At 62.7% G+C, this 115,343-nt stretch carries 97 protein-coding genes, 1 tRNA gene, 1 pseudogene and 1 CRISPR repeat array (1 of these 100 running past the window's edge); of the genes and pseudogenes, 64 read left to right on the top strand and 35 right to left on the bottom strand.

The genetic code is table 11. The features are described from left to right. The 13 genes from ISP20_RS09355 to ISP20_RS09415 all read left to right on the top strand — a co-directional run. Positions 1–2,569, top strand: partial view of a DUF2339 domain-containing protein gene (locus ISP20_RS09355; RefSeq protein ID WP_239535461.1) — the 3' portion only. Its footprint begins 137 nt before the window's first position; the window shows 2,569 of its 2,706 coding nt (coding positions 138–2,706); its start codon lies off the left edge, out of view; its stop codon occupies positions 2,567–2,569. After that, a complete protein-coding gene (locus ISP20_RS09360; protein WP_204635756.1) occupies positions 2,559–3,920 on the top strand; it encodes a DUF3999 family protein in 1,362 nt (453 codons plus the stop codon). The genes ISP20_RS09355 and ISP20_RS09360 overlap by 11 nt, the downstream gene beginning before the upstream one ends. A 43-nt stretch (positions 3,921–3,963) precedes the next feature. Next, on the top strand, positions 3,964–5,310 hold the full coding sequence (locus ISP20_RS09365) for a replication-associated recombination protein A (RefSeq protein ID WP_460475249.1): 1,347 nt from the start codon (positions 3,964–3,966) through the stop codon (positions 5,308–5,310). Positions 5,311–5,339: 29 nt separating this feature from the next. Beyond that, entirely contained in the window at positions 5,340–5,969 is a 630-nt protein-coding gene (locus ISP20_RS09370) for a 2-hydroxychromene-2-carboxylate isomerase (RefSeq protein ID WP_204635757.1), read from the top strand. A gap of 81 nt (positions 5,970–6,050) precedes the next feature. Further along, positions 6,051–6,629: a hypothetical protein gene (locus tag ISP20_RS09375; RefSeq protein ID WP_204635758.1), complete on the top strand. Its 579-nt coding sequence runs from the start codon at positions 6,051–6,053 to the stop codon at positions 6,627–6,629. A 160-nt stretch (positions 6,630–6,789) separates the two neighbouring features. Continuing rightward, positions 6,790–8,070 carry a serine--tRNA ligase gene (gene serS, locus ISP20_RS09380; protein ID WP_204635759.1) on the top strand — a complete coding sequence of 427 codons (1,281 nt, stop codon included), beginning with the start codon at positions 6,790–6,792 and terminating at the stop codon, positions 8,068–8,070. A 10-nt stretch (positions 8,071–8,080) separates the two neighbouring features. Next, on the top strand, positions 8,081–8,443 hold the full coding sequence (locus tag ISP20_RS09385) for an LrgA (protein WP_204635760.1): 363 nt from the start codon (positions 8,081–8,083) through the stop codon (positions 8,441–8,443). Positions 8,444–8,553: 110 nt separating this feature from the next. Continuing rightward, positions 8,554–8,643: transfer RNA gene (locus ISP20_RS09390), tRNA-Ser, on the top strand. Between the two features lie 488 nt (positions 8,644–9,131). Then, positions 9,132–10,289 carry a hypothetical protein gene (locus ISP20_RS09395; protein ID WP_204635761.1) on the top strand — a complete coding sequence of 386 codons (1,158 nt, stop codon included), beginning with the start codon at positions 9,132–9,134 and terminating at the stop codon, positions 10,287–10,289. 163 nt (positions 10,290–10,452) lie between these two features. Further along, a complete protein-coding gene (locus ISP20_RS09400) occupies positions 10,453–10,761 on the top strand; it encodes a hypothetical protein (RefSeq protein WP_204635762.1) in 309 nt (102 codons plus the stop codon). Between the two features lie 49 nt (positions 10,762–10,810). Continuing rightward, positions 10,811–11,551 (top strand): hypothetical protein, encoded by a 741-nt coding sequence (locus tag ISP20_RS09405; RefSeq protein WP_204635763.1) that lies wholly within the window; start codon positions 10,811–10,813, stop codon positions 11,549–11,551. Positions 11,552–12,752: 1,201 nt separating this feature from the next. Beyond that, positions 12,753–13,394: a hypothetical protein gene (locus tag ISP20_RS09410; protein ID WP_204635764.1), complete on the top strand. Its 642-nt coding sequence runs from the start codon at positions 12,753–12,755 to the stop codon at positions 13,392–13,394. Positions 13,395–13,870: 476 nt separating this feature from the next. Beyond that, positions 13,871–14,602: a hypothetical protein gene (locus ISP20_RS09415; protein WP_204635765.1), complete on the top strand. Its 732-nt coding sequence runs from the start codon at positions 13,871–13,873 to the stop codon at positions 14,600–14,602. A gap of 325 nt (positions 14,603–14,927) precedes the next feature. On the opposite strand, the gene ISP20_RS09420 is transcribed toward ISP20_RS09415, so the two are convergent. Then, on the bottom strand, positions 14,928–15,242 hold the full coding sequence (locus ISP20_RS09420; protein ID WP_204635766.1) for a HigA family addiction module antitoxin: 315 nt from the start codon (positions 15,240–15,242) through the stop codon (positions 14,928–14,930). A 138-nt stretch (positions 15,243–15,380) separates the two neighbouring features. Then, positions 15,381–15,725, bottom strand: a complete 345-nt coding sequence (locus ISP20_RS09425; protein WP_204635767.1) for a hypothetical protein — start codon at positions 15,723–15,725, stop codon at positions 15,381–15,383. Between the two features lie 370 nt (positions 15,726–16,095). Between ISP20_RS09425 and ISP20_RS21785 the strand changes: the two genes are divergently transcribed. Beyond that, positions 16,096–16,836, top strand: coding sequence for a CPBP family glutamic-type intramembrane protease (locus tag ISP20_RS21785; RefSeq protein ID WP_204635768.1), 741 nt, complete (start codon positions 16,096–16,098; stop codon positions 16,834–16,836). Between the two features lie 85 nt (positions 16,837–16,921). On the opposite strand, the gene ISP20_RS09435 is transcribed toward ISP20_RS21785, so the two are convergent. Then, entirely contained in the window at positions 16,922–17,437 is a 516-nt protein-coding gene (locus ISP20_RS09435; protein WP_204635769.1) for a hypothetical protein, read from the bottom strand. 318 nt (positions 17,438–17,755) lie between these two features. Between ISP20_RS09435 and ISP20_RS09440 the strand changes: the two genes are divergently transcribed. The 5 genes from ISP20_RS09440 to ISP20_RS09460 all read left to right on the top strand — a co-directional run bounded on the left by ISP20_RS09440 (position 17,756) and on the right by ISP20_RS09460 (position 21,622). Continuing rightward, positions 17,756–19,036: a retropepsin-like aspartic protease gene (locus tag ISP20_RS09440; protein WP_204635770.1), complete on the top strand. Its 1,281-nt coding sequence runs from the start codon at positions 17,756–17,758 to the stop codon at positions 19,034–19,036. A gap of 172 nt (positions 19,037–19,208) precedes the next feature. Beyond that, positions 19,209–19,961, top strand: coding sequence for a DNA/RNA non-specific endonuclease (locus ISP20_RS09445; RefSeq protein ID WP_204635771.1), 753 nt, complete (start codon positions 19,209–19,211; stop codon positions 19,959–19,961). 194 nt (positions 19,962–20,155) lie between these two features. Next, entirely contained in the window at positions 20,156–20,596 is a 441-nt protein-coding gene (locus ISP20_RS09450; RefSeq protein ID WP_204635772.1) for a helix-turn-helix domain-containing protein, read from the top strand. 34 nt (positions 20,597–20,630) lie between these two features. Next, on the top strand, positions 20,631–21,041 hold the full coding sequence (locus ISP20_RS09455) for a VOC family protein (RefSeq protein WP_204635773.1): 411 nt from the start codon (positions 20,631–20,633) through the stop codon (positions 21,039–21,041). A 95-nt stretch (positions 21,042–21,136) separates the two neighbouring features. Continuing rightward, positions 21,137–21,622, top strand: a complete 486-nt coding sequence (locus ISP20_RS09460) for a DUF1801 domain-containing protein (protein ID WP_204635774.1) — start codon at positions 21,137–21,139, stop codon at positions 21,620–21,622. Between the two features lie 3 nt (positions 21,623–21,625). On the opposite strand, the gene ISP20_RS09465 is transcribed toward ISP20_RS09460, so the two are convergent. Both ISP20_RS09465 and ISP20_RS09470 read right to left on the bottom strand, forming a co-directional pair. Then, positions 21,626–21,952 carry a HigA family addiction module antitoxin gene (locus ISP20_RS09465; RefSeq protein WP_204635775.1) on the bottom strand — a complete coding sequence of 109 codons (327 nt, stop codon included), beginning with the start codon at positions 21,950–21,952 and terminating at the stop codon, positions 21,626–21,628. A gap of 128 nt (positions 21,953–22,080) precedes the next feature. Beyond that, positions 22,081–22,404, bottom strand: a complete 324-nt coding sequence (locus ISP20_RS09470) for a hypothetical protein (RefSeq protein WP_204635776.1) — start codon at positions 22,402–22,404, stop codon at positions 22,081–22,083. Positions 22,405–22,838: 434 nt separating this feature from the next. Between ISP20_RS09470 and ISP20_RS09475 the strand changes: the two genes are divergently transcribed. After that, a complete protein-coding gene (locus ISP20_RS09475) occupies positions 22,839–23,324 on the top strand; it encodes a DUF2946 family protein (RefSeq protein ID WP_275586779.1) in 486 nt (161 codons plus the stop codon). 163 nt (positions 23,325–23,487) lie between these two features. After that, positions 23,488–25,782, top strand: coding sequence for a TonB-dependent receptor (locus tag ISP20_RS09480; RefSeq protein ID WP_204635778.1), 2,295 nt, complete (start codon positions 23,488–23,490; stop codon positions 25,780–25,782). Positions 25,783–26,025: 243 nt separating this feature from the next. Here ISP20_RS09480 and ISP20_RS09485 read toward each other — a convergent pair whose 3' ends face one another. Then, positions 26,026–26,463, bottom strand: coding sequence for a universal stress protein (locus ISP20_RS09485; protein ID WP_204635779.1), 438 nt, complete (start codon positions 26,461–26,463; stop codon positions 26,026–26,028). Between the two features lie 188 nt (positions 26,464–26,651). Here ISP20_RS09485 and ISP20_RS09490 point away from each other — a divergent pair, with 188 nt between their 5' ends. Beyond that, on the top strand, positions 26,652–27,086 hold the full coding sequence (locus ISP20_RS09490) for a universal stress protein (RefSeq protein ID WP_204635780.1): 435 nt from the start codon (positions 26,652–26,654) through the stop codon (positions 27,084–27,086). A 159-nt stretch (positions 27,087–27,245) separates the two neighbouring features. Here the strand turns inward: ISP20_RS09490 and ISP20_RS09495 are convergent, their stop codons facing one another. After that, positions 27,246–27,473: a hypothetical protein gene (locus tag ISP20_RS09495; protein WP_204635781.1), complete on the bottom strand. Its 228-nt coding sequence runs from the start codon at positions 27,471–27,473 to the stop codon at positions 27,246–27,248. Between the two features lie 119 nt (positions 27,474–27,592). Between ISP20_RS09495 and ISP20_RS09500 the strand changes: the two genes are divergently transcribed. Continuing rightward, the gene (locus ISP20_RS09500) at positions 27,593–27,820 is read left to right on the top strand and encodes a hypothetical protein (RefSeq protein WP_204635782.1); all 228 of its coding nucleotides are present in this window, start codon (positions 27,593–27,595) and stop codon (positions 27,818–27,820) included. A gap of 3 nt (positions 27,821–27,823) precedes the next feature. On the opposite strand, the gene ISP20_RS09505 is transcribed toward ISP20_RS09500, so the two are convergent. The 6 genes from ISP20_RS09505 to ISP20_RS09530 all read right to left on the bottom strand — a co-directional run bounded on the left by ISP20_RS09505 (position 27,824) and on the right by ISP20_RS09530 (position 35,435). Beyond that, the gene (locus ISP20_RS09505) at positions 27,824–28,825 is read right to left on the bottom strand and encodes an NAD(P)H-quinone oxidoreductase (protein ID WP_204635783.1); all 1,002 of its coding nucleotides are present in this window, start codon (positions 28,823–28,825) and stop codon (positions 27,824–27,826) included. Positions 28,826–28,847: 22 nt separating this feature from the next. Continuing rightward, the gene (locus ISP20_RS09510) at positions 28,848–29,837 is read right to left on the bottom strand and encodes an MBL fold metallo-hydrolase (protein ID WP_204635784.1); all 990 of its coding nucleotides are present in this window, start codon (positions 29,835–29,837) and stop codon (positions 28,848–28,850) included. A 109-nt stretch (positions 29,838–29,946) separates the two neighbouring features. Then, positions 29,947–31,191, bottom strand: a complete 1,245-nt coding sequence (locus ISP20_RS09515) for a histidine-type phosphatase (RefSeq protein WP_204635785.1) — start codon at positions 31,189–31,191, stop codon at positions 29,947–29,949. A 14-nt stretch (positions 31,192–31,205) separates the two neighbouring features. Then, complete coding sequence (locus ISP20_RS09520) at positions 31,206–33,701, bottom strand: TonB-dependent receptor (protein WP_204635786.1); 2,496 nt, start codon at positions 33,699–33,701, stop codon at positions 31,206–31,208. A 107-nt stretch (positions 33,702–33,808) separates the two neighbouring features. Next, positions 33,809–34,924 carry a FecR family protein gene (locus ISP20_RS09525; protein ID WP_204635787.1) on the bottom strand — a complete coding sequence of 372 codons (1,116 nt, stop codon included), beginning with the start codon at positions 34,922–34,924 and terminating at the stop codon, positions 33,809–33,811. Beyond that, positions 34,917–35,435 (bottom strand): RNA polymerase sigma factor, encoded by a 519-nt coding sequence (locus ISP20_RS09530; protein ID WP_338030982.1) that lies wholly within the window; start codon positions 35,433–35,435, stop codon positions 34,917–34,919. Before ISP20_RS09530 ends, ISP20_RS09525 begins: the two co-directional genes overlap by 8 nt. Positions 35,436–35,721: 286 nt before the next feature. Here ISP20_RS09530 and ISP20_RS09535 point away from each other — a divergent pair, with 286 nt between their 5' ends. Then, positions 35,722–36,438, top strand: a complete 717-nt coding sequence (locus tag ISP20_RS09535; protein ID WP_204635788.1) for a hypothetical protein — start codon at positions 35,722–35,724, stop codon at positions 36,436–36,438. A 29-nt stretch (positions 36,439–36,467) separates the two neighbouring features. Here the strand turns inward: ISP20_RS09535 and ISP20_RS09540 are convergent, their stop codons facing one another. Both ISP20_RS09540 and ISP20_RS09545 read right to left on the bottom strand, forming a co-directional pair. Next, positions 36,468–38,057, bottom strand: coding sequence for an MASE1 domain-containing protein (locus tag ISP20_RS09540; protein ID WP_204635789.1), 1,590 nt, complete (start codon positions 38,055–38,057; stop codon positions 36,468–36,470). A gap of 407 nt (positions 38,058–38,464) precedes the next feature. Continuing rightward, complete coding sequence (locus ISP20_RS09545) at positions 38,465–38,872, bottom strand: OsmC family protein (RefSeq protein WP_204635934.1); 408 nt, start codon at positions 38,870–38,872, stop codon at positions 38,465–38,467. Between the two features lie 307 nt (positions 38,873–39,179). Between ISP20_RS09545 and ISP20_RS09550 the strand changes: the two genes are divergently transcribed. The 4 genes from ISP20_RS09550 to pgm all read left to right on the top strand — a co-directional run bounded on the left by ISP20_RS09550 (position 39,180) and on the right by pgm (position 43,300). Next, positions 39,180–40,679, top strand: coding sequence for an efflux transporter outer membrane subunit (locus tag ISP20_RS09550; protein ID WP_204635790.1), 1,500 nt, complete (start codon positions 39,180–39,182; stop codon positions 40,677–40,679). Next, positions 40,679–41,098, top strand: a complete 420-nt coding sequence (locus tag ISP20_RS09555) for a GNAT family N-acetyltransferase (protein WP_204635791.1) — start codon at positions 40,679–40,681, stop codon at positions 41,096–41,098. Before ISP20_RS09550 ends, ISP20_RS09555 begins: the two co-directional genes overlap by 1 nt. A gap of 101 nt (positions 41,099–41,199) precedes the next feature. Continuing rightward, positions 41,200–41,466, top strand: coding sequence for a DksA/TraR family C4-type zinc finger protein (locus tag ISP20_RS09560; protein WP_204635792.1), 267 nt, complete (start codon positions 41,200–41,202; stop codon positions 41,464–41,466). A 184-nt stretch (positions 41,467–41,650) separates the two neighbouring features. Then, on the top strand, positions 41,651–43,300 hold the full coding sequence (gene pgm / locus ISP20_RS09565) for a phosphoglucomutase (alpha-D-glucose-1,6-bisphosphate-dependent) (RefSeq protein WP_204635793.1): 1,650 nt from the start codon (positions 41,651–41,653) through the stop codon (positions 43,298–43,300). A 46-nt stretch (positions 43,301–43,346) separates the two neighbouring features. Here pgm and ISP20_RS09570 read toward each other — a convergent pair whose 3' ends face one another. Next, the gene (locus tag ISP20_RS09570) at positions 43,347–44,372 is read right to left on the bottom strand and encodes an aldo/keto reductase (protein WP_204635794.1); all 1,026 of its coding nucleotides are present in this window, start codon (positions 44,370–44,372) and stop codon (positions 43,347–43,349) included. Between the two features lie 482 nt (positions 44,373–44,854). Here ISP20_RS09570 and ISP20_RS09575 point away from each other — a divergent pair, with 482 nt between their 5' ends. From ISP20_RS09575 to ISP20_RS09585, 3 genes are all read left to right on the top strand, one after another. Beyond that, positions 44,855–47,272 (top strand): GH92 family glycosyl hydrolase, encoded by a 2,418-nt coding sequence (locus tag ISP20_RS09575; RefSeq protein ID WP_275586780.1) that lies wholly within the window; start codon positions 44,855–44,857, stop codon positions 47,270–47,272. Between the two features lie 57 nt (positions 47,273–47,329). Beyond that, on the top strand, positions 47,330–50,719 hold the full coding sequence (locus tag ISP20_RS09580; protein ID WP_239535469.1) for a GH92 family glycosyl hydrolase: 3,390 nt from the start codon (positions 47,330–47,332) through the stop codon (positions 50,717–50,719). A 165-nt stretch (positions 50,720–50,884) separates the two neighbouring features. Continuing rightward, a complete protein-coding gene (locus tag ISP20_RS09585) occupies positions 50,885–53,710 on the top strand; it encodes a TonB-dependent receptor domain-containing protein (protein WP_204635795.1) in 2,826 nt (941 codons plus the stop codon). 1,040 nt (positions 53,711–54,750) lie between these two features. On the opposite strand, the gene ISP20_RS09590 is transcribed toward ISP20_RS09585, so the two are convergent. Then, on the bottom strand, positions 54,751–56,700 hold the full coding sequence (locus ISP20_RS09590; RefSeq protein ID WP_204635796.1) for a hypothetical protein: 1,950 nt from the start codon (positions 56,698–56,700) through the stop codon (positions 54,751–54,753). Between ISP20_RS09590 and ISP20_RS09595 the strand changes: the two genes are divergently transcribed. After that, complete coding sequence (locus ISP20_RS09595) at positions 56,699–57,067, top strand: hypothetical protein (protein ID WP_204635797.1); 369 nt, start codon at positions 56,699–56,701, stop codon at positions 57,065–57,067. The genes ISP20_RS09590 and ISP20_RS09595 overlap by 2 nt on opposite strands. Positions 57,068–57,200: 133 nt before the next feature. Here the strand turns inward: ISP20_RS09595 and ISP20_RS09600 are convergent, their stop codons facing one another. Continuing rightward, positions 57,201–58,010 carry a class I SAM-dependent methyltransferase gene (locus ISP20_RS09600; protein ID WP_204635798.1) on the bottom strand — a complete coding sequence of 270 codons (810 nt, stop codon included), beginning with the start codon at positions 58,008–58,010 and terminating at the stop codon, positions 57,201–57,203. A 648-nt stretch (positions 58,011–58,658) separates the two neighbouring features. Here ISP20_RS09600 and ISP20_RS09605 point away from each other — a divergent pair. The 4 genes from ISP20_RS09605 to ISP20_RS09620 all read left to right on the top strand — a co-directional run bounded on the left by ISP20_RS09605 (position 58,659) and on the right by ISP20_RS09620 (position 64,272). Continuing rightward, on the top strand, positions 58,659–59,246 hold the full coding sequence (locus ISP20_RS09605) for a fimbrial protein (RefSeq protein ID WP_204635799.1): 588 nt from the start codon (positions 58,659–58,661) through the stop codon (positions 59,244–59,246). Positions 59,247–59,333: 87 nt separating this feature from the next. Then, entirely contained in the window at positions 59,334–60,083 is a 750-nt protein-coding gene (locus ISP20_RS09610) for a fimbrial biogenesis chaperone (RefSeq protein WP_204635800.1), read from the top strand. Between the two features lie 174 nt (positions 60,084–60,257). After that, positions 60,258–63,089: a fimbria/pilus outer membrane usher protein gene (locus tag ISP20_RS09615; protein ID WP_239535471.1), complete on the top strand. Its 2,832-nt coding sequence runs from the start codon at positions 60,258–60,260 to the stop codon at positions 63,087–63,089. 34 nt (positions 63,090–63,123) lie between these two features. Next, complete coding sequence (locus ISP20_RS09620) at positions 63,124–64,272, top strand: fimbrial protein (RefSeq protein WP_204635801.1); 1,149 nt, start codon at positions 63,124–63,126, stop codon at positions 64,270–64,272. A 481-nt stretch (positions 64,273–64,753) separates the two neighbouring features. On the opposite strand, the gene ISP20_RS09625 is transcribed toward ISP20_RS09620, so the two are convergent. Next, positions 64,754–65,449: a transposase gene (locus tag ISP20_RS09625; RefSeq protein ID WP_239535473.1), complete on the bottom strand. Its 696-nt coding sequence runs from the start codon at positions 65,447–65,449 to the stop codon at positions 64,754–64,756. A 411-nt stretch (positions 65,450–65,860) separates the two neighbouring features. Between ISP20_RS09625 and ISP20_RS09630 the strand changes: the two genes are divergently transcribed. After that, positions 65,861–66,205 carry a hypothetical protein gene (locus tag ISP20_RS09630; RefSeq protein ID WP_204635802.1) on the top strand — a complete coding sequence of 115 codons (345 nt, stop codon included), beginning with the start codon at positions 65,861–65,863 and terminating at the stop codon, positions 66,203–66,205. Between the two features lie 139 nt (positions 66,206–66,344). Continuing rightward, positions 66,345–66,659 (top strand): HigA family addiction module antitoxin, encoded by a 315-nt coding sequence (locus tag ISP20_RS09635; protein WP_204635803.1) that lies wholly within the window; start codon positions 66,345–66,347, stop codon positions 66,657–66,659. A gap of 161 nt (positions 66,660–66,820) precedes the next feature. Then, positions 66,821–67,033: a CRISPR direct-repeat array (repeat unit 23 nt; unit sequence CTAATTGTCCCTGGCACCATTTC). A gap of 28 nt (positions 67,034–67,061) precedes the next feature. Here the strand turns inward: ISP20_RS09635 and ISP20_RS09640 are convergent. Beyond that, positions 67,062–67,499 (bottom strand): annotated as a pseudogene (locus tag ISP20_RS09640) (PA2171 family ribosome-binding persister protein); the annotation flags it as partial. Positions 67,500–67,863: 364 nt separating this feature from the next. On the opposite strand from ISP20_RS09640, the gene ISP20_RS09645 reads away from it, so the two are divergent. The 3 genes from ISP20_RS09645 (at position 67,864) to ISP20_RS09655 (ending at position 69,875) form a co-directional block, all read left to right on the top strand. After that, positions 67,864–68,553 carry an extensin family protein gene (locus ISP20_RS09645; RefSeq protein ID WP_204635805.1) on the top strand — a complete coding sequence of 230 codons (690 nt, stop codon included), beginning with the start codon at positions 67,864–67,866 and terminating at the stop codon, positions 68,551–68,553. Between the two features lie 106 nt (positions 68,554–68,659). Continuing rightward, positions 68,660–69,448 (top strand): mechanosensitive ion channel family protein, encoded by a 789-nt coding sequence (locus ISP20_RS09650; protein ID WP_204635806.1) that lies wholly within the window; start codon positions 68,660–68,662, stop codon positions 69,446–69,448. 139 nt (positions 69,449–69,587) lie between these two features. Next, positions 69,588–69,875, top strand: coding sequence for a hypothetical protein (locus ISP20_RS09655; protein ID WP_204635807.1), 288 nt, complete (start codon positions 69,588–69,590; stop codon positions 69,873–69,875). A gap of 34 nt (positions 69,876–69,909) precedes the next feature. Here the strand turns inward: ISP20_RS09655 and ISP20_RS09660 are convergent, their stop codons facing one another. Both ISP20_RS09660 and ISP20_RS09665 read right to left on the bottom strand, forming a co-directional pair. Continuing rightward, positions 69,910–70,311, bottom strand: coding sequence for a hypothetical protein (locus tag ISP20_RS09660; protein ID WP_204635808.1), 402 nt, complete (start codon positions 70,309–70,311; stop codon positions 69,910–69,912). A 265-nt stretch (positions 70,312–70,576) separates the two neighbouring features. Then, positions 70,577–71,896 (bottom strand): NRAMP family divalent metal transporter, encoded by a 1,320-nt coding sequence (locus tag ISP20_RS09665; protein ID WP_204635809.1) that lies wholly within the window; start codon positions 71,894–71,896, stop codon positions 70,577–70,579. A 295-nt stretch (positions 71,897–72,191) separates the two neighbouring features. On the opposite strand from ISP20_RS09665, the gene ISP20_RS09670 reads away from it, so the two are divergent. Together ISP20_RS09670 and ISP20_RS09675 are read left to right on the top strand one after the other, a co-directional pair. Then, positions 72,192–75,593: an autotransporter outer membrane beta-barrel domain-containing protein gene (locus ISP20_RS09670; RefSeq protein WP_204635810.1), complete on the top strand. Its 3,402-nt coding sequence runs from the start codon at positions 72,192–72,194 to the stop codon at positions 75,591–75,593. A 174-nt stretch (positions 75,594–75,767) separates the two neighbouring features. Then, the gene (locus ISP20_RS09675; RefSeq protein WP_204635811.1) at positions 75,768–76,124 is read left to right on the top strand and encodes a DUF1428 domain-containing protein; all 357 of its coding nucleotides are present in this window, start codon (positions 75,768–75,770) and stop codon (positions 76,122–76,124) included. 220 nt (positions 76,125–76,344) lie between these two features. On the opposite strand, the gene ISP20_RS09680 is transcribed toward ISP20_RS09675, so the two are convergent. The 5 genes from ISP20_RS09680 to ISP20_RS09700 all read right to left on the bottom strand — a co-directional run bounded on the left by ISP20_RS09680 (position 76,345) and on the right by ISP20_RS09700 (position 80,238). Beyond that, complete coding sequence (locus ISP20_RS09680; RefSeq protein ID WP_204635812.1) at positions 76,345–76,605, bottom strand: hypothetical protein; 261 nt, start codon at positions 76,603–76,605, stop codon at positions 76,345–76,347. A gap of 101 nt (positions 76,606–76,706) precedes the next feature. After that, entirely contained in the window at positions 76,707–76,952 is a 246-nt protein-coding gene (locus ISP20_RS09685) for a hypothetical protein (protein WP_204635813.1), read from the bottom strand. 100 nt (positions 76,953–77,052) lie between these two features. Then, positions 77,053–78,168: an HD domain-containing phosphohydrolase gene (locus ISP20_RS09690; RefSeq protein WP_204635814.1), complete on the bottom strand. Its 1,116-nt coding sequence runs from the start codon at positions 78,166–78,168 to the stop codon at positions 77,053–77,055. Positions 78,169–78,427: 259 nt separating this feature from the next. Then, positions 78,428–79,234 carry a response regulator gene (locus ISP20_RS09695; protein ID WP_204635815.1) on the bottom strand — a complete coding sequence of 269 codons (807 nt, stop codon included), beginning with the start codon at positions 79,232–79,234 and terminating at the stop codon, positions 78,428–78,430. 149 nt (positions 79,235–79,383) lie between these two features. Further along, complete coding sequence (locus tag ISP20_RS09700; protein ID WP_204635816.1) at positions 79,384–80,238, bottom strand: hypothetical protein; 855 nt, start codon at positions 80,236–80,238, stop codon at positions 79,384–79,386. A gap of 356 nt (positions 80,239–80,594) precedes the next feature. Here ISP20_RS09700 and ISP20_RS09705 point away from each other — a divergent pair, with 356 nt between their 5' ends. Next, positions 80,595–81,197 carry a hypothetical protein gene (locus ISP20_RS09705; protein WP_204635817.1) on the top strand — a complete coding sequence of 201 codons (603 nt, stop codon included), beginning with the start codon at positions 80,595–80,597 and terminating at the stop codon, positions 81,195–81,197. Between the two features lie 142 nt (positions 81,198–81,339). On the opposite strand, the gene ISP20_RS09710 is transcribed toward ISP20_RS09705, so the two are convergent. Next, the gene (locus ISP20_RS09710) at positions 81,340–81,909 is read right to left on the bottom strand and encodes an OmpA/MotB family protein (RefSeq protein ID WP_204635818.1); all 570 of its coding nucleotides are present in this window, start codon (positions 81,907–81,909) and stop codon (positions 81,340–81,342) included. Positions 81,910–82,276: 367 nt separating this feature from the next. Here ISP20_RS09710 and ISP20_RS09715 point away from each other — a divergent pair, with 367 nt between their 5' ends. From ISP20_RS09715 to ISP20_RS09770, 12 genes are all read left to right on the top strand, one after another. After that, the gene (locus ISP20_RS09715) at positions 82,277–82,942 is read left to right on the top strand and encodes a MarC family NAAT transporter (RefSeq protein ID WP_204635819.1); all 666 of its coding nucleotides are present in this window, start codon (positions 82,277–82,279) and stop codon (positions 82,940–82,942) included. A 48-nt stretch (positions 82,943–82,990) separates the two neighbouring features. Next, positions 82,991–83,203 carry a hypothetical protein gene (locus ISP20_RS09720; protein WP_204635820.1) on the top strand — a complete coding sequence of 71 codons (213 nt, stop codon included), beginning with the start codon at positions 82,991–82,993 and terminating at the stop codon, positions 83,201–83,203. Between the two features lie 59 nt (positions 83,204–83,262). Beyond that, positions 83,263–84,366, top strand: a complete 1,104-nt coding sequence (locus tag ISP20_RS09725) for an AI-2E family transporter (protein WP_204635821.1) — start codon at positions 83,263–83,265, stop codon at positions 84,364–84,366. Between the two features lie 36 nt (positions 84,367–84,402). Then, entirely contained in the window at positions 84,403–84,879 is a 477-nt protein-coding gene (locus tag ISP20_RS09730; RefSeq protein WP_204635822.1) for an ion channel, read from the top strand. 305 nt (positions 84,880–85,184) lie between these two features. Then, positions 85,185–86,516, top strand: coding sequence for a putrescine-ornithine antiporter (potE, locus tag ISP20_RS09735; protein WP_204635823.1), 1,332 nt, complete (start codon positions 85,185–85,187; stop codon positions 86,514–86,516). 46 nt (positions 86,517–86,562) lie between these two features. Next, entirely contained in the window at positions 86,563–87,501 is a 939-nt protein-coding gene (locus tag ISP20_RS09740) for an amino acid ABC transporter substrate-binding protein (RefSeq protein ID WP_204635824.1), read from the top strand. 145 nt (positions 87,502–87,646) lie between these two features. Next, on the top strand, positions 87,647–89,122 hold the full coding sequence (locus tag ISP20_RS09745) for a DcaP family trimeric outer membrane transporter (protein ID WP_204635825.1): 1,476 nt from the start codon (positions 87,647–87,649) through the stop codon (positions 89,120–89,122). A 58-nt stretch (positions 89,123–89,180) separates the two neighbouring features. After that, the gene (locus ISP20_RS09750; RefSeq protein ID WP_204635826.1) at positions 89,181–91,517 is read left to right on the top strand and encodes an Orn/Lys/Arg family decarboxylase; all 2,337 of its coding nucleotides are present in this window, start codon (positions 89,181–89,183) and stop codon (positions 91,515–91,517) included. 93 nt (positions 91,518–91,610) lie between these two features. Beyond that, the gene (locus ISP20_RS09755; RefSeq protein ID WP_204635827.1) at positions 91,611–93,923 is read left to right on the top strand and encodes an Orn/Lys/Arg family decarboxylase; all 2,313 of its coding nucleotides are present in this window, start codon (positions 91,611–91,613) and stop codon (positions 93,921–93,923) included. 36 nt (positions 93,924–93,959) lie between these two features. Further along, positions 93,960–95,231 (top strand): amino acid permease, encoded by a 1,272-nt coding sequence (locus ISP20_RS09760; protein ID WP_204635828.1) that lies wholly within the window; start codon positions 93,960–93,962, stop codon positions 95,229–95,231. A gap of 152 nt (positions 95,232–95,383) precedes the next feature. After that, positions 95,384–96,067, top strand: a complete 684-nt coding sequence (locus ISP20_RS09765; protein ID WP_204635829.1) for a VIT1/CCC1 transporter family protein — start codon at positions 95,384–95,386, stop codon at positions 96,065–96,067. An 84-nt stretch (positions 96,068–96,151) separates the two neighbouring features. Then, on the top strand, positions 96,152–96,715 hold the full coding sequence (locus ISP20_RS09770; protein ID WP_204635830.1) for a zinc ribbon domain-containing protein: 564 nt from the start codon (positions 96,152–96,154) through the stop codon (positions 96,713–96,715). A 74-nt stretch (positions 96,716–96,789) separates the two neighbouring features. On the opposite strand, the gene ISP20_RS09775 is transcribed toward ISP20_RS09770, so the two are convergent. The 3 genes from ISP20_RS09775 to ISP20_RS09785 all read right to left on the bottom strand — a co-directional run bounded on the left by ISP20_RS09775 (position 96,790) and on the right by ISP20_RS09785 (position 98,562). Continuing rightward, a complete protein-coding gene (locus tag ISP20_RS09775; protein ID WP_204635831.1) occupies positions 96,790–97,467 on the bottom strand; it encodes a VOC family protein in 678 nt (225 codons plus the stop codon). 173 nt (positions 97,468–97,640) lie between these two features. Further along, entirely contained in the window at positions 97,641–98,189 is a 549-nt protein-coding gene (locus ISP20_RS09780; protein ID WP_204635832.1) for a dihydrofolate reductase family protein, read from the bottom strand. Positions 98,190–98,271: 82 nt separating this feature from the next. Further along, positions 98,272–98,562 carry a hypothetical protein gene (locus ISP20_RS09785; RefSeq protein ID WP_204635833.1) on the bottom strand — a complete coding sequence of 97 codons (291 nt, stop codon included), beginning with the start codon at positions 98,560–98,562 and terminating at the stop codon, positions 98,272–98,274. 475 nt (positions 98,563–99,037) lie between these two features. On the opposite strand from ISP20_RS09785, the gene ISP20_RS09790 reads away from it, so the two are divergent. From ISP20_RS09790 to ISP20_RS09820, 7 genes are all read left to right on the top strand, one after another. Next, on the top strand, positions 99,038–100,975 hold the full coding sequence (locus ISP20_RS09790) for a hypothetical protein (protein WP_204635834.1): 1,938 nt from the start codon (positions 99,038–99,040) through the stop codon (positions 100,973–100,975). Between the two features lie 297 nt (positions 100,976–101,272). Beyond that, the gene (locus ISP20_RS09795) at positions 101,273–102,784 is read left to right on the top strand and encodes an efflux transporter outer membrane subunit (protein WP_204635835.1); all 1,512 of its coding nucleotides are present in this window, start codon (positions 101,273–101,275) and stop codon (positions 102,782–102,784) included. Positions 102,785–102,827: 43 nt separating this feature from the next. Further along, entirely contained in the window at positions 102,828–103,964 is a 1,137-nt protein-coding gene (locus tag ISP20_RS09800; protein WP_338030983.1) for an efflux RND transporter periplasmic adaptor subunit, read from the top strand. Between the two features lie 44 nt (positions 103,965–104,008). Continuing rightward, positions 104,009–107,086: an efflux RND transporter permease subunit gene (locus ISP20_RS09805; RefSeq protein WP_239535475.1), complete on the top strand. Its 3,078-nt coding sequence runs from the start codon at positions 104,009–104,011 to the stop codon at positions 107,084–107,086. Positions 107,087–107,208: 122 nt separating this feature from the next. Continuing rightward, positions 107,209–107,670, top strand: coding sequence for a RidA family protein (locus tag ISP20_RS09810; protein WP_204635837.1), 462 nt, complete (start codon positions 107,209–107,211; stop codon positions 107,668–107,670). Positions 107,671–107,909: 239 nt separating this feature from the next. Beyond that, the gene (locus ISP20_RS09815; protein ID WP_204635838.1) at positions 107,910–110,171 is read left to right on the top strand and encodes a winged helix-turn-helix domain-containing protein; all 2,262 of its coding nucleotides are present in this window, start codon (positions 107,910–107,912) and stop codon (positions 110,169–110,171) included. An 86-nt stretch (positions 110,172–110,257) separates the two neighbouring features. After that, positions 110,258–110,587, top strand: coding sequence for a hypothetical protein (locus tag ISP20_RS09820; RefSeq protein ID WP_204635839.1), 330 nt, complete (start codon positions 110,258–110,260; stop codon positions 110,585–110,587). Between the two features lie 726 nt (positions 110,588–111,313). On the opposite strand, the gene ISP20_RS09825 is transcribed toward ISP20_RS09820, so the two are convergent. The 3 genes from ISP20_RS09825 to ISP20_RS09835 form a co-directional block, all read right to left on the bottom strand. Further along, positions 111,314–112,513 (bottom strand): DesA family fatty acid desaturase, encoded by a 1,200-nt coding sequence (locus tag ISP20_RS09825; protein WP_204635840.1) that lies wholly within the window; start codon positions 112,511–112,513, stop codon positions 111,314–111,316. A gap of 287 nt (positions 112,514–112,800) precedes the next feature. Beyond that, the gene (locus tag ISP20_RS09830; protein ID WP_204635841.1) at positions 112,801–113,022 is read right to left on the bottom strand and encodes a TonB-dependent receptor; all 222 of its coding nucleotides are present in this window, start codon (positions 113,020–113,022) and stop codon (positions 112,801–112,803) included. A gap of 68 nt (positions 113,023–113,090) precedes the next feature. Next, complete coding sequence (locus tag ISP20_RS09835) at positions 113,091–113,363, bottom strand: hypothetical protein (RefSeq protein ID WP_204635842.1); 273 nt, start codon at positions 113,361–113,363, stop codon at positions 113,091–113,093. Positions 113,364–113,671: 308 nt separating this feature from the next. Between ISP20_RS09835 and ISP20_RS09840 the strand changes: the two genes are divergently transcribed. Beyond that, positions 113,672–113,887 carry a hypothetical protein gene (locus ISP20_RS09840; protein ID WP_204635843.1) on the top strand — a complete coding sequence of 72 codons (216 nt, stop codon included), beginning with the start codon at positions 113,672–113,674 and terminating at the stop codon, positions 113,885–113,887. Between the two features lie 588 nt (positions 113,888–114,475). Here ISP20_RS09840 and arsH read toward each other — a convergent pair. Next, positions 114,476–115,279 (bottom strand): arsenical resistance protein ArsH, encoded by an 804-nt coding sequence (arsH, locus tag ISP20_RS09845; RefSeq protein WP_204635844.1) that lies wholly within the window; start codon positions 115,277–115,279, stop codon positions 114,476–114,478. Positions 115,280–115,343 lie beyond the last annotated feature (64 nt).

A 115,343-nucleotide genomic window follows, 5' to 3' on the forward strand; every position in this document is an offset into this window, starting at 1 on the left:
CCTGCGTGCGCAGCTGGCCCAGGCCGCGCCGACGCCACCCGCCAATGCGGAATATCGGTGGACGAGTGCGCACGAGCCGAGCGAGACGCCTCGTGAGGCTGCGCCGCCGGTTGCGCCCGTCGCTGCCGCGCCAGCCCCTGTTCCCATCGAGGCGACGGCGCCTTCCTTACCGAAACCCGCTGCCTGGCCTGCCGCCGAGACCCCGCCGCGTATGCCAGCGCAGCCCTCGGTGTTTGACCGCCTCGCCAAACGCGTGTGGAGCTGGTTCACCGAAGGCAACGTGCCGGTGAAGATCGGCATGCTGGTGTTGTTTGCCGGCGTGGCTGCCTTGCTCAAGTACGCGGCGGATGCCGGCATGCTGCGCGTACCGATCGGCCTGCGTGTGGCGATGGTGGCGTTGGCCGCGCTGGCCGGCCTGGCCTTCGGCTGGCGCCAGCGCGACAAGCAGCGTGTCTTCGCCTTGTCCCTGCAGGGCGGCGCCATCGGCGTGCTGCTGATGACGGTGTTCGCTGCGTTCCGTCTTTACGACTTGCTGCCAGCCACCGCTGCATTCGTTTTGCTGGTGGTGTTGGTGGCTGGTGTCGGCGTGCTTGCGGTGATGCAGGATGCGCTGGCGTTGGCCGTGCTCGGCCTGCTCGCCGGTTTCGCGGCGCCGATCCTGGTCTCCACCGGCACCGGCAGCCACGTGGCGCTGTTCGGTTACTACGCGGTGCTCAACGTCGCCATCCTGGGCATTGCGTGGAAGCGCTCGTGGCGCGTGCTCAACCTGCTGGGTTTCATCGCCACGTTTGCCGTCGGTACGGCGTGGGGCGTGCTGAGCTACCAACCTGCGCTGTTCGCCAGTACCGAGCCGTTCCTGATCTTGAACTTCCTGTTCTACCTGATCATTCCCTGGCTGCATGTGGTGCGTGCGCCGGTGGATCGGCGACTGGTGATCGACGGCTGCCTGATGTTCGGCAATCCGTTGATCAGCCTGCTGCTGCAGGGCGCGCTGTTGCGCTGGGATGGCAAGGCGCTGGCGATTTCCACGCTGGTGGCAGCAGCGATCTATCTGGGCGTTGCCTACGTTTCGCGTCGCCAGCCGGCCATGCGACTGCTGCGCGATACCTGGGCCGTGCTGGCAGTGGCGTTGGCCACGCTGACCGTGCCGCTGGCGCTGCGTGCGGACGTGACCGGCAGCATCTTCGCGCTCGAAGGCGCCGGCCTGATCTGGCTGGGCTTGCGCCAGCGGCGTTGGCTGGCCACCTGGAGCGGCGTGGCGCTGCAGTTTTTCGCCGCATGCGCGTTGTTGATCAACGAGTCCATGCATGGCGCTTATGGCGCGTGGCCGGTGCTCAACCGGCATTGCATCAGTGCGTTGATGATCGTGATCGCCGGCTTCGTCAGCAGCGGTCTGTTTTCGCGAGGGAGTGCGGGACGCGTGCTGTATCGCGTGGTCTCGGTGGCGCTGTTTGCCTGGGCGATGCTCTGGTGGCTGGCGGCGAGTGCGCAGGAGATCGCGCATTTCGTGCCGGATACGAACCTGTTCGCGGCCTGGTTTGCCTGGCTGGCATTCACGGCATGGGGTGTGGCGGAAGCGACTCGTTACCGTTCCACGCCCGAGCTGGGCGCCGCGTTGCTGTGGACCCCGGTGGCTTTCATGACCGCCATGCTCGTGTTGATCCTGTTTGCCGGCAGCTATCACCAGCAACCGTGGCGAGGCTGGAATCTGCTCGCAGTGTTGTTCGCCGCGGGCCTGGGCTGGCGCACGTTGCAGAACCTGCGCGATACCGCCTGGGCCGGCGCCGCAGCGCAGGGACTGTGGCTGTGGCGATGGGTGCTGCTGGCGGCGGTTGGGATCGCGGTGTCGCTGGATCGCCTGCGCTGGCTGTCCGACAGCTGGACCGGCCTGTTGAGTTTCGCACCGTTGCTGATCGCGTTCGCGGTGGCGCACGCGCGGCCTCGTCTGTTCGCGGCGCCGATGCAGCAGACCATGTCGCTGTGGCTACCCCCGCTGAAGTATTCGCTGCTGGCGGTGCTGGGGCTGGCCGGTTTCGCAGCCTTGTTCCTTGCCGGCGACGCGGCGCCCTTGCGTTACATACCGCTGCTCAATCCGCTGGAGCTGTTGCTGCTGTTGATCGCCCTGGCTTATGCGGCGTGGCTGGCCGAGCCATCGCTGCCTGCACTGTTGCAACGCAGTCGCGGTCCCGTGCTTGGCGGCATCGTGCTGGCACTCGCCACCAGCATCACCTTGCGTGCGGTCCATCAACTGGGTGGCGTGCCGTGGGGCGACGAGCTGATCGATTCCAGCGTCGCGCAGATGTCGCTCACCGTGGTGTGGAGCGTGCTGGGCCTGTTTGCCTGGGTGTGGGGATCGAAGCACGGCCATCGCCTGTTCTGGCTGGCCGGCGCAATCCTGATGGGCGTGGTACTGGCCAAGTTGATCCTGCTCGACCGTCGTCAGCTGGGCAATTTGTTCGGCATCGGTTCGTTCATTGCCTTTGGCTTGTTGTGCAGTGTCATTGGATACCTGGCGCCGGCTCCGCCGCGCCGTTCATCGTCTATGGAGGAGACCGGGCATGCGCCTTGACGTTCGCTGGATTGCGCTTGCCGTGATGTTGCCCGTGGCTGCGGCGCGGGCCGACAACGCGGCGGATTACGCGTACGCGTTTGCACTCGATACGAAAACCGCCGGCGAGGCCTATCGCGTGGTGTTGACGCCGGAGGTCTACGCCTCGGTCAAGCCGGGTGCGGACCTGCGCGACCTGATCGTGGTGAATGCGTTGGGCCGGCCCGTGCCGTTCGCACCGCTGCCGCCGTCGCCGCCGACCAGTCACCCGTTCGAGGCATCAGCGCGGCTGCTTCCCTTGCCGGTGTCCGCCGCGTCGGCCGACAGCGTGAAGGTGGAACGCAACACCGATGGCGGCATCGTGATCAGCCAGACCGATCGCGCCGCTGCCGTGCAGCGTCCGGATGCATGGCTGCTCGATGCAGGCCGCGCGATGAACCTGGATCAGCTGGCGCTCGATCCCGCATCGCTGAGCGAGGATTTCCAGCTTCGCGTGATGGTGGAAGGCAGCAACGACCTGCGCCAGTGGAGCCTGCTGGCCTCCGACCTCAGCCTGACTCGCGTGCATGGCGAAGAGGATCAGGTCGAACAATTGAACGCCGACGTCTCAAGCAACGACCCGTATCGCTATTACCGCGTGCGGCTGTCCGATGGCCAGGTCGACTGGAGCGCCGGCCACGCGCCCATCGCGCGGCTGACCGGCGGCTACACCGACGCGGCCGCCGAACACGCCTCGCAGCTGCAATGGCTGGTGGCCAAGGAGAGCGGGCAGGGCGCCGCGGACTACGACTATGAATTGCCGGCCGCGCTGCCGGTGGAATCGGTGACGGTCGCGTTGCCGGCCGCCAACAACGCCGCTCGCGTGCATGTATTGGCGCAGGGCGCGGATGCGTCGACCTGGACGGAAGCGGCGACGCTCGACCTGGTTCGCGCGGGCGGCAAGAGCGGCGAGGCCACGGCCGCCATCGGCGTCCGCACCATCAAGCATCTCCGCGTGCACAGCGACACGCCACTGGCGGGTGCACCCACGCTGCGCGCCGGCTGGATTCCGCCGCAGTACGTCTTCCTTGCCGAAGGCAGCGCGCCGTACCGATTGCTCGCCGGCAGCTATGCCGCACGCCGCGGCGACTATCCGGTGGACGAGGCCTTGAGCCGCTTGCGCAGCCAGCACGACGAGACCTGGCTGCCGCCCGTGGCGCAGTTGGGACCGCGTGTGGACGAGGCGGGCCCGTCGGCACTGGACGCGCCCAAGGTGCCCTACGACTGGACCAAGCCCTTGCTGTGGGTGGTGCTGGCGCTGGGTGCGCTGGTGGTGGCCGGCATGGCCTTCAGCCTGCTGCGCCAGGGGCGCGAGGGCGATCGGAAACCCTGAGGTGGCCGGGGGCATGCGGCCCCCGCCGGCCTGATGTCCTATCATGCCCGGCATGTCACGCAGCGATATGTTCGACGCGCCGGGCCTGTTTGCAGAGCCCGACGATCTCAAACCCCTGGCCGAACGCATGCGGCCGCGCACCCTGGATGAAATCGTGGGCCAGCAGCGTGTGCTGGCTCCCGGCAAGGCCTTGCGCCGCGCGCTGGAAGCCGGCCGCGTGCACTCGATGATCCTGTGGGGACCGCCCGGTTGCGGCAAGACCACCCTGGCCTTGCTGGTGGCGCGCTATGCCGATGCGGATTTCCGTGCCATTTCAGCCGTGATGTCGGGCCTGCCCGATGTGCGCAAGGCGTTGGCCGAGGCCGAGGTGAAGTTTGCCCAGGGTCGTCGCACGGTGTTGTTCGTGGACGAGGTGCATCGCTTCAACAAGGCGCAGCAGGATGCGTTCCTGCCGCATATCGAGCGCGGCGTGATCATCTTCGTCGGCGCCACCACCGAAAACCCCTCGTTCGAACTCAACTCCGCGTTGCTGTCGCGTTGCCGCGTGCACGTGCTGGAATCGGTCACGATCGACGACATCGTGATGGCGCTCAAGCGCGCGCTGGACGACAACGAGCGCGGCCTCGGCAGCATGCAGCTGGATGTCGCCGACGAATCGCTCCGGCTGATCGCCCAGGCCGCCGATGGCGACGTGCGCCGCGCGCTCACGCTGCTGGAAATCGCCTCCGAACTGGCCGAAGACCATCGCATCGACGACACCACGCTGACCCAGGTGCTGGCCGACCGCACGCGCCGCTTCGACAAGGGCGGCGAGCAGTTCTACGACCAGATCTCGGCGCTGCACAAATCCGTGCGCTCCTCCGATCCGGATGCCGCCGTGTATTGGTTGACGCGCATGCTCGACGGCGGCGTCGATCCGCTTTACCTCGCACGCCGCATGACGCGCATGGCGGTGGAAGACGTCGGCCTGGCCGAACCACGCGCCTGGCGCATGGCACTGGATGCATGGGATACCTACGAGCGCCTGGGCAGCCCCGAAGGCGAACTGGGTCTCGCGCAACTGGCCATCTGGCTCGCCATCGCGCCCAAGAGCAATGCCGCCTACAAGGCGTACAACGCGGCGCGCGCGGTGGTGCAGCAAACCGGCACGCTCGACGTGCCCATGCATCTGCGCAACGCCCCCACCAAGTTGATGAAGGGGCTGGGCTACGGGCAGGGCTATCAGTACGACCACGACAGCGACGGCGGCATCGCGCTCGACCAGCAATGCCTGCCCGATGCGCTGGACGGCACCGTGTTCTACGAACCGGTCGAGCGCGGCCTGGAACTGCAACTGCGCGAAAAACTGCTGAGCCTGCGCGAAGCACGACGCAAGGCGCGCGGCGAGTGAGTGCTCACCACACGACTGAGGGAACAGGTATGTCCATAGTCTGGTATTTCGATTTCATCTCGCCGTACGCCTGGCTGCAATGGCCGAAGCTGAAGCTGCTGGCCGCATCCCGCCCAGTCACGCTGCGACCGATTCTGTTCGCCGGCGTGCTGGACCGGATCGGCCAGAAAGGCCCCGCCGAGATACCCGGCAAACGCGAATTCATTTATCGCCATGTGCTGTGGCGCGCGCGCCAGCAAGGCCAGCCACTGCGGTTTCCGCCGGCGCATCCGTTCAATCCGCTGGCGGCGCTGCGACTATGCATTGCCTGCGGCAGCACGGTGGAAGCGACGGATGCGATCTTCGATTGGATCTGGGCGCAGGGCAACCTGGGCGATAGCATCGAAGCGCTGGCGCCGGTGGCGGCGCGCCTGGGCATCGCCGATCCGGCTGCCGCCATCAGCGATCCCGCGGTGAAGGCGCAATTGCGCGCCAACTTCGATGCGAGCATGGCCGATGGTGTGTTCGGCGTGCCCACGCTGTCGCTGGATGGCCGTCTATTCTGGGGTGGCGATGCGCATGACTTCGCGCTGGCCTATCTGGACGACCCCTCGCTATGGGACGAGCCGGAGATGCGTCGCCTCGGCGAACTGCCAGTCACTGCAAGCCGCATCGGCTGACCGTTGCTGCGCAAGACCTTGCGGCACCCCGGGCGGCGGGCATAGATTCGCGCCACCGTAGGTATCGAGGGAGAGCGAGCCATGCGAGTACTGGTAGCAGCACTGATGGGCGGCATCGTGATGTTCATCTGGGGCGCCGTGGCACATATGGCGCTGGGGCTGGGCGATGTCGGCATGCGGCAACCCGTGGCCGAAGACGCCGTACTGGGCAGCTTGCGCCCGGGCCTGGGCGAGCAAGCCGGCGTGTTCGTGCTTCCCTCGGTCGACCCGGCCAAGATGCACGACAAGACCGTGATGGACGCCTATTCGACCAAGGCCAAGGCGTCGCCGTATGCCCTGGTGGTCTATATGCCGCAGGGCGATGACCTGTCCGACATGAGCGGAACACTGCCACGGCAATGGGCGTCCGATACCTTGTCGGCGCTCGCACTGGCCTTCCTGATGGGCCTGGCCGCCTTCAGCTTCATGACGCGCCTCAGCATCGCCCTGGCCGCCGCCGTGTTCGCCTGGCTGAGCACCCTGGTGCCGTACTGGAACTGGTACCGCTTCCCCACCAACTTCACCCTGGCCGCCCTGATCGAACAGGTGATCGGCTGGCTGCTGGCCGGCGCGGTGATGGCCTGGTGGCTGGGCAGGGGCGAGCAGCGGTCGCGGTTGTAGACCGCGGCAAGCCCAGTCGCGCACGCTAGCTCGTCATCCCGGCGCACGCCGGGATGACGAGCAAAAAAGCAGGCTCTGTGCCACGGCCGACCCCAACATTGCCCCCCACCACGCCCCCCAGCGATAATCCAAGATTCCAAGCCCCACCTCTGGATTGATCATGCTGGACCCCGCACTGCTGCGTTCGCGACTGGCCGAAACCGCCGCGCGCCTCAAGGAAACCCGTGGCTACGAACTCGACGTGGCCGCCATCGAGGCGCTGGAGAGCGAGCGCAAGCAGCTGTCCACCGAGACGCAGGAGCTGCAGAACCTGCGCAACACGCGCTCCAAGGCGATTGGCCAGGCCAAGGCCAAGGGCGAAGACGTCGCCCCGCTGATGGCCGAAGTCGCCGGCATCGGCGACAAGCTCAAGGCCAACGAACACGCCTTGTCGGACGTGCAGGCCAAGCTGGCCGATGTCGCGCTGGGCATCCCCAATATCCCGCATGAGTCCGTGCCGCTGGGCAGCGACGAAACCCAGAACGCCGAACAGCTGCGCTGGGGCACGCCGCGCACGTTCGATTTCCCGGTGAAGGATCACGTCGACCTCGGTGCCCGCCACGGCTGGCTCGATGCCGATGCCGGCGCCAAGCTGTCCGGCGCGCGCTTCACTGTGCTGCGCGGCCAGCTGGCCCATCTGCATCGCGCACTCGCGCAGTTCATGCTCGACCTGCAGACCGGCGAGCACGGCTACCTCGAATGCAGTGTGCCGTTGATCGTTAACGCCGATGCCATGAAGGGCACCGGCCAGCTGCCGAAGTTCGAGGAAGACCTGTTCTCCACCGAGGTCAACGAAACCAAGCGCTACCTGATTCCCACCGCCGAAGTGGCGCTGACCAACCTCGTCGCCGACAGCATCGTCGAAGCCGACGCACTGCCCATGCGCCTCACCGCGCACAGCATGTGCTTCCGCGCCGAAGCGGGCAGCTACGGCCGCGACACGCGCGGCATGATTCGCCAGCACCAGTTCGAGAAAGTCGAAATGGTGCAGATCGCCACACCCGAGCAATCGCACGCGCAGCTCGAAGAAATGGTCGGCCACGCGGAGAAAGTGCTGCAGCTGCTGCAGCTGCCGTACCGCAAGGTGCTGCTGTGCACCGGCGACATGGGCTTCTCGGCGATCAAGACCTACGACCTGGAAGTGTGGCTGCCCAGCCAGAACACCTACCGCGAAATTTCCTCGTGCTCCAACTGCGGCGACTTCCAGGCCCGCCGCATGCAGGCCCGCTGGCGCAACCCGACCACCGGCAAGCCCGAACTGGTGCACACGCTCAACGGCTCCGGCCTGGCCGTGGGCCGCACCCTGGTCGCCGTGATGGAGAACTACCAGAACGCCGACGGCTCCATCACCGTGCCCGACGCGCTCCGCCCGTACCTGCGCAACCTCCCGCAGATCGCCTGAGGCCACCGGCATGAGCACCCAGCGCTGGGACAAAGTGGAACTCGCCGCCAGCTACACCTTGCTGGTGATCCTGGCCACCGAGCTGCTCACCCGCCTCGGCCTGGTCACCATGTTCCCCATGGCCACCGTGGACTTCGTGCTCAGCGCCATCGCCACCGTACTGGTGGTGGGCTCCTTCTGGTTCGCCCGCCACAGCCGCCGCCTCCGCTTCGCCATCATCGCCTTCGCCTCCGCGACCCAGCTGGTGCCCATGGTGATCCGCCAACCGATCCTGCTACTCCCACTGCTGGGGGCGGCCATTCCGGTCGCCATCATGCTGTGGGCGATGATTGCCTTGTCGAAAAAAGGGCAGGGAGCGGCACCGCATTCCTGATAGGATTGCAAGCTCGTCATTCCGGCGAACGCCGGAATCCAGCGCCCCAGTGGCAACAAGGGCCTGAAGCTACATCGCTCTAACGGAGTCCCCGTCAGCAGCAACAATCAGGAGAGATGGCCGAGCGGTTTAAGGCAGCAGTCTTGAAAACTGCCGTAGGTGTGAGCCTACCGTGGGTTCGAATCCCACTCTCTCCGCCAGAAATGAAAACGCCCCCGCATGGGGCGTTTTCATTTCTGATGGACAGACTGGGTGAGAACCCACCCGGGTTCGACAAATTTGTCAGGAACAAATTTGGACAGCCGCAGGCTGGCCCTGGAGCGCAAAGCGCGGAAGGGTTGGGTGCATGGATGCACCCAACAATCCCACCCTCAGTCTCGCAATGGCCAACAAGCGCTTTCAATTTTCTGAAGCCCCTTGTCCCAATTACTACCTTTGACAGGTATGCAATAGCATTTGCTTTCGCTTACCTTGCCCGGATAGAAACGGGGGTCTCATACAACGTTTATTCCTGGCTGCTGCGACCCATTTGGTTGTTGCTTGTTCGGTTCCGCGATAAGCGCAGGCGACGGGCTGACGGGCCAGGCGCCGACCATGAGGGCGTTGATGGATGCAGGGAAGCGGTTTGAACTGGACGATTGGGTGAGAGAGCGCAATGCACATACCAAGTCAGAGGATTCATCGTGAGATGTATTCGGAGGAGGCTTCACTGTGGTTCACTTTGGCCAATGGCGGTGATGAAGAGGCTATTTTGATCAAGGCTCCCACGGCGACGATCAAGTCAATCATTGTCGGTTGCGAAGTGAGCATTGTTGTTGGTCGTTATGAAAATTACTTGTGTTCTGGGGTGCGAGCCTTTGACGTGCCAGATAAGCCATTGCTTATTTCGGGTGTGCAGCGATACGAGGATGAGCATGTAGCGCTTCTGAGAATCTTGTCGAAAGACAGGGTCCCGATATTTCTCTTCAACGAAATGGATTTTTGTGTTGCCTCTAGTGAAGCGATGCTAGATAGAAACGCGGCGCTTCTGGCCAAAAAAGTTCTTGAAAATCCTGGAGGTCTTTACGTCGGTGACTTCACCAAGGAAGCCTCGCGAGCATTGGATAATTTTTGTTTCACGGTGGACGATACGTTATTAGTTCCACACCAAGAAAAAATTGCGATTGCGGAGATGGGCCTTTCATTTGGCGCTTGGGTAGCAACCAAAATAACTGTTGCCGGAGTCCTTGATCATAAAGATGTTGATGTCGCCAATAAAAATGAAGGCGACGTCCTGGAGGCTGTTACTTGGGCGGCTCTTGATTCTGTTTTTCCTTTTGCCATGCACCATAGCCCGCAGGTAGTTGAAGGAATAAAGCAGCGGGAACTCATCGACGTAATCTCAAGCTACGAATATGGGTCCTTCCTTTTTGAGGCGAAGGACCTCTCCGTGCTAAACGTGGAGAAACAAAGGACCCAAGAGCGTCGCATTAGCACGGTGAAAGGTCACGTAAAGAAGGCGCTTGGTCAGCTCAGGGCAGCCACAAAATCTGTTCGACGCGGCGATGTTGTACGGAGTGTCGATGGGAAAGTTATTGACATCAATTTATCGAAGCCTCCTCATTGCATCGTGCTTATTACAGAGTTCATTGAAGATGGTGACTGGAATGATGTATTTATTGACATGTTTAAGATGGCCACGGAAGTCGATTGTTTTATTCACGTGCTTGATATCCGCGAGTTCGTGAACCTTTTGAAGATTTGCGAAGGTAATCCAGGGCACTTCGACTATCGCCTTATGGAAAGGTCGAAGTTTTGCGTGGAGAAGAGGCTGGTGCATGTTAGAAGTCGAGTTCAACCTGGTTAGAAGCGACGGAAAGGGGGCGGGCCATCTATCAGGCTAGAACCACCAGCAGAATTAATCTGACCCCTTTCGATTCGGTCGCAGGAAATCAAGTTGCGGGAACGAATGCCAATGGCAGTTAACAAGTGTTTTACAGCGACCTCCACTGACATAGTCGAGCATATTCATGCGAAAACCAAAAAAGCCGTACAAGTTTCCTAAGTCTTCAGAGCGCTCCGCAGCGAAGCCCGTTGTGTTGTGCCCAGCCGACCGTGTACTAAACCTATACAACCAGGAATCCGGGGACGAGGCAAAAAAAATCTCTAAGAAAGTGCGCACTTGGTTTACCCAAGAAGCCATTGAAGAGGGCTGGGATGCTGTTGCCTTTCTCCCTGAAGTTCAGTCCCAGCATGGTGCGGGCTGTATTCTTGGAAAAAATGTCGGGAGCAACAAGGGCGCGTCCTTGGTGAAAAAGCTGGACTCGGAAGAGTCATAATCAGTCTCGTCGCCTTACGCCGACATTGCCAATTTCTAGGAGAATGCCAGTGACTGGTTTTGACCTCGGCAAGAGGATTCTTGCTCTCAGAGAGAAAGTTGTTGCGCATTTCGATGCCAACGACTGGGAGGAGGTTGGTCTCCTCACTGGCTTCTCCGACTTAATTAGTAGGCATCCCCGACTTCTTCGGAGTTTGGCGTGGGGTGATGAAGATTATTCCGGCAATGCATTGCAAGTTCTGAAGAACATTGCTGATCAGGACACGAGCGCCTTTTCGGTTATCGAGACACATATTGGCTCAAAATATCCAGATGAGGCCCAATACGTTTCTGCAAAACCGTCTGAGCGACGAATAACGTTTGCACCAAACGTTTTTCAGGTGCCGGAAAACGCATCGATAGAGACCGATTTGGTCGCGCTCATGATGCCGTTTAATGCTTCCTTTTCCCTTGTGCACGAGGCGATTAGGGGTGCTTGCTCTTCCGCGGGATTTCGTTGCCTCCGTGTTGACGACATATGGGAGGAAAGTTCTGTAATTCAGGATGTTTTCAATCTTATTTTTCGAGCTCACGTCGTCGTAGTTGATTTCACTGGGAAGAATCCAAACGTTATGTACGAGACGGGAATCGCACACACACTTGGCAAGCACGTTGTTCCGATCTCGCAATCCCTTGAGGACGTTCCTTTCGACATCAATCATCATCGAATTTTAAAATACCTATCGAACAACGAAGGTCTTGCCGTCATGCAAAGCAAGCTGGCTGATAAACTTCGCCAGGTGACGCGCTGAATTTCTTCCAATAACTTAGTCGAGTCAGGTCCCTAAAAACCTAAAATCGGAACAAGAACCGACTGCCTCTAGTTTTGAATCACCATTTATTTCTCACGCCGTTCTCAAATCATGGCCTTAGCATGTGCTCAGAGCGGTCCGGCGTCTGATAGTCTGAAAGAAGAGTCTGGTTCAGTTCATAGGTTGAGAGATCAATGAAAACCAATCTGGCCTCGTTTTTTCGCGGAGTTACGATTTGAGTTTGGAAGCCGATGCGACCATGCCTCTAAGCGAGGACGATGTATTCCTTCTTCTTGGGCGTGCAGTCTATGAGGCGCAAGAAACTGAGGCCAATATACACGTATGTATTTCGATCGCCCTAGGACTTACCATGGCTCAGTCAATAGAGCACCTTCAACAAATCTATGCGAAGAAGACGCTTGGGCAATTCTTTACTATTGTTCGAGAGCGTATTGGTGTTAGCGAATCGTTCGACGATTTCTTGAGGGACTATATTGGTCGACGCAACTTCATAGTCCACAACTTGTCCCGCACGTCAACATTCTCGCCATACAGCGAGGGGGGGAGAGCGAAGTGCCTCCACTTCTTGAGTCATTTTTGCCAGATGAATAGGAAGGTAAGCCTCACGTTTATGGCTTTAACGGAGGCGTGGATGCATGCTCTTGATTCTAGGCACTCTTCTGATGAGAGATTTAAGGGCTTCCGGGAGACCGATTTGTTCCGCGAGATTGTTAAGGATTTCATGCCTCAACTCCCATCATTGTTTGGAAAAGGGACGGCGGAAGTCTAGTTTTCCGAAATCAATAGCTGGAAAGTCAATCAACCCCTGGTTTTTTGAAGAACACTTTCTGTGCTTATCTATTTCAACTTAGACGCTGCGAGCCTCGGCGTATATCTAGATTGACCACTTGCTTTCTTTGAGCTTCGAGGTGTGCGGATGCGCAGGGAGTCTGAGTCTAAGATAGGTAGGGACTTTGCGGCGATCGATGCGCTGGCGCTTGGACTCAAACCGCGTGGGACTGCGAAGCTGAGGTCGTTTCGCATTTGCGTGAGTCGGAGTGGAGGACTGGAACTGGTTGCGAACGATCCCAGCCTGCCATTTCAAATTGTCGAAGCCGCGGACTTGGCCTTTCGTCTTGCAGGCGGGGTCGATGGTCGGGGTCGCTTCAATGAAGTCTTGAAGGCCGCCCGCATAGAATCCATGAGAGCCCGTTATGCCGTTGTGCTTCTCGAAACATTGCGGGCTTGGTATGGCGAGAGTTGGTCTGATGATGCCCGCATGGATAGGGTGAGCGATGCGGCCACGGATAAAGTGCTCGGAACTGTTGATAGACGCCTGTTCCGCAACGGCGACGACATCTGCAATCCGATGTTTCTCACGCGGACAGAAGAAGGAACGATGGCCAATGTGTTCAGTAACTGGCTGTCTTCATACGACTATGAGGTGAGGCTAAGCGAGTTTCAGAAGCGCGCTCCAGCGAATCAAGCCTCCAAACGCATTGACGTGGAGGACATTCTGGCAGCCTTGTCATTAGCCTTCATTGATGCTGCAGTTGCTCAACCCGAGCGCGGTATGGCCTTACTTGCAGACGCTGCGACTCTTTTGGAAAGTTCTGGACACTATCGGGGTTGGCACGCGGTACATGAGATGCGAGCCCAAACTGCAGCGCGTGTGCGCCATGCCGCCAATCACGACCGGCGGGCTCGAGCCATCGCGCTATATAAAACAGGCTCTTATTCGAGCAAAGACGCAGCCGCATCGCATTTGTCCGAGGAGGTGGGCGTGACTTGGCGAACCGCTCGCGACTGGCTGAAAGGCTTGAAGCCGCCCTCGAGGGGCTGACATGCGCTCTGCTAGGCAGGCCGCAGGGTCTGCCTAGAACAGGGGGCGATTTTCCGGGCAGAGCGGCTTCCCGAGATTGGTCTGATGCCTACAATTGGAAGCCATGTTCAATGACGGCCGTCTACGGCCAAAGAGATCAGCATGGTTCAATCCGTCTTGGTGCATTTGCCCAACTGGTCGTATGTCGTGGCTGCCGTCGCGGTAGCGGTGCTCAACAACATCGTGGGGCCCCTAGTTCGCCATTCCCTGAGCTCTCGCCGGCGGCGCAGGCGATGCGGGGGGGCGCGCGCGGAGTGATCTCATCCGGTGAGACCCGTTAACCGGGGCCGTTAAGCCGGGACGGAGGTAGTTAAATCGAAACAACCACAGCTGTCCCAGTTTCGGATCTCGGCCTCTGAGACCGGTCAGTGTTCCCATCGGCCGGCCGGCTGCTCGCTGCTGCAGGGCGGTATAGAACATTCTAAAAAGGGGAAGAGATGAACATTTACCTGGGCGGTGCCTTTTTTGCGCTGCTGATCCTTGGTGGCATTTGTTTCATGGTCACGCAGGTCAGAGGCAAATACGCATCGTCGGTCCACATCATTTGGTATCTGTTCTCCCTTTCGTTCTGTGCGGCCTTCATCGGGCTGCGATGGGCGCGTGCCGTTGGTGCTATGGACGCGATGGGAAATCCGGGAAACGAGACTGGAAAGTGGGTTGTGGCCACCATGAACTTCTCGATGGATCTGCAAGCCGATTTCTACGTTCTATCGGCATTGGTTTTGCTCGTGGTTGGCCCCCAATGTCTGAGCTACGTGCTCAGCGGCCTCTTTGGTTGCGCCTCTCGCCCACGGTTCGTGTCCTTTTGGGTGAGCGTCTTCACGTGGGGCATGGCCAAATCTTTTGCGATCACAGCAGGTGTCCTGCTGGTCGTTGATAGCTTCGGCTCAGGCCAGGGGTGGCATGGGTTCGACGCTAAGTTCGCGATCAAATACGCCTGCTTAGCTTTGATCCTTCTCCTATTTGCATTTGCGTCGCTACTCGGCCAAGCCTCTGTCGACGAGATCCCCATTCTTGCAAACGGTCGACATTTTGGGCCCCTCAGAATGTTGTTGGCGCGGATAGATCAATGGATGGTTCGGCACCGCAGCGATGAGGCCGGCTTGAACGAGCACTCAACTGGCAGTCAATCGACTGGCCGTAAGAGAATTGTGTCAGGGGCCATTTGAAGGGGCTCTAGTCGTACGGTCGACGCTGCCTAAATCATTCCTGATATCTTCTCTCCCGAATCGTACTTCACCCATCCTCGAAGAATGGTGCCTCCTGTCGCTAGGCGATGTTGAAACCGTCCAACATACCGCCAGGCGCAGGAGGCGGAGACAAGAGTTTTCAGGGATAATCTTCGGGAGCCCAAATTGTTCCTGGCACTTTTTTGAGAATTTGAAAGCGGCAAGCGCCTCCGGAAATTGCTCCTGGCAGCTTCTTCGATCGATCACTAGCGCTCCCGGCGCCCATGCTTTCGTACCAGCGCGGATTTGTGTCGCCCTAACTCGCTCAATCAACGAGCGGACGATAGGCGCGGATCACAGGCTTCGTCCTTTCCAGATCGTACCGCGCCTGAAGTGCAAGCCAGTAGAAGGCGGTGGTGTCGAAGGCGAGGGAAAGGCGGAGGGCGATCTTGGGGGTGATGGGGTGGGTGTCAGCGAGGAAGGCTTTGATGTGGTGGGCGGGTATGCCGGTGCGACGAGCGAGTTGCGCGGGGTTGAGTGCGTTCGGGATCAGGTAGGCGTGCAGCAGGATGTCGCCGGGGGCTCGCAGGGGTTGCGAGGGGTCTACTTCCGAATGCGGGGTGAGCTGGATCAGTTCCATGGGTTTCCTCCCTGTCGGACACAACCGCGTAGCGGATAAGCGCTTACAGCGCTCCGTGTCAGTGAATGCTTGGCAGCTTCGTCGGTGATCGCCCGAGTGCGGCGCATCGCCCTGTCGGCCGATGCGCCGCAACGGCGATCATCGGAGGCGTGTGGTGTTCACTCGAGGCTCGTCACCGAGCAGGCGGGCGTACTGCTGGAGGCAGTGGATGGCGGTGCCCAAGCTGGCGGTGACGGCCACGGGAAGCGGCCATAGCAGCGGTCTGCCGGGGAATCCTCGCGCCTGCGCGTGACGGCACTGCTCGCTATCGACACGCAAGCGCGTGAGGGTGAGCACTGCCAGGGCGACGTCACCGCGCGTGCCGTGACGCAGGGTTTCGGGCCATGCCGCCGCCGTGGATGACGGGTCGTCAGGCGGAGGAGTGAGGGTGTCGTCAGGGGGAACGGACGAGCGAATGCGTACCGTATGATCGCAGATAGCCATGATCAACTCTCAGAAAGTTGTTGATGGTTAGCGGGTCGTGGGTGTTGAAGCACTCACGGCCCGCGCCTCATGACCTGGTGGTCATGGTCATTCACGAGGCCGTGCAACACGACAGCGCGAATGATTGGCTGACCGTAACAAGCAGGGTTGGCATCGTCTGTCGGGGATCAGTGAGATGGGTGTCCGCTTGGTGGAGGCGGTGCGCGACGGCGCGAGGGCGATTTAATGTCGGTGCCAGCCCTTAGGCCTGAAGGCAGTGCGCGCTCTCAAAAACGTGCACACTGATTCATGAAATTGTCCCTGGCAGCTTTTCGTTTTCTATCGGGGACGCCCCAACTCATTTGCCCGGTACCTTCTCCAGGACGACTCAGTGCCGCCGTTTATTCTCCCCTCGTTAGTTGTCGCTACTCCCGGTTTTCTGATTCTCGCCGCGCTGCGGCGCCTAGTTAAAGGTGTGCTGCCGAGCTACGGCTCGCTCGCGCTCGTCTTTCTAGGCATCGTTGCGCAAACTGGAAGTCTGTTCCTTGGAATGTTTATCGGAGGACATTTCCAAAGCCCGATAGGTCTGTGGGTTGGGAAGCTGGCATCCGTGGGTGGAACTTTATTGTTCATTTGGCTGTGCAAGAGCCAAGCGTCATGGCGTGACATAGGCCTCAGGTCTTCGCAGCCGAAAACGATCGGCCTGACGGCAGGCCTCTTTTTCGTGATGGCGGGTGTCACTTGGTTCCTGGCGCATTGTTACGCGCCGAGGCAAGCCTTCTCTGCAGGCGCTTTTGCGTTCATGTTGCTTCTGTCCGGCACCGATGAAGAGCTCCTTTTTCGCGGAGCCATGCCTGCGCTGCTGCGCCGGGCCGACGAGACGGAAAGATGGCAAAGGGCAGTCAACACCGGTTTGGTGTTTACCATTCCTACGATCGCCTTCATGCTGATGCACGGCTTACGGTTCGTGGATCAGCACTTTGCTTTCAGCTGGCAGGCGCTCGCTCTGGCCGGTTTTGGGGGATGCATTTTGATGTGTATTCGCTTATCGACTCGGAGCGTTTGGCCATCGTTGATAGTGCATAACATGGTTAATGCGGGTTCGGTGGTGGCAATGGCGCTATGGCGATAACGAAATGGTGTCAGGGACAATTATTGGAAAGCCCTGGCCGCAAGATCGGCCCAGCCAGAATTATCCCTGACACGTTTTTCATGCTCTAGCTCTTCGGCGACTTGGTTACGATCTCCGCGATGAAGCTCTTCGCGCAAAACGCGGGATCCATCGAGATCCCGATCGCGATCCGGACGCCATCAGCTTCATGCGTCAGGTATCGGTGCACTTGGTCCGCGGGTGCAAGGGGAACGTCATACAGGCCGTCTGCGGTGTAGCGGGTCTGAAGCGGCGTGGCATCAATGCAGCCCGATGGGTCGGTAACGACCTCCACAAACTGGGGGACACCGGCCTGGGTCGTCGCAACGCGAATCTGACTCACGCTGACACCCATATAAGTACCGGCGGGGAAGGTGGTCTGAGTGCCGTGTGAGGAGCCCTGTGATCCGCTCCCCAGGCTGGAGGCGATGTCTACCGCGGACATCGCCTGGCGACCTTTGACCATGTCCGCCGCGCGGTCAAACAGATCGGTGCTGGCAGTGGGGGCGTTGCCCGCCATGGCGGCGCTGGTAAAAGCGACCCCGGCCGTCACCGCCATCATCCATTGCTTGACTGAAAACATATGCGCTCCGTTCTGCGAAAAGCCGCAGGATACCGGCATTGGTGGCTGGATATTGGAAGCGAAAGGAAACGGGGTCGAAAAAGGTGGCGGGTTCAGTTCCCAGGTTGAAGGCCTGGAAGATGAAGTCATGAACGGGAGCAGTTAGACCGAACTAACTTCCTGCGTTCCGACTCGACGCAACTTCTCATGGTTCGTAAAAACACGCGGAATGCAAACACAATTCGATTCACTGCCTATTGACATGCATCGCACGTAACGTTGCCACCCGTTACATGCGCAGGTCACCTTATCGAATCGCCGTTGTTGACGGAGCGCTACATGTCAAAGGTTAGTTGCAGCCTTTCAGTGGGATGGATGGCAATCGTCCTGGCATTCGGTGCGCAAGCGCAGGGCACGACGTATGCCGTGCGTCTATCGGATAACTCGGGTGCTTATGAAGCGTCCTTGAGAGGGGATCAGGAAAAACTTCTGGAGATATCCCAAACCTCCGCAGGCGGTTTGGAGGTCATCGCCAAAGCGCTTTATCTGCGCTCGCTTTATCGGTTGGACGAGTCTTCCAGGACGGTCTCCGAGTGTGGCGCCCTATCTCAGATATCCCGCTCTACGGCCAATTGGTCATGCGCAATGATCTTGGCCGGTAACAAGCTGCTGGCTGGCGACACCGCCGGGTGGGCCAGGTTGATGGACGCCACCAAGAAGGCCGCTGTTCCGCTCCTGGCCAAACAAATGAATGCTGCGCCAGAGAGCCTGCGCGTCGGTGAGTTCGAGACAGTGGCGGATTTCTCGCAGTATTTCGATGTCCCTCCGGTTGCCGTAAAGCGGGACGCAGTTGAGTTCTCGATCCCGATCGAATGGAGGGTAAGTTCAGACGTAAGCACGGACGTTCAGCCGTTCATCAAGGCAACGATCAACGGTCATCCGCTTCAGATGGCCCTGGACACGGGAACCAGTGGCGTCATCATCAAGCGTTCCGACGCCGCTGCTCTCAACATCTCGGATATCCACCACGGATGGATGACCACCAGCGAGGGGGTGCCTACCGACCTGGGCGTGATAAAGAGCTTGTCGGTAGGCAAGGTGACCGTATCGAACATGCCCGCAACGATCACCGACACGCCGGTGTCTGTGCTTGGTATTCGCGGGCTGCAGTTCTTGCGTGCCGTGCGTTTGCACGGCGATACCTTGGTCAGTCATGCCACAGGCTTTGGCAATCTATGCCAGACGCCTCTCGACATGACCTCATGGGTGGAGGGGAGCAACAGCCTGTTGCTTGTATCGGGCGTGGTGGGCGGCAAAGACTTCCACTTCTTCCTGGATACGGGTAATGCATGGGGTATCGTCCGCCATACCTATGGCGAGCCGACCGGCGCAGACAATGCAAAATCCATTACGTTAACGGTGGGTGGCGTCATCCACGCAGTCAAGATGTCGGAAGCGACGGACTCGATGCAGATTGGAAGCGTGCCTGCCCAGCTTCAGGCGTATCGCATCGTTTATAGCAGCCAGCACAAGCCATTCCGGTACGACATCGGGGGAAGCTATGTGCATCAACACGATCTGATTATCGATTTTTCGAACGGATTGATGTGCGTCAGGTGAAGTGAATCTGGTGCTTGGCACACCGTGCTGAGCGTATCGGATCGTGAAGCGATCTCCGGCTTGAAGTGACCGATATCACAAGACCCGTCGCAACTACTTGCACTCACCTCCACGTCACCGCGCTGACATGCGCAATAACTAGGTTCCCCGCACCACTTATCTGGGGAACCCCATGGCACGTTTCGGCTCTTGGCTGCTTGCGGTCTGTTTCTTTGTTTCCGGTGCGTCGTATGCAGGTACGGCTTGCCCGAACTTCTTTGTTTCGGGTACGGCGCCGGCGTTGGATGCCTCGCTGTTGAGCCGTACTACGGAGGTCTGTCATACCGAGTACGTGTTGTTTGCGTCGGGTGTGACCAAGGGGCCGTTGTATTCGGCTGAGCATTTGACGGCGGCGCAGATTGCCGGTGCCGATTCGATCAGCCGTGATGGGTCCTGGCATCAGGAAACCGGTATTCCGTCGGCGGATCGGTCGCAGTCATCGGACTATACGAACAGCGGTTACGACCGTGGCCATATGAGCCCGGCGGGCGATCCGTCGACGATTGCGGCTGAGGACGAGACGTTCTCGATGGCCAATGTCGTGCCGCAGCTGCATGTGTTGAATGCGGGCGAGTGGGAGAAGATCGAAGACTCCGTGCGCAATCTCGCCACGCAGCTCGGCGAGGTGTATGTGGTGACCGGTCCCGCGTTCGCCACGGACTCGGTGCCGACCATCGGCAAGGATGAAGTGGCCGTGCCGGCTTATACCTGGAAGGCGGTGTACGAGCCGGGCGTGGGTGCGGCGGCGTTCCTGTGCACCAATGTCACCAACTACACGTGCGCGGTGGTTTCGTTGAATGACGTGAAGACGATGTCGGGCGTCGATCCGTTCCCGTCGCTGTCTTCGTCGATGAAGGCGAATCCGATTCACTTGACGCTGCCGTAACGCGTCTCGAATCGCAGCAGGTCATACAGGCGCGGGGCCGATTGTTGATCGCCCCGCGCCTTGCTTTTTGTCCCCGCCAAGGACGGTGCCAGGCACCTTTTGGGTAGAGGCACGCGCATACCATTAGCTATCGTCGCTGTTCCGAAACCGGTCTTGAGCGCTTGCGCCACGCGTGCCACGATCTGGAAGTGACTGTGACCAACCCATCCCCAACCCTCCGCGACCTGACCCGCCTCCGACGCGTGCGCGATCGCATCGATCGCGAATATGCGCAGCCGCTGGATGTGGAGGCGTTGGCGCGGGGCGTGCACATGTCCGCCGGTCATCTGAGCCGCCAGTTTCGGGCGGCCTATGGGGAGTCCCCGTATTCCTATCTGATGACGCGCCGCATCGAGCGGGCGATGGCGTTGCTGCGTCGGGGCGATCTCAGCGTGACCGACGTTTGCTTCACCGTGGGGTGCGCATCGTTGGGGACGTTCACCACGCGGTTCACGGAATTGGTGGGAATGTCGCCGGGTGTCTATAAGCGGAAGGAAGCACAGGCCACGGCAGGTATTCCTTCGTGCGTGGCCAAGCAGGTGACGCGACCGATCAGGAATCGAGAAGTATCGGTGGGTGAGGGCGATCTAGACTGAGTTCATGGATTTCACCACCACAGAAAGGAACGCCATGGACATCACGATTCACTCGAGCTTTCTGCCGCAGAACGACCCGGACGCGGCGCTGGCCTTCTATCGCGACACGCTGGGCTTCGAGGTGCGCAACGACGTGGGTTACGGCGGCAAGCGCTGGATCACGGTGGGGCCCGCGGGGCAGCCGGGCATCAATGTCGTGCTGTATCCGCCGGAGGCGAGCCCGGGCATTACCGATGACGAGCGCCGTACCATTGCCGAGATGATGGCCAAGGGCACGTTCGGCATCATCCTGCTGGCGACGCACGATCTGGCCGGCACCTTCGAGAAGCTGCAGGCGAGCGATGCGGACATCGTGCAGGAGCCGACGGACCAGCCGTACGGCGTTCGCGATTGCGCGGTGCGCGATCCTGCCGGCAACATGATCCGTATCCAGCAGCTGCGCTGAATGCCGTGAAGCCCGGAAGCGATGCGACCGGGCTTCACATCGCGACACACGCACTGGCCTGACACTCGATCAAACACCACGACCGGGAGGCAACCATGAATCCATCCGAACGCATCGACGATCTGATCGCCGGCATCGACGACTGGCGCGGCAAGACGCTGGCCGATGTGCGCAAGGCCTTCCTCGATGCCGACAAGGAAATGGTCGAGGAATGGAAGTGGATGGGCAGCCCCACCTGGTATCGCGACGGCATCATCGCGGTGGCCAATGCGCACAAGGAGAAGGTGAAGGTGACCTTCTCTCACGGCGCGAAACTGGATGATCCGGACAAGCTGTTCAACAACGGCCTGGGCGGCAGCACGTGGCGCGCGATCGATCTGCTCGAAGGCGACAAGGTCAACAAGACCGCGCTGAAGAAGCTGGTGAAGGCGGCCATTGCCTACAACCAGGCCAAGGGGAAGAAGCCTGCGCCGGCATCGCGCAAGACGGCCGCGAAAACGGCCAGCAAGAGCCCGCGCAAGACGGCTACCAAGACAGCGACGAAGAAGGCGGTGAAGAAAGCCGCCAAGCGCAAGGCGTGACGGTTATTCACTGCCCGGCGGTGGGCCGGCGCGTCGCGTAGTCAGCAGCCGGTGGGTTCGTTCGAGGTCAAATCGCAGCTGCAAGGCCATCCAGTAGAACGCGGTGGGTTCGAGCGCGCAGGCCAGTCGCAGGGCGATCTCCGGCGTGATGCGCCGGGTGCCCAGGGTGATGCCCTTGAGATGGCTGGCCCGCACCCCGGTGCGGCGGCCGAGTTGGGCGGCGCTGAGGCCGCGCGGCAGCATGTAGTCCTGCAGCAGCACATCGCCGGGGCGGCGTAGTGGCGTGTCGGGATCGACGTCCAGACGTGGGTCCAGTTCGGTGAGGCACATGGGATGCTTTTCCTGTCGGACACGGTGGCAGAGCGGCCTAGGCGACTACAGCCCTCCGTGTCGGTGAATATCCATTGGTTTTGTCGGTGATCTTCCGGTGGCGGCCTGGCGGGCCGCCGCCGAAGCGTTCACTCCAGCTCGCGGCCGAGCATTCCCGCGTACTGGCGCAGGTAGTGGACCGCCGCTCCGATGCTCTCGGCGTAGATCGCGCCAAACGGCCATCGGGCGGGCTCCGTGGGCCATCCCAGGTGCTGCGCGCGCAGGCAGGATTCGCTATCGGCAAGCAGCCTGGCGAGGGTATCGGCCACCTGCGCGATGCCTTCTCGCGGAGCGAGTGGATGCAAGGTGAACTGCGCCCCGTCTGCGACACGCAAGCGGTCGAGAGGGGCGGCGAGGGCGCCATCCATGGGAAAAGAAGGACGAATGCGTGCCGTATGATCGGGCGCAGCCATGATCAACTTCCTTGGTTAGTTGTTGATGGTGAGCGGGTCGCAGTGGGTGCCAGCCCACGCGGCCCGCGCTATCACGGCGCTATGCCATGACCGTTCGCGGCTCCCCGACAGGCATCACGCGAACGGCGTGTCGAAACGTAACAAAGCAGGTTACGGCGGGCTGTAGGGCTTCACCGTGCACGTCGGCTTGATATTCGTGAGGCGTGGCGCAGTTCGCTGCCCGGGTGCCTGCTGGGGGAAACGACATCGCGAAGGCTTGCGACGGCAGTGGGCGAGGTCGGCTCAGTCTGTCGGCGTGTAGGCCCTGTGGGTGCCCGCTCGCTTCGCGGCGGCATCGCAGGGAATAAAGGCAGCCGGGCACCGGTATGGATCGACAGCGCAGCACCACGTGACGCCACGCCGCAGCCTTTTTGGCGTGCCATCGACGGCGCTCCATGCGATCATCTCTGGAGCCTACTCAAGGGTTGGGAAGCAGTTTGATTCGGCGCAGGACATCACGGCGTGTAGTGGCATGGTTGGCAGTCGCCGCCATGTGGCTGCTGGTGGCCGCGCCCACGGTGTCCCGCGTGCTTCCCGCGCTGGCGTCGATGGACAGGGGTGTCCATGCGGGGCACAGCGCCGGCATGGACCATGCCGCCATGCCTGGCATGGACGGTATGGCAGACATGGCCGGCATGGTCCACATGGCGGGAATGCCCGGGATGCCGGATACGCCGGGCGACCCGGCCCAGCACATGGACCAGTGCGGCTACTGCGTGATGCTGGCCCATACGCCGCTGCTGTCCGGCGCGGTGGTTGCACTTCTTCTGGCAGCACCTTTGCCGGCCGTGGCGCCGATGGCGCGCACGAGCGTGGCTTGGCACGCGCAGCCTTTGCTCAGCGCCGATCCGCGGGGACCGCCGTCCATCGTTTTGGGATGACGGCTTGATGGTGGGCGCCTGCATCGCGCGCCCGCCCACATCGACGGCAACCACAGGGGACGACACGCGTCGTGCGGGAACGCGCGACGGTGTCTACGTTCCTGTGCTGCCCGTTCCCCAGTCATGCGCCGCCTGGCGGCGCTGAGCAAAACGGATTCATGTCATGCGCTTTTCTCTCCTGCGCGGGGCGGCACTTGGATTGCCGCTCACGTTGCTTGCTTCGTCCATCGCCTGGGCGAACGACGGCTCCAGCGTCCAGCCGGACGCGCCCATTCCGGAAAGCGATGTCACCAGCCTCGGCGCGGTGAAGGTCACCGCGGCTGCGCAGAAACTGGCGGCGCCGGGTTTTCCCGCCACGCTGGCGTCGGTGCCGTCCGAGCGGGTGGAGGCCACCATCAATGCGGTGGATGTGGAAGACGCGGCGAAATACCTGCCGAGCGTGTTCATCCGCAAGCGCAATTACGGCGACACCCAGCCGGTGCTGGCCACGCGCACCTGGGGTTTGAATTCCAGTGCGCGCACGCTGGTGTATGTCGACGATATTCCGATCTCCGCACTGATCGCGAACAACAACACCATCGGCGCGCCGCGCTGGGGCATCACCTCGCCGGAAGCGATCGACCATATCGACATGATGTACGGGCCGTTCTCGGCGGCGTATGCGGGCAACTCGATGGGCGGCGTGATGCACATCGTCACGCGCATGCCCGACAAGACCGAGGTGACGATCAAGCAGACCGAGGCGGTGCAGTCGTTCGACCTGTACGGCACGCACGACAATTTCAGCACCAGCCAGACCAGCCTCACCGCAGGCGGACGCAGCGGCAAGCTGGGCTGGTTCTTCGGCGCCAGTGCGATGAACAGCTTCAGCCAGCCGCTGTCGATGATCACCGGCACCACCATGCCTGCCGGTACCAGTGGCACCGTTCCCGCGTTGAACAAGATGGGTCAGGTGGCCAATGTGTACGGCGCGGGCGGGTTGCTGCATACGCGCATGCTCGATCTCAATGGCGAGCTGACGTACGACATCGCGCCGCAGTGGAAGGCGAGCTATCTGGTGGGTTACTGGAGCAATCACGGCCAGTCGCGCACCGATTCGTATCTCACCGATGCGAGTGGCGATCCGACCTACGGCAAGGTCGCCGGCTTCGCCAGCAATACCTATCAGCTGAGCGCGCATCACCTGATGCAGGGCTTGTCGGTGAAGTCGGATACGCAGGGCAACTACGACGCGTCGTTCGTGGTCACGCACTACGCCTTTCTCAAGGACAACCAGTGGCAGCCGGCCGGCGTCACCAGCGGCACCGGCGTGACCACCAACGGCCGACTGGCGAGCTACGGTGGCACGCAGTGGTCGACGGCCGATGTCACCGGCATCTGGCGTCCGCTTGGCTATGACGGCGGCCAGGAGGTGTCCATCGGTGCGCATGCCGACCAGTATGAGCTGGCGAATCCCACCACCAATCTCGTCGACTGGCAGGATCCGTCCAGCGTCACCACGCTGTTCTCCAGCGGCCGCGGCAAGACGCAGACGCAGGCGCTGTGGCTGCAGGATCAATGGTGCTTCGCGCCCGATTGGATGCTCACGCTGGGCGGTCGCTACGAATGGTGGAAAGCCAGTGACGGCTACAACTTCAGCGGCAAGACGGCCGTGCAGCAGCCGCAGGAGAAAGCCGATGGCTTCTCGCCCAAGGCCACATTGCAGTGGAACGTGGCGGCCAACTGGCGCATCACCGGGTCGCTGGCCAAGGCGATTCGCTTCCCGACGGTGGGCGAGCTTTACCAACTGGTTTCCACCGGCTCTACCTATAGCGTGCCCAATCCCGATCTGAAACCGGAAACCGCGCGCAGCGGCGAGCTGGCCGTGGAGCACGCCATCGACCAGGGCATGCTGCGCGTGTCGCTGTTCCAGGAGAACACCAAGGATGCGCTGATTTCGCAAACGTCGACGTTGCCCAACGTGGCCGTGCCGGTGGCTTACGTGATGAACGTGGGTGAGTTGCGCAATCGCGGCATCGAGCTGGTGGCGCAGAAGGACAACGTGCTGGTGAAGGGATTGGAGCTATCGGGGAGCGTGACGTTCGTCGATTCCACCATCCTGTCGAACGACAGCTTCGTCAGTACCACGGGCACGACGTCGCAAGGCAAGCATGCGCCGTATGTGCCGCGTTGGCGTGCCACGGTGGTGGCGACGTATCGGCCCGATGCGCAGTGGGCGTTCACGCTGGCCGGGCGCTACAGCGGGCGGCAATACTCCACGCTCGACAACTCGGACAACACGCCGAATGTGTTCGGTGCGTTCGACAAGTTCACGGTGTTCGATGTGCGGGCGCACTATCAGATCAACCAGCATCTGGCGGCGTCGTTTGGTATCGACAACTTCACCAACGAGAAGTACTACCTGTATCACCCGTTTCCGCAGCGGACGTTTGTGGCGGATGTGAAGTTGAGTCTTTGAGGGGTGGCGGGTGTGATGTCCTGAGGGGGCTTGAGAGGTTTGTCGCGCACAAGTGCGCTCCCACAGGAGGGGCGCACGGGTTTCTGGTGACAGACAAGCACCGGTACGTAGGCGTGTAGCAAGGCCCTTCCGCAGCGGGTGTTTGTGGGGGATGTGAAGTTGAGGCTTTGAGGGGTGTTGAGGCGTTTGTCGCGCACAGGGTGCGCTCCCACAGGTGTCTTTGAATGTGGGAGCGCGTCCGTTTTAGTGGCAGACCAGGACGGGGACGTCGGCGCGGAGCAGGACTTTGTGGGTTTCGCTGCCGAGCAGCAGGCGGGTCATGCCGCGCCATCCGTTGGAGCCCATCACGATGAGATCGGCGTGCTTGTCCTTGCAGGTGCGCACGATGGTGTCGTAGGGCTCGTCGCCGAATTCGGCCACGCCTTCGAACGGTATGCCTGCGGCGTCGGCCAGTGCCTTGACCTGGTCGAGATAGCGCTGGGCGTTGTTCTTGGCTTCCTCGTTATAGGCGAACTCGGTGGCGGCCAGGATGGCGCCCATGTACGAGATGGTCTGGAACGGTGAAATCACGTGCAGGGCGGTGACGGTGCCCTGGGTCAGCCTGGCCTGTTCGATGCCCACCTGGGCGGCGCGCAGCGACAGTTCGGATCCGTCGACGGGGATGAGGATGTGTTTGAACATGGCTTCCTCGCAGTAGCCGCGCAGGCGGCGGAAGAGAGATGGGCAAGCCAAGCATAGGCCGATGCCGGGGGGCGCAGCAGGCTGGCGTCAATCCGCCGCACGGTGGATGCCTGCGCCCCGGTTTTCCTGCACGCCACCGGCACGCCACAGGACTAGACTGGTGGCAGGAATCCAAAGGAGGCCAGGCGATGTTCAAGAACATTCTTCTGCCGGTGGACGGTTCCGAGCGTGCGCTGAAGGCGGTGGAGGTCGGCATTGCGCTGGCGGCCAAGCTGGAAGCAAAAGTGTTTGCCGTGCATGTGATGCCGCCGCTGTCCACGGTGTCTTTCATGTCGGAGCTGCTGCAGCACAGCGCCTGCCACAGCGAGGTCGCCAAGGCGACTGCGCAGGCCTATCTCGATGAGGTGGTCAAACGCGCCAACGCAGTGAACGTGCCCTGCGAAACGGAATACGTGTTCGACCTGCGGCCCTATGCGGCGATCGTGGGCGCTTCGGCGAAACACCATTGCGATCTGATCGTCATGCGAGCGCGGGGATCCGAAGGACTGGAGCGTGTGCTGCTGGGTAGCGTGCCGCACAAGGTGATGGGGTGCTGCAATACGCCGGTGCTGATCTGCAATTGAATGGCTCGTCATCCCGGCGCAGGCCGGGATCCAGTGGCGGCAACGTTCGGTTGTCGCGTAAACCGCCATTGGGTTTCTGCGCAGAAACCGTTCGCACCGCTACTGGATCCCGGCCTGCGCCGGGATGACGAGTGGGAGGACACGACGACGCCTGTCGGATCAGATCTGGTCGGCCGGCGGCACCAGGTGATGTTTGACCTGGATGGCATCCAGGCAGTCGCAGACCCAGCTGCGCTGGTCGGGTGGGGTGCGGTCCTGGATGGCCTGGGCCATGCTCATGAAACTGCTCCAGAACTCGCCTGGAACAGATTTGTTACGCACCAGGCGAGGCACCGATTCGTCCAGTGCGTCGAGCATCTGCTCGAGTTGGGCGCGAGAAATGGCCATGCCGCGAGGGTACGCCCGAGGCCCGTCAAGAGGGCGCAAAAGTCTTATCCAAAGTGTCACGACGCGTTAACGGCGTCGGAGGCAACGTTGACTTCCCATCGGGATATGGCGGTGCCTTTATGGAATGGGATCGCGACAACGACCTGCTATCCCGCGCCTGCGACGAACTGATCGAGCAGAACGCGTTGCTCCAGCAGGAGATCGAGCTGCTGCGCGCGCAGTTGCGTCGGCATCCGACGGGCGAACTGCAGATCCGCGAAGCCCGTCGCCAGATGGACGACTGGCTGGAAACCGCGCACGGCCATACGCCGCTACCGTCGGCGCACGAGGCCGTGGCAGCCTACTAGGCGCTACACCTCCAGCACGATCTTGCCGATGTGCTGGCTGCTCTCCATTTCGCGGTGGGCGTCCGCGGCGCGAGCAAGCGGGTAGGTGGCGTGGATCATCGGCAGGCAGCGGCCTTGCGCCAGCACCGGCCACACGTGTTCCCTCAACGAGGCGGCAATGGCCGCCTTTTCTTGCGTGGAGCGCGGCCGCATGGCCGAGCCGGTGACGGTGGCGCGCTTGGCCATGATGGTTTGCAGGTTCACGCGCTCGGCCACGGCGCCGCCAAGAAAACCGATCAGCAGCAGGCGGCCGTCGCGTGCCAGCGTGGCGAGGTTGTCGGCGAAATAGGCGGCGCCCATGATGTCCAGGATCACATCCGCGCCGCGTCCTTCGGTGCGTGCCAGCACCACTTCCACGAACGATTCCTGCCGGTAGTTGATCGGCTCGGCGCCGAGTTCGCGGATCGCCTCGCATTTTTCCGTGCCGCCGGCCGTGGCGAAGGCGCGCACGCCCAACTCGCGGCACAGCATGAGCGCGGTGGTGCCGATGCCGCTGGTACCGCCGTGAATCAAGGCCACTTCGCCGCGGCGCGCACGTCCCATCAGAAACAGATTGGCCCACACGGTGAAGAACGTTTCCGGAATGGCGGCAGCCTGCGCCATCGATACGCCGCGCGGTATCTGCAACACCTGTCCCTCGGGCACCACGCAGTACTGGGCGTAACCGCCGCCGTTGGTGAGCGCGCAAACGTCATCGCCCACCGCGTGCGTAGTGACGCCCTCGCCGATGGCGGCCACGGTGCCGGCCACTTCGAGTCCGGGCGTGGGATTGGCGCCGGGCGGAATCGGATAGTGGCCTTCGCGCTGCAGCACATCGGGGCGATTGACGCCGGCCGCACGTACATGAATCAGCACCTCGCCGGCGTTCGGCGTGGGCAGCGCGACATGGCGCGGTTTCAGCACATCCGCGGGGCCGGGTGCGGTGATCTGGATTTCCAGCATCGTTGCGGGGAGCGAAGGACGCATGATGCGCTCCGGGAAAGGATGTTCAGGGGTGGCCGGCGTGGGCGTGACGCCGACGTTTGAACCACCAGCGTAAGGAGAGCGCGATGACGATTAAGAGAAGAATTCCCGCCGCGCTGATCACCTGCAGCATGCGCGCCTGGCTGTACATGACGAAGCGGCCGGACTGGCTGTAGAAACCATTGAAGCCGGCCAGCACCTGCGGCAGTTGCGCCAGATCGTCCTTGCCCAGCGGCAGCGGCGCTTCGTCCGGATGCCAGTTCGATCCCTGCGGCTCCACCTGGCCGCGTTTGTTCAGCTCGATGTGTCCGCCCAGTACATACGTCACCGGCCGGTCGCGCAGGAAGTCGTTGATGCGCACGGCGCTGGCACGGTCGGCGGCGGTGTCATCGATGATCAGGCGGCCGGGCAGGAAGAAATCGCCGGTGAAGGCGAGACCGCTGTTGCCGTCGTAGAAGGAGACGTGCGACGGGTAATGGCCCGGCGTCGGAATCACGTCGACCGTGCGGCCGCCCAGATCGATATGCGCGATGTCCTCGGGCCACTGGCGGAAACCGAAGCCGTCGATCACGTGCGCCAGGTCGGTGCCGAGGATGGTGACGTTCGGCGCGGCGGCGAACTGGGTGTCGCCGGAGCGGTGATCGAGATGTCCATGCGTGTGAACAATAAGCAGCGGAAGCCGTTGACCGTTCACCACCGGAAGCAATCCGAGCACCGTCGATGCCAGCGGCATCTGGGTGGCGTCCGCGACGTCGCCCGTATCGATGAGCAGGGCGCGGGACGAGCCGATCAGCAGGTAGATGAACGGGCCTTCGTAGGTCTGGCAAAGGCTTTCGCGCAGGATATAGGTGCTTTGGTTGTATCGATGCACCTGCAGCCGCCGCTGCGGATGGGCCTGGCAATCGGTGGAACCGGCGTCCCACTGGACGTTCATGTTGCCTGGCACGGGTTGAGCCAGGGCAGGTGCCATCCACAGTCCAACCACGCACCACAGCACGATCGACACGACTTTCATGCTTGCCTCGACGGATCGGGGCGCGACCGGTGCGGCGCGCATACCGTCGCTCTGATGCGGGTCGATGCGCGATGGTTTAGGCCGCCGACTCGCGGCGGCGGCCTTCCGTTCAGGGTCGGTTGAGCGGCATCGCGGGGATGGCCGGGTCGATCGATCCACGGTCCAGTCGACCATCCAGCCAGCTGGCGACCGTGGCGAGCGGGCAGCTGTCCTGGCCGTGGCAGGGCGCCAACGGCAGGGTATGACGCACCAGCGCGGCGTCCTTGCTGAAATCAGCCTGGCGCAACGCCGCCAGCGTGGGCATCCAACTGGATACGCGCACGGCGTAGCCGTCCTTGCGCTTGAGCAGGTCGAACACCAGGGCGCCGCCGGGCGGGTAGTCGTCGGGCTGGCGTGCGTCGTGCCAGTCGAGGTCGAACACGCCGGCCAGGTTGGCGAGGTTGGTGTCGTGTCCCACCAGCAGCACGGTACGCGTCTTCGCGGTCGCCAGCGGGGCTACCGCACTCGTGACGCCCGCCGATTGCTGCAGCGTGGCCATGATGTGCGCGACCAGGTTGGACGACGCCTTGGCCCCAGCCGGCATGCTCTTCTTGGACAGTGCGAACTGCAGGTTGTGCAGCGTGATGATGCGTCCGATGGTGGCCGCATCGCCCTTGCCCCAGGCCACCTGCGCCGGGGGAAACGCCTGCGCGTATTCCAGCATCAGGTTCTCGCTGAGGCTGCCTGCGCTCTTGAGCGCTTTCGCGTGCGCGGCGTCATCGTCGTGCGCAGGATCGAGCAACAGCTTGCGGCCTTGCTTGCTTGCGTCCTGCAGGCAGGCATCGCCGCTGCAACCCAACAGCAACGACTGCAACTCGGCCAGCGCGGAGGGCGGCCAATTCGGCGGCGTGACCGCTGCATCCTCGTCCTTGGCGTCGGACTTGTCGGCAAAGTGAAACAGGTTGTTGTTCTGCTTCGCTTCCAAGGCTACATAGCCCGCCTCGCACGAGGGCTGCAGACCCTTGACCAACGCGGCGCCACTGGCGCGGTTGCGCGGCGTGCTGTCGGCAATCACCAGCCAGGGATCGTCGCACTGGCCGTGCCCGAGACCATCGGCCACCAGCATGCGCTGGATGCGCTGGCCCAGCGCCGTGATGCCCTGCGCGCCGTGCTCGGTGAGCACGCCGGGCGCGACGGGCCAGTGGGTCCACGGACGATTGGCGTAGGGCGCGAGTTCATCGGGCGAACTGGTGGGCGAGCGCACGCCGTGGCGGAGCACGATCACGCGCGCCGCTACCTCCTCGCTCTGCGCCAGCACCGGCCACGCGGCCAGCGTGGCAGCGAACAGGCACGCACGCAGCAGCGTGTGTTTCATGTGCATCGCGCGCCTCACAGCTTCACCGACAGGTCGAGGAAGATACCGCGTCCCGGCAAGCCGAAGAACAACGGCGCACCGCTGACGGCCTGGGTGCCCGCATAAGCGGTGATCTTGTGCACGTTGAACAGGTTGTTGACGTCCACGCTCACCGAGTAGCCCTTGGCGCCCCACGGACCGGATGCCGCGCGATAGCCGAAGGCGGCGTCGGTGGTGAAGTAACCGCCGATGCGCTGGCCGTTCTGGAACACCGTGTTGCCGTTGTCGTCGGTCACGTTGTCCAGGCCGTACTGCTCGCCGGCGAACTTGCCCATCAGCGAACCGAAGTAACCCAGCGGGCTGCTGTAGAGCAGGCCGAGCGCGGCGGTGACTTTCGGCGTCGCGGCCACCTGCACGTCGGTGTTCTTGTAGTTGGCCTTGTTGTAGCTGGCATTGCCGTACAGGCTCAGCGTCTGCGTGAGCGCGTAGGTGGCTTCCGCTTCCGCACCCTTGTAGATGGCGCCGCCGGCATTGATGTAGGTGCTCTCGTTGCCGTTGGCGGTGGCCACTTCGGTGGTGGCGAGATAGTTGGAGAAGTCGATGTAGTAGACGTCGGCGCCGAAGGTGAATTCACGCGTGGCGAACGCCGTGCCGAGCTGATAGTTGGTGGTCTGCTCCGGCTTCAGGCTCTTGGAGCCATTCACTTCGATCACGTCGATCGGTGGCGCGAGGAAACCCTTGGCGACTTGTGCATACGCGCTCCACTCGTCGCTGATCTTTTCGTGCGCGCTCAGCGAAGGCAGGGTGGAGTGATAGGTCGCCTCGGCGTACGAGGGCACCGGCGGCGAGACCTTGTTGAGCGGCGCATCGAGCTGGCGCGTCACTTCCGAATAGCGCACGCCGGGGCTCAGCGTGAAGCGGTCAGTGATGTTCCAGTCGTACTGCAGGTAGGGCTGCACGGTGTCGGTGCGGTCGTCCAGCACGTAGTTGTAGAGCGGGCCGTACTTGGTGCCGCTGGGCTGGCCGGTGGTTTCGTCGATCGGGTACTGGTAGCGCGCGTCCAGGCTGCGTTCCAGCCACACGCCGGTCTGCAATGAACCGGGGCCGAGGTCGCGCGCCAGGCGCAGCACGTCGCCGAAGGCGTGGAAGCCCGAGTCGGACAGCTTGCCCGGCACGTCGTCCGCCACCTTGTTCAACTTCTTGCCCTTGGCGTCGTAGAACGTCACGCCGTTGTCAGCCGGATCGTTGTCGCTGGCATCGCTGGTCTTGCGCGCCCAGTGGTCGAAGGTGTTGAGGTAGACCTTGTTGTCCACGTCCCAGTCGCCGAGGCGGCTGGTGATGCCGACATAGGTGAAGCTGGAGTAGTACGCCGCGTTGTTGTAGCCCTGGTAGGACTGCAGCGTGGGATCGTTGGTGAGGCCGTAGCGCCAGCCGAACTCGGCGATCTCGTCCTTGGTCGCGCCCTGCACGGTGTTCTGGTGTTCGCGGTTGTAGCTGGTCACGAAGGTCAGCAGCGTATCGGCGCCGAGTTCGGTGATCGTCTTGACGAAGATGTGCTCGCGCTTGTCGTCGGTGCCCTTCAGATACGTATCGCTGGATTCCTTCGACACGTCCGCGAACAACTTGGTGTGCTCACCCAGCTGCTCGTCCGCACTCACGCCGCCGGCGCGCGTGTTCCAGCTGCCGATGGTGAGGTAAGGCGTGATGCCGGGCACGTCGCTCGGATCGCGCGAGCGCAGGCCCACGGTGCCGCCGAAGGTGGCGTTGCCGATGGTCGAGCCGCCGCCCGGGCCGCGGTCGATTTCCGCCTGGCCAAGCACGTGGTTGTTGAAGTAGGCCGAGGTGGTGTGGTGCAGGTCGCTGGCGTCGCCGAACGGGATGCCGTCGAAGGTGATGTTGAACTGGCCGTCCTGGAAGCCGCGGATGCTGATGCCTTCGTTCTTGCCCAGGCCCGGACCTTCCGGCGAGGTCACGGTCACGCTGGGCGCGTACTTGATGATGTCGTCGAAGTTGGCGTTGAAGCGCAGGCCGTCGCGGATGAAGCGCTCGTCGATCACCGAGGTCGGCTGCGTGGCATCCAACGGCGCTGCGCTGGGCGCGAGCGTATCCACCGCGTTGGCGTGCACGCTGATCGGCGCCAGCTCGCGCGTGCCATCGTTGCTGTTGATCGGCGCCAGGCCGCGCGACGCATCAGCGTCCGCGGCTATGGCCTTTCCCTCGTTGGGGTCTCGCACGATGGTGACCGTGCTCGGCGTGACGAAGCGATAGCCCAGTCCCGTGCCCTTGAGCAGTTGCGTCAGCTGCTGCTTCGGCTCGAGGCCGGCGGCAGCGCCGCTGCTGCGCAGGTGATCGGCAAGCTCGGGGCTGTAGACCACCTGCAGGCCGGTGCTGCGCGAGAACTGGTCCAGCGCCTGGTTGAGCGGCATGGCAGCGATGGCGGGCGTGGTGGCGGTGGCCGGTGCCGCGAATGCGTGAGCGGGAAGCGTACTGCCGAGTAGCAGCGCGATCTGGAGAGCAAGCAGTTTCCGCATGAGTCGTCTGACCTTCGATGGAGTGACATGGGGCGGCAAGCGTTTCATCGGTTGCCGCGGCATGACTCACTACGAGTGTCGAGCGGATGCATTGGGTACCGCTTTCTTCATGAATTTTTTCTTACAGCCCGCGCGTGCGGCAGCGTGGTGACGGCACGCACCACGCGCACGTCGTCCACGCCACGGATCACTTGCACATCGGGCAACGTGACCAGATAGGCCACGAACGAATCCATGTCGCGTGCGTGGAATCGCCCGGAAATCAGCGTGGCGCCGATGCGAGCGTCTTCGATCACCAGCGGCCGGCTGTTGTACGCATTGAAGCGGCGCGCCACCTCGGCGACGCTGGCGCGCTCGAAATGGATGTCCGTCGGCAACCAGTGCGTGCTGCGCGCAAGGTCGGCATGGTGATCGACCACGTCGAGCGAGCCGTCCATATGCATGGTGGCTTCCTGGCCGGCGCCGAGTTCGGTCAAGGGCGAGCGTTGTTCGGCCAACCCTTCGGGCGCCCAGGGTTTGTCTTCGCGCTGCCACACCTTCACCTTGCCGCTGACCACGGTGACGCGGCCGCCGTCGTCGGAGCGGTGGGCATCGAACACGGTGCCGATGTCCTGCAGGTCGTTGGCGCCCAGGCGGACCCGCAAGGGACGCGCAGGATCGTGCGCCACGTCGAACAGTGCCCCGCCACGCAGCACGTCGATGCGGCGCGCGGTGGCGCTGAAGCTCACGGCCACCACGCTGTCGCGATCGAGTTGCAGCTCGGTGCCGTCGGCCAGCGTGGCGCTGCGCACGGCGTCGCTGCCGGCGGCATAGCTTTCCCATGCCTGCGGCGCCGCTCGCAGCCAGGCCGCGCCACCCGCGCCCAGCAACAACACGAAGGCTGCCGCCTGCGCCATCCATCCGAGGCGGCGCGGCCGTGCCGGTGCGGCTTCGGGCGTGCGCGGCACCGGCAGCGAAACGACCGACGCATCGTCGGCAGCCAGCTCGCACAGGGCTTGTTCGTTCAAGGGATCGAGCGCGCTCGCTGCACCTAGGTCGCCATGCAGATGGGCCATGGCCAGGTATTCGCTCACGTGCAGCGGCGATTCGCGCAGCCACGCCATGAACTGTTCCTGCTGCACCTCGTCGAGGCCATCCTGCTGATCCAGATACCAGCTGGCGGCTTCCTCGGTGGCGCGGCGCTGACGCTCGGCCGCTTCGCGGTGGCGGGCGAAATCACTCATAGCGCGCCATCCCAATGCGGCAGACGGCCAGCGCCTTGACGAGGTATTTCTTTACCATGTGGGTGGATATGTTCAGTCGCTCGCCAATGTCGCGGTAGCCCAGTTCGTCGCGGTAATGCAGCACCAGCGCGGCGCGGCACTTGGGGGTGAGTCGTGCAATCACCGTGGCCAGGCGCTGGCGACGAAGATCGCGGTCTACATCGGCGGCGGCGTCGCAGGGGGTGAACAAGCGCTCGAGCACATCGTTCACTTCGTCGCCGGTGCGCGGACTGCGTTGCTTGCGCACGGCATGCTCCTTCACCAGGTTCGCCGCGACGGTGAACAGATACGCCTCGGGCTTCTCGATCGATTCGGTGCCGGAGCGATCCGTGCGCAGCAGGCGCAGATAGAGTTCCTGCACCAGATCCTGCGCGTCCCACGGGTGTGCCGTGCGCTTGAGGAAATAGCGATTGAGCGTGTCGTGCTGTTCTTCGAACAACTGCGCCAGCCCGGAAGTGGAATCGGCGGTCACGTGCACTCGCAGCGCCGTCGACGCCGTCGTCGGCAGATGAGCAAAGGGTTTGCATCGCAAGCTAGCGCGCTTTTGTGACGACTTTGTGAAAGCGATGAACAAATCGTTACCGACGCGGGAAAAACGTGGCTTGCGACGTGCTGCTGGCACTTACCGCGTGCGCGTCGAGTAGGGCAGAGTCGTCCGGCTGGCACGATGTTCGCTTCGGCGCACGCCAGTGGTGATCGGACTTGATCGATGCCATCGGGCATCTTGGAATAGGGGATCAACTATGGAGGGAAGACATATGCACCATGCTTCGAGTCGTGGGGTTCGTTCGTGGCTGTCGCTGGGCGTGCTGGCGATGTCGTTGACGTCGATGGGCGCCATGGCGGCCACGGGTCTGCCGTCGACGGGTCTGGGCCAATCGTGGCCCAACACCACCGACGTCAGCGCCAGCCCGCACTGGCACGTCTATCTGTTCCAGCGCGATGGCGTGCGTTATGTGCAGATCAACGATCTCAACGGCACGGTGCGTGCTGCGGTCGCCACGGCTGGCGGTACCTTCCTGACCCTGCCATTGGGTTCGGATGCCGCGCAGGTGGCGACGCCGAGCGAACCGCTGGCGGTCACCGGCAATACGGCGGGCGACATCGTCTACCAGGACAGCACGGTGAAGGTGCTGGTGGCACCGCAGTCGGACGGCACCACCCGGACCTACGTGGCGGCGGGCAACTGCACCGATCCGGTCGAATGCAGTTCGCGCTTCGGTACTTCGGCGGCACCGCAAGCCCTTACCGCGGCAGGCAAATGTACCGATCCGGTTGAATGCAGTTCGCGTTTCAACAGCACCGCCGCCTCGGCGACGCCGCAAGCCGTTACCGCGGCGGGCAAGTGCACCGATCCGGTGGAATGCAGCTCGCGTGATCCGATCAATGCGGCCAGTGCACCGGCAGCGCAGAAGTCGTTCACCACGCTGGGCAAGTGCACCGATCCGGTCGAATGCAGCTCACGCAACCAGTGATGCTGCGGTAACGTTCTGCCGGAGCGCTTCTACCGCGAAGCGCTCCGGTGGATCGCACTGCTGCGCAGCGAGTCGTGCAGCAGCAAGGTCACGCTGACGCTTGCGCCCATCTCGCGCAGATGCACGTCGCCGCCATAGATGTGCGTGCGATCGCGAATCGAGGAAATCCCCAGGCCGCTGGCGCCCAGCAGGGTCATTGCCTGCTTGCGGGGTTCTTCGTCCATCTCCGGGCCAGGCGCCGTCGAATAGCCAAGGGCGCGCTTTCCGGTCAGGCGCATCACTACCCAGCGCCGTCCGCGCGTGTGTCCGCCGCGCAGCTGCAGATGCATGTCCTGCATGCGTCCGCGCGACAGCACGTAGACCAGCACCTCGCAGGCAAGGCGGTACAGCGCCATATGCACGTCGGGGGCGAGCTGGCTCAATCCGCGACCGGACAATTCGCACTGGTAGCCGGCGCCGGCCTGATGGATGGCCTGTGCGAACGGGCCTTCGCGCAACGTGGCCGGCACGCCGCGCTCGCGCCAGCCGCGCGGATAGAGCGCATTGGCCAGGCGATGCATTTCATGCTGGGCGAGGGCGACCTGCTTGGAGTAGGTGCGCTCTTCGTTGCTGGGCAGCACGTGCCGAAGGCGATCGAGCAGGCGGTTGTGGTTGTCGCGGATGGTGACGCCGATGTTTTCCAGCGTATCGGCCGCCTGCCGCAGCCGCAGCTCTTCCAGATAGAGGCCTTGTTGCGCGAGCTGGAAGCCGCGCAAGGTATCCATGTGCGTGGCGTATTCGGTATGCACCTGGTGCGCGATGCGCGAGCCCAGCATGAGCAACGTGGTGATGGCGAAGGCGATCAGCGCCTGCGCCTGGATCACGCCCGGATCGCGCACCATCGACGAGGTCATGGTGACCGCGAGGCTGGCCAGCGTGCCGCCCAGCGCGGCGCCTTGCCAGCCGTGCCGCGAGGTGAGCCACACCACCGGCAGGAACATGGCGATCCGGAACACCTGCATGCTGTCGCCCTGGCTGCTGAATACCAGGCCCATCAGCACGAGTAGCGGCGTCAGCACGCCAATGAGCGTGTCCTTGACCAGGCGGCTACGCCACAACTGGATGTCGTGGTGTACAGCCGGCGCGCGCATCTGCCAGAGGTAGATGGCGATCACGGTGGGAGCAATGGCCAGCGCGCCGAGATAATTGCCGAGGAAATAGCCAAAGATGATCTGCGTGTCGATCGGCGGATAGGCTTCGCCCGGCGGCACCTGCACGGCCATCAGCACGATGGCGTCGCCGATGGCGGTCAGCACGCCGCCGGCCAGGATCACGCCCAGCAGCATGCCCATGTTGATCTGATGCGAACCGAGCAGCAGCCGTGCATGTCGCTTCGCCCAGGCGACCGCGCCCATCAACGGCAGCATCGGCGGCACGCCCGCCAGCACCGACCATCGCCAGCCGAAGTCGTCCACGCAATGCCAGGCGTGATAATCCACCGGAATCATTTCGCCGATCAGCAGTGCAGGCCAATAGCGATAGGGAAACAGCAGCAGGCAGGCGACGCGCAGGCCGGCCGGCAGATTCCAGTGCGAAACGGAGATGTCGCGGAGCAGCGCGTAGCTGAAAGCGTATGCCATGCACACAGCCACATGACGGCCCCAGGCGCGCGGCGCGAAAGCTTCCCCCATTGTGTTCTTCCCCATGGTTGCGGTGACTCCCTCCGGCTCACGTGGGACGGAGGTCATGTGGCCGGCGTGACATTCGTCGTGCGCCGCCACCCAAAATCATCCAGATCGGTCATCCAGCTCGGGTCATCAGGTCGGGCCTTGGCATTCCTGCCGCCGCCTCTCCGGGCCATTGCATTTGTCCCGAACCACCTGCGGGTCTGCGCCACTCCCCACCCTGAAACAGGCGCAACCTTGTTACACCGGCGTGGACTTTCGCATAAAAGCCGGTGACGTTCTGGTGAAGGGTATCGCATCCCCAAAAGATGCAAATACTTGCGATCCAGGTCACGAAAACTCGCGGCGAAAGGCCCCCCTTTTCAGCTACTGGCAGGCGCTGTGCCGCGGCGGCTGGTGATTTCCACGCCTTCACGCATCGCCTTGGTCACCGGTGTGTTCGCCACGATTTCCAGCAGCCGGTTCCATTGTTCGTCGGTCAGCGGCCCCGAGGCGTGCAGCGTGCGCATCACGTGCAGGCGGCCGTCGTCGTCGCGATCCAACTGCAGCTCGGCGCGAAACTCGCCCAGCTCCCATCCTTTGCGCTCGGCATACATGCGCAGGGTGATCGCGGTGCAAGCGGCGAGCGAAGCGAGGTAGTAATCGAACGGTGCCGGCGCGGCGCCCTTGCCGCCGAGCTTCAGCGGTTCATCGGTGTCGAGCTTGAAGTGCGCGGTGTCGATGTGATGCAGGTAGTGGGCATCGGTCGAAACGATGCTGGCAGAGGACACTTTGGACATGGGCAATGACTCCGGCTGTGCATGGGGAAGGGCTCATCGACGACGAGCGCAGACCTGCAGCGTAAGCGTGCGCGGCGACTGCGCCAAGCGGTCCGGCCTGTGCCATCGGTCTGGCAATTGGACAAAAGTAGGCCTCGTGCGGCGGTTATCGATGGCGCTCGGCGCTGCGCGTGCTTGCAGCGCGGCGATATAATCGGCGCACGGTGCGCACTGCCGTACGCTGATCATGATCCCTGTCGCACCGTCGCTGTGTCGGTGACCGGCGCAGCTCAGCGTTTGACTTCCGGATGATCCCGCCATGCGTTCCTTTGCTCTCACTGCCGCCATCGCCCTCAGCCTCGTGCTCGCCGGTTGCGTCACCAGTCGCGGCCTGCACACCACCGGCAGCATGACCGATCCAGGCCAGCTGAAGTCCGAGCGCAGCCTCGCCGATGTGCAGCTCAGTCCCACCGCATGGCCGGCGCAGGACTGGTGGGTGAGCTACGGCGATCCGCAGCTGAGCGCGCTGATCGAAGAAGCGCTGAAGAACAATCCCAGCCTCGATCAGGCGCAGGCACGCGCGCGCCAGGCGCAGGCGGTGGCGGACAGCGTCAATGCGGGGCGCCTGCCGCAGTCGAACTTCGATGCCGGCATCACCGGCGCGTATCTGTCGAAGAAGAATCCGATCTATCCCGAATACGCCATCGGCACGTTTGCATGGAGCAAATCGCTCACCGCCGATTTCTCCTGGGATCTGGATTTGTGGGGCGGCAAGCGTGCGGCATGGGAAGCGGCGCTCGGTCGCAGTCGCGCTGCCGAGATCGAAGCGCACGCGGCTCGCATCGAGCTGTCGGTGAACGTGGCGCGTGCTTATGTGCATCTCGGTTACGCGTTCGCCGAGAAAGATGTTGCCGATGCGGAATTCGAACGCGCCAGCCGATCGCTCGAGGTGACGCGCAAGCTGGTGAAGGGCGGTCTTGGTACGCCGCAACAGGAACACCTGTCCGATTCGCAGGTGGCCGGCGCCGAACAACAGAAGGTGGCCGCCGACCGCTCCATCGATGCGGCACGCAGCAGTTTGTCGGTGTTGCTGGGGCAGGGTCCCGATCGCGGCCTGAGCATCGAGCGTCCGCATTTGCTGGATCGCGGCCCCGCCGTGTTGCCGGAGAAGTTGCCGGTGGATCTGCTCGGCCGTCGTGCCGACCTGGTCGCGGCGCGCTGGGAAATCGAAGCGGCGGGTCTGGAGATCAAGGCCGCCAAGAAGGACTTCCTGCCGAACGTGAGTCTCACCGCCATGGCCGGATTCATCGCTGTGGGCGGCAGCACGAGCGTGCTGCAGTTGCCTGCACGCCAGTATGTCTTCGGCCCAGCCTTGAGCCTGCCGATTTTCGACGGTGGACGTCGCCGCGCCCATCTGGCCGGCGCGGACGCGCAATACGACGCGATGGTGGCGCGCTACAACGGGCTGCTGATCGGTGCCTTGAACGATGTATCCGATCAGGTCTCGGCGCTCACCTCGGTGCGCCAGCAGATCGTGCTGGAGAAGCGCTCGGTGGATGATGCGCAAAAGAGTTGGGACGATGCGATGACGGCGTATCGCGGCGGCCTCAAGGGTCCGCTGACGCCGCTCACCAGTCGCCAGCAGCTGCTCACGGCGCAACAGCGCCTGGCCTTGCTGGAAAGCCAGCAGGCCGATATTTCCATTCGCCTGATCGAAGCGTTGGGCGGCGGCTTCGATGGCGCTGCCGAGGTGGCCGAAATCAGCCAGTCCTCGAACGCTGCGCCGCAGGCATCGGCCGCCAAGGAAGGTGTGCGCTGATGGCCTATGAACTGCATGCCATCGAGGCGCCCGTCGCCGCCGACCGCGAAGCCATTGCCGCGCCGTTGCGGGCGTACAACCTCAGCCAGGTGGCGACGATCGAGATCAAGCCGCTGGTGATCGCTCTGCGCGATGCGGATGGCCACACCATCGGCGGCCTGTGGGGCGAGACCGCGCTCGACTGGTTGCACATCGACCTGCTCGCCGTGCCCGAATCGCTGCGCGGCCAGGACGTGGGCACCGCATTGATGCAGCGCGCGGAAGCCATCGCATGCGAGCGCGGTTGCGTCGGAGCGTGGCTGGACACGTTCGCGTTCCAGGCGCGCGGTTTCTACGAAAAGCTCGGCTATAGCGTGTTCGGCGAGATTCCGGACCATCCGGTGGGCAGTGCGCGCTACTTCCTGCGCAAGCGTTTCTGAGCGGGAACCCGCGCCGGACTGGAAAAACGCGTTGACAGCCCTATATTTAGCCCTGATACCTCGCCCGAGGCAGCGCGGGCGGCAGTGAGAGGGCTAGGGCCATGGCAACAGGTTGGGCCGGCGACGGCGCCGTACAGGACCAGATCGACGCGACCGTGGACGACGCGGTGAAGCGTGCGCGCAGCCGCATGCATAAAGGTCCGAGTCTCACCCATTGCGAGGAATGCGAGGCGCCGATTCCCGAAGCGCGGCGCAACGCCGTGCCGGGCGTCCGGCTGTGCGTGAAGTGCCAGGAAGCGCACGATCAGGAAGAGGCTGCTTTCAGCGGCTACAACCGCCGCGGCAGCAAGGACAGCCAGCTGCGCTGAACGGTGGCTGGCCGTTTCACCCGTTATGCACATCCACGGCGCACCGTGCCGGGCTTTTACTATTGACACGCAGCGCCGTGGCGAGGGTCAATGCTTCTTTTCGTCGAAGCAGGATGTGCCCTCGCATGACCACGCCTAACCGTTTGCACCCGCTTGCAGTGTTCATGGGTGGCGAGGTGCGCCGATGAGCCGCCTCAGTCCGCTGGCGGGTCAGTTGGTACCGGAATCCCAGCTGGTCGACGTGGGCCGTCTGCGCGATGCCTATGCCGATTTGCGTCCCGACGTGGGCACGCCCAGTCAGCGCGTGGCGTTCGGCACCTCCGGTCATCGCGGCAGCTCGTTCGAGCGCAGCTTCAACGAATGGCATGTGTTGGCGATCACCCAGGCGATTTGCGAGTACCGCGCGGAGAAGGGCATCGACGGCCCGCTGTTCATCGGCATCGATACGCATGCACTGTCGCAGCCCGCGCTGGAAAGCGCGCTCGAAGTGCTCGCCGCGAACGGCGTGGAGACCATGCTGTCCAAGGGCGGCGAATACACGCCCACGCCGGCCATCTCCCACGCCATCCTCAGCTACAACCGCGGACGCGCGCATGGACTGGCCGACGGCATCGTGGTCACTCCGTCCCACAATCCGCCCGACGGCGGTGGCTTCAAATACAACCCGCCCAATGGCGGCCCCGCCGACACCGACATCACCGGCTGGGTGCAGAAGCGCGCGAACGCGTTGATCGAAGGCGGCCTGCGCGAAGTGCGTCGCATGCCGCTGGCCGAAGCACTGCGCGCCTCGACCACGCACGAACACGATTACCTCGACGCCTATGTGTCGGACCTGGCGAACGTGATCGACTTCGACGCGATCCGTGGCAGCGGCGTGCATCTGGGCGTGGATCCGCTGGGCGGTTCGGGTGTGCATTACTGGGCGCCGATTGCCGAACGCTACGGCATCGACCTCACCGTGGTGAGCGATGCAGTCGATCACACCTTCCGTTTCATGAGCGTGGACTGGGACGGCAAGATCCGCATGGATCCTTCCTCGTCGCACGCCATGCAGCGCCTGATCGGCCTGAAGGACCACTACGACGTGGCCTTCGCCTGCGATACCGATCACGACCGCCACGGCATCGTGACGCGCAGCACCGGTCTGTTGTTGCCCAATCACTATCTGTCCGTGCTGGTGGATTACCTGTACCGCCATCGTCCGCACTGGCGCAGCGATGCGGGAGTCGGCAAGACGCTGGTGAGCACGGCGCTGATCGATCGCGTGGCCAAGCGACTGGGCCGCCGGCTCTATGAAGTGCCGGTCGGTTTCAAATGGTTCGTGGACGGTTTGTTCGATGGCTCGCTCGGCTTCGGTGGTGAAGAGAGTGCGGGTGCATCGTTCCTGCGTCGCGACGGTGGCGTGTGGAGCACCGACAAGGACGGCATCGCCGCTGCACTGATGTCCGCGGAAATCATGGCGCGCACCGACAAGGATCCGGGCGAGCTGTATCGCCAGATGACCAGCCAGCTGGGTCAACCCGTGTCCGAGCGCGTCGATGCGCCGGCCAACACCGAGCAGAAGGCGAGGCTGTCGAAGTTGTCGCCCGACCAGGTGAAAAGCACGCAGCTGGCCGGCGAGAAAATCGAAGCGGTGCTCGATCGCGCGCCCGGCAACGGCGCCTCCATCGGCGGCATCAAGGTGGCCTCGGCCAACGGCTGGTTCGCGGCGCGCCCGTCGGGTACCGAAGACATCTACAAGATCTACGCGGAGAGCTTCAAGGACGAGGCGCATCTGCAGCGTTTGCTGGAAGAAGCGCAGGCGATGGTGGACGCGGCGCTCAAGGCCGGCTGATCGAACAGGCGCGCCGATCACGGCGCGCCTGCGTTGCTTCGGGGCGTTACACCGGCAGCGGATTGCGTTCCTGGAAGCCGCGCTGGTGCCAGTACGGGTACACCGGGGCCACGTCGCTTGCTGCATCCAGCTTGGCGACCTGTTCCTTAGTGAGGTTCCAGCCCACGGCGCCGAGGTTCTGCGTGAGCTGTTCCTCGTTGCGTGCGCCGATCACCACGGTGGATACGGTCGGGCGCTGCAGCAGCCAGTTCAAGGCGACCTGCGGCACGCTCTTGCCGGTTTCCGCGGCGACTTCGTCCAGCGCATCGACCACGCGATAGAGATACTCGTCCGACATCTGCGGACCCACGTCGCCGGTCTTGTGCAGGCGGCTGGTGGCGGGCAGCGGCTGGCCGCGGCGGATCTTGCCGGTGAGGCGGCCCCAGCCCAGCGGACTCCACACCACCGCGCCCACGCCCTGGTCCAGGCCCAGCGGCATCTGTTCCCACTCGTAATCGCGGCCGATCAGTGAGTAGTACGCCTGATTGGCGATGTAACGCGAATAGCCGTAGCGGTCGGACACGGCGAGCGACTTCATCAGATGCCAGCCGGAGAAATTGGACACGCCGATGTAGCGGATCTTGCCGGCGCGCACGAGGTCGTCGAGCGTCGACAGCGTTTCCTCAACCGGCGTCAGTGCATCGAAGCCGTGCAGCTGGAACAGGTCGATGTAGTCGGTGCCCAGGCGCTTGAGCGCGGCGTCGCAGGCCTTCAGCAGATGGAAGCGCGACGAGCCGACATCGTTCGGGCCTTCGCCGGAGCGGAAGGTGGCCTTGGTGGAGATCAGCACGCGGTCGCGACGTCCCTTGATGGCTTCGCCCAGCACCGACTCGGCGGCGCCATCGGAATAGATGTCGGCGCTGTCGAACATGGTCAGGCCGGCATCGAGGCAGACGTCCACCAGCCGCTTGGCCTCGGCGACGTCCGTGTTGCCCCAGGCGCCGAAGAACTCGCCTTTGCCGCCGAACGTGCCGGTGCCGAAGCTCAGTACGGGCACCTTGAAACCGGAAGCGCCCAATTGCCGATATTCCATGGGGAAACCTCTGTGTGAGTGGGGAAGGGAAGGTTGATGTTCCAAAGTTCGAAGATACGGAACTAAGAGGGTGGAGGCAACGGATGGGGGCGCTATGGTGGGCTGGGGTGCGCGAGGTTTTTGTGTGCGGTTGGGCGCGCGTCGATAGCCGGTTGCATGTGGGGTGCCGGGAGCGTGCAGTCGCGCACAAGTGCAGCTCCCACAAGGGCTTCGGCAGCTTGGACGTCCCTCCGTGGGAGCGCACTTGTGCGCGACTGCGACACGGCCGGAAGAGGCCTCGACCATGCAAACCCATGACGAATCGGTGTCTATTGCATTGCAGCAAGCCTCTCGGCGCAAAAGCAGGTTAGAGTTGGGGAGTAGGCACAGTCGCGGTCATCCGGAAACGGGCCCATCACGTCGTGGCCTTTTTTTAGATACTGATTTTGGATCGATCTAAATTATGTGAAGACCGGCTCGACGGTCTTCGGGGAGAGCAAGGCATGGGGCAGGGCTTGTCGGTAAGGCAGGGGCTGGGGCGCGCTTGGGTGGCGGTGCTGGCATGCGGTGTTTCGATGGCGGTGGCGACGCCGTTGCTGGCGCAGGGTGCGAACGCGCCGGCCAGCGAGGTCAATCCCTTGATCGGCAGCCGCCATGGCGGCAACAGCTATCCCGGTGCGGTGCTCCCGTTCGGCATGCTGCAGTGGAGCCCCGAGAACACGCGTGGCAAGCACACCCGCACGGCCTCGCCCAGCGGTTACCTGTATGACGCTACCCGCATCCGCGGCTTTGCGCTGACCCATATCTCCGGCGCCGGCTGCGCGGGCGCGAGTGGCGATGTGCCGTTCATGCCGGTGACCATGGCGGTGAAGAATTCGCCTTCGGCCGATCTCACCGACGGCACCTACGCCAGCGACTTCTCGCACGCCAACGAACAGGCCACGGCCGGCGCGTATCGCGTGCGTCTTGCCAATGGCGTGCAGGTGGATCTGGCGGCGGCGACGCGCAGCGGCGTCGGCCGCTTCACGTTCCCCGCGGGACAGCCGGCCAATCTGCTGATTCGCGCGTCCGATTCCGAAGTGGGCAGCAGCGATGCGAACGTCAGCATCGATCGCGCCACCCATACGGTCAGCGGCTCGGTGACCAGCGGCAATTTCTGCGGCTACCTGGCCAAGGCCGATCAGCGCAGCTACTACACGCTGTATTTCGTGGCGCAGTTCGACCAGCCGTTTGCTTCCACGGGCGCCTGGCAGGACGGCAACGTGCAAGCGGACAAGACGTCCGCCAAGGGCGGCACCGGTTACGACGCGAAGGGCTTCCCCACGCCGGGCAAGGGCTCGGGCGTGTGGCTGGGCTTCGATCCGGCCAAGGGTGCGGTGCAGGTGCGCGTGGGCATTTCCTACGTGAGCCTCGACAACGCCAAGGCCAACCTCGCGGCGGAAATTCCGGCGCAGAACACCGTCGAACAAGTGAGCGCGAAGGCAAGCGCCGCCTGGAACGAGGCGCTGGGCAAGATCGCCGTCACCGGCGGCAGCGCCGATCAGCGCACCACGTTCTACACGGCGCTCTATCACTCGCTGCTGCACCCGAACGTGTTCAGCGACGTCAACGGCGAGTACCGCGGCTTCGACCAGCAGGTGCATCGCGTCGAAGGCAAGCAGCGCGTGCAGTACGCAAACTTCTCCGGCTGGGACATCTATCGCTCGCAGTTGCAGCTGCTCACCTGGCTGTATCCGGACGTGGGCAGCGACATCGCCCAGTCGCTGTTCAACCAGGCCAAGCAGAACAACGGCGAATGGGATCGCTGGACGCACAACAACGGCGGCACCCATGTGATGAGCGGCGATCCGGCCGGCCCGGCGCTGGCGGCGATCGATGCGTTCGGCGGTCACGATTTCGATCTGCATGGCGCCTACGCCTCGCTGGTGAAGGCGGCCACCGAAGTCACCGCGCATGATCTTTCCGACGACGGCTGCAACGTGGAATGCGTGGGCCAGCGCCCGTCCCTCGACCAGTGGCTCAAGCAGCACTACATCGCCACACAATCGCACTCGTGGGCAGGCGCGGCGGAAACGCTGGAAGACGTCACCGCCGATTTCGCACTGGCACAGCTGGCCGCACGCGTGGGCGATCACGCGGGCGAGCAGCAGTTCCTGACCCGCGCCGGCTACTGGCGCAACGTGTTCAATCCCAAGGCCACGCCGGAAGGCGGCTACATCCAGAACCGCAACCTCGACGGCAGCTGGCCCGCGTTCAAGCCCGATGCCGACGATGGCTTCGTGGAAGGCAGCGCCGCGGTCTATCTGTGGATGGTGCCGTTCGATGTGCGCGGCCTGTTCGAACAGATGGGCGGCATCGCCAAGGCCACCACGCGACTGGACAAGTTCTTCCACGACGACAAGGGGCAGTGGGCGCTCACCGAAGCCGGCCCGATGCATGCCGAGCTCAACAACGAACCGTCGGTGGGCACGCCGTGGCTGTATGCCTTCGTCGGCCAGCCGTCCAAGACGCAGGAAGCCGTGCGCATCGTGGTCAACACGCTGTGGAAAAACACGCCCGAAGGCATCCCCGGCAACGACGACCTGGGCGAGATGTCCTCGTGGTACGTGTGGTCGGCGCTGGGCATGTATCCGGCCATTCCGGGACGTGGCGAGCTGATCCTCGGCAGCCCGTTGTTTACCCATGCGGTGATTCATCGCACACAAGGCGACGTGGTGATTGCCGCACCATCGGCATCGGCACAGACGCCGTTCGTGCAGTCGCTTACGGTGAACGGCAAACCGCATGACAGCCCGTGGCTGCCGGCGAGCTTTGCCGAACACGGTGGCCAGTTGCAGTTCACGCTGGGCGCGCAAGCCAACAAGGCCTGGGGCAGCGATATCGCCAAGGCGCCGCCGTCGTTCTCGCCGCCGAAGTCCTAAGCGGCAACGAGCGACAATCGGTCACACTTGGGCGAGCTAACGATGCGGAGCGTACGAATGAAGCAGCAGTCGTCAATCCATGGCCATGCGACGCGCAACCTGCGTCGACGCCTGATGTGCCTCTCGGTCGCACTGAGTCTTGCGGCGGTCGCGCATGCAGCGACCACGCCCGCCCAAGGTTTTTTCACCTCGTTTGAAACGGGCGATGCCCAACCCCTATCGGCCAGCGTCAAAGGCTGGCGCACGAGTGTGGTGTCCGGCCCCGGCAAGGAGGAATCCCTCACCTCCAAGCCGGGTGTCGGTTTTACCGGCACCCGCAGCCTGCGCTATGACGCCGATGCGGTGAGCGATGCGCAGGCGCGCCGCACCGTGTTGTATCGCACCAAGCAGCCGGTGACGGCGGCATCGCATCTCTCCTACGTGCTGCTTCCGGCGGATGCTTCCGGGGACGCGCGCGGCTTCGCGCAATTCGTGGCGGTCGACCTGGTGTTCACGGACGGCACGCGGCTCTCTTCGCTCGATGCGTTCGATCAGCACCATGTGCGCGCCACGGCGCAGGCACAGGGCGGTGCCCGCGTGCTGCACGACAACCAGTGGAACGCCATCGACATCGACGTGGGCGCGGTGGCTGCAGGCAAGACGCTGGCAGCCATCGAGCTGGTCGAGAACGCACCCAAGGGCACCGAGGCGTTCCGCGGCTATCTCGATGACCTGCGCTTTGCCGATGCGCCGGTGGCGGCGGAGGCTTCGCCGAACCAGTACGTCGATACGCGTCGCGGCAGCAACGCCAACGCGCACTTCTCGCGCGGCAACAATTTCCCCGCCGTGGCGATGCCGCACGGTTTCAATTTCTGGACGCCGACCACCCAGGCCGGTTCCGACTGGATCTACCAGTACCAGGATCGCAACGGACCGGATAACCATCCGCGCATCCAGGCGTTCGCGCTGAGCCACGAGCCCAGCCCGTGGATGGGCGACCGGCAGACCTTCCAGGTGATGCCGGCCGCCGTGGCCAGCGGTGCGCCACCGCTCGACCGCGATGCACGCTCGCTGGGCTTTACCCACGATCACGAAACGGCGCGTGCGGACCTCTATCAGGTGACGTTCGACAACGGCATGAGTACGGCGATCACGCCCACCAGTCACGCCGCCATGATGCGCTTCGGCTTCAAGGGCGACCGCTCGCAGCTGGTGTTCGACAACCGCAACGACAAGGGCGGTATCGAACTCGATCCGCAGCACAACAGCATCAGCGGTTATTCCGATGTGGCCAGTCACTTGTCCACCGGCGCAACGCGCTTGTTCTTCTTCGCCACGTTCGATCAACCCGTGACCGAGAGCGGTCGCCTGAGCGGGCAGGGTCGCGATCATGTCGCGGCCTGGTTCGGCTTCGACACGCATACCGAAAAGACCGTGACGATGCGCATCGCCACCTCGCTGATCAGCGTGGAGCAGGCCAAGCGCAATCTGTCGCAGGAGATCGCCGCCGACGACACCTTCGACAGCGTGCAGGCGCGCGCCGCCAGTCGCTGGAACGAGATGCTTGGCCGCATCGAGATTCCCGGTGCCAGCGCGGGCGACAAGGTGACGCTGTATTCCAACCTTTATCGCCTGTTCCTGTATCCGAACGAAGCCTACGAAAACGTCGGCACCACGCAGCAGCCCGATTATCGCTATGCGAGCCCGTTCTCGGCGGCCACCGGCAGCAACACGCCGACGCAGACCGGCGCGCGCATCGTGGCCGGCAAGCCGTACGTCAACAACGGCCTGTGGGATACCTACCGCACGGCGTGGCCGGCGTATGCCTTGCTGACGCCCAAGCAGGCCGGCGAGATGATCGACGGCTTCGTGCAGCAGTATCGCGACGGTGGCTGGATCGCCCGCTGGTCGTCGCCGGGCTATGCCGACCTGATGGTGGGCACCAGCGCCGACGTCGCCTTCGCCGATGCCTGGAACAAGGGCATCCACAACTTCGACGTGCACTCGTTCTATCAGGCTGCATTGAAGGATGCGACGGTGGTCAGCGAGATTCCCGGCGCCGGTCGCAAGGGCATCGAGCGCTCGGTGTTCAAGGGTTATATCGACAACAGCACCGACGAAGGGCTGTCGTGGTCGATGGCCGGTTACCTCAACGACTTCGGCATCGGCGAACTGGCGCAGACGCTGGCCGCCGGGCATGAAGCGAACGATCCGTATGCTTCGCACTATGCCGACGACGCGCGCTACTTCCACAGCCGCTCGTTGAACTTCGTGAACCTGTTCGACAAGGCGGTCGGCTTCTTCGTGGGCCGCAAGCCGGACGGTTCGTGGCGCATCGATGCCGGGCATTTCGATCCGAAGGCCTGGGGCGGCGACTACACCGAAACCAACGCCTGGAACATGACCTTCGACGGCGTGCAGGACGGGCAGGGGCTGGCCAATCTCTATGGCGGCCTCGACGGTCTGGCCAAGAAGCTCGACGCGTTCTTCGATGCCGGCACCGATTTCAACGTGGGCGAGTATGGCGGCATCATCCACGAGATGCTCGAAGCGCGCGATGTGCGTATGGGCCAGTACGGCCACAGCAACCAGCCGTCGCACCACATCCTTTACATGTACGACCTGGTCGGCCAGCCGTGGAAGACGCAGGACAAGGTGCGCGATGCGGTGTCGCGCCTGTATGTGGGCAGCGAGATCGGCCAGGGCTATCCCGGCGACGAGGACAACGGCGAGATGTCCGGGTGGTGGGTGTTCAGTGCGGCCGGTTTCTATCCGCTGCGCATGGGCACGCCGACGTATGCCATCGGCGCACCGTATTTCCCGCACATGATCATTCACCTGGACAACGGCAAGACCATCGACATCCGTGCGCCGCAGGTGAGCGACACGAACCGTTACATCCAGAGCGTGACGCTCAACGGCAAGCCGTATGACCGCAGCTGGCTGGCGCATACGGATCTGGCCAACGGCGCGGTGCTCGACTTCAGCATGGGTGCCGCTCCCTCCAAGTGGGGCAGCGCCGCTGATGCGCGACTGCCGTCGCAGACCACGGGCAGCGGCGCGCCGGCGCCGCTGGTCGATCTGGCGGACAGCCAGGGCGCGCACGTGGTGGTGGCGGGCGACGATGCCGCGGCGCATGCGCTGAGCGACAACACCTCCGACACCGAGGCGACGTTCAAGGGCACCGTGCAGCTGGATCTCGCGCAGCCGCAACAGGTCAGCATGTACACGCTGACCTCGTCGGCGAAGCCGGGTCACGATCCGAAACGCTGGACGTTCGAGGGGTCGAGCGACGGTGTGCATTGGGTGAGTCTGGATGAGCGCCGCGATGAGGCATTTCCATGGCGGCGCCAGACGCGCGCCTTTGGCGTGGCGCATCCGGGGAATTACACGCATTACCGTTGGCGAGGGGCGCAAGGGGTGGCGTTGTCTGAAGTGGAGTGGCTGGGTTTAGCGCCCACGCCTTGAGTTGATTCGTAGGGAAACAGTAGGGCTGCAGAAGCTTGGCTTCTGCGGCATGGGGGAGTTTTGCGTCTTCGTTTTACCGCCGGCTGTCGACGGGCGGCGAAGAAGCGTCATGGCACGTCCGCCGCAAGGCGGCGATTGAGCACATTCCGGGGAGAACCGTTGTTCATGAAAACCACTGTTGCAAGTGCATTTGCAGTAAGCCTGTTGGCCCTGTCGATTGGACAGGCGTTGGCAGGTGAGATCGACGTCGCATCGCCCGCGCCGCCGGCGCCCGCCGTAGCGGCGCAGGACAACAGCACGCCGCCGGCGGACGCCGCCACGGATGAGAAAACCGCCAAGGCCAAAAAGCTCCAGGCGGTCACCGTGACCGGCTCGCTGATTCCGCGCGCGCAGATCGAAGGACCGTCGCCCGTCACCACCATCACTTCCAAGGACATCGACCAGCAGGGCTTCACCGATACGTTCGATGCACTGCGTTCGCTGCCGATTGCCAACGGTTCCGTGCAGGACCCGCAATTCACCGGCGGCTACACGCCCGGCGCCAAGACGGTCAGCCTGTTCGGCCTCAATCCCAGCTTCACGCTCACCCTGCTCAACGGCCGTCCGATGGCGAGCTATCCGCTCGCGTACAACGGCAACAACAACATCACCGACATCGCCAATATTCCGGTGGGCCTGATCGACCATATCGACGTGCTGACCGGCGGCCAGTCGTCGATCTACGGTTCGGCGGCCATCGCGGGCGTGGTCAACATCGTGATGAAGGATCACATCGACGGCACGCACGTCGCCTTCCGCTACGGCGACTACAGCGACGGCGGCGGCGCCAGCAAGCGCCTGCAGTTGAGTTCGGGCCACCAGTGGGGCGATTTCGAACTGAGCGGCGGCCTGCAGTTGTCGCAGGAGAATCCGATCTGGGCGTACCAGCGCAGCTATATCGATTCCTACAACGACGATCCGACCGGCAAGCCCGGCGTGCCGTCGCGTACCTTCCTGCGCCTGGCCGAAGGCGACAATCCGCACTACATCGATCCGGGCGCGGCCACCTGCGCGCCGCTGAGTTACCTGTATAACGGCACCACCGCGTACAGCTACCGCGCCGGCTCCGGCCTGGGCTACTACTGCGGCAGTCCGAACAACGTGAGCTATGCCACGCTGGCCAACAAGAGCACCGATGCGAACGGCTCGTTGTTTGCGCGCTATCACCTCAACGACAGCGCCGAGTTGTATGCGGACATGCTGTACAGCTTCAGCAACCCGACCTACAACGGCGGCAGCCCGTTCTGGAACAAGACCTTCTACGACCAGACCAGCGGCCAGTACGAGGAATGGCAGCGTATCTACGCGCCTGAAGAAGTGGGCTCGGACGCGCAGGACCAGCACGTGTTCACCCGCACCTACAACGTGAGCCTCGGCGTGCGCGGCAGCATCGGCAATTCGAGCTGGAACTACGACGGTTACTACAACCGTTCGCAGTCCAATGTGACGCGCAAGTCCACCGACTTCCTCGCCGCCAACGGCATCGACGACTACTACCTCGGGCCGCAGCTGGGTACCTCGGAAGGTTATCCTGTTTTTGCGCCGAATTTAGATCGATTGTATCAACCGCTGACGCGTGCCGAGTACGATCAGTTCACCGCGCCCAACATCTCCCACTCGATGGCCTGGACGCAGAACGAGACGCTCACCGCCAACACCACCTCGCTGTTCTCGCTGCCCGCGGGCGACGTGGGCTTCGCCGCCATCGTGCAGAACAGCAACGAGCGTTTCGACAACAGCTCGGCCAGTCCGGCGGCCGCCGAAGGCTACTATCGCGGCGTGACCGGCAGCACCACCGCATCGGGCAAGCGCAGCCAGTACGCGTTCGGCGGCGAGATGCGCATTCCGCTGCTGGAATCGCTGGTCGCCAACGTGTCCTCGCGCTACGACAAATACAGCTACGCGGGCACGGGCAACGGCAAGGCCACCTATAAGCTCGGCCTGGAATACCGCCCGATCGACACGCTGCTGTTGCGCGGCAGCTACGCCACCGCCTTCCGCGCGCCCGACATGTTCTATCTGTTCTCCTCGCGCAGCAGCGGCTATTCGCAGTCGACCGATTACTACAAGTGTCGCCAGGAGGGTTACAACTCGCAGAACTACGGCGACTGCGCGCAGTCGGGCACGTCGATGCTCGGCGTTTCTTCGGGCAACACCAACCTGAAGGACATCACGGCCAAGTCGTTCACCTATGGCTTTGTGTGGTCGACCGCGGACAACAACCTCAGCTGGTCGGTGGATTACAACGCCATTCGTATCTCCAACGAAGTGGTGACCTTGAGCAGCGACGAGATCCTGCAGCAGGAGGCCAACTGCCGCCTGGGCACGTCCGAGAACGGCCAGACTTCGTTCGATATCAACTCGCCGACCTGCCGCGAAGTGCTGGGTGAAGTGAAGCGCCTGCCGTCCACCGATCCGGTGAATCCGGGTGGCATATCGGAAGTGGATACCTATCCGATCAACGTGGCCACGGAATACCAGACCGGCATCCAGTCCAGCTTGAACTATCACTTCAAGACGTCCTCGTTCGGCAGCTTCCTGTTCAGCCTGGACTACTACGACGAGCTCAAGCACACCTATCAGGAAAAGGCCGGCGATCCGGTGACCAACTACCTGTGCTGCGCCAACTCCGACGAGTTCAAGAGCAGGGTCAGCGGCACCGCCACCTGGAACATCGGCAAGTGGAGCAGCACGCTGTACGGCATCCGCAACGGCCGTTCCTGGAACTCCATCGGCACCGAGAAGGACATCGGCCCGTGGATCACCTTCAACGGCAGCGTGAACTACAAGGTCCTGCCGAGGACGACGGTCTCGCTGGTGGTCAACAACATCGCCAACAAGCGCCCGCCCACCGACACGACCAACGGCAATTGGCCGTACTACGACGTGACCCTGTACAACGCGCTGGGTCGCTCGGTGTATCTCGAAGTGGGGTATGACTTCGGCAAGTGATGAAGGGGGCACGGTGCGAAGGGATGATTCGCACCGTGTTTTTTTTGACCGTCATCGCGGCGCTAGTTAAAGGTGAACGCAGTGCCCGCACGCTTTCTGTGGGAGCGCACTTGTGCGCGACAAGCCACGCAGGGATGTCCCGCTCCGTAGGCTTGTCGCGCACAAGTGCGCTCCCACAGTAGTTCTGCACACCAATGCACATCACTTCTCCCTCTCCCCACCGGGGTGACGGGTGGGTGCTCGCGGGAACGTCTGCGCCTTTCTGTGGGAGCGCACTTGTGCGCGACAAGTCACGCTGGGATGTACCGCTCCGTAGGTTTGTCGCGCACAGGGTGCGCTCCTACAGTAGTTCTGCACACCAATGCACATCGCTTCTCCCTCTCCCCACCGGGAGGAGGGGCGGGTGCTCGCGGTAACGTCTGCGTCTTTCTGTGGGAGCGCACTTGTGCGCGACGAGTCACGCTGGGATGTATCGCTCCGCAGGCTTGTCGCGCACAAGTGCGCTCCCACAGTAGTTCTTCACACCAATGCACATCGCTTCGCCCTCTCCCCACCGGGGTGTGGGGCGGGTGCTCGCGGGAACATGTGCGCTTTCTGTAGGAGCGCACCCTGTGCGCGACCGCCACGCTGGGATGTATCGCTCCGTAGGCTTGTCGCGCACAAGTGCGCTCCCACAGTAGTTCTTCACACCAATGCACATCACTTCTCCCTCTCCCCACCGGGAGGAGGGGCGGGTGCTCGCGGTAACGTCTGCGTCTTTCTGTGGGAGCGCACTTGTGCGCGACGAGTCACGCTGGGATGTATCGCTCCGTAGGCTTGTCGCGCACAAGTGCGCTCCCACAGTAGTTCTGCACACCAATGCACATCACTTCGCCCTCTCCCCACCGGGGTGAGGGGCGGGTGCTCGCGGGAACGTCTGCACCCTTGTGTAGGAGCGCACCCTGTGCGCGACCGCCACGCTGTGATGTATCGCTCCGTAGGTTTGTCGCGCACAGGGTGCGCTCCTACAGTGAATATTTACTCGGGGGAGCGGGTTGGGGTCAGTGGTTGCCTGCAGCCACCCTCGCTGCGCCTCTCCCAGCCCATGCCATGCGCAGGTCGCTTCGGTTCTCGGCGAAGTCGGCGTCGGGTGGGGTGGTGCCGGCCCAGTGGGCGCTGCCTGCTTGCCATGCGTTGAGCAGGGGTTGTGTCAGTGCGCCTCCTGCGCGCCAGCTGCGGGCGCAATGGCGGCAGCCGTCGGCGTAGCGTTGTTCGCGGAAAGCCACGTCGGCCAGCAGGTTGAGCGATTCGGCGTCGTCGGGTGCCACGATCACTTCCAGGCAGCGTGCGTACACGCGGCGATCGTTGGTTGCGTTTGCCTCATCCGACGTCAGCAGTGCTTCGAGCACCACGCGCAGCGCGGGCAGCATCAGCGAGGGCGAGGAGGTCAGCGGGCCAGCCCATGACAGTACCTGCCGACACAGGGCGGCAACGCCGGACGCCGGCACATGCCGCGCCTGGGCCATCGCCAGCTGCGCCGCCTGCAGGCGCAGGCGCGGATGTTGTCCGAGGTGGGGAAGCACGGCCGATTCAGCGTGCCGGATCATGTCCAGGCCGACGTTGCTCGGCCGTTCGTGCTCGCGATCCAGCACGAATCCCGCCAGCGCGTACGCGTGCGTGCTGCCGCCTTCATCGTGCTGGCGCAGCCGCTCAAGCGTTTCCTCCGCCTCGACGTAGCGTGCCTGTGCGGCATCGCCGGCATGCAGCTTTGCCATCGCGCACAGCAGTTCCACCCATGCGGCCAGCACGCCCGGTTCGTTCTCGTGCTGCATGGCTTCGGCATCGGCGGCGTACAACTCGCGATAGCGCAGACGGCGTGCGGTGATATTGCGGCACGCGTACTGGGTCAGCAGCAAGTCGTTGCGCAACAGCGCTTCTCGCCACATCGGCGTGTCCGCATCCCGCGTCGACAGCGATTCCACCGCCAGTGCGCGTGCTTCCTCCAGGCGCTGCACGGTGCGCTGGCGATCCAGGCCAGGCACCGTGATCATCAGCAGCTCGTGGAGCATCGGGGCGGTGCGGTAGTCGTTCGAAATGCCCAGAAGCCGCGCGCGGCGAAGGGCCTTCTCCGACATCTCCAACAGAAGCAGATCAAGCGAGGGCCCAAGCAGAACGCGATGATGGCCGACCTCGCCGAGCAAAGCCTGCGGCACGGCCGTGTCGATGCGTTCGGCCGCCAGTCGACCCAGTTGCACGATGCTCGCATCGAGCATGCGGGCGCGCTCGAATTCTTCCGGCTCGTTGTTTGCCCGCGCCAGCCACAGGCGGCCCAGTTGTTCCACCAGGGCGAGGTTGTGCGGCTGTTGCGCCAACTGGGCCTGCAGAAGCTCAGCCTGATCTTCGACCTGGCTCGCGCGGTCGGTGGCAGCCGATGTCTCGGTCGGCATGTAAACCGCATCGCTACGCTGAACTTCGTCACCTTCAAGCGGGCCCGCGCTGCTGCGCACCTCCGAAGGCCTGAGCTTCCAGTCCGCCGACGGCCGCAGCAGGCGCTCCAGGGATCCCAACAGATCCGTGGCCTCGTCGTCGAAACGAACGCGCAATCCAACCGGCGCGTCATGCAGCGGTTCGAACGCCAGCTTCGGCTGAAACGACTTGCCGATGTAGGCAATGCCGGGCAGGGAGCGTGCGTTGAAGGTCTGCACGGACGGCAACGGCGGCTGCGATGCCGGCGATACCTCACCGCTCTCCTTCGATGGCACGTCCGCCACGTCGGGCAAAGCGGAAACCACCGGTACCTCGTCGGCGTCCGCTTGCATCCCCGGCGCCTGCAACAGCGAAAGGTCGGGAGTGGGCTCATGCGACAGCAGGCGAATCGCCGATGGGCGTTGCCTGGCTTGCTCGCGGCGCAGCTGTGCGCGGGTACGCCATACGCCCAGGGCGTGACCCAGGATCAAGCCGGCCGTCGCGCCCAGTCCAAAAAGTAGTATCCAGGGGAACGACACGTGCATGGACGAGATCTCGATGAAGGGCGACGACGATGGCGATGACGATGGGGAAGACGCGCAACACGCCGGTTCCATGGCAGCGGCCATGGCCCTCGACGAGAGGCCGCTCGCGTTGGCAGCGATGGATCCCGGCAAGCGTTCCAACAGGCGCTGCTCGGTCTGCCCATCGATGCGTTGTGACAGCTTCAACGTCGACGCGCTGATATCGACAACGGTGACGGTGTTGCGTTTGGTCGGCGCACTGGCGCTGCGATGGGCGTCGGAGGATGCGCTATCCGCTGGAGGACGCCCGGAGAGCTGCTGGGCGTTTTGTACGGCCTCCTCGATGACAGCCGGACTGATCACGAGGTCGTCGGGCGGCGGCGCCTGAAGTTTCGCCTCATGCCAGCCACAGGCGCTGACGCCCGCGCAAATGACAACCGCCAGGGCTGCGTGGAGACGCAGACCTGGCGGCAGGGTGTCGAGGCGTTTCAGCAGGCCATCCATAGCCAAAGCACCGCCTCTTAGAGTTCCGGAAGATGCCCGAAGTCGGCTGACCTGCTCTTGTGCACGGCGATCACGTTCTGGCTGACCGAGCCCGGGAAGATATTCGTCTTGCTGCCCAGGAAATTGTCGGCGTTGTGCAGGTAGGGCAGGTGCGACCAGCAACGATAGCCGCGTGCCTTCAGTGCGGCGATTTCCTTGATCGCCAGTTCCGCCGACGACAGGCGGAAGTAGATCGCCGGCATCTGGTTGGAGATCACGGCGTCGCCGCCGGCAAGTACCGACAACAGCGCACCACGCGGGTTGATTTTCAGCAGGTTCAGCTCACCCAGTCGCAGGCTGTCCAGCTCGATCTGGCGAACGGCCTCGGCAGGGCGGCCGTCGCTTGCCTCGGACACGGTCTCGCTGGCGCTGTCACCCAGGCTGGCGTGGATCGGATGCACATTGCGCACCTGGTTGAGCGCCAAGGTGGAGCAAAGCGCGATGTGCTCCAGGCGATCGGGCTCCACCGCATACACGGTGCCGTGCGGACCCACCATTCTGGACAGCCACAGCGTATGCGCACCCAGCTCAGCGCCGTACTCCAGCACCACCTGACCCTCTTCGAGCAGCACGCCCACCAGGTCCAGCTCCTGCTCCACCCATTCGCCATAGGCGCCGAGCGACTGCGTCAGCTGCTTTTCGGAAGCGTCGGCCAGCACGATGCCGTAGCGCGACTGCCACACGGGCGGCAGACTGGCGGGTGCGGATTTTCGAACGGAAGGGTTGCTCGTTGCGATGGGCGCAGCCGGAAGCGCGATGTCTTCTTCCGGCAGGGAGGTCTCTTGCATGGTTTTTCTCACGAGGTTGTTGGGAACGGCGCGAAAGCGTTGCTGCGTCTTCCATCCACTATGAGAAGCGTGGCCAGACGCGACACGGCACGATGAACAGGCAGTCTGCGAGAGCGGATCGGGGAGTTCAATCGGACGTTTCTCAATCTCGTTCGGTCGCGCGCCCGGACTGACATGTCGTCACCGCAAGCGTGCGTGGATCAAAAGCGGCGTTTACGCGGAACGCGACAAACGGACGAAAAAAGGTCGCGCCTATCCGAAGAGACGTAAGGCGAATCTCAATTGTTCCACCGATACCCGCCTTCAGTGTCGAAAGGAAGTCGTCGCAGTGCGCATCATCGTCCGCGTCGTCGAGCAGCTAAGCGCCTGCCATGCATCGCGTTGAACCTGAAAAGCACGTGATCGCAGCGACGTCATGCGCGACGAAAAAGTCGACGCCTCGAACGTCTTTAACACCAAGACAACTTTGAGAGCCATCTCATTCCGATCCGCCAAGCGACTCTGGAAGATATGCAACGTCAGCGAGAGGCAATCTTTTGCTGGCGAAGCGCCTTACCCATTGGTGGGTTATTCGGATCGAGAGGCGAGTGGGAAAAATTTCCAGCTGATCCCCGGAAGGCCATTTTAAATTCTCAAGGACTAACTCAAATGAAGAAGACTCTTTTCTCCGCCGTTCTGGCCGCCACCTTTGGTCTGGTTGCTTTCTCGAACGCTGCCGCCGCTTCTGACGGCCAGATCACCTTCACCGGCGAAATCATCGACGGTACCTGCGTTGTGACCGGTGGTACCGGCACCGACGGCGCTGCCAAGAACATCACAGTCAAGCTTGACAAGATCCAGGCAAGCGCCCTGGCTACCGCCGAGCAGACCGCTGGCGATCATCCGTTCTCGCTGGTCGTTTCCGGTGGCGCCAGCGGCACCTGTGCCGATGGCAGCAAGGTGAGCCTGCACTTTGACGGCACCGCCGCCACCACGCTCGGTGCGAGCCTGGTCAATTCGACCACCGGTCGTCTGAAGAACCTCTCGGGCACCGGTCAGGCCACCAACGTCGAAGTTGGCGTGCTGGATAGCGCTGGCGCCAAGGTCAACATGTGGACCAACGCCGGCTCGCCGATCGCCACGGTTGCCAGCGGCTCGGCCACGCTGAACTACGTCGCGCAGTACGTGGCCACGGGCGGCGCCGCCACCCCGGGTCTCGTGAACACTGCCGTGATGTATTCGGTGCAGTACAACTAATCCATCGCGATTAGTGCGTTACCGGCGAGGCCGTTTTACGGCCTCGCCACCCCTCATTCTTCGAACCATGTTGTGTTGAGAAATGCCATGAATAAGTTCACTCGTGTCTCCTGTGCGCTCGCCCTCGTTTTTGGTGGGTTTGGTAGCGCCTACGCAGGTATCCAGATCAATGGTACGCGCGTGATCTATCCGGCAGATCAACGTGAAGTCACGCTCAGCATGGTTAACAACAGCGCTGACCCCGTCTTGTTGCAGTCGTGGGTCGACGACGGCGACATGAAGTCTACGCCGGAAACAAGCAAGTCGCCTTTCCTGCTCACGCCGCCGATGTCGCGCGTAGACCCAAGCAAAGGCCAAACCATTCGCATCATGTTTACCGGTAACGCTGCGAGCCTCCCGCAAGATCGCGAAAGCGTCTTCTGGCTCAATGTGCTGGAAATTCCACCCAAGCCAAAGGCGAGCGCGGATGCGGATTCCAGCAACTATCTGCAGTTTGCCATCCGCTCGCGCATGAAGATTTTCTACCGCCCCAAGGGCCTGCCTGGCAATGCTTTCGATGCTATCGATCAGGTGACGTGGCGCATCGTGCCGAAGGGCGATGGCTTTGTCGCCGAGTGCACGAACCCCAGCGCGTACAACGTCAATGTTGGTTCGGTGGTGGCCAAGGGTTCGTCGGTGCCTCAGACCATCGAGTCCAAGGGTGGCATGTGCCCCGCCAAGGGATCGACCACGCTTCCGGTCAACGGTGATCTGAACGCCGCAGCGGGAAAGCTCACTGTCCAGGTCATCAACGACTTCGGTGGTTTCGACCCGCACGACGTGTCTTTCACTCGATAGCGCTCACGCGCGGGGGCCGCCTTTAGAGCGCGGCCCGAGCAAGCAATCACGTTTTCCTCCGCTTTTGCAGAAGTGCCCGCTGACGGGCGCTCAAAAGTTTTTCGGCCAGAAACTGGCCGTAGCCCATGGTTCCGGTGAGCGCGATGCCCACCGCTAATCACCGGATAACATCTCATGCCTACACGACGCAGCGATATGGAAGTAGCCCACAGCCACGACGGGACAAACCTGCAGCGCAAGCAGTTGGCCATGCTGGTAGCAGTTTCGCTCGGTTTGATTCCCAGTCTCGGCTGGAGCGCCGCAGGTCCGGCCGCTGGGCCGGCTGCGATCGATCCGGCAGCAGGTGCCATTGAATTCAATAATGCCTTCACCGCTGGCTCCAAGAGCGTCGACGTTTCTCGCTTCGAGCGAGGAAACCCGATCTTGCCCGGCGTCTATCGTCTGGATCTTTACGTCAACGACATCCGTATGGCGGTCGAGGACATCAAGTTTGTCGCCGTTGAAGGCAGCGATGTGGCTCGGCCGTGCTTCACGTACGACACCTTGCTCCACATGGGCGTCGATGGCAGCAAACTTGATCAGGCCGTGGTTAACCCCGGCAACGCTTGCATCGACATCGGCAGCGTGAGCGCCGACGCGCGCGCTGCGGCGGACATGGGCGCTTTGCGTTTGGACGTGTCCCTTCCGCAGGCCTCGATGAATCGTCGTGCACGTGGCTACGTCAACCCGAAGATGTGGGATGAGGGCGAAACCGCGTTCGTCGCCAGCTACAATTTCAACGCCTATTCCAGCAACACAAGCTATGCCAATTCGCGCGCCAACGGTGCGGGTACGGCGCTTGGCGCCGACGGTTCGCTGGTGACGGTGCAGAACGCCAACACCTATGCGCTGGATCCTGATGGCGCTTACCGGCCCAACGCCAACGGCAACTATATGTTGTCCACCGGCGGCAGTTATGTGCCGGTAAACAAGGACAGCTTCTCGGCGCGCAGCGGAAACCGCAGCAGCAGCGATATCAACGCATATTTGGGCCTCAATCTTGGCCTGAACGTGGGTGGCTGGCGTCTGCGCAGCCAGGAATCCGTTACCTGGGATCAGAGCACCGGTCGCACGCGCTACAACAATGTCAACACCACCGCTTCGCACGACATCGATCTGTGGAAGGCGCAGCTCACCCTCGGTGACAGTTACACCCAGGGTGTCATCTTCGATTCGACATCCTTCCGCGGCCTCACTATTTATAGTGACGACCGCATGCTGCCTGATTCGCAACAGGGTTACGCCCCCACGGTGCGCGGTGTTGCCAATACGCAGGCGCGCGTCGAAGTCCGCCAGAATGGCAACTTGTTGTACGAAACCACGGTGGCGCCGGGTCCCTTCGTTATCAACGACCTGTACGCCACCGGCTATGGCGGCGACATCACGGTAATCGTGAACGAAGCGGATGGCAGCATCCACACGTTTGTGGTGCCGTTCGCAGCGGTGCCCATGTTGTTGCGCCCCGGCATCGGGCGCTGGGCCGTCACCAACGGTCAGGTGCGCAATGACTCGCTGGTCAACGGCAAGCCCTACTTTGTCGAAGGTACGTATCAGCGCGGCATCAACAACTGGTTGACCCTGTACGGCGGCGTGCAGTCGACCTATCGCGCTCTCTACAAGAGCTACCTGGTCGGTGCGGCGGTCAACACGCAGGCCGGCGCGTTTGGTGTGGACATCACCAACTCGCACACCAGCTTTGCCGGCGCCAACCAGAATCTGTCGGGCTATAGCGCACGCCTTTCCTATGCGAAGAATGTTCCTACCTACGGCACCACCTTTGCGGTAGCCGCGTATCGCTACTCCAACGCCAATTACTTGTCCTTGCAAGATGCCGTGCAGGGACAAGATACGCTGACTAGCTACCGCAGCAGCGATATCAACGTGGGTGCGCCCTATCGCAACAAGCAGCGCCTGCAGGTGACCCTGAGCCAGGATTTCGGTGGCTCCAGGGGCAGCATGTATCTCGCCGGTTCGCGGGCCACCTACTGGAACGATGCCAACAGCGCCACCACCTACCAGGTCGGCTATAGCAATAGCTGGCGCGACATCAACTACAGTCTCAGCGGCAGTCGTACGTACTCGTCCAGCTCCATCTACGCGGGAAGCCGCTACGACAACCAGTTCGGCATCAGTGTCATCATTCCGCTTGGCGCGCCGGGACGTAACCGTCCCAGCCTCATGCTGTCGACAACGCACGATGATTATTCCGGCAATAACGACCGTGCCAGCGTCAGCGGTAGCTTTGGCGATCGCAGCCAGTACAACTACAACGCCAGCGCTTCTTACAGCGATCAGTTTGCAAGTCAGACCACCACCAGTGCGAGCCTCGGTTGGCAGGCGGCCTATGGGAGCCTCAGCGCCAACTACTCGTATGCCAATCGCTACCAGCAAGCTGGCGTCAGCGCCTCCGGCGGCGTGGTGGTGCACCCTGGCGGCGTAACCCTGGCACCGTCGTTGAGCCCGGACAGCCCCATAGCGATCATCGAAGCGCCGGATGCCAAGGGCGCCGCCATCAGCAGTAACGGCCAATCCAAGATTGATGGCCGCGGCTACGCTGTGGCCACCGGTCTTATGCCGTACCGCATGAACGACGTGACGCTCGATCCGCTCGGCACGTCGATGGATGTGGAGCTGCAGACCACGCGTGTGCAAACGGCACCGCGTGCCGGTTCGGTAATCCCATTGAAGTTCGACACCGTGTCCGGACGCGCCGTGCTCGTTCATGCCACGCAGGAGAACGGCCAGATGCTGCCTTTCGGCGCCGATGTGCTCAATGCCGATGGCCAGAGTGTGGGCACCGTGGGCCAGGGCGGGCAGCTGTTTGTTCGCGGTGCGGAAGACGGCGGCACGTTGTTGGTGCGTTGGGGCGACGACGAACGCACGCAGCAGTGCAAGGTGAGCTACCAGCTACCCGATCGCGTCAAGGGACAGGACGCACTCACGACAGTAGACGCGCAGTGTCATTAACCCAATGCACCGCACAAGGGCAAGCGAGAATGTGATGAACAAAAATATTGACGAATTCGCCACGGCGGATGGGAACACCGAAATGAAGATGGAACAATGCGCCGCACCTGGCGCTCGCCGGTCGGCAAAACGTATCGGAGCGCTTGCGCTGTTTGCACTGGCGACGCTTGTGGCGCCTCTGCACGCCTGGGCTACTTGCACGGTATCCGCTGCCCTTAATGGCCCAGCGCTTGTTCCCAATTACAGAATCTATGAGTTTCCCGGGTTTACCCTCAACGTCACGGCTGCTCAGATCGCGGGTGCGATTGGCACACCGATAGGCCCGCCGATAACGATGAGTATCGGTAATCCGGGCCTGAGGACATATTGGAAATGCACCTCGGGCAGCGGCACGGTATTTCGTGGTTCGGCGGATACCCGCACGGCTCCTACCGACATCGTCTATCCGACGACCATCCCGGGTATCGGATACAAGATTACGTCGGGCGTGCCGCCCCCGTACTACCCCGTCACTATTGGTAGCATCAGTCAATCAATTACCTACGCCGATGCCTATATTCAGTTCTACAAGACCGCGAACACCGTGGGCAGCGGCAGCTTCAGCGGATACCCGATTACCGCGGCGGATGGTTCGACGGTAAGCAATACCGTGGCTGGCGCCTGGTCCGAGGGCTACCAGACCTTGGTCTTGGTGTTCAAGATGACGGGTGCCATCAACATTATTGTCAACAACCCGGCCTGTACCGTCACTGCGCCGAATCCTATCCCGGTACCCATGGGGACGGCTGGCGTCAGTACTTTCAGTGGCATTGGCACCACCTCGACGATACCCAAAGCCAGTTTCAATATTACTTTGCATTGCAGCGCGGGCGATCCAGGCACGAGCACTCCAGTTTCCGTTGGCCTGACGGATTTGAATAATCCCACCAACACCAGCGATCTTCTGCCGTTGGATCCTTCATCGAGCGCCAGTGGCGTAGCCATCCGAGTCTACAACGGTGCGAACGCGGTGCATTTTGGCCCCGCCGATTCGAGCAACCCCAATAAATGGGCTGTCACGACGATGCAGGCAAGCGGCGGCGATATCGCTATTCCCCTGACCGCGGCCTATGTGCAGACGGACTCTACGATCAACGCGGGCACCGTCAAAGCCTATGCCACTTTTACTATGACGTATCAATAGTCAAAGCGGCACTCAGTAGAAAAAGCGCACTGCTAGCGGTGCGCTTTTTTTGGTGCCATGAAGGTTTGTAGGAACGGTGACGAAGAAGCGCTGGCGATCTTCATCGGGGCGCACCGCAAACGATTGTTTTCTCGCTGAGAAGATTGGTGCCAGGGACAATTACCGAAGAAGATTGGTGCTGGGACCGGGAAATGGTGCCCGGGAAATGGTGCCAGGGACAATCGGGAAATGGTGCCAGGGACAATTAACGGCGGCTTTTCTAAATGGTGCCGGGGACAATTAACCAGCTGGGCGACCTGCGGGGCGCACTGCGGCGAAGCGCCCAGTCCGTTCCTCCACCCACGAGCGAAATCGGTCGGTTCCGAGCGCCTTCTGCTGGTGTAGATAGCTGCGAATCTCCGCGACAAGATGATCGGGAAGCGCTTCATCGAAGAGCGCGCGGTAATTGGCGGCACGCGACTGGAAATGGTGCCAGGGACAATTAACCAGTCGGGCGACCTGCGGGGCGCACTGCGGCGAAGCGCCCAGTCCGTTCCTCCACCCACGAGCGAAATCGGTCGGTTCCAAGCGCCTTCTGCTGATGTAGATAGCTGCGAATCTCCGCGACAAGATGATCGGGAAGCGCTTCATCGAAGAGCGCGCGGTAATTGGCGGCACGCGTGGAGGCATCCGGACCAAGCGCGAGGTATTCCGAGTGCGGTGTGAGCAGTGTGTCCGCACACCCGTCGGCATTGGCGCCATGGCTTGACCAGGGGTAGTCGCTTGGATGCGCCACCATCCATGCGCGCACAGGGTTGAGTTCGATATAGCGGCTACATGCCAGGAAGTAGCGATCCGAATCCACCAGGCAGGCCTTATAGCGGCCTTCCCACAGTGTTCCTGTGCGCCCATGGCGGTCGTTGAAGTAACTCGCGAAATTGCGCCCGAACGCATGCATCAATCGCGATATCGCACCTGGCTCACCCGGCGTAAGCAAAAGATGGGTGTGATTGCTCATCAACACGTAGGCATGCAGTCGACAACCAAAACGTGGCAGGGACCGTCGCAAAAACTGAAGATAGCGCTGCCGATCGTCGTCGTCGAGAAAGCATGGCAGTCGGTTGTTTCCCCGCTGCACGACGTGCTGCGGAATGTCGGCAATATCGTGACGCGGAGGGCGAGCCATGCTCGAAAGCATGGCCTACCAGGGGGCCTGTAACGATAGGGGCGAGCTTCAGTTTGCCATCATCCGAGGAGGCAACGCGGTGTCAGACGTCCCGCAGAATTTGTCTCGGACAGGGGAGATCGCCCGTAAATTATCCATGGCCCATCTCCTGAAATTGTCCACCGGTAATTGTCCCTGGCACCATTTCTCACCGACATTCGATCGGTCCGGCGCCGTCACATACCGCCTCACCCAGGCGGACACCCATCTCACCGATCCCCGACAGACGCTCCCAACCCCGCTTGTTACGGTCACCTAGTCACTCGCGCTGTCGCGTTGCACGCCATCGCGAATGACCATGACTCCCAAGTCATGAGGCGCGAGCCGTGAGTGCTACCAACACCCACGACCCGCTAACCATCAACAACTTCTTAGGAGTTGATCATGGCTATCCACGATCATACGGTACGTATTCGCTCGTCCGTTCCCCCTGACGACATCCTCACTCCTGCGCCTGATGACCCGTCATCCACAGCGGTGGCATGGCCCGAAACCCTGCGTCACAGCACTCGCGGTGATATCGCCCTGGCGGTGCTCGCCCTCACGCGCCTGCGTCTCGACAGCGAGCAGTGCCGCCACGCGCAAGCGCGGGGATTCCCCGGCAGGCCACTGCTATGGCCGCTTCCCGTGGCCGTCACAGCCAGCCTGGGCACGGCGATCCACTGTCTGCAGCAGTACGCCCGCCTGCTCGGTGAAGAGCCTCGAGTGAACACCACACGCCTCCGATGATCGCCATTGCAGCGCATCGGCCGGCAGGGCGATGCGCCGCACTCGGGTGATCACCGACGAAGCTATTAAGCATTCACTGACACGGAGCGCTGTAAGCGCCTATCCGCTGCGCGGCCGTGTCCGACAGGGAGGAATACCCGTGGAACTGATCCAGCTCACCCCGCATTCGGAAGTGGACCCCTCGCAACCGCTGCGAGCCCCCGGCGACATCCTGCTGCACGCCTACCTGATCCCGCACGCACTCAACCCCGCCCAACTCGCCCGTCGCACTGGCATACCCGCCGACCACATCAAAGCCTTCATCGCCGACACCCACCCCATCACTCCCAAGACCGCGCTGCGCCTTTCCCTCATCTTCGACACCACCGCCTTTTATTGGCTGGCACCTCAAGCGCGGTACGATCTGGAGAGGGCGAAGCCTGCGATCCGCGCCTATCGTCCGCTCGTTGATTGAGTGAGTTGGGGGGTAAATTGTCCCTGGCACCATTTCGAAGGGGGTTAATTGCCCCCGGCAAATTGTCCCTGGCACCATTTCGCAAGTTCGATACGATCTGGAGAGGGCGAAGCCTGCGATCCGCGCCTATCGTCCACTCGTTGATTGAGCGAGTTAGGGGGTTAATTGTCCCTGGCACCATTTCGAAGGGGGTTAATTGCCCCCGGCAAATTGTCCCTGGCACCATTTCGCACCATTTCGCAGCAGGGGGGCTAATTGTCCCTGGCACCATTTCGGGGCAAATTGTCCCTGGCACCATTTCGGTTAATTGTCCCTGGCACCATTTCCCTAATTGTCCCTGGCACCATTTCCCTAATTGTCCCTGGCACCATTTCCCTTTCGCTGCTTGCCTTGTGCAAGCAGCTCCTTTTTCCGTTCCGCCATGCTCTCGCCCAGCGACTGCAGCGTGGCCTTGTCGAGTAGTTGCTTCGCCTGCTTGAACAGGTCGCCTTCCTCTTCTTCGATATGGTGCTCGATGAGTTCCTTGAGCACTTTCGCGCGGCCCGAGAATTTCTCGGAGTTGGGCTCGGTCTTGAATAGGTCGGGCAGCACCAGGTCTTCCGCGGCGCGGTGTTCTTCCAGCGCCTCGTAGTACATCTTCTCTTGCTCCTTGCCGCCCGCTTCGCGGTAGGCCGGATAGAAGATCTCTTCCTCGATGGTGGTGTGCGCGTGCAGCTTGTGCTGGATGGTGTCGATCAGCTCCGCGCGTCGCTTCACCGCGCGAGACGTCGTTTCCGACAGCTCCTCAAGAAGGTCCTTGACCTCTTTGTGGTCGGATTTCAGTAATTGGATGGCGTCCATGATGCGGCCCTTGGCTGAGTTGGTCGCTACATCGTGCGACAAGGCGCGTGAGGCCACGGGCGCAAGGGCGAGAAGCTGCCGTCAATGCGGGGTTCGCCGTTTAGGCTGCAACGGTGGCAGTCCGGCCGAGAAAAGTTAGGCCAGGCGCTAACGGGCGACCGCGACGGACGTGGTTATTCCATGGGTCGTCCGTCTCTTTTGCGGCCCGAGCAGCCGCCAGCTCGCGCACATCGATGTGATGCCTCCGTCATCATCGGTGAGCTATATCACCGGCCACGCGTGTGGCGGGCGCGGCGGGTGAGGGCGGTCTTGATCGCATGGGACATCGCGCGCGTGCACTGGATGCGGGTGATCGGGAGCGACGGTGCGTTATCTGGCATGGACATTCGCATTGATCGTGCTGGTGGCCGCTGCGGTGCTCGCGGCGGGTTGGCGTCCGCCTTATCACTACAACCCCTGGGCTGCGCTCGATCTGCGCGCCGAGCCGGATTGGCTGACGCGCTTTCGCCTGTATCGGTTGGCTCGGGCGCCAGACCAATGCCTCGCTGCGTTGGAGCGCAGCGGTGCGTCATTCACATCCGTACCCGACAAGCAGGCGCCGGATGGATGCGGATGGCAGCATGGCGTGATGCTCCGGAGCACGGGCGTGGCCCGGCTTGAGCGACCGACCGTGGTGACCTGTCCATTGGCCGCATCGCTGGTGATGCTGGACTTGCATGTGCTCCAGCCCAGCGCACAGGCGGCGTTTGGCAGCGGCGTCAGCACCATCGAGCACGTGGGCAGCTATAACTGCCGCGCCGTCAAAGGCGACGACGGCAGTGCGCTGAGCAGCCATGCGCAGGCGCGCGCCATCGACGTCACCGGCTTTCGCCTGAAGAACGGCGATGACATCACCGTGGCGCGCGATTGGCGGCGCCCGCCGGCTGGGCCGTTCCTGCGCGACGCGCAAGCTCAGGCGTGCTCCTATTTCGGCATCGTGCTCGGGCCTGATTACAACGCTGCCCATGCGGGGCATTTTCATATGCAGGCGGGCAGCGCCGGATGGTGCCGATAAACGCGTCGCAATATTTCCCGTGAGGGCGCTCGCGACAATCGCATGAGTCGATATTGACGGTGGAAAAACTATTAATGGCGCCCTCAAAAGAAGGAGGGCGTGAGCCATGCATCAACTATGGACTGTGACCGGGTTGACGCCGGCCATGCTTACCACCTGGGCCGTGCGCCTCGCCTGCGCGCTGCTGGTGGCGCTGATCGGGTGGTGGCTGGCGCGATGGTTGGGCCGCGCCTCGTCACGCGTACTGCAGCATGAGCACACCGATCCCATCCTTGCGGGATTTCTGCGCAATATCACCTTTACCGCGGTGCTGGTGCTGGTGCTGGTCGAATCGCTGGAGATTGTCGGCATCCCCTCCACCTCGCTGTTGGCGGCGGTGGGTGCGGCAGGATTGGCGATTGGCCTGGCGCTCAACTCGTCGTTGTCGCATATCGCGTGGGGCGTGATCCTGGTGGTATTCCGGCCATTTCGCGTGGGCGACACGGTGACCTTGAACGGTATCGATGGCACCGTCGAGTCGCTCAACCTCATGCATACGCACATGCGGACCGCGGACAATCGGGAAGTGGTGATCCCCAACGGCACGGTGGGCGGCAACCCGATCTACAACGCCAGCCTCACGGGTCAGCACCCGTTCGATTATCGCTTCGCGCTGCCTTTCAACATCGACCTGGACAAGACGATTGCGCTTATCGACGGGGTACTTCGCCGCCGCACCGATCTGCCTGGCGATGCGCCTCCCATGGTCGATGTGGTGGGTTTTTCCGCCAATGGCGTCGTGGTGTCCGTGCACGGTGCGCTGACGGCCAGGACGTCGCCGCGGTTGCAGCATGAAGTGCTCAGTGCCGTGCAGCAGGCACTCCACGGCGAAGGCGTGGTCCCGGTAGCGGTTTAGCCTTGAACTCAATGCGCGGGCGGCGTATGAGGCTTGGTTTAACCGCCTCCTTATCTTTAAACACGAAATTCTTCACCATTTGGTTCGTCGGCCCGTTTTATTCTTTCGTGGCAATAACGGGCCACGAGGAAATCCAGCGATGCTTGAGATCGTCGGCGTGCACCAGGGCGTCATCTACAACGCAAGCTATGTTGTTGAGGGGGAGGAGACGAGGTGGCGGGCCTCCCTCCGGCGTGGAGAAGACAGTTTTTCACGCGAGGGCCGGCTTATGCATGGTTGGCTGGATGAGGCCGATGTCCGCAACCGAGTGCACATCGCCGTCCAGCTGTACATCGAGGAGATATCCTCGGGTCAAGCCACACCCTCGGTGCCAATCGTCCTGACTGGCCCGCAAGAAGTGAAAACGAACAACCAGGATGCTCCCTAGCATCGGCGTGGCCGACAGCGTTGATCCCCGCCTGCTACAGGGCCACATTGAGACCGACGGTGACCCAGCGGCTATGCGTCGAAGCATCGCTGCGACCTGCGATCAGGTCGAGGCTATCCTCTTTGCGGAACGACCAGCGGACACCCGCCTGCGTCAGCGACAGGCCGTTCCACGGCCGGATATGTTCCAGGATCACCGCCAGGTCATCGGTCGCTTTGTATTTGACGCCCTCGCCGAATAACGGACGCCAGCCCTTCGAGGGAGCGAAGATTTCTCCCAGGTCCATGTTCAGCGCCCATCGACTGTCGCTGTTGGGTGTCCAGGTGAGCGCGGCATAGGTGTTCTTGGAGGTGACGTGTCCGTTGGACCATGTCGCTCCCACGTTCACGGCCACGCCCAACGCATGGTGTTCGCCGTCGACGATCATCCATTTCACGGCGGGGCTTTCCTGGTGCTGATAGGGAGAGCTTTGACCCGCGAGGCCCAGCGACCATTCGACTGGACCAGTGCTGCAGGCAGGCAGCGTGTAGAGTGCTTGTTGACCGCCTGAGAGGACTTGCAGCCAGCTCTGCACCTGGCATTGTCCGGCCGGTGTTATCGACGCATCGTCGACCAGGTAGGCGCCGGTGCCAGCGCGCGCCAGGCCCGGTAAAAGACATGGCGTAACAAGCCATAGCGCCCACACTTTCCACTGCACGCTGTCAGCCCTTTCCCAGCGTGGCGAACATCACGATGGCCGCGACGCCCATCACCGCAGTCGCCAACCAGCCGAGGCCCTGGAGCCATCCACCGACGACATGCTTGCCCATGGTCTCTTCGCGTCGCGCGAGAATCATCATCGCAGCCATCAGTGGCACGGCGCACACGCCATTGACCACCGCGCTCCAATAGAGGGCCTTGATGGGGTCCACCGGCGTGAAGATGAGGGCGGTGCCGGCAGCCATCACGCCCACGAGCACGGCGTAGAACAGTTTTGCCTCGCGCGGTTTATGGGCGAGGCCGTAAGTCGAGCGCGTGGCGCCCGCCACGGCAAATGCGGTCGCGCCTGCCAGCACGGGAACCGCGAGCATGCCCGTGCTGACGATGCCAAGGGAGAAGAGCAGAAAGGCGAAACGGCCGGCGGTGGGTTTGAGCGCTTCGGCAGCCTCGGCGGTCGACTGAATGTCGGTCTTGCCGTGGGCATGCAGCACGGCCGCCGCCGTGACAATGATGAAGAAGGCCACCAGGTTCGAGAAGATCATGCCGACGCTGGTATCCATGGCAATGCGTTTGAAGGCATCCGGCGCCTGGCTGTCCGCGTGTTTCAGCGGTTCGCGCTCGTCGCTGTCCCTGATCTCTTCGACTTCCTGCGCGGCCTGCCAACAGAACAGGTACGGACTGATGGTCGTGCCAAGCACCGCAACGATGGCGGTCAGGTAATCGACGTTCCACTGAATATGGGGCAGGGCGGTTGACCTCAGCACTTCTCCCCAGGGCACCTTGACTGCGAAGACGGTGGCCACGTACGAAAACAGGCTCAGTGCCAGCACTTTCAGGAACGGCGAATATTTGTGGAACGGCACGAACACCTGAAGCGCGGTGGATAGCGCCGCCAATCCGACACCGTAGGCCAGCGTAGATCCGCCGGTCAGCAACTGCACTGCCGCCCCCATTGCGGCGATGTCGGCAGCGATATTGATGACGTTCGCCACCACCAGCAGGGCGACCAGCGACCACACCGCGGCGCTTGGAAAATTGCGCGACAGGTTATCGGCAAGGCCTCGCCCCGTCACACGCCCGATCCGCGCACTCACCATCTGGATGGCGATCATCAGCGGGATCGTGAGAAACATGATCCACAGCAGGGCATAGCCGAACTTGGCGCCGACCTGCGAGTAGGTCGCCACACCGCTAGGGTCGTCGTCAGCGGCGCCGGTGACGAACCCGGCACCCAGCCGTTGCCACCAGGATTCCGATTTGGTCGATGAGGTGTCGTCCTTAGCCGGCGAGGTCGAACCTACCGCCTTCTCGCGGGCTTTCATGGCATGTGACTCCACGATTCATGCGGCATCCTGAATCGCCTGTCGTGACGGGGCGGCGAGTGCGAAGCGGTGATGAAGTGAAGGCGCCGTTAGAGGATGAGTGGCGATCGAGGGGACTCGATGTTCTCTCGCGCGACTCACGGCCGACCGTCAACGTGCAGAGGATTCACGCACATTGGCCGTCGCGAAGGGACGTCAGCGGTAGAAATACAGAGTGCAACCCCGTGGAATTACGGTTGCCCGCGGCTTGCGTCAGCGATCACAGTATCCGCTTGGTTTCTAGGGGACCAACGCCATGGATACCCGCGGCTGCCCGCTTGCCTGCTGCATACGAACCATCCTCGCTGCATCGATGGCTTCGCCTGCTGTCTTCGTTCCCGCTGCCATGGCGCAAGTCGTCGGGCCGGGCACGATCACTGCACCCGTCAATGTCGGCAGTGGCACGACCACGCTCGTGGGCAACACCACGGTGGATGTGCGCAGCGGTACCAGCACGCCATCGACGGCGAACGCCACCAACGTCACGGCAGGCGGGACGTTGAACGTGGACACGAGCGCAGGACCCAGCCCGGGTGCCATCGTGCTCTATACCGATTCCGGCCATGCGTTGTACGCCAACGGCGGCACCATCCGGGTTCCCTACGGCGTGAACATCGTCACCAGGAATGGCAGCGCCGCATTTGCCAATGGCAGCGGCAGCACCATCCAACTGGCCGGCGGCACTGTCTCGGTGTTGAATCGCGGATTCGCCGCTGCGGCGATCGGCGGTTCCATCGATATTTCGGCCACCAGTTTCAACGACCCGCTCCTGTCCGGCGGAACCGCGCTGGGCAATGGCGCCGCGGTCGATGGCGGTGGCGTCATCAATTTCCTCGGTGGCAACCGGCTTTACACCAGCGGCTTCACCAATGCCGTGGGCCTGGGTGCCTCTGGGGCGAACTCCGCCATCAACGTGAGCGGCAGTCTGCCTATCACGATGAGTGGTCTGGGCTCGCTGGGCGTTTACCTTTACCGGGGCGGGCAACTCAACGCCACAGCGCCGATATCGCTGACCTTCAACGGCGCCAGCAGCGTGGGCATGACGGTGGATGGCACGACGATGGCCGCGCCCATATCCGGACTCTCGATGACCTTCAACAGCACGAGCGGCACCGCCGGTTCGGGCCTTGTGGTGATCAACAGCGGTTCGGCCGCCGCAGACACGTTGACGGTGGGCGGTGCAGGCGCGGCACTCGGCGTGTGGGTGCAGGGATCGAGCGCGACGCTGACGGGTGCCAGCGTGATCACTATCAACGCGACCAACAATTCGCAGCTCTGGCGTCTCAGCACATCATCGTTGGTCACCAATCCGATCTTCGGCACCGTTAACGCCAGTTCCTATCGCGCCGGCTTGCTCAATCAAGGCGGCCAGATCAGCAGTACGGGCACCACCATCAACGCCAACGCGGCAGGCAGCTATGGCGCCTACGCAGGTGCGCACGGTAGCGTCGCCAGCCTCACGACGATGGCGAACAACACCGTGACGGCGAGTGGCGCGCGCAGTTGGGGGCTGATGGCTTACGCCAACGGGCAATACACCGTGACGGACTCGACCGTCGCCAGCAACGGCGGCTATGGCGCGCTTTACCTCTGGGGCTATGCGAACCCGTCCAACAACCAGGTCACGACTTTTCCGAGCGTGATGAATTTCACCAACACGCAGGTGAGTGGCACAGGCGGCGCCTACGGCCTCTACGCGGTGAACCAGACCAAGGGCCTGCAGGACTCGGTGAGCTTTACGGGTGGCGGCTTGAGCAGCGACAGCTTTGCGATCGAAGCGACCGGCCCTCTGCTGTTCACGGCAACCCAGGGAGCGAAGATCAGTGGCGACGCCGGCCTGGTGGATGCGTTCGCGATCAGTCCGGGCACCGGCGAAGCCACCAAGGTGGACATCTTTGCTTCCGCTGGCAGTGAGTTGAGCGGATTGGCCCAGGCCGATAGCGCAAGCCAGGCGAACATCACGCTCACCGATCGTTCGAGCTGGATCGGCGAAGCCTTCTACGCCACCAACGTCACCGTGGATGCCACCAGCAGCTGGACGATAACGGCCAGCTCCGTGCTTTCCGGGCAGCTGAGCAACAGCGGCCTGGTGCAGTTCACCGCGCCGGTCAACGACGTGTTCAAGAGCCTGTATGTGCACGACTACGTGAGCGATCCGGGCACGTTGGGCATCAACACCTATCTTGGCGACGACAGCTCGCCGACCGATCGCCTGATCATCGATGGCGGCACCACGCGGGGCAACGGTTTGATCGCGGTAGCCAATGTGGGAGGTCCCGGTGCACTCACCAGTGCCAACGGCATTCCGGTGGTCGAGGTGGCCAACGGCGGCACGACCACGGGGGACGCGTTCGCGCTGAGCGGTGCCGTGGTGGCGGGCCCCTACGAGTACACCCTCCAGCGCGGCGGCGTATCGCCTGGCACGGAGGATTATTGGTTCCTGCGCTCGACGAGGAGCTGCGAGGGCAGCACATCTCCCGAGTGTCCGCCGCCACCGCCGCCACCGCCGCCGCCTCCGGATCCTCCGCCGCCGCCTGCGCCGCCACCGCCCGCACCGCCGCCGGATCCCAACAACCCACCGGCACCGCCACCCGAGCCCGAGGCGCCGCCGCCGGTACCTGCACCCGTGGAGCCGGAGACACCGGCCACGCCGTCGATACCCAACTACCGCCCCGAGGTGTCGCTGTACACCGCGCTGCCCGGCATGGCGCTGCGTTACGGCTGGGCCACGCTGGGCAATCTGCACGAACGTGTGGGCGAGGAGGAGCAACTGCGCGATCGCAGCGATTTCAGTTCGGGCAACACCTTCAATGCGTTGTGGGTGCGGGTGATCGGCGAGGACGGCGACGTCACCGGTGCCTCACAGGGTATCTACGATGGCGGCCCCAAATACGACTACAACATCGAAGCGTTCCAGGCGGGCCTCGATGTCTACGCCGAGCAGCACGACAACCAGCAGCGCGATCACGCCGGCCTGTATCTCGGTACCGGCCGCATCCGCAGCGACGTGACCAACTACGACGGCACCAACGCGGGCCGCGATGTGGTGAAAGGGCAATCGCTCGGCCTGTATTGGACCCACTTCTGGACGGAAGGCCAATATCTCGACGCGGTATGGCAGGGCACCTGGTCCAAGTCGAGCGCGCAATCGATGGAAGGGCTGGCCTTGCACCATTCCGGCTTCGGCTGGGCCGCGTCGCTGGAAGGCGGCTATCCGTTTCATGACGAATCGCAGGTGTGGGAGCCGCAGGCGCAGGTGATCTACCAGCACTTCAACGACGGGCAGTCCAGCGATGTGGCGGCCACGGTTCGTTTCGACGATATCGATTCGCTGGCAGCGCGACTTGGCCTGCGCTGGGCCGATACGTGGAAGCTGGAGCCCGCCGCGAACGGCAGTCCCCGCCTGTTCACCGGCTGGTTGCGCTTCAACGTCTGGAAGGAGTTCAAGGGACAGCCGACGACCTCGTTCTCGTCCGAAGACGGCTTCGTGCCGTTCGAGGGCAGCATCAAGGGCTCGTGGTGGCAGCTCAACGCCGGAATGACCTGGGAGCTGGACAAGAACACCTCGTTCTACGCCAATCTCGGTTACCAGCGCGGCTTTGGCAGCAAGGACTTCGATGCCTGGGACGGCAAGCTGGGTTTCCGCTGGAACTGGTGACCGCGCACGCTCGCCCCGGGTGCATCTAGGCCATCGGTGAGATTGGCAACGTCCGCTTCCGGCGCGAGGCTGGCCCGGCTGGCATCCGGCCCGTGTCGATTCCGCCCGCACTCGTTCGTCGAACTCATGAAGGCGGCCATGCCGGTCGCCCTTTTTGCCGAGGAGAAGACAGTTATGTCCTATATCGATGGCTTCGTGATCGCCGTACCCAACGCCAACCGCGAGAAATTCATCGAGCACGCGCGTACCTTCGACGTCATTTTCATGGAGTTCGGCGCCATCCGGATCATGGAGTGTTGGAACGACGACGTGCCCGAGGGCAAGGTCACCGATTTTCGTCGCGCGGTACAGGCGACGGCGGACGAATCGGTGGTGTTCTCGTGGGTGGAATGGCCGGACAAGGCTGCCCGCGATGCCGGCATGAAGAAAATCATGGAAGACCCGCGCATGCCGGGCATGGGCGACATGCCGTTCGACGGCAAACGCATGATCTTCGGCGGCTTCGTGCCCGTGGTCAGCCTGCCCGAATAGAGAGCCTGAAGATGTAAGGCCTGCGACCGCTGATCGATGGCGCCCCCGTGCGGGAGGCGCTGTCGCGGTCGCCTGGGTTCATTGAAATCGACAACGGGCTCAAAAGCGACCGGGCAAGAAGAACGCCAAGAAATCCCCGGTTGCCAAATGACGGCCAGGAAAGCCGCTATGCAGGCTGGTTCGTGGCCGGTGGACGCAAAGGCATGTATGGCGTGGAATTCTACGGGGCCGCTTTCAGGTTTCGCGCTGCGGTTGTTTCCTCAGCCTTCGAACCGATCGGCGGCGGGCGCGGTGCGACGCGGCCCAGCGTGATGTTCTTGGATGCCCGCACTTCACGGTTGGAAAAAGTCCATATTTCCCCCGTTTCAGTAATCATCACCGTCCAATAGAGATCCGACTCCGGCCCGTAGTCGGTCAAGATGTGGGCGAAGCCTTCGCCCTTGGGCGTGTTCATCGGAAGAGGGGGATTCAGTTGCAACATGGATATCTCCGGCTTTTCCGATGATGTAACCCCTCCTTCGTGAGGCACGTGCATGTTCGTGGTTAACGCTGCTTGCGGCTCTTGCGCGTGGCTGGGTGCTTCTAAGGCGCGCCGCCTTGCTCCTGCCACTGCTTGAACGTCGCGCACATGTCCGCTGTCCAGCGCGGCTCACCGCACGACGCGGGCGGCATGTGACCGCTGACGACCGATTGATAGATGGCGTCCGCGTGCCGGAAGACGCTGTCGCGACTGCTGAGGTCCATGCTCTTTTTCATATGGGCGATGTCCATGCCGGTGAAAAGAGGGCGGATATCGCGGTCAAAGCTGAGTGGGGTTGGCGCGGGCATGTTCATCTCCCGATTGGAGCGGAGGACGGGTACCGGGGCGGGGAATCATTCACCGACGTAGTCCCTGAAAGCATGGGGCTCCCGAGGCGAATCGGGCGACCTAGTGACTACTTTCGCCGGCCCGGGAAAAGCGGTTGGAGATATCGCGGAACTTCGCCTGCATCTGGACAAACGCGTCGGTAATGTCGGGATCGAAATCGGTTGACCGCTTCGCCTCGATATAGGCCACGACCTGATCATGCGACATGGGTTCTTTATAGACGCGCCGTGTGATCAGCGCATCGTAGACATCGGCCACGGCCATGAGGCGCGCCGAGAGCGGGATGTCGTCGCCGGCCTTTCCCTCGGGGTAACCGTGACCGTCCCATCGTTCGTGGTGGCAATAGGTCAGTTCCTTGATCACGGCCAGAAAGGGTACGTGGACGCCGAGCCGATCTTCCGCCCTTTGAATGGCGTCGCGGCCCAGCGTGGTGTGCGTCTTCATGATCTCGCGCTCGTCCGGGCTTAGCGGGCCGGCCTTGAGCAGGATGGCGTCGGGCACGCCAATCTTTCCGATGTCGTGCAAGGGCACCGAGTTGCGCAGGAGTGCGCGCGCCTCCGGGTCGAGCTGGTCCGCAAACCGTCGATGCGATGCCAGGTGGTCGGCCAGGGCCATCACGTAATTCTGGGTACGCCTTGCGTGGCTCTCGGTTTCGAGATGGCGAATCTCCGCGAGCGAGGCCATGGTCAGCACGGCGATCTCTTTCAGGATGCTGATCTCCCTGGAGCGTTGGTCGATCTCTTGTTCAAGGTTGCTCCGTCCGCTTTTGGTGGCGCGCACCGCGGCGCTGAGTTGAAGCTGGTGGGCGACGCTATGCCTCAACGCGGTGGGGTCGACGGGTTTGACAAGGCATTCGTCGATGCCAAGCTCAGCCGCCAGGGATTCGGTGACCGTGCTTCCCTGGCCGCGTAGCACGATGACGGGAATGGTGCGGGTGGCGGGCAGCGCCTTCCATTGCTTGCAGAAGACCGAAGGCGAGTCTTCCGAGAAATCCTCGTCGAGCAAGACCAGATCTGGCAGCCCCTGGGTGCCAAGGCACACCCATGCTTCTTGCGTCGTGCCTGCAAGTTCGAGCGCATACAGCGGACTCAGCATGTCGGCCAGGGCGAACCGGTCGTGCGGCGACCTGGCCGCGATCAGTACGGATGGCCGATTGAGGGTGTCGGGCAGAACCATAGGCTGCTCCAGCGTGCTTCGTGACCATCGTGGGCCGTGAGAAACCGGCGCGAAGCAACGATCAGTCTTCTCGCGTCTGTCCGCCTGGACAACCGTATTTCTACCAGGGACGGGTTCGTCCCTTTACCTAGCGCGGCTCCGCAGCGCGCTGTTGGAAGTGCGGCTCACGGCATCGACCTCGTTGAGGGCGGCGGTAAGCGGCGGGGCATGGTTGCCACAGCTGCCGCGATGGTGTGCACGCCCTGGCGCCGTGCGCGACTCAGCTCAGGGCAGGGTCCAGCGACACGTCTGCCATGCGCCTGGTCATGCCCTGGCGCACCAGCCCTTGTTTCTCCGCTTCGCGGATCAGGGCGATGCTGTTGTGCACGCCAAACAGACGCAGCAATGCCTGTCGATGGCTTTCCACCGTGCGGGGCGAGATGCCCAGCGAGGCCGCGATTTCCGCGGTACGGAAGCCGTCGGCGACGCAGTTGATGATCTGTCCTTGTCGGCGCGAAAGCCGGTGAGTCGGCGGTGGGGCGAGCATGATCGCGGTGAGCGCGCTCGGGCTCAGATATTGATAGCCATGCGCCACTGCCTCGACTGCCCTGCAAAGCTCTTCGCTGACCAGTTGCTTGACGACATAGCCGTTGCAGCCGGAAAGCAGCGCTTCGCGCGTGACGGCCGGATCGCCGTGTGCCGATAGCGCAATGAAGGGCACGCTGGATCCCTTCTCGCGCAATTGCTGCAAGGCCTGAAAGCCGCTGAGCATCGGCAGGGTGATATCGGAAACGACCAGGTCGATGGCGCCGGTGAGTACGCGTTTGACCAGGGTTATTCCGTCGTGTGCGATCTCAAAGGAACCGATGACCGGAGAAAGCATATCGGCCATTTCCTCGGCGACGCGCTGATCGGCGTCTGCCAAAAGCACCCGGAATGACGGCAAGTCTTTCGTTTGAAACGAAGAGTGGTCAGTCATGGCACACCTCCCTGGTGCAGCCTCGATGATCGATGAGGTCAGACGTACACCGCGCGTTGGAGCTGCGCCCATCGCTCGCGTGAGAGGCGGTGGACGCAGCCGTGTCATTGGACAATTCCTTCGTATCTGTTTCGCCCCTTGCGTGACGTCCGCCAACCATCAAATGGCTTCATGTCCCGCGGAGTAAGCAAGGTGCCTCGACATCGATAGCGCCTGTCGGATGGACCTGCCAGAGACCTCCTGGCCCGGATCGAATCTCAAAAGTGCCAGGTGTAATTGAAACTGGGCCCGCTGATCTGGGCTTTCTTCAGGAACTTGTCGCTTCCGCCTTGCTCGTATTTGATTTCGCGGTAACTGAGCGCGATATCGCCCCAGTGGAACCCGTAGCCCACGCCGATGTTCAATTGGTAGGTGTTGTCGGAATCGCCGGTGCCTATATCGGCGTAGTACGGGAAGTACCAGCCCGTGCCGGCGAACGGCGTCCAGCGGCCGCGCACGCCGATGATGGCGTTGCCGGCATGCGTTTGATTGTGGAGGTGGCCACTGCCTTGCAGGATCAACGCATCCGCATTGTTCACCACATTGAGGTTCCAGCTGATGTTGCCTTTCAACCACACGTAGCGCGCGCCGAAGAGCAGGTCGGCATAGCCGAGCGTGCCGTGCGTCATCGTGTACAACCCGGCCAGGGTCACCAGGCCGCCCTTCATGCCCCAGCGTGTGTCGAGGTTGGCGTCCGCGCCGAAGCGCTCGCCGCCGATGGAGGTGAAGCGGCCTTTCTCGTTGGAGAACTTGATCCAGTCGATGTCGCCGAACAGGCCCCAGTTTCCCTTGCGAATATCGCCTTCCAGCAGCAGCGCTCCGCTGAGACTGCTCAGGGGATCGCTTTTGTTCTTGACGGTGACTTCCGGGCCGCCACTGGGAAGTTGGTATCGGGTCTCCCCGGAAACGCCAGGAAGCCAGCCGTAGGGCGTGATGCTTCCATGCCAGTTTCCATCCCAATAATCTTCCGACTGCGCGAACGCCGGTGCCGTGAAAAATGCAGCGCCAAAGGTAAATACGAGTCCAGATACGAGAGGGCAGCGGGCAAAAAGATAATCGGAACGGTCACGCATGATGACCACCTCAAAGATCTAGTCGTCAGACCATATTGGCGTAATTATTTGGCAATGCCCAGCAAAAACTTGCCGGACTAAAGGCATAAGTAGATCTACGCGCTGATAGGATCGTGATTAATTGGATTATCAAACTCGTGCGTGTGCATTTATTTTGCGTATTTCTACACAGTGATTATCAGTAATTAGCCACTGGATATGCCGGCGATTTCGACTCATGCTGAAAACCAGCCTAAGCGCGCATCGCTGGGTGATTCTGGCGCGGTTTCCGAAAATCACCGTGTGCGTGCCTCCCGAGGAGGGGGCGCGCTCACGACACGCGCGCTTCCCTTGGTCGCCGACGGAGAGATGGTTCCATGAAAACCTTCGACTACCCGCGTTGCTTGCTTCTGGCTGTCGTTGTGACGGGTGTGCCTAACCTGTCAGTGCACGCGCAAAGCTCTACGCAGGCTCCGCCCGTGACGGCGACAGCCCACGAGCTGGCCAATGAGACGGAGACCGTCAAGGCGACCGTGGTGTCGATCGATCATCAAAAGCGCCTGGTAACCCTTCGAACGGCCGCTGGCAAGGAAGACACGGTCGAAGTGGGACCGGCCGCCACGAGGTTCGATCAGATCAAGGTCGGCGACAAGATCACCATGACCTATCAACACGCCGTCGCGCTCGAGTTGCTTCCTGCCGACAGTGCGCAGGCGGGTACCGAGGTCGAGGGCGGCATCACCCGGGACGAGAAAAGCAACAAGCCCGGCGGTACGGCCGAGCAGGCGGTGACCGTGACAGCCAAGCTGACAGCGGTCGATCTCACCAAACATACGGTCACTTTGACCGGGGCGGATGGCAAACCCCGCGTCATCGAAGTGAGAGACCCGTCGCGCCAGGCCCGGCTCTCCAAGCTAAAAGTCGGCGACATGGTCCGCATCACTTACGCCGAGGCGTTGGCGGTCGCAGTCAATCCGTAGGGGCGAGACTGCGGCAGGTGCGTGGGATGTTGGGGCGTATTGCTCGATCGCCTGGGTCATGTGAGGGCTCAAGGGATCGACTCAGGGGAGACGATGATGCGAACCGATGGTCCGCATCATCGTGTCCGACGTACGCACCGATCTAGTTGCCGGCGCCCGAACTGGCGACGGTGAGTTCCACACGGCGGTTCTGTGCCTTGCCTTCCGGCGTGTCGTTGGAGGCGATGGGGTTTTCCTCGCCATAGCCCTTGGCCGACACCAGGCTCGGGTTGACGCCCTGCGAGATCATGAATTGCTGCACATTCTCCGCGCGTTTCTGCGACAGGATGAGATTGCTCGTGATGCCTTGCTTCATCAGTTCCGGTCCGATGGGCGTGCTGTCCGTGTAACCGCTCACGTTGATCGTGTTCTTCTGATGAGGAGCAAGGATCTTGGCGACCTTGGCAATGCTGGTCTTCGCCTGTTCGGAAATCTGCCAGCCGCCCGAGGGAAACAGCAGCTGGTCGTTGAGCGAAACCTTGATCGCGTCCTGCATGCGCGAGATGCGCACGTCGCGCGACTGCACCTCGCTACCCATGCTCGCGTTGAGCTGCTGGTACTGCGCCTCCAGTTCGGCATTCTTCTGCTGCGACTCATCGTACTTCTGCTGGGATACACACCCTGCCGCCAGGAGTGCCGCGCCCAGTACGCATAGCTGCGGAAACTTGATCATGGGAGTTCCCTCACGTTGATGACTTGCCAGGAGACGAACTTCGATTCGTCGAACAGGACTTTCTAGTTTGGTCTCGTCACGTTTATGCAATCGTCGCCGAATTGGCGTTAATGAAATAGGAAGAAATAAACCGCTTTTTATCCGTGTATTGCGCTCACTAAGTGGAAACATGTAAGTGCGATGAGTAGAGCTACTTCCGTAGTCGACTATGCAGTGGCGTGCTGGTGGAGAAGAACCTTCGCTGCGTCGTTCTGCTCGATGGTCGACATGGATACTTCGATGATCGATGGCGTTTGCCGGTCACGCTTCCATCATCGAAAGAAGTGGATAACGCACCCATGGAATTCGTTCGCTTAGATAGCCATCCATGCATGGATTTCTGAATGACGTTGCAGTGGGATTGTTGGGCCTGACGACGATCGCCAATCCGGTGACCAGTGCCACGGTTCTGCTGGCGCTGACAGCGCGTTACCCGGAAGCGGAGCGAAATCGGCAGGTGTTTCGTGCTGCCATCTATGTGGCGATCGTGCTTCTGGTCAGCTTTTATGCGGGCAGTGTGGTGATGCGCCTGTTTGGCATTTCGATTCCCGGGCTTCGCCTGGCCGGCGGCCTGATCGTTTCGTATATCGGCTTCGGCATGTTGTTTCCGCCGGATCGCACGAGAGAACCGCGGGCTCCGGAAGCGGGCTCCGACGATATGCCGACCATGCCGCTGCGTGACATTTCGTTCGTCCCTCTGACCATGCCATGTACCACGGGACCCGGCACGATTGCCTTCATTATTAGCGCTGCTTCAACCATTCCAACGCGTAGCTATTCCTACTCGGTGCATCTGGCTGTCATAACGGTTGCGGTGCTCTTTACGCTGGAGTTCTGGGCTTGCCTTCGTGGTGCCACCACCATCTTGCGGTGGCTGGGGGAAGGCGGTGTGGATGCGCTATCACGCGTGATGGGTTTTCTGCTGGTGTGCATCGGGGTGCAATTCGCCATCAATGGGGCTCACGAGCTCCTGCAGATATGGCGACTCGTTTGAGCTTCAGGGTGATCTGAATGGGATGTTGATTCGATAGGGGCAGGTGCCATGCCAAGAGCCAATATCATCGTCGTCGTGGATGACCGGAACGAAGTCGCTGCCGTTGATGCGTGGTTTGCACGATGGCGATCTGCGCTGAACCATGTCTCCGAGGATTACGGGTGGAGTTGCTGCATGCACATCTGGCAGCTCGAAGGGCCGGCCGAGGCCCTGGCCGAGCTTCCGCCGTCCGTCGTCACCGGTGACGAATGGACAAGCTAGCGAGCAACGCTGCAGCCGCACAGGGATAGCCGAGACTCTGCCGTCGAAGGTGCCAATCCATGTATCTCAAGTCCATGTACGAGCGAGCGCTGTCCCGCGGGCTGCTCGATGTCCTGATTCGCGCCGGCCTGATCGTGGCGCTGGTGATCTTTTGCTACGAGATCTTCAGTCCCTTCCTTCACCTGATGCTCTGGTCGGTGATTCTCGCCATCACCCTCTATCCTCTCCAGCTCAGGCTCAGGGGAAGATTGGGCAACCGCGACGGTCGCACCGCGACCCTGATCGTGCTGATCTCCGTGGCCATCCTGATGGTGCCGATCTACCTGTTGGGCACATCCCTGACCGAGTCGGTGGAAAAGGCGCTGGACGTGGTGAAGGAAGGCCGAGTCCGTATTCCGTCGCCAAGCGAGTCGGTGGCGAGTTGGCCGTTGATCGGAAAACCTTTGTATGGCTTCTGGCTGCAGGCCTCCACCGACCTGACCGGCCTGGCGCAGAAGCTTGCGCCGCAGCTCAAGGAAGTGAGTCTCGGGCTGCTGGGCAAACTCGCCAATGCAGGCCTTGGCTTGTTGATGTTCATCGCTGCCCTGATCATCGCCGGCATCCTGATGGCCTACGGCGAAAGCGGGCACCGCAGCGCAGTGAAGATTGCCACGCGCATTTTCAGTTCGGGGAAGGGGCCGCAGATCACTCACCTATGCACCGCCACCATCCGGGCGGTGGCGCAGGGCGTGATCGGCATCGCATTCATCCAGATGCTGCTGGTCGGCGTCGGCTTCGTGCTGATCGGCATTCCTGGCGCCGGCCTGCTTGCCCTTGCGGTGCTCTTGCTGGGCATCATGCAGCTGCCGGCCACCTTGATCACGATACCGGCCATCGCCTACGTCTTCGCGACCGAAGGGGCCAGCGTCGGCACCATCGTTTTTGCGGTCTATGTGTTTGTCGCTGGCCTGGCCGACAACGTACTGAAGCCCTTGTTGCTTGGCCGCGGCGTCGATGTGCCGATGCCGGTGGTGTTGATCGGCGCACTGGGTGGCATGGTCACCGGCGGCATCATCGGCTTGTTCATCGGTCCGGTGGCGCTGGCGATCGGCTACCAGTTGTTCTGGCAGTGGGTCGAGGAACAGCCGCCGGAGGATCGGATCGAGCAACCCGGACAGCCCTGAATCGAACCGGCCGCATCGTCGCGGAGGAAGCCACTCGTGCTGCTCAATCTGTTGATCGGCCTGCCGGTGATGTTGATCTGCCTGCTGTTGCAGGCGTTCTTCCTCAACATCAGCCTTCGCCAGTACGCCCGTTACAAGCTGGCGCATGTAGGCAGCGAAACGGCGAGCGGCAATGTATTGCTGTTGTACACCGTGCTGCTGTTGCTGACGCTGGGTTACTTCACGGAGACCGTGATCTGGGCAGCGTTGTTCATGCTGCTGGGCGAGTTCGACGATTTCAGGACGGCGCTCTATCACTCGGGAGTCAACTTCGTCACCTTGGGCTATGGCGACGTCGTCATGTCCGCGCGTTGGCGCCTGCTCGGACCGCTGGAAGCGGCCAACGGAATCCTGATGTTCGGCTTGTCCACGGCAGTAATGACCGCGGCGGTGCTCGACATCATCAATCAGAACAAAGCGAAGATGAAGAAGCGCAGGCGCAGATGGAGGATTCGCCGGCGCCGCGAGCCCTAGGAATACACAGGAAAAGTGCGTATTTCCAATTCAGTATTTCATTGTTTTTGACGGCTTGGGAAAGATTTCTCGCGGATTAAGTATTTAGCCATATGGCCATCCAAATGATTAGGCGCGATTATTTGCGTCGAATCGCGATGTCTTGATCGAAAGCCTCCGCCATCGATCAAGGATCGGAAGTTTCTCCAGGTTTATCCACACAGGGGCGGAATAATTCATTGATCGATCGCCGGTCGTTTCGGTCGGCTGCGAGTGCTTGCGTGGCAGGTCGCGCTAACTCCGAAATTCGGAATCGGGAGGCGGTGATGAACGGCAGCACCAAGAAGATGAGCATGATCCAGCTGACCGTCCTGGTGGCGGTGAACATGATGGGTTCAGGCATCATCATGCTCCCGGCAAACATGGCCCAGGTCGGTGCGATTTCCTTGACGTCATGGGCGGTCACGGCGTTGGGTTCGATGGCCATCGCCTACGGTTTTGCGCAGGCCGGCCTGCTCAGCCAGCGTGCCGGCGGCATGGCGGCCTACGCGGAAGAGGCGTATGGAAAGGGCGGTTACTTCCTGACCTTCTTTCTCTATTTCCTGTCGCTGGCCATCGGCAACGTGGCGATCGCCATCTCCGCGGTGGGCTATCTCGCCGCCTTCTTCCCGTGGCTGTCGTCGACGCCCATGGCCACCTGCCTCGGCGTGATCGGGTTGATCTGGTTGACTACGCTCGCGAACTTCGGTGGTCCGAGTGTCACTGGCAAAATTGGCTCGATCACCGTGTGGGGCGTCATCGTCCCGGTGGCCGGCCTGTCGATCATCGGCTGGTTCTGGTTCAAGGGATCGACTTTTTCCGCTGCGTGGAATCCTCAAGGCCTGAGCTTCTTCAAGGGTATGGATTCGAGCATTGCACTGACCCTGTGGGCCTTCCTTGGCATGGAGTCCGCGGCGCAGAACTCCGATGCCGTGGAGAATCCGAAGCGCGACGTTCCTATGGCGTGCATGCTAGGCACGCTGGGCGCTGCCGTGATCTACATCCTGTCCACCACGGTGATCCAGGGCATCGTGCCCAATGCGGAGCTGGCCAAGTCCACCGGACCGTTCGCGCTGGCTTACTCGCAGATGTTCAACCCGACCGTGGGCGCGATCATCCGGGCGCTGGCCATTCTTGCCTGCCTTGGTTCGCTGCTCGGTTGGCAGTTCACCATCGCGCAAACGGCGAAGACGGCTGCCGAGGGACGCATGTTCCCGACCTTCTTCGCCAAGACCAACAAGATGACGGCACCGGTCGTCGGCATGATCGTGATGGGCGTGGTGCAGAGCGTGATGGCGCTGTCCACCGCATCGCCGAGCCTCGGCGAGCAGTTCGCGGTGCTGGTCAACCTTGCCGTGGTGACCAATGTCATTCCGTACATCATGGCGCTCTCGGCACTGATGATCATGATGCGCAAGGCATCGGTTCCCCAGCATACCTTCAGGCTCAATGCGTTCGTGGTGACCGTGGCGATGCTTTACAGCACCTATGCCATCTACGCGTCCGGTATGGAGGCCGTGCTCGGCGCAACCATCGTGATGGCACTTACCTTCGCCATCTACGGCTTCCTGGCGCCTCGCTTTACGGCTCCCATTGCCGGGGAGCCCCTGCGTGGATAACTCGCCATGGCAGAGAAGGCTTTCCAGGAGAGACGACATGTCACGCATGAATAACGTTGTTGTGCGTAACAGCCTGTTGCGCTGGGCGATGATCGGGCTGCTGGCGATGCACGTGCCGGCGATCATGGCGCAGAGCGAGAGTCCGGGCAGCGCGACGCTGGAGCGCGTGCGTGCGAGCGGCAAATTCACCATCGGCTACTACGCCAACGCGCGTCCCTTCACCTATCGGGACAAGGAAGACTCCGCCGACGGTTATGCGATCGCCGTGTGTCGCCAGGTGGTGGAAGCGACCAAGGAGCTGCTGCACGCGCCCAACATTTCCACGGAGTTCGTGGCCGTCGATGCCGCCGACCGTTTCAAGTCCGTTGCCGATGGCCGGGTCGACCTGCTTTGCGGGCCGTCCGCACCGTCCTTGAGCGCAATGACCGAGGTGGGTTTCTCGATCCCCATTCTGTCCGGGGGCACCGGTGTGATGTTGCGCAAGGATGCGCCCGTCGCATTGCGCGATTTGCTGGAGACCGGGCAATCGGCTGGCAAGCCGATCTGGCGAGGTTCGCCGATGTTGGCAGTGTTGCAACAGCGCAATTTTGCCGTGATCGGGGATTCGCTGTCCGAAAAGCTGCTCAAGGACCGCCGTGACGAGCTGAAGGTCAACAGCGTCGTTACACCGGTGTCCGACCTCGATGCCGGTCTGAAGGCGCTGCTCGATGGCAAGGTCGACGGCTTCTTTGCCGAGCGCAATGTGCTGCTCGATCTGGCCAAGAAGGACGGAACGGGGCAGGTGGTCGTGCTGAACCGGACCTTCGACAACGAGCCTTTGTCGTTGGCCCTGGCGCGCAACGACCCGGATTTCCGTCTGCTGGTCGATCAGGCGCTGAGCCGGCTCTACCGCTCGGGAAAGATCAATCCGATCTACGAGCAATACATGGGCAAGCCCGACCAGTCGGTGAAGGACTGGTTCCGCGATACGGCGTTACCTGAGTAAAGCGAAGAGCGCACCGACGCACGCGCTGCGCCGGTGCCATCTCGTTGGGTTTGGTTGAGCTGATGTCTTTGCATCTTTGGATACCGACCGCGTGTCCGGCACCAGCTTCCCGTTCAGTGCACCTAGGTTGACTGGAGGCACCAGCATGCATCGGCCATCGTTCGGCTTCATGCGACAGCAGACGCTCCGCTGCGCGCCACTATTGCTAGTCGGTCTGGCGACCTTCAGTCCGGGAGTGATGGCGCAGTCCTCCGAGACCACGGAGCTCAAGGCGCAACTGGAGCAAGTGAAGGCGCAGATGCAGGCGCAACAGCAGGTGATGCAGAAGATGCAGTCGCGCCTGGAAGAACTCGAAGCGAAGGAGCACGCCCAGGAAGCCAATGCCGCGCAAGCCAAGACCGCGGCACCGCCACTGACCAGCCCGGCCACCGCGCCGCCGTCGCCCACGCCTTCCGGGCCACCGCCGTATCGGCCACCTTCGTCCATTGCCGGTGCCTACGAACCCCTGCCTGAGGGTTACGTGCGCCTGGGCGACACAGGCAACCTGCTCAAGATCGACCTGATCGCCCAGCTGGACGCGATGGCCGACAGCACCTACATGGGCGCCGCGGATCTCTTCGTTCCCTCGTCGATTCCCGTGCGTGGGCAACCGCTCTACGACAGCGGACGACGCTCCAACATGAGCGCCAAGCAAAGCGTTTTCCGCATGGACTTCCAGCGCCAGACCGATTACGGAACGCTCAAGGTCGTCTACAAGAACAACTTCTTCGGCAGCGGCAGCGGCGACATGCCGTACAACCTGCAGGCGTTCTACGGCGAGCTGGACAACGAGCATTACTCCCTGCTGGCCGGTTACAACATCTCGGCGTTCACCGATATCGACGTGTTCCCCAATACCCTCGATTACGAGGGCCCGAACTCGTTCACCTTCAAATACGGGCCGCAGATCCGCTTCTCGCCCGTGCTGTACCGAAGCGGCGAGAGCGCCTTGACCTTGCCGATGTCGCTGGAGAAGCCGAACGCGGACATCAGCGTGATCGAGGGTTTCAACACGTATTCGCGCCGCCCCGACATCACGCTCGGCCTGCGCTGGCAGGCGCCGACCTGGCACATCCTGTGGGCCAATATCCTTCGCGACCTGCGCGTGGAAAATGCCACGGCGCGCACGCGCAGCACGTCGGGCTTCGCCACCCAGCTGACCGGCACCACCGCGCTGTTCGAGCACGACAGCATCCAGGGATGGGCCAGCTACGGCAAGGGTTACGCGAACTTCCTGCAGGATATTTCCGGGCTGGGACTCGACGCTGCGTTCACCACCGAAGGCGACCTGCGTGCGATCCGCGCGCGAGGCTTTGGTGCAGGCTACACGCATGCGTGGCGCGAGGACCTGACCTCCAGCCTTGCCTACGGCTATCTCAGGATCAGCCCGCAGTCGAACATGCTGATCAATCCGGACCAGCCCAAGAGCACCAAGTTCGGGTCCATCAACCTGGCCTGGAAGTTCAGCGAACGGGCCATGTTCGGTGTGGAGTACCTGTGGGGACAGAACATTGCGCTGACCGATCTGCGCGGGCAAGGACAGCGTCTGCAAACCACCTTTCGCTATGACCTGAATCCGTAACGTCCCGCGAAGGTGCCTGGCGAGAGCAGCGCGGGAACAGCACCGGAGTACGCACCTCATGTCGATGAATCATCCGTGGATCCTCTTTGTCACCACCGACTTGCCGGACGAGGGATCGGCGTTCCGGCTGGCGCTGTCGCGGCTGGGCAAGGCCATCGAGGAGCGCGGCATTCAGGTCGTGCAGGCCATGAGCGGCGAGGACGGCCTGGCGATCGCACGTGGCAAGCCGTCGTACTCGGCAGTGGCGATCGACTGGGATCTCGGCGAGACCGGGACGATGGCGGAAGAGTCGGCGATGAAGATCGTGCGTGCCGTGCGCGAGAAGTCGTTGAAGGTGCCGATCTTCCTGCTGACGCGCAGCATCCAGACGCCGGACGTACCGCTGAGCCTGATCTCGGAAGTGCGCGAGTACGTGAACGTAGGCAGCGAAACGCCCGAGTTCTTCGCGCGCCGCCTGCAGTTCGCCATCGACGACTACCACAGCGGGCTGCTGCCGCCGTACTTCAAGGCGCTCAAGAAGCTCACGGAAGAGGGCGCGTATCAGTGGGACGCACCGGGCCACATGGGTGGCGCGGCCTATCTCAAGCATCCCGCCGGCGCCGAGTTCCACGAGTTCTTCGGCGAGAACATCATGCGCGCGGACATCGGCATCTCCAATGCCGAGCTGGGCTCGTGGCTGGACATCGAGGGGCCGCCGGCGGATTCGCAGCGCATGGCGGCGCGGGTGTTCGGCGCGGACTGGACGTTCTATGTGCTGGCCGGCTCGTCGGCCTCCAATCGCATCGTGGTGCAGGCCTGCATCGGCAAGGACGAGATCGTGATTGCCGATCGCAACTGCCACAAGTCGCTCAACCATGCGATGACCTTGTCGGGGGCGCGGCCGGTATATTTCCAGCCAAGTCGAAACGGCTACGGCATGATCGGCCTGATTCCGCCCAAGCGCTTTTCGCATGCGCACATCCAGAGCCTGATCGCCGACTCGCCGTTGGCGGCCAACGCCAAATCGAAAGAGCCGGTTTACGCCGTCGTCACCCATCCGACTTATGACGGGCTGCTCTACCACGTCGACAAGGTGGTGGAGATGCTTTCCAGCAGCGTCCATCGCGTGCATTTCGATGAGGCCTGGTACGCCTACGGCAAGTTCCATCCGCTCTACAAACACCGTTTCGCGATGGGTGTGCCGCGCGACATCAAGAATCGGCCGACGGTGCTCGCGGTGCAGTCGACCCACAAGATGCTGCCGGCGTTCTCGATGGCGTCCTATATCCACGTGAGCAACAGCAAGCGTGGCGAGCTGGCCATGGCGCCGGTGAAGGAAGCCTTCATGATGCACGGCACTACCTCGCCGTTCTATCCGCTGATTGCATCGCTGGACATCGCATCGGCCATGATGGATGAGCCGTCCGGTCCGGCGCTGTTGCGCGAAACGGTCGATCTGGCCGTCGCGTTTCGGCGGACGGTGGCGCTGGTCGGGCATCGGCTGCAGGAAGACGGCCAATGGTTCTTCTCGCTGTTCCAGCCGCCACGTGTACCGATCAAGGGAAAGCAGGTCGCCTTTCATGAGGCGCCGCTCGATGTGCTGGCCGAGTCGCCGGCGTGCTGGACCTTGCGCGTCGGTGAGGCCTGGCATGGCTTGCCGGACGACGTGGTCAAGGACGATTTCTGCATGCTCGATCCGACCAAGGTCACCATCCTCTGTCCGGGCACGGATGCGAAGGGCAAGCTGGCCAAGCGCGGCATCCCGGGCGCGGTGCTGACCAAGTTCCTCGATGCGCGGCGGCAGGCGATTGCCCGGACCGGCGATTACACCGTGCTGGTGCTGTTTTCGGTGGGCACCACGCAGGGCAAGTGGGGCACCTTGCTGGAGACCTTGCTCTCCTTCAAGCGGCTCTACGACCGCAACGCGACGCTGGAAGAGGCGCTGCCCGATCTGGTCCATGCATATCCCGATCGTTATCGGGAGATGACGCTGCCGCAGCTGTGCGACGAGATGCACGAGGCGATGGGCGAACTCGATCTGCAGGCCATGGCGAACAAGGCTGGCGAGACGCTTTCCGAGCCCGTGTTGACGCCGGCCGAGGCATACCAGCATCTGATTCATGGCACCACCGAAGAGGTGCGTATCGCGGACATGCCGGGACGCATCGCCGCGCTGATGATTGTGCCGTACCCGCCGGGCATTCCGGTGTTGATGCCGGGCGAGCGCATGGATCCCAAGGGCGGCCCGATCTTCCGCTTCCTGCAGGCGGTGGAGGCCTATGGGCGCAAATTCCCCGGCTTCGCGCGCGAAGTGCAGAACATGCACGCCGATGCGAACGGCGATATGTGGGTGCGGGTCGTGCTGGACAAAGAGGTCGCGGCCAAGCAGGCAAAGGTCGCCCGCAAGAAATCCTGAGCGTCGGACCGGTGCGGCAACGGACGGTCACGGCGGTGTAGAGAGTGTCAGATGGCGGCGGCCACTCGCCTGCCGCCAACGAGGAGAATGATCATGCTCGAGCGTCGTAACCTGCGTCAGAAGCTGCGCGTGTTACTGGTCCACTCCAAGATCGGCACCGACAGTGCCGGCGGAAGAGCCTGCCGCGCGTTGGAGCATGAGTTTGCCGAACGCAACATGGAGACCACCACGGCCTCGACGGTGGACGACGCGCGATCGTCCATCGTCTCCGATGCGGCGATCCACGCCATGCTGATCGACTGGTCGCTGCCCAATGCGGATGGCGTGGCGAAGGACAATGCGGCGGCCATCGCGCTGATCAACCTCATCCGGGCACGCAACGAGAATGTGCCCATCTTCCTGATGACCGAGCCGGAGAAGGCGCAGACGCTGAGCGTGGAGATCGTGCAGGCGATCAACGAGCTGATCTGGTTGTCGCAGGATTCGGCCACGTTTGTCAGCGGCCGCGTGCATACGGCGATGCGCATCTATATCGCCACGCTGTTCGGTCCGCTGACCGCTGCGCTGGCCAACTTCAACGAAGTCCACGAGTACTCCTGGCACACGCCGGGCCATACCGGCGGCACCGCGTTCCTCAAGCATCCCACCGGCCGCGCGTTCTACGATTTCTACGGCGAGCATGTCTTCAGCACCGATCTTTCCATCAGCGTCGGCGAGATCGGTTCGCTGCTGGACCACACCGGACCGATTGGCGAGAGCGAGAAGTACATCGCCCGCATCTTCGGCTCGCATCGCAGCTATACCGTCACCAACGGCTCATCCACGTCCAATCGCATCATCTTCATGGCCTGCGTGGGGCGCGACCAGGTGGTGCTGTGCGACCGCAACTGCCACAAGTCGATCGAGCACGGCCTGACCATGACCGGCGGCGTTCCGCACTATCTGGTGCCGTCGCGCAATCGCTACGGGTTGATCGGGCCGATCTATCCGGACAAGTTCACCCAGGGCAACGTGCGCGGCGCCGTTGCCAGCAACCCGTTGTCGAAGGACCTGGCCGATCAGCAGCCCGTGTTCGTGGTGGTGACCAACTCCACCTACGACGGCCTTTGCTACAACACCGCACGAGTGCTTGAGAAAGTCGGCAGCTGGGTCGATCGCGTGCACTTCGATGAAGCCTGGTACGGCTATGCCCGGTTCAATCCGCTGTATTCGGGTCGGCTGGCCATGCACGGCCCGGCCACGGAGCACGACCCGAACGGACCGACCGTCTTCACGACGCACTCCACGCACAAGCTGCTCGCCGCGTTCTCGCAGGCGTCGTATATCCATGTGCGCGACGGCCGCAGCAGCATTCCGCATGCGCGCTTCAACGAGTCGTTCATGATGCACGGCTCCACCTCGCCGTTCTATCCGATCATGGCCTCGAACGAGGTGGCCGCGTCGATGATGGACGGCCTAGGCGGCCTGAGCCTGACCCGCGAGTGCATCGACGAGGCGATCCATTTCCGGCAGATCGTGGGCCGCCTGCATCGCGACTTCAAGCAGAAGGGCTCGTGGTTCTTCCGCACATGGAACCCGGAAGTGATCACCGATCTCAACACCGGCAAGAAGATCGATTTCGTCGACGCGCCTCCGGAGTTGCTGGCCGAGGACGCCAATGCCTGGGTCCTCCATCCCGGCGACAACTGGCATGGCTTCGGCGATCTGGAAGACGGCTACTGCATGCTCGATCCGATCAAGGTGACGGTGCTTACTCCCGGTGTCCAGGACGACGGTTCGCTGGGCGAGCAAGGATTCCCCGCGACCCTGCTCACGGCCTACCTTGGTTCGCGTGGCATCGTGGTGGAGAAGACCAGTGACTTCGGTGTTCTGTTCCTGTTCTCGATCGGCATCACCAAGGCGAAATGGAGCACTTTGATCACGGCTTTCCTGGATTTCAAGCGTGATTACGATGAGGACCGGTCGCTCGAACGTGTGATGCCGAATCTGGTGGCGAGCCACCCGGAGCGTTACGCCGGTCTTGGCCTGCGCGGTCTCGGCGACCAGATGTTCGCGGAAATGAAGCGGACGAGTCAGACCCAGCATCTGCAGCATGCCTATTCGAGCCTTCCCGAAGCGCGCATGACGCCGGCCGACGCCTATCAACAACTGCTGCGCGTGCAGGTCGAACGCGTGGCGCTGGCCGATATCGCCGGCAGGACGCTGGCGACCAGCGTGGTTCCGTATCCGCCCGGCATTCCGATGCTGATGCCCGGCGAGGCGGTGGGACCCGCCGATGGTCCTTATGTGGGTTACCTGAAAGCGTTGCAGAGCTGGGACCACACCTTCCCGGGTTTCGGCCATGACACGCATGGCGTGGAAGTGGAAGACGGCGAGTACTACCTGCAGTGCCTGAGGTCTTACTAGGCGAGTGCTCTTATGGTCACGGGTGGCGGCAAGAAAATGGGGCTCCTTGGGGCCTCCTCACTGGTCGTCGCCAATATGGTGGGCACCGGTCTCTTCCTGTTGCCATCGAGCCTTGCCAGCGTCGGCAGCATTTCGATTCTCGGCTGGATTGTTGCGGCGCTGGGCGCCAGTGCCCTCGGCCTGGTCTTCGCGCACCTGGGCATGGTCGAGCCGAAGGCGGGCGGGCCGTATGCCTATGCGCGCGATCACCTGGGTTCGTTTCCGGCCTTCCAGACCAACTTTCTCTACTGGGTCGCCAACGTCATCGGCAACGTGGCCATCGCGGTTTCCGTGACGGGCTACCTGGCGGTGTTCTTCCCGGTGCTGAAGGATCCGTGGATCGCCAATGCGTGCACCGCCGGCGTGATCTGGCTGTTCGTCTGGCTCAACACGCGGGACGCTCGCGCGGTGGGGCACTTCACCGCGATCAGCACCGTGGCCGGCATCCTGCCGATTGCGTTCGTCGGTCTGCTCGGTTGGTTCTGGTTTCAATCGGATGTTTTCGTCGCCAGCTGGAACCCGGGCGAGGTGCCGACGCTGACCGCGATCAGCCGAAGCGGCGCGATCGCGCTGTGGGCGTTTCTTGGCGTGGAGAGCGCCGCTGTTTCGGCGGGCATCATCGAGAATCCGAAGCGCAATGTGCCGTTGGCCACCATCATCGGCCTGCTGGTGTCGACCGCGATCTATATTTCCTGCTGCACGGTGCTGATGGGCATCATTCCCGGTACCCAGCTGCGCATCTCCGGCGCGCCGTTCGCCGAGGCGGCCCAAGTGATGCTGGGACCCTGGGCGGCCGTGGTCATTTCGCTGGCGGCCATTCTCAAGGCCTCCGGCTCGCTGGTGGGCTGGATTCTCATCACCGCGCAGTCCGCTGAAGCGGCCGGTCGCGACGGCATGTTTCCCCGTCGTTTTTCCTTGACCAACGAACACGGCATGCCGGTCCAGAACCTCATCGTGACCGGCGTGATGATGACCCTGATGCTGCTCATCACGACCTCGCCGGACGTGGCGACGCAGTTCGCGCACATCACCGATGCCACCGTCGTGCTGATGGTGCTTCCGTACCTCTATTCGGTGGTGGCCATGTGGCGACTCAATCGTGAGATCGATATGTCGGCGGGAAAGCTCCAGCTCTATGTCGTGATTGGCGTGGTGGCCTGCCTGTATTGCCTGAGCGTGGTGCTGGGACAAAGTGCCGAGCTCGGTCGCAAGGCGCTCGTCATCCTGCTTGTTTCGGCACCGCTATTTGCATTGATCAAGAAGAGATAGGACGACCGTCTCAGCGGCAACCGCATCGAGACGTTCGAACGGGCTTCGTGCGAGGCCGTTGAGTACCCCCGGACGCCGATGGCAGTTCATGCTGCGGCTCCGGATGCCCTCGGGCACGCCCCGGACATGGACCCGCTTAGAGGAGTAGCGACATGAACCGCGCGAAGAGCCCAGCACAACCCAAGCCATCCGTGGTCGCCGGAGCGGGTCTGGACGTGGTGGAGCGCGTGTCGGAGATGTGCTTTGGCCTGCTCATGGCGTTGACCTTTGTCGGTGCCGTGTCGACGGTGGGACCGGAACAGGAAACGCCCTCGACCATGTGGCGCGCCGCGCTGGGCTGCAATCTCGCCTGGGGCCTGGCCGACGCCATGATGTACCTCTTGCACACGCTGACCAGCCGCGGTCATCGGCTGGCCCTCGCGCTGGACATGAAGAGTGCACCCGATGCGGCGACGGGCATCGGACTGGTTCGAAACGCGCTGCCGTCGTTTGTCGAGATCCTGGTGACCGATGCCGATCTGGAGCCGCTGCGAAACCGGTTGATCCACCTCGAACCGCTTCCGGAACGTCCCCGGCTTTACTTCATCGATCTGCTGCGGGCCGCGCGCGTCTTCTTCATCGTGGTGCTGTCGACGTTTCCCGTCGTGCTGCCTTTCATGCTGATCGACGATGTGCCCCAGGCGCTGTTGATATCACGCGTGCTAAGCCTGGCCATGCTGTTCTTCGGTGGTTTTGTATTGGGCAAATATGCCGGTCTTGGCGCCTGGCGCGCTGGCTTCGGCATGATGGTGATTGGCGTGTGCCTGACCATGGCGATCATCGCTCTTGGCGGATGAGGCGCGTGCGCCGGTCCGCATGCCGAAAAATGGGAGAGTGCGAAAGGGTATCCACGCGAATTCAACAGGTCTGGAGCGAACCTCATGGTTCTCGTTACATGTCCCCATTGCGGTGCCAAGGTCGACGACCCGAGCGGCACCTGCCCGAAGTGCGGCTTGCCGATATCGCAAGCGCCATCGCCACCTGGCGATGACGCGCGCGGCAAGAAGCCGTCCGCCTATGCGCCACTGTTGCCGGCTCTGGTGGGCGCGATTCTCGTTGCCGGTGCCATCGCCGCGGTCTGGTCCATCCACGATCACATGACGAAAACGGCCGCACACGTCACGGTGCCGGCAGCGCGAGACGCGAAGGCCGACGAAGTGCGAATCAGTGAGTCCATGCGGCGGGCCACGCTGGGCAACATCATTCTTCGCCAGGCGCAGGTACACGAGGATAACTACAAGCTGGACAGCGCGACCCTGATGGAGGATGGCGCCATCTGTTACCGCTACCACGCTCGCAACGAATCGGGCGAGATGATCGCCGAAACAGCGGTTGTAACGCCCGACAGCAAAATGGCCATGGGCGATACAGCGGCCAAGCGAGAGGTGTGGGAGGAATCGTGCAGCGGGCGAGGCACCGATGTCACGCTACGTATCGGCAGGTAGGCACATGGCGCGAAGGCGCAACGGTGGCGGCTTCATCCGGAAGCATCGGTTCCAGGGTTCTCCACCAACGAACCTCACAAGGGCGGGTCTTTGCCAGTCTGCTCGCTCAGCATGTACTCGGCGTACCAGTCCGGCCAATTTTCGTCGCGCTTGCCGCCACTTCGTTTCTCATGTTCGCCGTGCGCGGTTTCCGCGCGTCGCAGTGCTGCGGCGAGGTCTGCCGGCGAGGTGTAGGTGGCGATACCCGTGTCGATGCGTCCGGGCAGCCGGCGCGAGATTTCCTGGAACAGCCAGCCGTTGCCATCCGGATCGTCGAATGAGGCGAACGAGCGGTAACTGTTGCGAGCGGGATCCGGACCGCTGACGCGAGTCCGCCCAAACAGGAAGGGCTCATCGTCACCGGCGTAAACACCAGCGGCATCGTGGAACACCTCGCTGACCGCCACGCCCCGACCGACGAGGTCGTTCCGGGCGGCCTCGACGTCCGAGACGATCAAATACAAACCCCGGGCGGAGCCCGGAGCGGCCGCGGTCACGTTCTTGCCGAAGATCACCGAACACCCGGAACCGGGCGGGGTGAACTGGAGGACGCGAAAGTAACCATCATCGGACGCGTAATCTGCATCCAGCCGCCAACCCAGGTTGCCGTAGAAACGCTTGGCGCGATCCACGTCGGACACCGGAATAACGACGATTTCCAGCTTCATGTCCACGCCCCGTGCGTGCGGGGACTCCACTGCGGCGCTGCTCATGTGATCCTCCGATGCCTTGGGCCGCAACGCGGCCCTGGATAGGGGCCACTACGATGCGGGTGTCTGGAACCAGGGCGGGAACACCAAGAGGGCGAGTGTGCCGCAAGTCAGATGAAGCGGCCGTCTTTACCGGAAGCGGAGCCTGGTACGCGGCCTGAAAGCAGGCCTGCGATTCAACGGCCGCCGTCCCGATGTTTGGGCGCGTACGTCAAGCGGATCACGTCTTCGACGATCAATTCGCTGGCGACTAGGCGCAGCGGTGGCTGTGGTCGGGCGAAGAAGGGTTTGCCGCCGCCAACCACGACGGGATGGACATAGATTCGATATTCGTCGATGAGACCGAGATCGGTCAGGCTTTGCGCCAGTTCGGGTCCCGCGACTTCGATCTCGCCGGTGAGATCGGCCTTGATCCTGCGAACGGTCGCCTCGAGGTCATCGGCCACAAGGGTGGCGTTTGGGCCGACGGACTGCAGCGTGCGCGAGACCACCCACTTCGGTTGGCTCCGCCATGCTGCCGCGTACTCACGTTCTTCCGAGCCCCAGTCGGGAGAGTCCTCATCCCAATAGCGCATCACTTCGTACATGCGGCGGCCGTAAACGCTGGCCGTCTGCTCACGCACTTGTTCGATGAAGTGGCGAAAGAGCGACGGGTGCGGCGTAAACGCCATGTGGTCGACATATCCATCGAGCGACTGATTCAATCCGTAGACCAGCTTCGCCATGGAACATCTCCGCCCCGTTCTTCGTCTCGATCATATTGCCTGATGGATCGGTGCCGCGCCCCTGCGCGCGGCACCCGTCGGCTTATTTGCTCTCGGGAACGAGATTGGCCAACTTGCCTTTCTTGTCGAACTGGCAAGTGAAACCCTTCTTGCCATCCATGCCTGCATCGGCGACGCCGGCGATGGTGTAGCCCGCATCGGCGGGCTGCACCGGCTGCAGCTGGATATAGTCGTTCTTCACGTCGAATTTCTTTCCTGCAGCATCCAGGCAGCGGGTGGTCAGCTTGCCCGGGTCGGGCCGGTCGGAAGCGAAGGCGTGCGAGCTCAGGACAAGCCCGAGGGATGCGGCCAGCAGCAGGGTGGGAATGCGCATGGGTCTATCTCCGTACGAGGCACGAGGCCGGAATCAATACCCGCCCGAGTGTGCCTTGCAATTCCTTGCGGCAGGATGAATAGCGCCGGCGGCTCATCGATCACGCCGATGTGGAAACCATGTCAAGGTTATCTCACGCGATATCCCACCGGGACGTCACGCGGGCACGGTCATGCTCCGGCTCATGCCCAGTGAGCCAAAGCAGACACGCGTCATTTCACGCACCTTCGTTCGCCGTTCGCTGTGGACGCTTGCTGTGCTTTACGTCGTCTATCTGGTCGGCGGCAACATCCTTCTCAACAGCGCATCGGCACTGCGCATGCTCAACCGGCGACCCGAAGCGTTTCAGGTGCATTGGGCGCACGCCGAAACATGGTGGCCCGGTTATCTGCGGGCGTCGCACTTGCGACTTCGCGGCCAGGCGCGTGAATGGCTATGGCAGGCCGATGGGGAGCAGGCCAGTGGCCGCGTTCTGTTGTGGCCGCTGTTGCACCATGAGATTCGTTTCGCCTCGGTCGACGCGACGGAGGTGAATGTCACCGTGCAGTTGGCGAAGGACGATCTGAAACCGCTTCCCTGGAAAGCCGATGCGTGGTGGATCACCGCTGACCGCATACAAACGACATCGCTGCGAAGATTGCAGTGGAGCGATCTGCAGCTCACGGGCCCGACGACGGCCATGCTGGGCTTCACGCATCAGTTGCGCGGCGGCATCACGCGCATCTTCGCTTCGGACATCCGGTCCCGGCAGGGCGTGCTCGTTTATGGCGCGCACTGGCGTTCGCAGGATGTGGACTTCAACCTGCATTTTTCGTCCGACCCTTTCACTCACGACCAGCCACCCGGCTGGCGCAAGCTGGAGCGGGCGACGCTTCACTTGACCTTCGAAGGCTCGACGCCTGCCATGAATCTGGGAGCCGCACCCGCACCAGGTCAGCAGGGTGGCACCGGATCGAACAGGGATGGCCATTTGTCTGCCGACATCACGCTCGACCACGGCGTCCTGGTCGAGGGCGGACAGGCGCACTGGAAAGGAATGATCGCGGCGGCAGATGCCAATGGCATCGCCAGGCGCGAGTGGGGGGAAGGCATTGTGGTCGTGAGGAAAGACGATGTGGACGGACATCTCTCGATTCCGGCCACCCATGCCGCCGATCCACTGGCGTCCGATCATCTTGCCCTGGATATGTCGTTCGCCAGCCAGCGGATGCTGCCCGTCCGTTCGTCGAGCGAGACGTTGAAGCTGCTATCGGGATCGGTCGCCGGACACTGGCACTTTGCATCGCTCGCCTGGCTCAAGCCGTTGGCCTCGAAGAAGCCGTGGCTGCAATGGGATGGCGCGGGCGAGGTCGATACCGCCTTGCATATCGATCACGGTCATTTGCTGCCTGGATCACGCCTCGATGTGCCCCGGCTGGATCTGGTCGCGAACCTTCTCGGCAACCGATTTTCCGGCGCGGCAAGCGCCAAGGGCAGTGTGGTGACGGGCTCCAAGGGGGCGACCAGCGTCATGAACATGTCCGTGCGGAAATTCGTGCTTTCGCCCGTGTCGTCGCCCAGCCAGCCGTATCTTCGTGGCGCCGCGATGCAGCTGGATCTGCGGTCGTCCGACGACCTGTCGAAGTTTCGCGACACTGCGTTGGCGCATCTCCAGTTCCGCGATGCCGAGGTTCCCGATCTTCAGGCCTACAACCACTACCTTCCGGGCAAGAGCCTGTTCTTCGTGGCGGGTCACGGCAGGATGTCCACCGATCTGAACATCGACGGCGAAGGCGACGTGAGCGCGGGCCGGATGCAGATGCGTACCCAGGGGGCGCAGATCGCGTTGGGCGCGTCGCGCCTGACCGGAAATCTGAATATGGATACCCAATTGGCGGTGGCCAAACGCACGGGGCACGCTTTCGATCTCCGGCACTTCACCTTGTCGATGGACGGCGTGCAAATGGACGGCGCCAACGATCCCTCCTGGTGGACAACCATCACGCTGGAGCGAGGCCGGCTGGATTGGGATCGGCCCATGCAGCTGGACGCGATGGCGACCATGCGCATGAAAAACGTGAGCGTGCTGTTGGCGCTGTTCGCGAAGCGAAGCGCGTTTCCTGCTTGGATCGGCCATATCGTCGACGATGGCGAAGCCCAGGTGACATCGAGGATCCAGGCAGGGCGCGGCGAGTTCGTGATGGACGATCTGCAGGCGAGCAACAAGCGCATCCAGTTCCTAGCGCGCCTGCGCATTGCGGACGGCAAACCGGATGGGGACGTCTACGCGCGATGGGGCTTGCTGAGCGTGGGCGTGGCGCTCGCCAACGATCAACGGCAATTCCATTGGGCGCATGCGGCCAGTTGGTATCAGGCGCAGCCGGCGCTGCTGCCGCCGTTGGCGGGGCAGGCAGCCAAGCCGCGGGGCGGGTAAGGATCGCGACGCCGTTCGACGGTCCGCCATGGCGAACCCATACGGCGTCGTACGGCGAACATCGCGGTCGCCGGTCGAAGTGATTCGCAGCGATTCCGCGGTGTGTTCCGATCCCCGGCCGACACTGCCATTCGCCCATCGTGAAAACTTTCGCCGGGCGGTCTGAGGTAGTTCGTCGAGCCTGTGCTATATCTCCGCAAGGGGAGGGTACGGAGCATGGCTTGGCGCGCGCATCGATCGCGGCGCCGGGGTCCGCTTTTCGCCCGGAGCGCCGTCCGTAGGGGAACTGATCTGGCTATGCCTGTTTCGTGGTTTGTGCATTCGTTGTTGCCGGGCCGTCGGCGCGCGGTTGCGATGGTGGCTCTGTCGCTGCTTGCCGGTTGTGCCGTCGGGCCCGACTTCAAGCGGCCCGCCGCGCCCGAGGTGAGCGAGTACAACGCCCATCCTGTCACCAGCACGGTCGCGACCGAACACGTGGCCGGCGGCGAGGCGCAGCGCTTTGCAACGGGCAGCGATATTCCTGGCGATTGGTGGACGCTGTTCCACTCCAAGCCGCTCAACGCGCTGATCGAACAATCGCTGGCCAACAACCATGACCTGAAGGCAGCGCAGGCGGCCTTGGCGGTGGCGCGGGAAAATGTGCTGGCACAACGTGGCAGCTACTACCCCAGCGTGGCGGCAAGCTTCTCGGCCAGCCGCCAGCGGCAAGCGGGAACCATCTCGGCGACGCCCAATTCCGGCGCCTTTCAATACAACCTGTTCACGCCGCAGGTCAGCGTTTCCTACGTGCCCGATATCTTCGGCCTGAATCGCCGCACGGTGGAATCGGTACAGGCCCAGGAACAGGCTGTCCGCTTCCAGATGATCGCCACGCAGATCACCCTGAGCACGAACGTGGTGGCGGCTGTCGTGCAGCTCGCCGCGTTGCAGGCGCAGGTGGATGCAACGCAGGAGCTGGTCGCGATCAATGCGCACATGGTGCAGATCCTGCGCGATCAATCCAGCAAGGGGTATGCCAGCGGCCTGGACCTGGCGGCGCAGGAATCGCAGCTTGCACAGACCAAGGCCACGCTGCCGCCGCTGCTCAAGCAACTGGCGCAACAACGCGACCTGCTCGCTATGCTGGTGGGCGAGTTTCCGAGCCAGGCCACGGATGCATCCTTCGATCTCTCGAAATTGCAGTTGCCGCAGGAGCTGCCGGTAAGCCTGCCGTCGACGCTGGTGGCGCAGCGCCCGGACGTGCTCCAGGCCGAAGCCAACATGCATGCGGCCAGCGCACAGATCGGCATCGCCATCGCCAACCGCCTGCCCAATATCGTGTTGAGCGCCAATGCCGGCAGTACCGCGTTGGCGATGAATCAGTTGTTCAAGTCGGGCACCGGCTTCTGGGGCATCGGCGCGGATATCACGGCGCCGATCTTCCAGGGTGGCACCTTGCTGCACCAGGAGCGCGCCGCGAAGGCAGCCTATGTGGAGGCCGCCGAGCAATACCGCAGCACGGTGATGACCGCGTTCCAGAACGTCGCCGACTCGCTGGTGGCGCTCGACCAGGATGCGGCCGGCCTGAAAGCCGCCGCCGCTGCGTCGGATGCGGCCAAGCGCACGCTGGATCTGTCGGAACGCCAATGGCGGGCCGGCTATGCCGATTATCTTTCGTTGTTGAACGCAGAACAGACCTATCAGCAGGCGCGAATCAATCTGGTGCAAGCCCAGGCCAATCGCTATGCCGACACGGCGGCGCTGTTTCAGGCGCTCGGTGGTGGCTGGTGGAATCGCGCGGATCTAGCCCAGGACAAAAATGAAAAATAGTGCGTTTTACGCAGCGCCTTGGTCGAGGCGCCGGGGACAGCTCGTGCGCGCTTCCGTGGCGGCCCTATGGCTGGCGGCAACCGTGACGGCTGCCGGCTGCTCCAACAAGAGCGACGACGGTGCACCGGCAGCTTCCATCACGCCCACCAACGTCACCTTGACGCCGGACCAGCGCAAGCACGTCCGCCTGGCCACCGTCGCGCGTTCCGCGTATCAGCGAACGATCGATGCCACTGGCTCGGTGGATTTCAACAACGAGCAGGCGACTGCCGTATTGGCGCCGATCTCCGGCCCGGTATCGCAGCTGCTGGTCGACATTGGCGATCGCGTCAAGAAAGGCGATCCGCTCGCCCTGGTGGATTCGCCGGATTTCGCCGCAGCCATCAGTGCGTATCGCAAGGCGCTCACCACCGCGCACACGGCGCACCGGCTCGCGGACCTGGAAAAGGACCTGGTCGAGCATCAGGGCATCGCCAAGCGTGAGGAAGACCAGGCACGAGCCGATGCCGCCAATGCGGATGCCGACGTCGATGCCGCACTGAAAGCGTTGGTGTCGCTGAATGTCGATCCGAAGATCATCAAGGCCGTCGAGCAGGGCCAGCCGATCGCGCACATCGGCGGCGTCATCCGATCGCCGATCGCGGGCACCGTGGTGGATCGGCAGATCACGCCAGGCCAGCTGCTTCAGGCGGGTACTACACCGACCTTTACGGTCGCGGATATGTCCCACGTATGGGTGATGGCGCAAGTGGCCGATTCCGATGTCGCGTCCGTGAGCGTGGGTGACTCTGCCGAGGTGACTACGTCCGCCGATGCGAAACGCCTGACGGGCACGGTGACGAAAATCTCCGCGCTGGTGAATGCCGATACGCGACTGGTGCCCGCACGCGTGGTGGTGGACAACCCGCAGGGCCTGTTGAAGAAGCAGGCCTACGTGGGTGTGCAGATCCACTCGCGCCAGGCAACGAGCGGCTTGCTGGTGCCGGTGTCGGCATTGCTGCGCGACGATGAAAACCTGCCGTTTGTCTACGTGGCACAGAGCGATGGCAGCTTCGCGCGGCGCCCGGTGACCCTGGGCTATCGCACCGGCGACCAGTTCGATATTCCCGCCGGGCTGAAGGCGGGCGAGCAGGTCGTGGTGGATGGCGGCATCTTCGTCCAGTTCATGCAAAACCAATGAGCGATCAACTTCCTCCTGCCGTATCACCGTCGCGAACGGCATCGATGATGAACCGGATCGTGTCCGCCTCGCTGGGCCAGCCGTTCCTCGTCATCCTGATGACGCTGCTGTTGATCGGTGCGGGCGCGCATTCGCTTCGGCGCCTGCCGGTGGATGCCTATCCCGACCTGTCGCCGCCCATCGTGGAAATCATCACGCAGTGGCCAGGGCACACCGCCGAAGAAGTGGAGCGGCTGATCACCGTGCCGGTCGAGCTGGGCATGAACGATGTGCCGAAAACCACGACCAGGCGCTCGATTTCTCTCTACGGTTTGTCCGACGTCATCCTCACCTACGAGACGGGCATGGACAATAACTTCGCCCGGCAGGAGGTGTTCAACCGACTGGGCGATTTGAGTTTGCCCAGCGGCGTGACGCCCTCGGTGTCGCCGCTGTCGGCACCGTCGGGTCTGATCTACCGCTATGTGCTGCAGAGCACCGACCGCTCGCCGATGGACCTCAAGACGCTCGAGGACTGGACGGTCGAGCCGCAGTACCGGTCGGTGCCCGGCGTGGCGGACGATTCGGGTTTCGGCGGCGGCACCATGCAGTATCAGGTGCTGCTCGACCAGACCAAGATCGCCGCGGTCGGACTGTCCGCGGTGCAGGTCGAGGCAGCGCTCACCGCCAACAATGCCAACGCGGGGGGCGGCTTCTATTCGCAGGGCGGACAGTTCTACTACGTGCGTGGCAACGGGCGCGTGGAAACGCTGGAGGACATCGGCAACGTGGTGGTCGCGGTGCACGATGGCGTTCCGGTGTTGGTGAAGGACGTGGGCCGCGTCGTCATCGGCATCGCGCCACGCCTGGGCGAGTTCGGCTACGAGAAGCAGGATGATGCCGTGGAAGGCGTGATCCTGTTGCGTACCGGCGAGAAGACCCAGGATGTGCTGAAGCGGGTCGAGGCCAAGACCAAGCAGCTCAACGATGAGATCCTGCCCAAGGACGTGAAGGTCGTGCCGTTCTACGACCGCACCGACCTGATCACGCTGACCACCAAGATCGTGGAAGACAATCTGCTGCGCGGCATGCTGCTGGTCGTGGTGATCCTGATCTTCTTTCTCTACGATTTCCGCGCGGGCCTGATTGTCGCCACCACCATTCCGCTGGCGTTGTTGTTTGCCTTCATCTGCCTGGACCTGCAAGGCGCCTCGGCCAACCTGTTATCGATTGGCGCGGTGGACTTCGGCATCCTCGTCGATGCCGCCGTGGTGATGGTGGAGAACATCTTCCGCCAGATCGCCGAACGGCGCGGCACGCCGCTCAACGTGAAGGAGATCATCCGCGACGCCGCCGCCGAGGTGGATCGCCCGCTGTTCTACGCCGTCGCGGTGATCGTGGTCAGCTTCCTGCCGATCTACGTGTTGTCCGGTCCATCGGGCACGCTGTTCAAGCCCATGGCCGACACCATGATCTTCGCGCTGATCGGCTCGCTGGTGGTGACGCTGACGCTGCTGCCCGTGCTGTGCGCGGTGTTCATGCGCAAGGGCGTGCAGGAACGGCGCAATCGCGTGTTCGAGGCGATCAAGTCGGTGTACGTGAAGGGGCTGGATTTCTGCCTCGCGCGGCCATGGGGAACGGCGATTGCCTCGGCCATCGTGCTGGCCGTTTCGCTGCTGCTGATTCCGCGCATCGGCGCGGAGTTCATGCCGCAGCTGGACGAGGGCGCGCTATGGGTGCGTGCCACCATGCCGTACACCATCTCGTTCGAGGAAGCGTCGAAGGTGACGCCACGGGTGCGCGAGCTGCTGCGTTCGTTCCCCGAAGTCACCACGGTCGCCTCGGAGCTGGGTCGACCGGATGACGGCACGGATTCGACCGGCTTCTTCAACGTCGAGTTCTACGTAGGCCTCAAGCCCTATTCGCAGTGGAACGGGACGTACCACAACAAGGCCGCCCTGATCGAGGCCATCAACAAGAAACTGCAGGCCTTCCCGGGCATCATCTTCAACTACACGCAGCCCGCCGAAGATGCGGTGGACGAAGCGGAGACGGGCCTGAAAAGCGCGCTGGCGGTGAAGGTCTTCGGCTCCGATCTGAATACGCTGGAGCAGAAGGGCAAGAGCATCAAGCAGGTGCTGGAACACGTGCGCGGCATCCGCGATGTGACCCTGGTGCAGGAGCTGGGCCAACCCAGCCTGAGCATCAACATCGACCGCGCGAAGATCGCCCGGTACGGCTTGAATGTGTCCGACATCAACGGCGTGATCGAGACCGCCATCGGTGGCGACGTGGCCACCCAGGTGGTGCAGGGCGAACGGCAGTTCGATCTGGTGGTCCGGCTCGAGCAGCAGTATCGCGACAACCCCGAGGAGATCAAGAACATCCTGGTCACCACGCCGGCCGGACAGCAGATTCCGCTGAAGGAGTTTGCCGATATCCAGGAAACCAATGGCGCGTCGTTCATCTATCGCGAAAACAACTCGCGCTACATCGGCGTGCAGTTCTCGGTGGAAGGGCGCGACCTGGCCGGTGCGGTGGAAGACGCCATCCAGCAGGTCAACGGCAAGGTCAAGCTGCCGCAGGGCTACCGGCTCGACTGGGGCGGCGAATACACCGAGTACACCGCCTCGCGTGCCCAGTTGAATGTGATCCTGCCGCTGACGCTGGCCTTGATCTTCCTGTTGCTGTTCACGCTCTACAGCAATTTCAAGTTTCCCTTCATCACCGTGCTCGGCGTGCTGCTGTCGGCGCCGGTGGGCGGCATCATTGCGCTGTGGATCACCGGCACGCCGTTCTCGGTGTCGTCGGGCATCGGTTTCCTGGCCCTGTTTGGCGTGTCGGTGCAGACCGCGGTCGTCTACATCTCCTACGTCAACGAACTTCGCCGCGGTGGCACCAGCCTCAACGAAGCGATTCGCGAGGGAGCGATCCTGCGCCTGCGTCCGATCATGATGACCGCCCTGGTCGCCGCGCTCGGCCTGCTGCCCGCCGCACTCGCCACCGGCGTGGGCACCGATACCCAGCGGCCGTTCGCCCTGGTGATCGTCAGCGGCCTGTTCACGCGACTGTTGATCAGCGTGTTCCTGATGCCCGTGCTGTACGCGCTGGTTGCACGTCCGGACGACAGGCTGGAAGTGTGAGGATCGGTCATCGATGACCTTTCGCGACCCGCCGGGAGGCGGGCCGTGGACCAGTACGTTCGGGACTGCCGGAGGGAGGAGAGAAGGTCGTAACCTTCAGCCCCCTCTCAAGGAGTGTCGTCATGAAACCTCGCACCCGGATCGCCGCCTTCGTCCTGCTGGCGACAGCCGCCCTGTCGGTATCCGCCCAGGATGGGCGCAAGCACATCGTGATCAGCCGGACGCCGGAGCAAATGGCGGATCTGCCTTTCAGCGATGCGGTGCTCGTGGGCAATACCTTGTATTTGTCGGGGTACATCGGTGTGGACGAGCACACCAACAAAGTACCCAAAACGACCGAAGAAGAGACCCGATTGGCTATGGACGGCCTCAAGCAGGCGGTGGAAGCTGCGGGAATGACGATGGACGACCTGGTGAAGATCGATGTGCTGTGCACGGATTTTGCCGCGTTCCAGAAGTTCAACTCGGTCTACCGGACCTACTTCAAGCATGGCTTCCCGGCACGCACCTTCACGGGCAGCACGCAGCTGTTCATGGGAGCGCATTTCGAGATCACCGGCGTGGCCATCAAGGCCGGGAAGTAGCGAAGGGCGCGTCACCTGGATGGCGCGCCAGCACCCTCCGGGATGGGCTGGACCCCGAGCGGAGACCGGCCCGAGGCGCGCAGGGCCGTTGCCCGGGAGGCGGCGATACCGCCTTCGGGCCCAGAGGGCGCCGTAAATCGCTCATTCCGCAACGAAATCCACACTTGAGCCATACCCGGCGTTGCAGCCCGGTTGGTGTAACCTGAGGCCGAGCAGGCGCGGCAGTGGAGGGCGAACAAATGGCTGCAGAGACCGCCTCTGCCGCGTGGATCGCATTCGGCACGGTCGAGATCGACACCCTGGGTCATCGCCTGTACGTCGATGGCGCGGAGGTCGGGCTTGAGCGCAAGGCCTTTGCCGTGCTCGTTCTGCTGGCGCGCGACCCCGGGCGCGTGTTGAGCCGCGATGAGATTCTCGACGAGGTGTGGGGGCACAGCCATGTGACCCCGGGCGTGCTCAGCCGCGTGATCGCCATGTTGCGCCACGCGCTCGGCGAGAGTGGCGACGAAAGCCATTATCTGCATACCGTGCACGGCGTCGGTTTTCGCCTCGATGCCGACGTGCGATCCGCTGCGTCACGCGAGGAGTTGATGGCGGAAGGCGCATTGCCGCCGGTGACGAAACCAGCGCCCGCGAAAGTCCTCGCCAACCCGGTCGACGCGCCACCGGCCGTGCCGGCGACGACTTCAGCAATCTCCCCGCCAGCTGGCGAAACACGTCGATTCGGAAAGCGCCTCGTGGTGGCGATCGCGGGTCTGCTCGTGTTGGCGGCCGCGTTGTTTGGCTGGCACCGTTTCGCACCGCATCCCGTGAACACGGCGGCGGCCACCGACCTCAAGTCGATCGCGGTGCTGCCGTTCGAGAATCTCAGTACCGACCAGGGCAATGCCTATTTCGCCAGCGGCATGCAGGACATGATCCTCACCGAGCTGGTGGGTATCGGCGGACTGAAGGTGATCTCCCGCACCTCGACGGAGAAATATCCCAGCCATCCGGAAGACGTGCGAACCATCGCGCGGCAACTGGGCGTGGCGACGCTGCTCGAAGGCACGGTGCAGAAGGTCGGCGACCAGGTGCTGATCAATGTGCAGTTGATCGAAGCGGAAAGCGGCAACCACCTCTGGGCCAAAGCCTATACGCGCACGCTGGACAACGTTTTCAACGTGGAAGGCGAGGTCGCGCAGAACGTCGCGCAGGCGCTGAAGGTGCAGCTCACTTCTGCCGAGACCGCGCGCATGGACACCGCGCCGACCCAGAATCCCGCAGCCTACGATCTGTACCTGCAGGCGGGTGCGCATGCCAACCGCGCGTACGACGATCCGGTGCTGTCGTCGACCGAATTGCCCGTCGCGATCTCGCTGTATCAGGAGGCCCTGGCCAAGGACCCGCACTTCGCGCTGGCCGCCGCTGCATTGGCGCGCGCCCACATGCAGATGTATTTCTTCGGCCCCGACCGTACCAACGAGCGATTGGTCGAGGCGAAGGCCGCTGCCGATCGCGCGCTCACGCTGCAGCCGAAGCTGGGCCAGGGGCACTACGCGTTGGGCTTGTATTACTACTGGGGACATCGCGATTACGCTGCTGCCAATCCGCAGTTGGAGCTGGCGCGGGAGGCGTTGCCGAACAGCGCCACGGTCGAACTGCTGATCGCCGCGGTCGCCCGGCGACAGGGGCGCTGGGACGAGGCGGTGAAGCTGTTTCACAACGCCACCGTGCTCGATCCGCACAGCGAGTTTGCGTTCAACCAGCTCGGCGTGACCTACCAGAGCCTGCGCCGCTATGCGGAGGCCGACCAGGCCTATGCCGCCGCGATGGCGTTGAGCCGCAATCCCGCGGGCGGGCGCGTGACGCTGGCGTTCAATCAGCTGATGTGGAAAGGCGATCCGGCACCGCTGCGCGCGGCGCTTGCCGCGCTCAAGCCGGGTAGCGACGGCTACGCCGGCAATATCATGGCGATGTACTTCGAGCGCTCGCTGGCGCGCGACTATGCCGGCGCGATCAAGGTGGCCGAGGCGGACAAGGCCGAGAACTGGGACGACCCCGACAACATCGTCTTGCCGCGCCGCCTGTATCTGGCGTGGGCGTTCCAGTCGGCGGGCGACACGGCCAAGGCCACCGCCGCCTATACCGAGGTCGCGACGCATGCACGCGCGGGCCTGGTGGAACGACCGGACGATGCCGACCTGCATCTCGCCCTGGGATTCGCCTATGCAGGCCTCGGGCAAAAAACCGAAGCGGTTGCCGAAGCCGAGCGCGCCGTCGCCCTGATGCCGGTCGGCAAGGACGTGCTCACCGGTGCGGGCATGCTCGCGTGCCAGGCGCAGTTGTACGTGCGGGTCGGCCAGCCTGACCAGGCCATCGCGCTGATCGATCGCGTGCTGTCCATGCCTACCGGGGGCATCCTGTCCAGCGCCTTGCTCAAGCTCGATCCGAGCTGGGATCCGCTGCGCGACGATCCTCGCTTCAAGGCGCTGCTGCAGAAGTATCCCACTGGCGCCTAGTCCGCCGTTCGCACCGCCTGGTCGCTCCGGGCGAGCCATCCACGCGTGGGAACCCGTCGATGAGAATTGCATGGAATGAGGTTGCATTGGCGCTGTTCGATCGCGGTGGCTTGAGGGCCATCTTCGATCACGCCAGGAATGTGGTGGTCGCCACGATCATCGTTGCCGCGGGCATCGAGACCACCAAGCGCTTCGACCACACCGTCTTCGTGGATTTGCTCAATCCTTCGCTGGTTGGCTATGCCGTGGCCGTGGCGGGGGTGGTGCTTATCCTCCTGAACTTTGTCGATGGGCTTCGAAAGTTGGCGCGGTTGCGGTGGCCGCGCATGTTGCAGATGGCCTTGGGCATTGCCTACTTCCTGGTTTCGTTTCGAATCGTCCAGCTGATCATCTGGGTGAGGACCCAGGCGTGCTAGCTTCGCCGGCGTGATGCTTCGACCAGCGCGTGATCGTGCACCACGCTGGAATTAACCGGCCAGTAACGGGGAAAGGCGCACCGTCAGGGATGCAGGATATCCGCCCGACCATCCTGCTGGCTGCTCCACCCGGATGGCCATCTCGCCGCCCCTAGGGTTAGCGTTCGAGGCGACAGCCATGGCTAGGCAATTTCACATGCTTTCCGATCTTTTCGTGCGGCTGAACAAGCTCGCTGCGTCCGCAAGCGATGGGTTGCATCACCTCTTCGCAGCGCCACCCGTGCCGATTTCTCCCGTGCTGTCGCGAAGGCAGCATCTGGCCGCCGCCGTTGATGAGGCGAGAAGGATCAAGCGCGCTGTTCGGCGATGATCGTGCGCCGTCTCGCGCGAACTGAACACGCGGCGGGCGCGGCCATACGTTATGTTCCAGGGGAAAAGTTCACATGATGGCGAATGCCGAACCGACGGAAGAAGGTCTTTTCCGCTATCCGATAACCGACGGATTCTTCGATATCGCCGATTTCTTCGTCGTGCGCAAACGAGCCGAACGACTGGTGCCTTGCCGATGCAGACCGGAATGCGCTCGACCCTGCATGGGAGAGTGCGGTTGCCAGGCCTGCGCGTGGCGCTCGGCAGCGGACGGCCAGCCGCCGGCGAGCCACGACTTCAGGCATTGATGTCATCACCCTCTGTGCGAGAGGGAAGGCGTCTTGGACACACAGGTGTTTAATCGGGCGAGCCCGGCAGCGGAGCGCGATGCATGAGCATGCCTTCGCTCAACGAGACGGCGAACTGTTGCAGCGAACCGATGCCGCTGGCCTGCGCCGCCTTGACCCACAGCGTGAGCGCCGCGGCCGCATGGTCGGCGTTGCGTGTTTCCATCAGCGCGGCCAGCTGGGTGCGCTGATGGCAGATGGTGCGAAGGTAGGGTCGGGCGTCGATCCATGCATTCAGATGCGCCCGCTCGTCCGCTGAAAGCCACCGGCCGCCATCGGCCAGTGCGCGGTGCAGGCGCACGGACAGCGGCGAACTCTTGCTGCGGCGAATCTCCTCTTTGACGGCCGGCAAGGTCACCTTGCGGAAGAACGCCGTCATCACCTTCACCCGCGGGGCCAGGGGCACGAGGCGCGCCGTTCGATGGGCCATTCGTGCCTGCCCGACCAGGGCGACGCGCCTGACACGCGCCAGTCCCACTGCCGCGAGCATCTGGATCACCAGCCAGCCGAGGTCGAACTCAAAGCGGCGCACGGAAAATTTCGCCGAACTGGGAAAGGCGTGATGGTTGTTGTGCAGCTCCTCACCGCCCACCCAGATGGCCAGGGGCATCACGTTCGCGGATTTGTCCGGCGTCTCGAAGTTTCGATAGCCCCACCAATGACCGATGCCATTCACCACGCCGGCGGCCCAGAACGGAATCCACATCATCTGCACCGCCCATATCGCCATGCCGCCCACGCCGAACAAGGCGAGGCTGATGACTGCCAGCAGCGTCGGGCCCCAATTGCTGTGACGCGTGTAGACGTGCCGTTCGATCCAGTCGTCGGGGGTGCCGCGACCATATATGGCGAGCATTCGAGGATCCTGGCTCGCCTTGGTATAGAGCTCGGTGCCTTTCCACAGCAAGGTGTGGATGCCGGCGATGTAGGGGCTGTGCGGATCGTGTTCGGTGTCCGCGTGGGCGTGGTGCTTGCGATGGACCGCCACCCATTCGCGCGTGACCATCGAGGTGGTCAGCCAACTCCAGAACCGAAAGGCGTGGGCGAGCACAGGATGAAAGTCCACCGAGCGGTGGGTTTGACTGCGGTGCAGGTAGAGCGTCACCGTGAAGATGGTGAGCTGGGTCATCACGAGCAGGTAAAGCAACATCGTGCCGATGCCCGCGTCGAGCAGGCCGTGCGCTGCCAGGTTCAACAATCGGTCAAACATGGGCATCTCGGCGTTGGGTGATATCTGCGAGGCGAACGCAGAGGAGGCGTGGCCACATCGTCAAGCCGGCAGTTTCCTGTTCTGCCCTTGGCGTGCTGGCCGGGCACGCCTGTTGCTGCGTACCTGCTATCGGCCGTCGGAACATCACCCACCTTACGTGAAGAGCGATCTAGCCATCGTCAAATCGGTGCGCCCAATATGTCTAGGCGCACGACTTCGGGAAAGCCGATCCTCCCGGAATCACGGGGGCTGAGCGCTCCATCGCCGTTGGCGCCAGGGCGATTGAGCTAGCGCGCCTGGACCCAGACAAACTCGATGTCGTCCTGCACCGCTTCGCTGATCTCTCCGGCGGATACACCCGTGAGTTCGTTGACGCGACCGTGTCGCATGCCGAAGAAGACGCCGCTGCGTCGAAAGATGGCGGTCCAGGTGACGCGATCGGAGCTTGCATGCTCGTAATCGCCTTCATAGGTAAAGCCGTTGGTCGTTTTGCCCGAAATGCTGGTCATGAGAGTGGCCTTGGAAGGGACGGAATGGTGGCGTGACAGGGCTTCAGCGGGGGAATCATCCCGTGCCGTCAGCCATCATCCCCGCTGCTACGGGGTGCGCCATCGTCATCCACGCGAACATCGTCTTCTGCCGGGCGATCTTCATCCGATGCCTGCGGTTCGACTGCAGGAAAGCTCATGTTCCTGGGCAGGGGAGCTTTCGCCCTCGGCAGGGGTGTGGACGCGTTGTAGCCGGGAAACCAGCGATTGCGTTGCTCGCTGTCTGCCGCATCAGGCTTGGGAGAGAAATGCAGCTTGTGCGGATAGAAGTAGAGCGAGTTCATTTGATTGGGGTCATACATGGCGTTGCCTCGAGTGTCGACCTGCGTCCGGCAAGTCATGAACAGGCGCCAGCCTGCGGCTCCGACCAACGCGGAGAGAACTCAGAGGACCCAAAAAGACAGCCATGCATGCAATCTGAGGCGCGAAGCGGGGTTAACCGTGCTTCGGCACCCCATCAACATGCGCCTACTGTTGTTACGCCCCTGTAAGCGGGCTGCGCAGCGAGCCCATGAACGGCGGCCGCGGGTCCCTACACCGATGTCACACGTCCATGACCCGATGGACGCGAGGGTGTCCCTGCGGCATATCCGCCGTCCTGGAGTTCGACATGAGCAATACCAACAACCCGAACACGTCCAACAACCCGAACACGTCCAACAATCCCAATACCCCCAACGACCCGTCTTCCAATCCGAAGCAGGCCGAGCCGGATCGCAAGGACCCGCAGCGCACCGAGCGCTCCGGCGAGGAAAAGGACAACCGTTCAAGCGAAGAGGCGAACACGAAGGATCGTCAGTCGGAAGACGGTCGCTCGAACAAGTAAGACGCCGCTGTTCGTCGAGAGAGGCCGCCTCAGGGCGGCCTTCTCATGATGGCTGCTGTGTATGGCCAAGTGGCGCCGATGCGCGCGCCTCGTCTCATGCCGATGGAGCGTTGCAAGGCCGGTCCGTGGCGAACCTCTGGTTGGTGACGCCCGGTTGTCCGCCTGGCGGATCGAGGTGCCGGGGAACCAGCGTGAAGATCGCCGCGCCGGGCGTTCTCTTCATCGAGCGATAGCGCTTGCGTGAGCCGCCGCCTCGAGCAGGCGCGCTGGATGCAAGCGCTACGCGGTGTCGCGGCCTTTACTTGGCGCGTTTCTTTTCCTCTTTGGCCGCCTTCTTTTCCTTCATGGTCTTGGCCGGCTTCTTCTTCTCGCTTTTCTTTGAATCCATACCCTTGCTCATGTCATTTCCTCGGTAGTGACCAGGCATCTTGCCTGAAGAAGGCTACGCCAACTGGCGTTCCGGTGAAATGCGCCATCATCGGGCTCCGGCGATCCGCTCAACAGACCCACGAGCTGCAGCGTTGCCGCCCTGCATGACGGCACTCCATGCGTATCGATCATGGCCTCGCCACGTCGTGGCATGCATCCTCAACACGCTCCGCTGGCGCAACAGCTGCGGACTTTTTCCGGTGAATGGGCAAGGGTGGGAGAGGAGGCTGTCGGCTCCGTGGCAGCTTCCACGACCTTGGCAGCGGCGGCCAGCGCGCGTGCCTCGGACGCGCCTTTGCGCTCGCTGTAGCGGTCGACCAGATAATCGCTCCGGTCGCGCACCATCAACGTGAACTTGAACAGTTCTTCCATCACGTCGACGACACGATCGTAGAACGGCGAGGGCTTCATCCGGCCGTTCTCGTCGAATTCCTGCCAGGCCTTGGCGACGGAGGACTGGTTGGGGATGGTCACCATGCGCATCCAGCGGCCGAGCACGCGCAGCGCATTGACGACATTGAAAGACTGGGATCCTCCACAGACCTGCATGACGGCCAGGGTGCGCCCCTGCGTGGGCCGAACGCTGCCTTCTTCCAGCGGTAGCCAGTCGATCTGGTTCTTGAACACGCCGGTCACGGCACCGTGCCGCTCGGGACTGATCCACACCTGGCCTTCCGACCACAACGACAGCTGCCGCAGCTCCTGCACCTTGGGGTGGCTCGCCGGCACGCTGTCCAGCACGGGCAGCTCGTGCGGATCGAACACGCGCGTTTCCGCGCCGAATTGCCGAAGAATCCGCTCGGCTTCGAGCGCGAGCTTCCGGCTGAAAGACTGTGGCCGCAGCGAGCCGTACAGGATCAGGATCCGCGGCGGATGGGCGGCGCCCTCTGGCAGTGCCAGCTTCCCAAGGCTGGGTGTGTCGAGCGCGTTGGCAGCGATATGGGGCAGGTCAGGCAGCGTCATGGCGGGTTTCCAGATCGGTTGCGTCGATGTAACGATTCTATCATTATGGAAATATAGAATTAAA

The organism is Dyella kyungheensis (genome assembly GCF_016905005.1).
Taxonomy (GTDB): Bacteria; Pseudomonadota; Gammaproteobacteria; order Xanthomonadales; family Rhodanobacteraceae; genus Dyella; species Dyella kyungheensis.

Coding starts and splice junctions, on each gene's coding strand:
- ISP20_RS09590 (WP_204635796.1), bottom strand. CDS start 56,700: ATGCACGTGTCGTTCCCCTGGATACTACTTTTTGGACTGGGCGCGACG.
- ISP20_RS09740 (WP_204635824.1), top strand. CDS start 86,563: ATGAATAACGTTGTTGTGCGTAACAGCCTGTTGCGCTGGGCGATGATC.
- ISP20_RS09830 (WP_204635841.1), bottom strand. CDS start 113,022: ATGACCAGCATTTCGGGCAAAACGACCAACGGCTTTACCTATGAAGGC.
- ISP20_RS09625 (WP_239535473.1), bottom strand. CDS start 65,449: ATGCTTTCGAGCATGGCTCGCCCTCCGCGTCACGATATTGCCGACATT.
- ISP20_RS09455 (WP_204635773.1), top strand. CDS start 20,631: ATGGACATCACGATTCACTCGAGCTTTCTGCCGCAGAACGACCCGGAC.
- ISP20_RS09765 (WP_204635829.1), top strand. CDS start 95,384: ATGAACCGCGCGAAGAGCCCAGCACAACCCAAGCCATCCGTGGTCGCC.
- ISP20_RS09420 (WP_204635766.1), bottom strand. CDS start 15,242: ATGGAACTGATCCAGCTCACCCCGCATTCGGAAGTAGACCCCTCGCAA.
- ISP20_RS09580 (WP_239535469.1), top strand. CDS start 47,330: ATGAAGCAGCAGTCGTCAATCCATGGCCATGCGACGCGCAACCTGCGT.
- ISP20_RS09375 (WP_204635758.1), top strand. CDS start 6,051: ATGCGAGTACTGGTAGCAGCACTGATGGGCGGCATCGTGATGTTCATC.
- ISP20_RS09585 (WP_204635795.1), top strand. CDS start 50,885: ATGAAAACCACTGTTGCAAGTGCATTTGCAGTAAGCCTGTTGGCCCTG.
- ISP20_RS09650 (WP_204635806.1), top strand. CDS start 68,660: ATGCATCAACTATGGACTGTGACCGGGTTGACGCCGGCCATGCTTACC.
- ISP20_RS09810 (WP_204635837.1), top strand. CDS start 107,209: ATGAAACCTCGCACCCGGATCGCCGCCTTCGTCCTGCTGGCGACAGCC.
- ISP20_RS09435 (WP_204635769.1), bottom strand. CDS start 17,437: ATGTTTTCAGTCAAGCAATGGATGATGGCGGTGACGGCCGGGGTCGCT.
- ISP20_RS09700 (WP_204635816.1), bottom strand. CDS start 80,238: ATGCGTGACCGTTCCGATTATCTTTTTGCCCGCTGCCCTCTCGTATCT.
- ISP20_RS09620 (WP_204635801.1), top strand. CDS start 63,124: ATGAACAAAAATATTGACGAATTCGCCACGGCGGATGGGAACACCGAA.
- ISP20_RS09535 (WP_204635788.1), top strand. CDS start 35,722: ATGCACCATGCTTCGAGTCGTGGGGTTCGTTCGTGGCTGTCGCTGGGC.
- ISP20_RS09835 (WP_204635842.1), bottom strand. CDS start 113,363: ATGTATGACCCCAATCAAATGAACTCGCTCTACTTCTATCCGCACAAG.
- ISP20_RS09750 (WP_204635826.1), top strand. CDS start 89,181: ATGTCGATGAATCATCCGTGGATCCTCTTTGTCACCACCGACTTGCCG.
- ISP20_RS09470 (WP_204635776.1), bottom strand. CDS start 22,404: ATGGCTGCGCCCGATCATACGGCACGCATTCGTCCTTCTTTTCCCATG.
- ISP20_RS09510 (WP_204635784.1), bottom strand. CDS start 29,837: ATGAAAGTCGTGTCGATCGTGCTGTGGTGCGTGGTTGGACTGTGGATG.
- ISP20_RS09465 (WP_204635775.1), bottom strand. CDS start 21,952: ATGTGCCTCACCGAACTGGACCCACGTCTGGACGTCGATCCCGACACG.
- ISP20_RS09780 (WP_204635832.1), bottom strand. CDS start 98,189: ATGGCGAAGCTGGTCTACGGATTGAATCAGTCGCTCGATGGATATGTC.
- ISP20_RS09795 (WP_204635835.1), top strand. CDS start 101,273: ATGCCTGTTTCGTGGTTTGTGCATTCGTTGTTGCCGGGCCGTCGGCGC.
- ISP20_RS09385 (WP_204635760.1), top strand. CDS start 8,081: ATGAGCACCCAGCGCTGGGACAAAGTGGAACTCGCCGCCAGCTACACC.
- pgm (WP_204635793.1), top strand. CDS start 41,651: ATGAGCCGCCTCAGTCCGCTGGCGGGTCAGTTGGTACCGGAATCCCAG.
- ISP20_RS09600 (WP_204635798.1), bottom strand. CDS start 58,010: ATGCAAGAGACCTCCCTGCCGGAAGAAGACATCGCGCTTCCGGCTGCG.
- ISP20_RS09610 (WP_204635800.1), top strand. CDS start 59,334: ATGAATAAGTTCACTCGTGTCTCCTGTGCGCTCGCCCTCGTTTTTGGT.
- ISP20_RS09665 (WP_204635809.1), bottom strand. CDS start 71,896: ATGAAAGCCCGCGAGAAGGCGGTAGGTTCGACCTCGCCGGCTAAGGAC.
- ISP20_RS09720 (WP_204635820.1), top strand. CDS start 82,991: ATGCCAAGAGCCAATATCATCGTCGTCGTGGATGACCGGAACGAAGTC.
- ISP20_RS09540 (WP_204635789.1), bottom strand. CDS start 38,057: ATGGCATACGCTTTCAGCTACGCGCTGCTCCGCGACATCTCCGTTTCG.
- ISP20_RS09605 (WP_204635799.1), top strand. CDS start 58,659: ATGAAGAAGACTCTTTTCTCCGCCGTTCTGGCCGCCACCTTTGGTCTG.
- ISP20_RS09500 (WP_204635782.1), top strand. CDS start 27,593: ATGGAATGGGATCGCGACAACGACCTGCTATCCCGCGCCTGCGACGAA.
- ISP20_RS09775 (WP_204635831.1), bottom strand. CDS start 97,467: ATGAGCAGCGCCGCAGTGGAGTCCCCGCACGCACGGGGCGTGGACATG.
- ISP20_RS09705 (WP_204635817.1), top strand. CDS start 80,595: ATGAAAACCTTCGACTACCCGCGTTGCTTGCTTCTGGCTGTCGTTGTG.
- ISP20_RS09745 (WP_204635825.1), top strand. CDS start 87,647: ATGCATCGGCCATCGTTCGGCTTCATGCGACAGCAGACGCTCCGCTGC.
- ISP20_RS09680 (WP_204635812.1), bottom strand. CDS start 76,605: ATGTTGCAACTGAATCCCCCTCTTCCGATGAACACGCCCAAGGGCGAA.
- ISP20_RS09655 (WP_204635807.1), top strand. CDS start 69,588: ATGCTTGAGATCGTCGGCGTGCACCAGGGCGTCATCTACAACGCAAGC.
- ISP20_RS09690 (WP_204635814.1), bottom strand. CDS start 78,168: ATGGTTCTGCCCGACACCCTCAATCGGCCATCCGTACTGATCGCGGCC.
- ISP20_RS09515 (WP_204635785.1), bottom strand. CDS start 31,191: ATGAAACACACGCTGCTGCGTGCGTGCCTGTTCGCTGCCACGCTGGCC.
- ISP20_RS09815 (WP_204635838.1), top strand. CDS start 107,910: ATGGCTGCAGAGACCGCCTCTGCCGCGTGGATCGCATTCGGCACGGTC.
- potE (WP_204635823.1), top strand. CDS start 85,185: ATGAACGGCAGCACCAAGAAGATGAGCATGATCCAGCTGACCGTCCTG.
- ISP20_RS09360 (WP_204635756.1), top strand. CDS start 2,559: ATGCGCCTTGACGTTCGCTGGATTGCGCTTGCCGTGATGTTGCCCGTG.
- ISP20_RS09755 (WP_204635827.1), top strand. CDS start 91,611: ATGCTCGAGCGTCGTAACCTGCGTCAGAAGCTGCGCGTGTTACTGGTC.
- ISP20_RS09805 (WP_239535475.1), top strand. CDS start 104,009: ATGATGAACCGGATCGTGTCCGCCTCGCTGGGCCAGCCGTTCCTCGTC.
- ISP20_RS09710 (WP_204635818.1), bottom strand. CDS start 81,909: ATGATCAAGTTTCCGCAGCTATGCGTACTGGGCGCGGCACTCCTGGCG.
- ISP20_RS09785 (WP_204635833.1), bottom strand. CDS start 98,562: ATGCGCATTCCCACCCTGCTGCTGGCCGCATCCCTCGGGCTTGTCCTG.
- ISP20_RS09760 (WP_204635828.1), top strand. CDS start 93,960: ATGGGGCTCCTTGGGGCCTCCTCACTGGTCGTCGCCAATATGGTGGGC.
- ISP20_RS09425 (WP_204635767.1), bottom strand. CDS start 15,725: ATGGCTATCTGCGATCATACGGTACGCATTCGCTCGTCCGTTCCCCCT.
- ISP20_RS09695 (WP_204635815.1), bottom strand. CDS start 79,234: ATGACACGGCTGCGTCCACCGCCTCTCACGCGAGCGATGGGCGCAGCT.
- arsH (WP_204635844.1), bottom strand. CDS start 115,279: ATGACGCTGCCTGACCTGCCCCATATCGCTGCCAACGCGCTCGACACA.
- ISP20_RS09415 (WP_204635765.1), top strand. CDS start 13,871: ATGAACATTTACCTGGGCGGTGCCTTTTTTGCGCTGCTGATCCTTGGT.
- ISP20_RS09550 (WP_204635790.1), top strand. CDS start 39,180: ATGCGTTCCTTTGCTCTCACTGCCGCCATCGCCCTCAGCCTCGTGCTC.
- ISP20_RS09475 (WP_275586779.1), top strand. CDS start 22,839: ATGCGATCATCTCTGGAGCCTACTCAAGGGTTGGGAAGCAGTTTGATT.
- ISP20_RS09460 (WP_204635774.1), top strand. CDS start 21,137: ATGAATCCATCCGAACGCATCGACGATCTGATCGCCGGCATCGACGAC.
- ISP20_RS09575 (WP_275586780.1), top strand. CDS start 44,855: ATGGGGCAGGGCTTGTCGGTAAGGCAGGGGCTGGGGCGCGCTTGGGTG.
- ISP20_RS09445 (WP_204635771.1), top strand. CDS start 19,209: ATGGCACGTTTCGGCTCTTGGCTGCTTGCGGTCTGTTTCTTTGTTTCC.
- ISP20_RS09395 (WP_204635761.1), top strand. CDS start 9,132: ATGTATTCGGAGGAGGCTTCACTGTGGTTCACTTTGGCCAATGGCGGT.
- ISP20_RS09715 (WP_204635819.1), top strand. CDS start 82,277: ATGCATGGATTTCTGAATGACGTTGCAGTGGGATTGTTGGGCCTGACG.
- ISP20_RS09440 (WP_204635770.1), top strand. CDS start 17,756: ATGTCAAAGGTTAGTTGCAGCCTTTCAGTGGGATGGATGGCAATCGTC.
- ISP20_RS09770 (WP_204635830.1), top strand. CDS start 96,152: ATGGTTCTCGTTACATGTCCCCATTGCGGTGCCAAGGTCGACGACCCG.
- ISP20_RS09555 (WP_204635791.1), top strand. CDS start 40,679: ATGGCCTATGAACTGCATGCCATCGAGGCGCCCGTCGCCGCCGACCGC.
- ISP20_RS09410 (WP_204635764.1), top strand. CDS start 12,753: ATGAGAGCCCGTTATGCCGTTGTGCTTCTCGAAACATTGCGGGCTTGG.
- ISP20_RS09670 (WP_204635810.1), top strand. CDS start 72,192: ATGGATACCCGCGGCTGCCCGCTTGCCTGCTGCATACGAACCATCCTC.
- ISP20_RS09825 (WP_204635840.1), bottom strand. CDS start 112,513: ATGTTTGACCGATTGTTGAACCTGGCAGCGCACGGCCTGCTCGACGCG.
- ISP20_RS09365 (WP_460475249.1), top strand. CDS start 3,964: ATGCCCGGCATGTCACGCAGCGATATGTTCGACGCGCCGGGCCTGTTT.
- ISP20_RS09520 (WP_204635786.1), bottom strand. CDS start 33,701: ATGCGGAAACTGCTTGCTCTCCAGATCGCGCTGCTACTCGGCAGTACG.
- ISP20_RS09630 (WP_204635802.1), top strand. CDS start 65,861: ATGGCTATCCACGATCATACGGTACGTATTCGCTCGTCCGTTCCCCCT.
- ISP20_RS09725 (WP_204635821.1), top strand. CDS start 83,263: ATGTATCTCAAGTCCATGTACGAGCGAGCGCTGTCCCGCGGGCTGCTC.
- serS (WP_204635759.1), top strand. CDS start 6,790: ATGCTGGACCCCGCACTGCTGCGTTCGCGACTGGCCGAAACCGCCGCG.
- ISP20_RS09675 (WP_204635811.1), top strand. CDS start 75,768: ATGTCCTATATCGATGGCTTCGTGATCGCCGTACCCAACGCCAACCGC.
- ISP20_RS09400 (WP_204635762.1), top strand. CDS start 10,453: ATGCGAAAACCAAAAAAGCCGTACAAGTTTCCTAAGTCTTCAGAGCGC.
- ISP20_RS09560 (WP_204635792.1), top strand. CDS start 41,200: ATGGCAACAGGTTGGGCCGGCGACGGCGCCGTACAGGACCAGATCGAC.
- ISP20_RS09525 (WP_204635787.1), bottom strand. CDS start 34,924: ATGAGTGATTTCGCCCGCCACCGCGAAGCGGCCGAGCGTCAGCGCCGC.
- ISP20_RS09685 (WP_204635813.1), bottom strand. CDS start 76,952: ATGCCCGCGCCAACCCCACTCAGCTTTGACCGCGATATCCGCCCTCTT.
- ISP20_RS09485 (WP_204635779.1), bottom strand. CDS start 26,463: ATGTTCAAACACATCCTCATCCCCGTCGACGGATCCGAACTGTCGCTG.
- ISP20_RS09495 (WP_204635781.1), bottom strand. CDS start 27,473: ATGGCCATTTCTCGCGCCCAACTCGAGCAGATGCTCGACGCACTGGAC.
- ISP20_RS09370 (WP_204635757.1), top strand. CDS start 5,340: ATGTCCATAGTCTGGTATTTCGATTTCATCTCGCCGTACGCCTGGCTG.
- ISP20_RS09490 (WP_204635780.1), top strand. CDS start 26,652: ATGTTCAAGAACATTCTTCTGCCGGTGGACGGTTCCGAGCGTGCGCTG.
- ISP20_RS09570 (WP_204635794.1), bottom strand. CDS start 44,372: ATGGAATATCGGCAATTGGGCGCTTCCGGTTTCAAGGTGCCCGTACTG.
- ISP20_RS09840 (WP_204635843.1), top strand. CDS start 113,672: ATGAGCAATACCAACAACCCGAACACGTCCAACAACCCGAACACGTCC.
- ISP20_RS09615 (WP_239535471.1), top strand. CDS start 60,258: ATGCCTACACGACGCAGCGATATGGAAGTAGCCCACAGCCACGACGGG.
- ISP20_RS09505 (WP_204635783.1), bottom strand. CDS start 28,825: ATGCGTCCTTCGCTCCCCGCAACGATGCTGGAAATCCAGATCACCGCA.
- ISP20_RS09480 (WP_204635778.1), top strand. CDS start 23,488: ATGCGCTTTTCTCTCCTGCGCGGGGCGGCACTTGGATTGCCGCTCACG.
- ISP20_RS09595 (WP_204635797.1), top strand. CDS start 56,699: ATGGACGAGATCTCGATGAAGGGCGACGACGATGGCGATGACGATGGG.